Annotated in this window: 98 protein-coding genes and 3 pseudogenes (1 of these 101 only partly in view); 53 read left to right on the top strand and 48 right to left on the bottom strand. The window is 40.7% G+C overall.

Annotated features, from left to right (window positions below; all coding sequences use genetic code 11):
- The first annotated feature begins 81 nt into the window (after window positions 1–81).
- On the top strand, window positions 82–1,050 hold the full coding sequence (locus HHO47_RS04360; protein ID WP_169019178.1) for a PstS family phosphate ABC transporter substrate-binding protein: 969 nt from the start codon (window positions 82–84) through the stop codon (window positions 1,048–1,050).
- Between the two features lie 72 nt (window positions 1,051–1,122).
- Here the strand turns inward: HHO47_RS04360 and mdoH are convergent, their stop codons facing one another.
- The 10 genes from mdoH to sfsA form a co-directional block, all read right to left on the bottom strand.
- Window positions 1,123–3,099, bottom strand: coding sequence for a glucans biosynthesis glucosyltransferase MdoH (gene mdoH, locus HHO47_RS04355; RefSeq protein WP_169019177.1), 1,977 nt, complete (start codon window positions 3,097–3,099; stop codon window positions 1,123–1,125).
- The gene (locus tag HHO47_RS04350) at window positions 3,071–4,735 is read right to left on the bottom strand and encodes a glucan biosynthesis protein (RefSeq protein ID WP_248290921.1); all 1,665 of its coding nucleotides are present in this window, start codon (window positions 4,733–4,735) and stop codon (window positions 3,071–3,073) included. The genes mdoH and HHO47_RS04350 overlap by 29 nt, the downstream gene beginning before the upstream one ends.
- 324 nt (window positions 4,736–5,059) lie before the next feature.
- On the bottom strand, window positions 5,060–5,299 hold the full coding sequence (locus HHO47_RS04345; protein ID WP_169019176.1) for a hypothetical protein: 240 nt from the start codon (window positions 5,297–5,299) through the stop codon (window positions 5,060–5,062).
- A gap of 17 nt (window positions 5,300–5,316) precedes the next feature.
- On the bottom strand, window positions 5,317–6,168 hold the full coding sequence (panC, locus tag HHO47_RS04340) for a pantoate--beta-alanine ligase (protein ID WP_169019175.1): 852 nt from the start codon (window positions 6,166–6,168) through the stop codon (window positions 5,317–5,319).
- Complete coding sequence (gene panB, locus HHO47_RS04335; protein ID WP_169019174.1) at window positions 6,168–6,962, bottom strand: 3-methyl-2-oxobutanoate hydroxymethyltransferase; 795 nt, start codon at window positions 6,960–6,962, stop codon at window positions 6,168–6,170. Before panB ends, panC begins: the two co-directional genes overlap by 1 nt.
- Before the next feature lie 31 nt (window positions 6,963–6,993).
- Window positions 6,994–7,479: a 2-amino-4-hydroxy-6-hydroxymethyldihydropteridine diphosphokinase gene (folK, locus tag HHO47_RS04330; protein ID WP_169019173.1), complete on the bottom strand. Its 486-nt coding sequence runs from the start codon at window positions 7,477–7,479 to the stop codon at window positions 6,994–6,996.
- 2 nt (window positions 7,480–7,481) lie between these two features.
- On the bottom strand, window positions 7,482–8,840 hold the full coding sequence (pcnB, locus tag HHO47_RS04325) for a polynucleotide adenylyltransferase PcnB (protein WP_348981635.1): 1,359 nt from the start codon (window positions 8,838–8,840) through the stop codon (window positions 7,482–7,484).
- Between the two features lie 281 nt (window positions 8,841–9,121).
- Window positions 9,122–10,066, bottom strand: a complete 945-nt coding sequence (gene gluQRS, locus HHO47_RS04320) for a tRNA glutamyl-Q(34) synthetase GluQRS (protein WP_169019172.1) — start codon at window positions 10,064–10,066, stop codon at window positions 9,122–9,124.
- A 17-nt stretch (window positions 10,067–10,083) separates the two neighbouring features.
- Window positions 10,084–10,527 (bottom strand): RNA polymerase-binding protein DksA, encoded by a 444-nt coding sequence (gene dksA / locus HHO47_RS04315; protein ID WP_145235383.1) that lies wholly within the window; start codon window positions 10,525–10,527, stop codon window positions 10,084–10,086.
- A gap of 223 nt (window positions 10,528–10,750) precedes the next feature.
- Window positions 10,751–11,467: a DNA/RNA nuclease SfsA gene (gene sfsA / locus HHO47_RS04310; protein ID WP_169019171.1), complete on the bottom strand. Its 717-nt coding sequence runs from the start codon at window positions 11,465–11,467 to the stop codon at window positions 10,751–10,753.
- A 90-nt stretch (window positions 11,468–11,557) separates the two neighbouring features.
- Between sfsA and pepB the strand changes: the two genes are divergently transcribed.
- Both pepB and HHO47_RS04300 read left to right on the top strand, forming a co-directional pair.
- Window positions 11,558–12,853, top strand: a complete 1,296-nt coding sequence (gene pepB, locus HHO47_RS04305; RefSeq protein WP_169019170.1) for an aminopeptidase PepB — start codon at window positions 11,558–11,560, stop codon at window positions 12,851–12,853.
- Window positions 12,854–13,087: 234 nt separating this feature from the next.
- Window positions 13,088–13,654 carry a phosphoribosyltransferase gene (locus HHO47_RS04300; protein WP_169019169.1) on the top strand — a complete coding sequence of 189 codons (567 nt, stop codon included), beginning with the start codon at window positions 13,088–13,090 and terminating at the stop codon, window positions 13,652–13,654.
- A gap of 71 nt (window positions 13,655–13,725) precedes the next feature.
- Here HHO47_RS04300 and HHO47_RS04295 read toward each other — a convergent pair whose 3' ends face one another.
- The 4 genes from HHO47_RS04295 to HHO47_RS04280 all read right to left on the bottom strand — a co-directional run bounded on the left by HHO47_RS04295 (window position 13,726) and on the right by HHO47_RS04280 (window position 20,609).
- Entirely contained in the window at window positions 13,726–15,861 is a 2,136-nt protein-coding gene (locus HHO47_RS04295) for a YjbH domain-containing protein (protein ID WP_169019168.1), read from the bottom strand.
- A gap of 164 nt (window positions 15,862–16,025) precedes the next feature.
- Entirely contained in the window at window positions 16,026–17,621 is a 1,596-nt protein-coding gene (locus HHO47_RS04290) for a hypothetical protein (protein ID WP_169019167.1), read from the bottom strand.
- A gap of 353 nt (window positions 17,622–17,974) precedes the next feature.
- On the bottom strand, window positions 17,975–18,631 hold the full coding sequence (locus tag HHO47_RS04285) for a Crp/Fnr family transcriptional regulator (protein ID WP_169019166.1): 657 nt from the start codon (window positions 18,629–18,631) through the stop codon (window positions 17,975–17,977).
- Between the two features lie 322 nt (window positions 18,632–18,953).
- Window positions 18,954–20,609: an amidohydrolase gene (locus tag HHO47_RS04280; protein WP_169019165.1), complete on the bottom strand. Its 1,656-nt coding sequence runs from the start codon at window positions 20,607–20,609 to the stop codon at window positions 18,954–18,956.
- Window positions 20,610–20,803: 194 nt separating this feature from the next.
- Between HHO47_RS04280 and HHO47_RS04275 the strand changes: the two genes are divergently transcribed.
- The 4 genes from HHO47_RS04275 to HHO47_RS04260 are packed head-to-tail and all read left to right on the top strand — an operon-like array spanning window position 20,804 to window position 24,678.
- Window positions 20,804–22,273 (top strand): ATP-binding protein, encoded by a 1,470-nt coding sequence (locus HHO47_RS04275; protein ID WP_169019207.1) that lies wholly within the window; start codon window positions 20,804–20,806, stop codon window positions 22,271–22,273.
- Window position 22,274: 1 nt separating this feature from the next.
- A complete protein-coding gene (locus tag HHO47_RS04270) occupies window positions 22,275–22,817 on the top strand; it encodes a hypothetical protein (RefSeq protein WP_169019164.1) in 543 nt (180 codons plus the stop codon).
- Window positions 22,818–22,819: 2 nt separating this feature from the next.
- Complete coding sequence (locus tag HHO47_RS04265) at window positions 22,820–24,169, top strand: sigma 54-interacting transcriptional regulator (RefSeq protein WP_169019163.1); 1,350 nt, start codon at window positions 22,820–22,822, stop codon at window positions 24,167–24,169.
- An 8-nt stretch (window positions 24,170–24,177) separates the two neighbouring features.
- A complete protein-coding gene (locus HHO47_RS04260; RefSeq protein WP_169019162.1) occupies window positions 24,178–24,678 on the top strand; it encodes a DUF1543 domain-containing protein in 501 nt (166 codons plus the stop codon).
- Window positions 24,679–24,705: 27 nt separating this feature from the next.
- Here HHO47_RS04260 and HHO47_RS04255 read toward each other — a convergent pair whose 3' ends face one another.
- From HHO47_RS04255 to pdsR, 4 genes are all read right to left on the bottom strand, one after another.
- Window positions 24,706–24,939, bottom strand: a complete 234-nt coding sequence (locus tag HHO47_RS04255; RefSeq protein ID WP_169019161.1) for a hypothetical protein — start codon at window positions 24,937–24,939, stop codon at window positions 24,706–24,708.
- 50 nt (window positions 24,940–24,989) lie between these two features.
- The gene (locus HHO47_RS04250; protein ID WP_169019160.1) at window positions 24,990–25,148 is read right to left on the bottom strand and encodes a hypothetical protein; all 159 of its coding nucleotides are present in this window, start codon (window positions 25,146–25,148) and stop codon (window positions 24,990–24,992) included.
- Between the two features lie 103 nt (window positions 25,149–25,251).
- Window positions 25,252–27,384, bottom strand: a complete 2,133-nt coding sequence (pdsS, locus tag HHO47_RS04245; protein WP_169019159.1) for a proteobacterial dedicated sortase system histidine kinase — start codon at window positions 27,382–27,384, stop codon at window positions 25,252–25,254.
- Window positions 27,384–28,073, bottom strand: coding sequence for a proteobacterial dedicated sortase system response regulator (gene pdsR, locus HHO47_RS04240; protein WP_169019158.1), 690 nt, complete (start codon window positions 28,071–28,073; stop codon window positions 27,384–27,386). Before pdsR ends, pdsS begins: the two co-directional genes overlap by 1 nt.
- A gap of 224 nt (window positions 28,074–28,297) precedes the next feature.
- Between pdsR and pdsO the strand changes: the two genes are divergently transcribed.
- From pdsO to HHO47_RS04225, 3 genes are read left to right on the top strand one after another with little or no spacing between them, the layout of a single operon-like run.
- On the top strand, window positions 28,298–29,035 hold the full coding sequence (gene pdsO, locus HHO47_RS04235; protein ID WP_169019157.1) for a sortase-associated OmpA-like protein PdsO: 738 nt from the start codon (window positions 28,298–28,300) through the stop codon (window positions 29,033–29,035).
- 38 nt (window positions 29,036–29,073) lie between these two features.
- Window positions 29,074–31,095: a marine proteobacterial sortase target protein gene (locus tag HHO47_RS04230; RefSeq protein ID WP_169019156.1), complete on the top strand. Its 2,022-nt coding sequence runs from the start codon at window positions 29,074–29,076 to the stop codon at window positions 31,093–31,095.
- Window positions 31,092–31,700 carry a class GN sortase gene (locus tag HHO47_RS04225; RefSeq protein ID WP_248290919.1) on the top strand — a complete coding sequence of 203 codons (609 nt, stop codon included), beginning with the start codon at window positions 31,092–31,094 and terminating at the stop codon, window positions 31,698–31,700. The genes HHO47_RS04230 and HHO47_RS04225 overlap by 4 nt, the downstream gene beginning before the upstream one ends.
- A 20-nt stretch (window positions 31,701–31,720) precedes the next feature.
- Here the strand turns inward: HHO47_RS04225 and HHO47_RS04220 are convergent.
- Window positions 31,721–32,332 (bottom strand): annotated as a pseudogene (locus HHO47_RS04220) (DMT family transporter); the annotation flags it as partial.
- Window positions 32,333–32,452: 120 nt separating this feature from the next.
- Between HHO47_RS04220 and proB the strand changes: the two are divergent.
- The 3 genes from proB to gltX all read left to right on the top strand — a co-directional run bounded on the left by proB (window position 32,453) and on the right by gltX (window position 35,543).
- Window positions 32,453–33,556 carry a glutamate 5-kinase gene (gene proB, locus HHO47_RS04215; RefSeq protein WP_169019155.1) on the top strand — a complete coding sequence of 368 codons (1,104 nt, stop codon included), beginning with the start codon at window positions 32,453–32,455 and terminating at the stop codon, window positions 33,554–33,556.
- 67 nt (window positions 33,557–33,623) lie between these two features.
- On the top strand, window positions 33,624–33,983 hold the full coding sequence (locus tag HHO47_RS04210; RefSeq protein WP_169019154.1) for a glutaredoxin family protein: 360 nt from the start codon (window positions 33,624–33,626) through the stop codon (window positions 33,981–33,983).
- Window positions 33,984–34,058: 75 nt separating this feature from the next.
- Window positions 34,059–35,543, top strand: a complete 1,485-nt coding sequence (gene gltX / locus HHO47_RS04205; RefSeq protein WP_169019153.1) for a glutamate--tRNA ligase — start codon at window positions 34,059–34,061, stop codon at window positions 35,541–35,543.
- A gap of 87 nt (window positions 35,544–35,630) precedes the next feature.
- Here the strand turns inward: gltX and HHO47_RS04200 are convergent, their stop codons facing one another.
- The 7 genes from HHO47_RS04200 to lptD all read right to left on the bottom strand — a co-directional run bounded on the left by HHO47_RS04200 (window position 35,631) and on the right by lptD (window position 44,352).
- The gene (locus HHO47_RS04200; RefSeq protein ID WP_169019152.1) at window positions 35,631–37,646 is read right to left on the bottom strand and encodes a methyl-accepting chemotaxis protein; all 2,016 of its coding nucleotides are present in this window, start codon (window positions 37,644–37,646) and stop codon (window positions 35,631–35,633) included.
- 133 nt (window positions 37,647–37,779) lie between these two features.
- A complete protein-coding gene (locus HHO47_RS04195; protein ID WP_169019151.1) occupies window positions 37,780–38,595 on the bottom strand; it encodes a symmetrical bis(5'-nucleosyl)-tetraphosphatase in 816 nt (271 codons plus the stop codon).
- 3 nt (window positions 38,596–38,598) lie between these two features.
- Window positions 38,599–38,988, bottom strand: coding sequence for a Co2+/Mg2+ efflux protein ApaG (apaG, locus tag HHO47_RS04190; RefSeq protein ID WP_169019150.1), 390 nt, complete (start codon window positions 38,986–38,988; stop codon window positions 38,599–38,601).
- Window positions 38,972–39,781 (bottom strand): 16S rRNA (adenine(1518)-N(6)/adenine(1519)-N(6))-dimethyltransferase RsmA, encoded by an 810-nt coding sequence (gene rsmA / locus HHO47_RS04185; protein WP_169019149.1) that lies wholly within the window; start codon window positions 39,779–39,781, stop codon window positions 38,972–38,974. Before rsmA ends, apaG begins: the two co-directional genes overlap by 17 nt.
- On the bottom strand, window positions 39,778–40,770 hold the full coding sequence (gene pdxA, locus HHO47_RS04180) for a 4-hydroxythreonine-4-phosphate dehydrogenase PdxA (RefSeq protein ID WP_169019148.1): 993 nt from the start codon (window positions 40,768–40,770) through the stop codon (window positions 39,778–39,780). Before pdxA ends, rsmA begins: the two co-directional genes overlap by 4 nt.
- 3 nt (window positions 40,771–40,773) lie before the next feature.
- Window positions 40,774–42,069: a peptidylprolyl isomerase SurA gene (gene surA / locus HHO47_RS04175; RefSeq protein WP_169019147.1), complete on the bottom strand. Its 1,296-nt coding sequence runs from the start codon at window positions 42,067–42,069 to the stop codon at window positions 40,774–40,776.
- Window positions 42,070–42,105: 36 nt separating this feature from the next.
- Window positions 42,106–44,352: an LPS assembly protein LptD gene (lptD, locus tag HHO47_RS04170; RefSeq protein ID WP_169019146.1), complete on the bottom strand. Its 2,247-nt coding sequence runs from the start codon at window positions 44,350–44,352 to the stop codon at window positions 42,106–42,108.
- A 103-nt stretch (window positions 44,353–44,455) separates the two neighbouring features.
- On the opposite strand from lptD, the gene HHO47_RS04165 reads away from it, so the two are divergent.
- Genes HHO47_RS04165 through djlA form a run of 3 tightly spaced genes read left to right on the top strand, consistent with a single transcriptional unit; the run spans window position 44,456 to window position 47,037 of the window.
- A complete protein-coding gene (locus tag HHO47_RS04165; protein WP_169019145.1) occupies window positions 44,456–45,460 on the top strand; it encodes an aminoglycoside phosphotransferase family protein in 1,005 nt (334 codons plus the stop codon).
- Window positions 45,460–46,116: an N-acetylmuramate alpha-1-phosphate uridylyltransferase MurU gene (gene murU, locus HHO47_RS04160; protein WP_169019144.1), complete on the top strand. Its 657-nt coding sequence runs from the start codon at window positions 45,460–45,462 to the stop codon at window positions 46,114–46,116. Before HHO47_RS04165 ends, murU begins: the two co-directional genes overlap by 1 nt.
- A gap of 45 nt (window positions 46,117–46,161) precedes the next feature.
- Window positions 46,162–47,037, top strand: a complete 876-nt coding sequence (djlA, locus tag HHO47_RS04155) for a co-chaperone DjlA (RefSeq protein WP_169019143.1) — start codon at window positions 46,162–46,164, stop codon at window positions 47,035–47,037.
- On the opposite strand, the gene HHO47_RS04150 is transcribed toward djlA, so the two are convergent.
- Together HHO47_RS04150 and rluA are read right to left on the bottom strand one after the other, a co-directional pair.
- Window positions 47,020–47,949, bottom strand: coding sequence for a DUF3530 family protein (locus HHO47_RS04150; protein ID WP_169019142.1), 930 nt, complete (start codon window positions 47,947–47,949; stop codon window positions 47,020–47,022). The two genes, djlA and HHO47_RS04150, sit on opposite strands and share 18 nt — an antisense overlap.
- Window positions 47,950–48,025: 76 nt before the next feature.
- The gene (gene rluA, locus HHO47_RS04145; protein WP_169019141.1) at window positions 48,026–48,679 is read right to left on the bottom strand and encodes a bifunctional tRNA pseudouridine(32) synthase/23S rRNA pseudouridine(746) synthase RluA; all 654 of its coding nucleotides are present in this window, start codon (window positions 48,677–48,679) and stop codon (window positions 48,026–48,028) included.
- 1,277 nt (window positions 48,680–49,956) lie between these two features.
- Here rluA and HHO47_RS04140 point away from each other — a divergent pair.
- Window positions 49,957–50,856, top strand: coding sequence for a Dyp-type peroxidase (locus HHO47_RS04140; RefSeq protein ID WP_169019140.1), 900 nt, complete (start codon window positions 49,957–49,959; stop codon window positions 50,854–50,856).
- Window positions 50,857–50,875: 19 nt separating this feature from the next.
- Here the strand turns inward: HHO47_RS04140 and argR are convergent, their stop codons facing one another.
- The gene (gene argR, locus HHO47_RS04135) at window positions 50,876–51,343 is read right to left on the bottom strand and encodes a transcriptional regulator ArgR (protein WP_169019139.1); all 468 of its coding nucleotides are present in this window, start codon (window positions 51,341–51,343) and stop codon (window positions 50,876–50,878) included.
- A gap of 224 nt (window positions 51,344–51,567) precedes the next feature.
- Here argR and mdh point away from each other — a divergent pair, with 224 nt between their 5' ends.
- A complete protein-coding gene (gene mdh / locus HHO47_RS04130; protein WP_169019138.1) occupies window positions 51,568–52,503 on the top strand; it encodes a malate dehydrogenase in 936 nt (311 codons plus the stop codon).
- An 83-nt stretch (window positions 52,504–52,586) separates the two neighbouring features.
- On the opposite strand, the gene ispB is transcribed toward mdh, so the two are convergent.
- Window positions 52,587–53,558, bottom strand: a complete 972-nt coding sequence (gene ispB / locus HHO47_RS04125) for an octaprenyl diphosphate synthase (RefSeq protein ID WP_169019137.1) — start codon at window positions 53,556–53,558, stop codon at window positions 52,587–52,589.
- A 423-nt stretch (window positions 53,559–53,981) separates the two neighbouring features.
- On the opposite strand from ispB, the gene rplU reads away from it, so the two are divergent.
- The 8 genes from rplU to HHO47_RS04085 all read left to right on the top strand — a co-directional run bounded on the left by rplU (window position 53,982) and on the right by HHO47_RS04085 (window position 60,078).
- Window positions 53,982–54,293: a 50S ribosomal protein L21 gene (gene rplU / locus HHO47_RS04120; RefSeq protein ID WP_006794538.1), complete on the top strand. Its 312-nt coding sequence runs from the start codon at window positions 53,982–53,984 to the stop codon at window positions 54,291–54,293.
- Between the two features lie 16 nt (window positions 54,294–54,309).
- On the top strand, window positions 54,310–54,567 hold the full coding sequence (gene rpmA, locus HHO47_RS04115) for a 50S ribosomal protein L27 (protein WP_064665557.1): 258 nt from the start codon (window positions 54,310–54,312) through the stop codon (window positions 54,565–54,567).
- A gap of 141 nt (window positions 54,568–54,708) precedes the next feature.
- Entirely contained in the window at window positions 54,709–55,863 is a 1,155-nt protein-coding gene (gene cgtA, locus HHO47_RS04110) for an Obg family GTPase CgtA (RefSeq protein WP_169019136.1), read from the top strand.
- A gap of 72 nt (window positions 55,864–55,935) precedes the next feature.
- Entirely contained in the window at window positions 55,936–56,427 is a 492-nt protein-coding gene (folA, locus tag HHO47_RS04105; RefSeq protein ID WP_169019135.1) for a type 3 dihydrofolate reductase, read from the top strand.
- 79 nt (window positions 56,428–56,506) lie between these two features.
- Window positions 56,507–56,884 carry a DUF3718 domain-containing protein gene (locus HHO47_RS04100; protein WP_169019134.1) on the top strand — a complete coding sequence of 126 codons (378 nt, stop codon included), beginning with the start codon at window positions 56,507–56,509 and terminating at the stop codon, window positions 56,882–56,884.
- Between the two features lie 136 nt (window positions 56,885–57,020).
- Window positions 57,021–57,722 carry a DUF3581 family protein gene (locus tag HHO47_RS04095; protein WP_169019133.1) on the top strand — a complete coding sequence of 234 codons (702 nt, stop codon included), beginning with the start codon at window positions 57,021–57,023 and terminating at the stop codon, window positions 57,720–57,722.
- A 98-nt stretch (window positions 57,723–57,820) separates the two neighbouring features.
- Window positions 57,821–59,065: a DEAD/DEAH box helicase gene (locus HHO47_RS04090; RefSeq protein WP_169019132.1), complete on the top strand. Its 1,245-nt coding sequence runs from the start codon at window positions 57,821–57,823 to the stop codon at window positions 59,063–59,065.
- 41 nt (window positions 59,066–59,106) lie between these two features.
- Window positions 59,107–60,078: a sensor domain-containing diguanylate cyclase gene (locus tag HHO47_RS04085; protein WP_169019131.1), complete on the top strand. Its 972-nt coding sequence runs from the start codon at window positions 59,107–59,109 to the stop codon at window positions 60,076–60,078.
- A gap of 41 nt (window positions 60,079–60,119) precedes the next feature.
- Here the strand turns inward: HHO47_RS04085 and HHO47_RS04080 are convergent, their stop codons facing one another.
- A complete protein-coding gene (locus HHO47_RS04080) occupies window positions 60,120–61,076 on the bottom strand; it encodes a methylenetetrahydrofolate reductase (RefSeq protein WP_169019130.1) in 957 nt (318 codons plus the stop codon).
- A gap of 257 nt (window positions 61,077–61,333) precedes the next feature.
- Here HHO47_RS04080 and HHO47_RS04075 point away from each other — a divergent pair, with 257 nt between their 5' ends.
- The gene (locus HHO47_RS04075; RefSeq protein ID WP_169019129.1) at window positions 61,334–64,219 is read left to right on the top strand and encodes a M16 family metallopeptidase; all 2,886 of its coding nucleotides are present in this window, start codon (window positions 61,334–61,336) and stop codon (window positions 64,217–64,219) included.
- 58 nt (window positions 64,220–64,277) lie between these two features.
- Here the strand turns inward: HHO47_RS04075 and HHO47_RS04070 are convergent, their stop codons facing one another.
- The gene (locus HHO47_RS04070) at window positions 64,278–64,886 is read right to left on the bottom strand and encodes a hypothetical protein (protein ID WP_211183601.1); all 609 of its coding nucleotides are present in this window, start codon (window positions 64,884–64,886) and stop codon (window positions 64,278–64,280) included.
- Between the two features lie 277 nt (window positions 64,887–65,163).
- Between HHO47_RS04070 and cysE the strand changes: the two genes are divergently transcribed.
- Window positions 65,164–65,982 (top strand): serine O-acetyltransferase, encoded by an 819-nt coding sequence (gene cysE, locus HHO47_RS04065; protein ID WP_169019127.1) that lies wholly within the window; start codon window positions 65,164–65,166, stop codon window positions 65,980–65,982.
- Window positions 65,983–66,008: 26 nt separating this feature from the next.
- Window positions 66,009–66,680: a hypothetical protein gene (locus HHO47_RS04060; RefSeq protein ID WP_169019126.1), complete on the top strand. Its 672-nt coding sequence runs from the start codon at window positions 66,009–66,011 to the stop codon at window positions 66,678–66,680.
- Between the two features lie 6 nt (window positions 66,681–66,686).
- Here the strand turns inward: HHO47_RS04060 and xseA are convergent, their stop codons facing one another.
- Window positions 66,687–68,021 carry an exodeoxyribonuclease VII large subunit gene (xseA, locus tag HHO47_RS04055; RefSeq protein ID WP_169019125.1) on the bottom strand — a complete coding sequence of 445 codons (1,335 nt, stop codon included), beginning with the start codon at window positions 68,019–68,021 and terminating at the stop codon, window positions 66,687–66,689.
- Between the two features lie 135 nt (window positions 68,022–68,156).
- On the opposite strand from xseA, the gene guaB reads away from it, so the two are divergent.
- Window positions 68,157–69,626, top strand: coding sequence for an IMP dehydrogenase (guaB, locus tag HHO47_RS04050; RefSeq protein ID WP_169019124.1), 1,470 nt, complete (start codon window positions 68,157–68,159; stop codon window positions 69,624–69,626).
- 103 nt (window positions 69,627–69,729) lie between these two features.
- On the top strand, window positions 69,730–71,307 hold the full coding sequence (gene guaA, locus HHO47_RS04045; RefSeq protein ID WP_169019123.1) for a glutamine-hydrolyzing GMP synthase: 1,578 nt from the start codon (window positions 69,730–69,732) through the stop codon (window positions 71,305–71,307).
- Window positions 71,308–71,696: 389 nt separating this feature from the next.
- Here guaA and HHO47_RS04040 read toward each other — a convergent pair whose 3' ends face one another.
- Window positions 71,697–72,446: an SDR family oxidoreductase gene (locus HHO47_RS04040; RefSeq protein WP_169019206.1), complete on the bottom strand. Its 750-nt coding sequence runs from the start codon at window positions 72,444–72,446 to the stop codon at window positions 71,697–71,699.
- A gap of 124 nt (window positions 72,447–72,570) precedes the next feature.
- Between HHO47_RS04040 and HHO47_RS04035 the strand changes: the two genes are divergently transcribed.
- From HHO47_RS04035 to HHO47_RS04015, 5 genes are all read left to right on the top strand, one after another.
- Window positions 72,571–73,494 (top strand): LysR family transcriptional regulator, encoded by a 924-nt coding sequence (locus HHO47_RS04035; RefSeq protein WP_169019122.1) that lies wholly within the window; start codon window positions 72,571–72,573, stop codon window positions 73,492–73,494.
- 453 nt (window positions 73,495–73,947) lie between these two features.
- Window positions 73,948–75,117, top strand: coding sequence for an MFS transporter (locus HHO47_RS04030; RefSeq protein WP_169019121.1), 1,170 nt, complete (start codon window positions 73,948–73,950; stop codon window positions 75,115–75,117).
- 137 nt (window positions 75,118–75,254) lie between these two features.
- The gene (locus tag HHO47_RS04025; RefSeq protein ID WP_169019120.1) at window positions 75,255–76,250 is read left to right on the top strand and encodes a fatty acid desaturase; all 996 of its coding nucleotides are present in this window, start codon (window positions 75,255–75,257) and stop codon (window positions 76,248–76,250) included.
- An 86-nt stretch (window positions 76,251–76,336) separates the two neighbouring features.
- A complete protein-coding gene (locus HHO47_RS04020) occupies window positions 76,337–76,714 on the top strand; it encodes a VOC family protein (protein WP_169019119.1) in 378 nt (125 codons plus the stop codon).
- 114 nt (window positions 76,715–76,828) lie between these two features.
- Complete coding sequence (locus HHO47_RS04015) at window positions 76,829–77,251, top strand: GFA family protein (RefSeq protein ID WP_169019118.1); 423 nt, start codon at window positions 76,829–76,831, stop codon at window positions 77,249–77,251.
- A gap of 167 nt (window positions 77,252–77,418) precedes the next feature.
- Here HHO47_RS04015 and HHO47_RS04010 read toward each other — a convergent pair whose 3' ends face one another.
- On the bottom strand, window positions 77,419–78,633 hold the full coding sequence (locus HHO47_RS04010; RefSeq protein ID WP_169019205.1) for an MFS transporter: 1,215 nt from the start codon (window positions 78,631–78,633) through the stop codon (window positions 77,419–77,421).
- A 147-nt stretch (window positions 78,634–78,780) separates the two neighbouring features.
- On the opposite strand from HHO47_RS04010, the gene HHO47_RS04005 reads away from it, so the two are divergent.
- The 3 genes from HHO47_RS04005 to HHO47_RS03995 are packed head-to-tail and all read left to right on the top strand — an operon-like array spanning window position 78,781 to window position 81,755.
- The gene (locus tag HHO47_RS04005; protein WP_169019117.1) at window positions 78,781–80,517 is read left to right on the top strand and encodes a vWA domain-containing protein; all 1,737 of its coding nucleotides are present in this window, start codon (window positions 78,781–78,783) and stop codon (window positions 80,515–80,517) included.
- 55 nt (window positions 80,518–80,572) lie between these two features.
- Window positions 80,573–81,151, top strand: coding sequence for a sigma-70 family RNA polymerase sigma factor (locus HHO47_RS04000; protein WP_169019116.1), 579 nt, complete (start codon window positions 80,573–80,575; stop codon window positions 81,149–81,151).
- Window positions 81,144–81,755 (top strand): hypothetical protein, encoded by a 612-nt coding sequence (locus tag HHO47_RS03995; protein WP_169019115.1) that lies wholly within the window; start codon window positions 81,144–81,146, stop codon window positions 81,753–81,755. The genes HHO47_RS04000 and HHO47_RS03995 overlap by 8 nt, the downstream gene beginning before the upstream one ends.
- Before the next feature lie 49 nt (window positions 81,756–81,804).
- Here the strand turns inward: HHO47_RS03995 and HHO47_RS03990 are convergent, their stop codons facing one another.
- Together HHO47_RS03990 and HHO47_RS03985 are read right to left on the bottom strand one after the other, a co-directional pair.
- Window positions 81,805–83,859 carry a TonB-dependent receptor gene (locus HHO47_RS03990; RefSeq protein ID WP_169019114.1) on the bottom strand — a complete coding sequence of 685 codons (2,055 nt, stop codon included), beginning with the start codon at window positions 83,857–83,859 and terminating at the stop codon, window positions 81,805–81,807.
- Window positions 83,860–83,929: 70 nt separating this feature from the next.
- Window positions 83,930–85,507, bottom strand: coding sequence for an ATP-binding cassette domain-containing protein (locus HHO47_RS03985; protein WP_169019113.1), 1,578 nt, complete (start codon window positions 85,505–85,507; stop codon window positions 83,930–83,932).
- Between the two features lie 722 nt (window positions 85,508–86,229).
- On the opposite strand from HHO47_RS03985, the gene HHO47_RS03980 reads away from it, so the two are divergent.
- The gene (locus HHO47_RS03980; protein ID WP_169019112.1) at window positions 86,230–87,318 is read left to right on the top strand and encodes an endonuclease/exonuclease/phosphatase family protein; all 1,089 of its coding nucleotides are present in this window, start codon (window positions 86,230–86,232) and stop codon (window positions 87,316–87,318) included.
- 124 nt (window positions 87,319–87,442) lie between these two features.
- Here the strand turns inward: HHO47_RS03980 and HHO47_RS03975 are convergent.
- A pseudogene (locus tag HHO47_RS03975) lies at window positions 87,443–88,820 on the bottom strand (NAD-dependent succinate-semialdehyde dehydrogenase).
- A gap of 194 nt (window positions 88,821–89,014) precedes the next feature.
- Between HHO47_RS03975 and HHO47_RS03970 the strand changes: the two are divergent.
- From HHO47_RS03970 to HHO47_RS03960, 3 genes are read left to right on the top strand one after another with little or no spacing between them, the layout of a single operon-like run.
- Entirely contained in the window at window positions 89,015–90,052 is a 1,038-nt protein-coding gene (locus HHO47_RS03970; protein WP_169019111.1) for an NAD(P)H-dependent flavin oxidoreductase, read from the top strand.
- Window positions 90,045–90,611, top strand: coding sequence for a Crp/Fnr family transcriptional regulator (locus tag HHO47_RS03965; RefSeq protein ID WP_169019110.1), 567 nt, complete (start codon window positions 90,045–90,047; stop codon window positions 90,609–90,611). The genes HHO47_RS03970 and HHO47_RS03965 overlap by 8 nt, the downstream gene beginning before the upstream one ends.
- Before the next feature lie 49 nt (window positions 90,612–90,660).
- Complete coding sequence (locus HHO47_RS03960; protein ID WP_169019109.1) at window positions 90,661–91,173, top strand: YgjV family protein; 513 nt, start codon at window positions 90,661–90,663, stop codon at window positions 91,171–91,173.
- On the opposite strand, the gene HHO47_RS03955 is transcribed toward HHO47_RS03960, so the two are convergent.
- A complete protein-coding gene (locus tag HHO47_RS03955) occupies window positions 91,160–91,672 on the bottom strand; it encodes an NUDIX hydrolase (protein ID WP_169019108.1) in 513 nt (170 codons plus the stop codon). The genes HHO47_RS03960 and HHO47_RS03955 overlap by 14 nt on opposite strands.
- A 153-nt stretch (window positions 91,673–91,825) precedes the next feature.
- Between HHO47_RS03955 and HHO47_RS03950 the strand changes: the two genes are divergently transcribed.
- Genes HHO47_RS03950 through HHO47_RS03930 form a run of 5 tightly spaced genes read left to right on the top strand, consistent with a single transcriptional unit; the run spans window position 91,826 to window position 97,363 of the window.
- Window positions 91,826–93,166, top strand: coding sequence for a sigma-54-dependent transcriptional regulator (locus tag HHO47_RS03950; RefSeq protein ID WP_169019107.1), 1,341 nt, complete (start codon window positions 91,826–91,828; stop codon window positions 93,164–93,166).
- 31 nt (window positions 93,167–93,197) lie between these two features.
- Complete coding sequence (locus HHO47_RS03945; RefSeq protein WP_169019106.1) at window positions 93,198–93,407, top strand: histidine kinase; 210 nt, start codon at window positions 93,198–93,200, stop codon at window positions 93,405–93,407.
- Between the two features lie 22 nt (window positions 93,408–93,429).
- Entirely contained in the window at window positions 93,430–94,914 is a 1,485-nt protein-coding gene (locus HHO47_RS03940) for a sensor histidine kinase (protein ID WP_169019105.1), read from the top strand.
- Complete coding sequence (locus HHO47_RS03935; RefSeq protein ID WP_169019104.1) at window positions 94,915–95,376, top strand: response regulator; 462 nt, start codon at window positions 94,915–94,917, stop codon at window positions 95,374–95,376.
- Between the two features lie 25 nt (window positions 95,377–95,401).
- On the top strand, window positions 95,402–97,363 hold the full coding sequence (locus HHO47_RS03930) for a response regulator (RefSeq protein WP_169019103.1): 1,962 nt from the start codon (window positions 95,402–95,404) through the stop codon (window positions 97,361–97,363).
- Here the strand turns inward: HHO47_RS03930 and HHO47_RS03925 are convergent.
- From HHO47_RS03925 to HHO47_RS03915, 3 genes are read right to left on the bottom strand one after another with little or no spacing between them, the layout of a single operon-like run.
- Window positions 97,350–98,351 carry a LacI family DNA-binding transcriptional regulator gene (locus tag HHO47_RS03925; RefSeq protein WP_169019102.1) on the bottom strand — a complete coding sequence of 334 codons (1,002 nt, stop codon included), beginning with the start codon at window positions 98,349–98,351 and terminating at the stop codon, window positions 97,350–97,352. The two genes, HHO47_RS03930 and HHO47_RS03925, sit on opposite strands and share 14 nt — an antisense overlap.
- A gap of 11 nt (window positions 98,352–98,362) precedes the next feature.
- A complete protein-coding gene (locus HHO47_RS03920; protein ID WP_169019101.1) occupies window positions 98,363–99,694 on the bottom strand; it encodes a glycoside-pentoside-hexuronide (GPH):cation symporter in 1,332 nt (443 codons plus the stop codon).
- A 20-nt stretch (window positions 99,695–99,714) separates the two neighbouring features.
- Window positions 99,715–101,013, bottom strand: a complete 1,299-nt coding sequence (locus HHO47_RS03915; protein ID WP_211183606.1) for a GH1 family beta-glucosidase — start codon at window positions 101,011–101,013, stop codon at window positions 99,715–99,717.
- A gap of 274 nt (window positions 101,014–101,287) precedes the next feature.
- Here HHO47_RS03915 and HHO47_RS03910 point away from each other — a divergent pair, with 274 nt between their 5' ends.
- The 3 genes and pseudogenes from HHO47_RS03910 to HHO47_RS19265 form a co-directional block, all read left to right on the top strand.
- The gene (locus HHO47_RS03910) at window positions 101,288–102,550 is read left to right on the top strand and encodes a sugar MFS transporter (RefSeq protein ID WP_169019097.1); all 1,263 of its coding nucleotides are present in this window, start codon (window positions 101,288–101,290) and stop codon (window positions 102,548–102,550) included.
- Between the two features lie 13 nt (window positions 102,551–102,563).
- The gene (locus HHO47_RS03905; protein ID WP_169019095.1) at window positions 102,564–105,083 is read left to right on the top strand and encodes a glycoside hydrolase family 3 protein; all 2,520 of its coding nucleotides are present in this window, start codon (window positions 102,564–102,566) and stop codon (window positions 105,081–105,083) included.
- Between the two features lie 50 nt (window positions 105,084–105,133).
- Window positions 105,134–105,307: pseudogene (locus tag HHO47_RS19265) on the top strand (glycoside hydrolase family 16 protein); the annotation flags it as partial.
- A 283-nt stretch (window positions 105,308–105,590) separates the two neighbouring features.
- Here the strand turns inward: HHO47_RS19265 and HHO47_RS03895 are convergent.
- The 4 genes from HHO47_RS03895 to HHO47_RS03880 form a co-directional block, all read right to left on the bottom strand.
- Window positions 105,591–106,616: a cupin-like domain-containing protein gene (locus HHO47_RS03895; RefSeq protein ID WP_169019093.1), complete on the bottom strand. Its 1,026-nt coding sequence runs from the start codon at window positions 106,614–106,616 to the stop codon at window positions 105,591–105,593.
- Window positions 106,616–107,341 (bottom strand): SapC family protein, encoded by a 726-nt coding sequence (locus HHO47_RS03890; protein ID WP_169019091.1) that lies wholly within the window; start codon window positions 107,339–107,341, stop codon window positions 106,616–106,618. The genes HHO47_RS03895 and HHO47_RS03890 overlap by 1 nt, the downstream gene beginning before the upstream one ends.
- Window positions 107,342–107,393: 52 nt before the next feature.
- Window positions 107,394–108,947, bottom strand: a complete 1,554-nt coding sequence (locus tag HHO47_RS03885; RefSeq protein WP_169019089.1) for a tryptophan halogenase family protein — start codon at window positions 108,945–108,947, stop codon at window positions 107,394–107,396.
- A 73-nt stretch (window positions 108,948–109,020) separates the two neighbouring features.
- Window positions 109,021–111,957, bottom strand: a complete 2,937-nt coding sequence (locus tag HHO47_RS03880; protein ID WP_248290917.1) for a TonB-dependent receptor — start codon at window positions 111,955–111,957, stop codon at window positions 109,021–109,023.
- Between the two features lie 541 nt (window positions 111,958–112,498).
- Between HHO47_RS03880 and HHO47_RS03875 the strand changes: the two genes are divergently transcribed.
- Window positions 112,499–112,714, top strand: coding sequence for a hypothetical protein (locus HHO47_RS03875; protein WP_169019087.1), 216 nt, complete (start codon window positions 112,499–112,501; stop codon window positions 112,712–112,714).
- Between the two features lie 112 nt (window positions 112,715–112,826).
- Here the strand turns inward: HHO47_RS03875 and HHO47_RS03870 are convergent, their stop codons facing one another.
- Both HHO47_RS03870 and HHO47_RS03865 read right to left on the bottom strand, forming a co-directional pair.
- A complete protein-coding gene (locus HHO47_RS03870) occupies window positions 112,827–113,879 on the bottom strand; it encodes an aldo/keto reductase (protein WP_169019085.1) in 1,053 nt (350 codons plus the stop codon).
- 15 nt (window positions 113,880–113,894) lie between these two features.
- On the bottom strand, window positions 113,895–114,326 hold the full coding sequence (locus HHO47_RS03865) for an acyl-CoA thioesterase (RefSeq protein WP_169019083.1): 432 nt from the start codon (window positions 114,324–114,326) through the stop codon (window positions 113,895–113,897).
- Window positions 114,327–114,708: 382 nt separating this feature from the next.
- Between HHO47_RS03865 and dinB the strand changes: the two genes are divergently transcribed.
- Window positions 114,709–115,343: the 5' portion of a DNA polymerase IV gene (dinB, locus tag HHO47_RS03860; RefSeq protein WP_169019081.1), read on the top strand. Its footprint extends 424 nt past the window's final position; 635 of the gene's 1,059 nt are visible here — the first part of the coding sequence; its start codon is at window positions 114,709–114,711; the stop codon falls past the right edge of the window.

The following is a 115,343-nucleotide window of genomic DNA, read 5'->3' as shown; positions in this document are numbered from 1 at the left end:
TTTAGAGTAATCTAACTGTCATCCACTCTCTTTAGAGTAGACGACAGTTAAGAAATAAACGAACAAAATCGGAGCAACCTAATGAAATTTAAAAACCTAGTAGCCGCAATGGGTGTGGCAGTAACAACATTTGTATCTGCACAAGCAATGGCTGTAGATACAGTTATTCCTGAGTACCAAAAAACCAGTGGTATTTCAGGTAATTTTTCATCTGTGGGCTCTGATACTTTAGCCAACATGATGACCTTTTGGGCTGAAGAGTATAAACGTATCTACCCAAATGTGAACATCCAAATTCAAGCAGCTGGTTCATCTACTGCGCCACCGGCATTGACAGAAGGCACAGCAAACTTTGGCCCGATGAGCCGCAGAATGAAATCAAAAGAAATCGAAGCGTTTGAAAAACGTTACGGTTATAAACCTACAGAAGTCCGTGTTGCGATTGATGCATTGGCAGTATTTGTTCATAAAGACAATCCAATTGAAGGGTTACGTATTGACCAAATCGATGCGATTTTCTCTTCAACTCGTAAATGTGGTGCTGCCGCAGATGTGACTCGCTGGAGTGATGTTGGTTTAACAGGTGATTGGGCTGCAAAAGATATTCAACTTTATGGCCGTAACTCAGTATCAGGTACTTATGGATACTTTAAAAATAAAGCGCTATGTAAAGGTGACTTCCGTAACAACGTGAATGAGCAACCTGGTTCTGCCTCTGTGGTACAGTCAATTTCTTCATCAGTGAACGCAATTGGTTACTCAGGTATCGGTTATAAAACATCAGGCGTACGTACTGTGCCACTGGCGAAAAAAGGCGATAACTTTGTTGATGCTACACTTGAGAATGTAGCAACAGGTAAATACCCACTGTCGCGCTTTTTGTATGTTTACGTGAACAAGCATCCGAACAAACCGCTTGCACCTATTGAAGCTGAGTTCTTAAAAATGGTGTTATCACAAGATGGTCAAAAAATTGTAGAGAAAGATGGTTATGTACCACTTTCTGGCAAGATGGCAATGAGCGAACTTAAAAAGCTAGGTCTTCTTTAAGCTTAATATCGACTATGAGTTAATAAAAACCGCGCAACGTTAGTTGCGCGGTTTTTTTTGCCCAGCGACGGGTTAGTTAAATAGCCTCTTTTTGAGCTGTTGATGGGCATTTAAAACGCGTTTTCTTTTACTAATGCCTTGTCTTTTAAAGCTCTGAATTGGCATTACGCTTGGTTGCTCTTGCGGCAATGCAGGGATTGAAAAGTTAGCAACATCATCATTCGGTAATGCAATTTCTTGCTCATGCACACGCAAAGCGGCAAGGGTGTCGTTATTATCAACTTCACTCGGACAAATAAATATGCCCATTTTACGTAATTTAACACCTAAGCCTATGCTACTTGAATATCGTACAATTGGCGCGGCTAAAATTAGTCCGACTAAAATTGGCGATAACCACCAAAAGAATACTGGCGTAAAGTAATAAGCAATCCCACCCCAAGCTGCAGCAACTAAAGTTGCTAGTAAGGTGTAACCAATCGCTTCTTGCCAAGGCACCATGCGGCCTGAGCGAGGCTGGGCATCCCAGGTTACTTTTTTACCTAAAAATACACACACCACAAAGTAGCTATGAAAAACCATCATCAGTGGGGCGATAATAATGGCAAACACGGTTTCAATGATTGAGCCTAAAATTAATTTAAATGAGCCGCCAAATTGTTTATTACGATGGATCAGGGTGACAATAATCCCCATTAATTTCGGCAATAATAACAATACAATTGTGACAAATAGCAACGAGTTAATTAATTCTGTTTTTGCTATTTGCCAAGTCGGAAATAATTGATATGGCTGATTAAAATAGACATTACTGTTTAGTGCGCGGGTGACCGCATCTATGGTGCTTAGCACTAACATAGATAACCAAATTAATGATGAAATGTATGCTGTTGCACCGAGTAAAAAATGCAGCTTGCTCATTATTTTTAAACCCGACGCAGGTAACAAACCTAAATGTTGAATGTTGCCTTGCACCCAACGCCTGTCGCGAATAGCGTAATCTAAAATATTACTCGGTACTTCTTCGTAGCTACCTTGTATATCACTGAGTAATAATACATCCCAGCCAGAACGATGCAGTAATGATGCTTCGACAAAGTCATGGCTTAAAATTTCGCCGCCGAAAGGGGCATTACCTTTGAGCACTGGTAAACCGCAGCAATCAATAAACGCTTTAACCCGAATGACTGCATTGTGGCCCCAGTAATTAGCGTGATTAGTCTGCCAAAAAGCTGAACCGGTTGCTAGCATTGGACTATAAAGTACTGACGCAAACTGTAGAAAGCGACCAAAGAAGGTATCTTGCCTAACAGGGATTGGAATCGTTTGAATAAGCCCAGCTTGTGGATTGTTGCTCATGCTGCTGGTGAGCTCGAGCATACATTGACCCGTCATGATGCTATCGGCATCAAGTACAATCATGTGCTCGTATTTACTGCCCCAGCGCTCGCAAAAGTCAGTTAAGTTACCTACTTTACGGTGTTTGTTATTTTCGCGGCGGCGATAAAAAGTTTGTTTGGCTAAATCACCTAGGCGTTCGCTCAAGGCATACCACGCTTTTAGCTCATTGTTAGCTATTTCTTTATCTTGTGTATCACTTAATAAGTAGAAATCAAAATGCGCAAATTGGCCTGTTTTTATCAGTGAACGTAAGCTCACTTCAAAACCTGCAATAACTCGCTGCGTATCTTCATTGTAGATAGGCATAACGACGGCCGTTCTGGTTTTACTCAATGCTTGCTTATCAATTTCGATTGCTTTTTGGCGCGTCAGTGTCAACGGGTCAATTCTAAATAATTGTAAAATAAATCCCATACAGCCACTGCAAAATGCGGTCACAATCCAAGTAAAGGTAATTGAAAACAGCGCAAGTAATGCATACTCAAGCGGGGTCATGCCATTTGAATTTAAAATATCAAACATGATCCACATGCCATAAGCTGAGATGGCTAACACTAATAGTGAAAACAGCCATACACGGGTCTTTTTAAAAGGCATTGCTGTATTGCGCATATTACTATTATTCGACGTCATTTGGATACCAGACATAACTCCATACCTCACTTACTTCTTTGTCACGTAGTGTTAATGATAAGCGCATATCTACAGGCTTACCGCCCTCTGGCGCGACTTTAAAAGCAACACGCCAGCCTTGGTTATTTGGTAATTGTTGCACTGTCTTATCGCTTATTTCACCTGAATTTAGGCTCAAATTAGCAAGCAATTTTAGTTTGGCTGACAAGTTGTTAATATTGTCACCGGTGAAGTCAACAGTGAATTGGCGATGACTTTTTGGTGGTGGATTCTCTTCACCGGGTAATGCAGCACTGCCAATGCGAGTGCGTAAAACTCGGGCTTTATCTTGGCTGGCAAGCGCCGCGTTAAATGTTGACAATTTATAACTAAAACTAAGTGTTTCACCTGCTTTAAGTGGTTGCTCTGGTACCCAATAGCTAACGATATTGTCATTGGTCTCGGTGTCAGTCGGTATTTCTACTAACTCAACTCGACCATTCCCCCATGCCCCTTGTGGTTCAATCCACAGGCTTGGGCGAGCATGATAATGTGCCTCAGTATCGAGATAATTATTAAACTCACGGTCGCGCTGTGCAAGGCCAAACCCTTTTGGATTGTCATAACCAAATGACGTTACACTAAGCTGTTTAGGGTTATTTAGCGGACGCCATACCCATTTATTGTCTTGTGATTGCATTAGTAAACCATCAGAGTCATGTACTTCTGGTCGGTAATCATCAAAGAATTTAGTGCTATTTTCGCCGTGGTAAAACATGCTTGTAAGCGGCGCAATACCGAGTTTTTTGATATCTTTGCGGGCGAATATTTGCATTTTAGTTGTTACTTCAGTTGCTGTTGATGGGCTGATCTCAAAACGATATGCACCAGTAACAGAAGGACTATCAAGTAATGCATATAGCACAATGTGAGTGTCTTCAGGCTTTGGTTTAACTAACCAAAACTCTTTAAATACTGGAAACTCTTCACCAGAGCTGAGTGCTGTATCAATCGCCAGGCCTCGTGCTGAAATGCCATATACTTGATCAGGCCCCACTATGCGAAAATATGAAGCGCCTTGAAATACTGCTACTTCATCTTTGTACTCATTATTATTGAGTGGAAAATGCACTCTGAAACCAGCGTGCCCTAACTGAGTGGTGCCTAAAGCAGTGGTAATTTCCTGCTCAAGTGGTGCTGCGGTGCCATCATAACGGTAGTAATCAGTTTTAAATGGTAGGCTTTTTACCTTAGCATCGCTATCAACAGTATTGATAGTAACAGGGTTTTTATAAAGAAAGCCGGGATGAAATAATTGCACTTCATATAAACTTTCGTCTTTCCAGATTGCATGATCTTGACGAAAGCGAATCGCTCGGTAGTCCTGATAATTAATATTATTTAATGCATCAACAGTAATTACGGGAGCTGCAACATAGTCTTTTGCAGCCAGTTGTTTGGCTCTGGCTGTTACCACCGCAAATAATTTTTCAGAAGGGATTGTAAGTAAAACTGGCTGAGTAGTTGGTACAATATCAGTAGTATCCGCATCAGATTTTGTTATTGGTTGTTCAGCCGCACTGATATTACATGCACACAAGGTCAATAATGCACCTAATAATGCCCTCTTTTTAAATGATGGATACAGAGCTGCCCGCGTTATCGTTTCCATGAGGTTTTCCTGGTTAATTTTAAAATGCTTTAGTTAGTTGAATTCAAGTTCGCAAGAAGTGAGCCTAAAATAAACTTATATATTTCAATGACTTTATATTTATTAGTATCGTAGAGGATGTACTTTCTTTGTGTAAGTTGGAAATAATTACACGCAATGTATGACTACTTCTTACTAATGTGAGTAGATATTACAAAACTAAACCTTGCTCTAAGGTGAATGGCAGAAAAATCGCGATGGTTGGATGTAGAAAGTTTGCCTAAAGCAGATTCAAGGAGGTGTAAGGAAACTTGCCAATCATGATAATTGGCAAGTTAATATTATTTATTGCACATTACCTAATGCTTGGGCATTTTCTTTGCATTGGTTATAGGCTTCAATACATTTGGTATTACATACTTTATATAGCATGCCTTCGCCGGTACTTTGCTGTTCGCAGTTCACTTCACATTGATAATTCTGTTGTGCACATTGCTGCATTTCTGGGTTTTCTATTTGGTTTTGACAGCCGGTTAATATGCCGATACACAGCGAAACACTTGATAATTTTAATAATGAATTCATGCTTATCCCAATTATTGTTATGTAATATCAACGAGCAGATTGTCTATTAGCCTTACCGGCCCTAAGAAGGCTGCTGCCAAAATCACTAGTTGACTATCATTGAGTGTAGCTTTTTTTAAGGTATCGCGCTGAGCTATTTCAAAGTAGTCAACTTTGAGCCCTACCTGCTCGAGTTGCTGCTTTGCTTGTCGGCATATGTCGTCAAAATCACGCTGTCCTGAGTTTAACTGTTCTGCGCTCCAATTAAGGGTTTTAAATAACACTGTCGCTGTTTCTTTTTGGCTTTCTGATAAGTAGCCATTACGAGAGCTCATAGCCAGCCCTGACACTTCACGGCTGGTTGCAACGCCAATAATTTCTACTGGAATTGACAGATCATGCGTCATAGTTTTAATCACTTGCAACTGTTGATAGTCTTTTTCACCAAAACACGCATAGTCAGGCTGTACTAAGTTAAATAATTTAGTAACCACCGTTGCTACACCGCGAAAATGGCCTGGACGTGATCCGCCGCAATAGCCCATTGATATAGTTGGTACATCGACAAAGCTTTGCGCATTTAAACCGTTAGGGTAAATGGCTTCCACACTTGGGGTAAATACAATATCAGTATCAAGCTCAGCCAGTCCTTGCTTATCCGCAGTGAGGGTGTGCGGGTAGTTATCAAGATCTTCGTTGATACCAAATTGCATCGGGTTGACAAAAATACTAACTACGACTTTATCAGCCATATTTTTGGCTTTCTCAACGAGTGAAAAATGCCCTTGATGTAGATTGCCCATAGTTGGCACTAATGCAACACTAAGCCCTGCTTGGCGCCATGCTTTAATTTGACTACGTAATGATTTTATTTCAGTGATCGACTGCATTATTTAAACTCATGTTCCGTGCTTGGAAAAGCACCACTTTTAACGTCGCTACAATACTTTTTAACCGCATCCGGCATATTGCCTGTTTCGAGTAAAAAGTTTTTAGAGAATTTAGGGATATAACCTGCTGAAATGCCAACTAAGTCATGCATGACTAGAATTTGGCCATCAGTTTGATTACCTGCACCAATCCCAATAGTAGGAATATTAACCGCGTCAGTAATTAATTTGGCAAGCTCAGATGGAATACATTCAAGAACTAGCATCTGTGCACCCGCAGCTGCAAGCGCTTGGGCATCGCTAATCATTTTTTGTGCTTGTTGTTCTCCACGGCCTTGGATCTTAAAGCCACCAAACACATGTACCGATTGCGGTGTTAAGCCTAAATGCCCACATACCGGTATACCTTGTTGAGTCAGTGCAACAACTGAGTCGTACAGCCATTCCCCCCCCTCAATTTTAACCATGTTAGCGCCAGCTCGCATTAACTCTGCGGCATTTTTACAGCTTTCGGCTGGGCTTGAATAAGTCATAAATGGCATATCTGCAATGACGAATAAATCACGGCTACCTGCGCGTACGCTGCGAGTATGGTAGGCAATCTCTTGATTGGTGACAGCCAGTGTATCGTCGCCGCCTTGTAACACCATACCTAACGAATCACCGACTAAAATAACGTCTACGCCGTTATCGTGAAATAACTTTGCAAAGCTGGCATCGTAGGCCGTTAATGCCGTAATTTTTTGTTGGTCTGCTTTCATTTTATTGAGCGTAGAAACGGTTATTTTAGACATAGTATCCTCGTAGGCAACGGCCTGAAATTAATTACAGAGGTAATTGTTGTAATTCGTTTAGTGCCAAATTAGCGGTAATACTATGCAGTAATATACCATTTGGCAGCGTAATTTGGGGGGCTATTTCAAGTAGCGGGTAAACCACAAACTCGCGTTCAGTTAGACCATAATGCGGCACAATTAAACGCTCGCTATTAATAACTTGCTCACCAAATAATAAAATATCAATATCTAAGGTGCGCGGCCCCCAACGCTCGGCTTTTCGTACTCGGCCGTGTTCAAGTTCTATTTGTTGTGTTAAATCAAGCAACTGCTCAGGTAATAGCATGGTTTTTAGCGCCACAACAGCGTTAACGTAATCAGGTTGATCTTGCGGGCCCATCGGTTTACTCGCGTAATAATGCGATACATTAATAAACTCACAATCAGCCAATGCACGCAATGCTGCTACGGCATGATCTAGTTGAGTACGAGGGGCGTTTAAATTAGCTCCTAAACCAAGGTAGACGGTTTTCATGATCATTCAGCCGCTGGTTTTGGGCTGCGGCGGCGAGTACGACGACGGCCTTTTGTTGCGCCTTGCGTACCTAGCGCTTTAACCAACTCTTTTTGACCATTGATGTCTTGTTTTAAATAGTCAGTCCACCAATTAACTAATTGCTGATGCTGTTTTTCACCGGCCTGTACGCGCAACAGTAAAAAGTCATACGCAGCTTTAAAACGTGGTTGCTGCGTAAGGCGATATGCACGTTGTCCTGAGCGTTTATCTAGGCGGTGTTGAATATGCCAGATATCACGAGCGCCAAGGGTAAAGCGTTTTGGTACGGCAATATGCTGTGCATTATCGCTGAGTACTTTGTTCATACCTTGAACAAAAGCTTCGTATTCAGATAGTTGCTCTTGTTCTTGCAGTGCTTTAGTGATCTGCAATAATGGAAACCATAACAATGCAGCAAAAATAAATGCTGGAGTTACTTTTTTCTCGGCATTAATGCGTTCATCTGTATTACGGAACATCTGTTGAATTAAAGTGAATTCTAAGCCATCAGGATTATTATCTAAAATACTATCAAGGGAGGGGAATAATGATTTGAAAAGGCCATATTTACGTAGCATTAAAAAGTTTGCTTCGGCCTTGCCATTTAAAAACAGTTTCAGTGTTTCTTCAAATAACCGCGCCGCAGGGATATTATCTAACAGGCTTGCTAATTCATTTAATGGCTGCTCGGTTGCCGGTGCAATCGACATATCGAGTTTGGTTGCAAAGCGAACTGCACGTAGCATACGTACAGGATCTTCACGGTAACGGGTTGTTGGATCACCAATCATCTCGATTTGTCGAACGTTAATAGCTGCTAAGCCATTAGCATAATCATGGATTGAAAAATCATTAATTGAATAATATAACGCATTGATTGAAAAATCGCGGCGTTCAGCATCTTCTTCAATACTACCAAAAACGTTATCGCGCAGCAGTTGCCCTTGGTCACTTGATTGGCTAATTTGGTTTTTATCTTCAGGCGCTTCGTGATGACCACGCATGGTGGCTACTTCGATTATCTCACGACCAAAAACAATGTGTGCTAAACGAAAACGACGGCCAATTAAGCGGCAGTTACGAAATAGCTTTTTAACCTGATCTGGCGTGGCATTGGTGACCACATCAAAATCTTTTGGTTGTTGACCTAACAAAATATCACGAATGCAACCACCAACAAGGTAGGCATCAAAGCCTCCGTCTTTCAGGCGATATAATACCTTGATTGCATTTGGGCTAAATTGTTTACGAGAAATACCATGCTCATTACGTCCAACTATTAAAGGCTGCGCAGAGACTGGGGCATGTTCGGCTGTTACAGAGGCGGTTGGGCCAATAATTTGCCGACAAAATTGAAAAAGCTTGGAAATAATAATCTGTCTCCTACAGAATTCGGTTATTTGATGGACGCCATCAAAAATCTAACCAAGTATAGCTGCACTTTGCTATTAACTGCACATGTATAGTGCTATTGAATAACTTTGTTGTTGCTATAATTGAGTACACCCTTAACGCAATTGATATTAATTAAATGAATTGCACATTTAAGGTGGGCTATCATATACCAGCACAGCTTAAAAATTAAGTTGAAGGCCTTAAAATTCGCCTTTTTAGTGAATTTTTATTTGTTTAAATGCGTAAAGGCGGTTGTATGACAGTGTGGGTTTTGTGAAATTTGAATTTGTGTCACTTTAGGGACGTTTTGCAAGCTGTAATTATCGACTGCCCAGCTCAGCATTTTATCAATTCTTAATTCAACGAGTTCTGGCTGCGGGGCTAAACCTAAAAATTCAAATGCACTGAGCAGAGCTGGTTTAGGGTTATTTTTAACAATCGCTGGCGCATAGTTTTGTTTTGATAATTTAAAGCCGGGTTTAGTTACTGCCAATGGTAAATGAGCATACTGCGGTGCTGCGCTATTTAACTGTTTAAATAAACTTAGTTGACGGGCTGTTGGTTCAAGTAAGTCAGCGCCGCGTACAACATGGGTGATACCTTGGGCAATATCGTCTGCGACCACCACTAGTTGATAAGCAAATAACCCATCACTGCGCTTTATTAAGTAATCTTCGTGGGCGAGATCATGAGCTACATTTACCTCACCTTGAATGAGGTCATGGTATTGGCATGTAGCATGTTGCTGAATTAATCGCAGTGCACTGCTGTTCTGACTATGCTTTAAATGACGACAATGGCCCTGATAAATACCGCCTAGCGCTTTAATTTCTTTGCGTGAGCAGTGGCAAGCATAAATTAGCTGCTGGTTATTTAGTTTATTAATGGTATGCGCGTACAAGTCATGGCGCTGAGTTTGATAGACCACGTCTTCATCCCAGTACAAACCATAGGCTTCTAGGGTATTGAGAATATCTTTAGCGGCGCCGTCTACAACACGTGTGGTGTCGATATTTTCAATACGGACTAACCAAGTACCTTGGTTGCTTTTAGCGTCAAGATAGCTGCCCACAGCCGCCACAAGAGAACCAAAATGAAGTGGTCCAGAAGGTGATGGCGCAAAGCGACCGCGATAGTTGCGCACAGGCGCAGTAACGGCTGTGGTAGACATGGATTAATTACGAGTAATTAACCACGCCCAGATTGTTTTTCTTTGATTTCCGCAAGCGTTTTACAGTCTACGCATAAATCAGCTGTAGGACGTGCTTCTAAACGGCGGATACCAATTTCAATCCCGCACGAATCACAAAAACCAAAATCATCTTCTTTGATTAATTGGATGGTTTTTTCAATTTTCTTGATCAGTTTACGTTCACGGTCACGAGTTCTAAGCTCTAATGAGAACTCTTCTTCTTGTGCTGCGCGGTCAACTGGATCAGGGAAGTTAGCTGCTTCGTCTTGCATATGCGATTTAGTACGGTCAACTTCATTGCGTAAATCGTTGCGCCATGCTTCCAAAATAGTTTTGAAATGAGTGCGTTGTGCATCATTCATATACTCTTCGCCCGGCTTTTCCTGGTATGGTTCTAATCCGGCCTGAGCCAATAACCCTAATTTTTTTTGGTCTGGCATAACTTTCTCCTAAATCCTTAATATAATGCCCAGCATGAGCTGGCGGCTATAAATAACAGAATCCTATGGCCTAGGCAAATTTATTTTTCATTAATTACTCTTATAAACCGCATCAATAAAATTTAAACAGGTACGATAAATGGTTTTTACACCGATTATTTTTAAATAAGTGCTTAAAAACTTGCCTTGTTATATGGGCGTAACCCTTAAAAACAAGTCGCTTTTAATTAAAAGTAAGCTTTTTTGTTAGTGTAATTTCGACGCTCGAAATATCGGCTTTATAAGCAAGGACTTCTACACCTTTAGTTATTGCTAAATCAACTAGTTGGGCATACTTTTCGTCAATGAGACGCGCCGCACTAACTTGTTTAATCCCTTGGTGTAATACAGCAAACAGCAGCACTGCACGGTGGCCTTGTGCAACCATTTCAATTAATTCACGAATATGTTTTTGACCACGAATCGTTTCGGCATCCGGGAAGTAACCTTGGCCACTTTGTGGATCATTTTGATTGAGTAAAGTGACAGATTTTACTTCTACATAACAGTCTGGACGTTGAGGAGCTGTAAGTAAAAAATCGATACGGCTATTTTCATCACCATATTTAACCTCTGGCTGTATTTTAGTGTAGCCGTTAAGTTCGCTGATTAGCGCTGCGTGCAGTGCTTCTGCAACGATTTTATTCGCGATTGCCGTATTTACACAGATCAGATGGCCAAACTGGTTTTGCGTCAATTCTAATGAATGAGGATATTTTCTTTTTAAATTGCTACTGGTGGAATAAAAGGCTGCAAAGTCAGGCTCCGCGCAACCAGTCATTTTGCCTGTGTTGGCACAATGGGCGGTAAACTCTGAGCCATCGCTAAGGCGTAAATCGGCTAAAAAACGTTTGTAGCGTTTGAGCAAAGTAGCGTGTTGGAGTGGCGTTGTATATTTCATTATTTTAGTTATTTGCTCTCAAGCAGTTGGGAAGTTGTTGTGGCTATAGTAAACTCATTGCCACAATTTTAGCGCAAAGAGTATTCTAACATGTCTGAAAAATTTGTTGTTCAATTAAGCGAGCAGGGTGCTGCATCGCATTGGGGCGAAACCGCCACGTTATCTTTTAATGAGCACGGTGCAACGGTTCATTTGTCTGAACAAGAAACATTAGTAAATGTACAAAAAGCCGCGCGCAGTATTGCCAATCAAGGCGTTAAAAATGTCGTGCTAGCTGGTGATTGCTGGTGTACAGAAACACAGTGGGCTTTTTATCAAGGGTTTGTATCGCCTAAGTCATTACACGGTGTTGAATTTGCTGAAAATACTAAAACAGATAGCCAAGAATTAGCTTCATTATTACGCTCTGCTACTTGGGCGCGTGAAATGATCAATGGTACGGCGGATGATATTTTTCCTGAAAGTTTAGCTGGTAAAGCCGCTGAATTTATTCAATCGCTAGCTCCTGAACACGTGAGCTACCAAATCATCAAAGGTGATGCGCTACTTGAGCAGCAGTGGATTGGTATCCATGCTGTTGGTCGTGGTAGTGAGCGCCCACCAGTATTACTGGCGCTTGATTACAACCCAACGGGCGATGACAGTGCGCCTGTGGATGCGGCGCTTGTTGGTAAGGGGATTACTTTTGACTCTGGCGGTTATTCAATTAAAGCCAGCGAAGGTATGTTAGGTATGAAGTGCGATATGGGCGGTGCTGCAACGGTTACCGCAGGTTTAGCATTGGCTATAAGTCGTGGTATTAATAAACGTATTAAACTGTTTTTATGCTGTGCTGAGAACCTTATTTCAGGCCATGCATATAAGCTGGGTGATATCCTTACCTATAAAAACGGCACGACAGTTGAGATTGTTAATACTGACGCTGAAGGACGCTTAGTGCTTGCTGATGGTTTAATGGCTGCAGCTGAAACCGGTGCTCCTTTAATTATTGATGCCGCAACACTAACAGGCGCTGCGCTAGTTGCTGTTGGTCAAGAGTACAATGCCTTATTCGGACTTGATAAAGAGTTTGTACGCGAAGTCGAAGGCTTTGCAGGGCAAGAAATGGAAGGCGCATGGCCACTACCACTTGAAAAGTGGCATCAACAAAACTGTCCTTCACCATACGCTGATACAGCTAATAGCCGTGCCCAAAAAGGTGGTGGCTATGGTGGTGCATCAAATGCCGCTGGTTTCTTGTCACGTTTTGTACCAAGCGACGGCAAAGGGTGGGTGCATATAGATTTAGCGGCAGCGTTTAATATGGGTAGCACCAGTCAATGGGCTGCGGGCGCAACAACAGTTGGGATGCGCACGGTTGCACGTACTTTACTAGAAAAAGCGTAATCTTTAAGATGTTTGAAAAAGCGCCGTTTTAGGCGCTTTTTTGTTGGCTATAAAGATGTAATTACAAACAGAAACAAGCTTTTTTAGTTTATTTACGCTAAAATCCCGCCCCACTTTTGCAGTTCAAGTGATTAAGGTTTGAAGTTATATTTCTTATATTAAAAGCGGTGCTTTTATTTAAGCCGTATTCATAAACTATACTTGAATGATCAACTCACACTGGGAATTCTAATTATGTCAGATAAGTGCTATATCACAGCGCAACAATTGCTCGAAGATTCATTTCGCGTTGCGGCGCAAGTTTACCAAGATGGCTTTCGTCCAGATTTTATAATTGGTATTTGGCGTGGTGGTGCCCCAATCGGGATTGCAGTGCAAGAGTATTATGATTATAAGGGCATAGAGACAGATCATATCGCGGTGCGAACTTCATCGTATTACGGTATTAATAAGCAATCTAAAGAAATTAAAGTGCATGGCTTACACTACATTATTGAAAATGCCAATGCGGGTGATTCATTATTGATTGTTGATGATGTATTTGATTCAGGACGTAGTATTTTTGCACTTAAAGAGAAACTTTCAGAGCTGATGCGGTTAAACTTACCGCAAGATATTCGCGTTGCTTGCCCGTATTACAAACCAAAAAATTCAAAAGTAGATATGAAGCCAGATTACTATATTCATGAATCAGAAGAATGGCTGGTATTCCCACATGAGCTGTCGGGGTTAACACCTGATGAGATTATCGCCGGTAAAACAGATTTAGTGAAAATACACGATATTTTATTAGCAAAATAAATTTATTGAGAAAAATAAAAAAGGCCTTAACTAGGCCTTCTTTGTTTATCAATAGCTAATTTAACACACTATTATTTATAAGTTTCAAACGCTTCTTTTAATCGTGCTAAATGAGCATAGACATAACTGCTCGACATACGATCTTGGTTTAAGAAAGTACTGTCAAGATCGATTGATGACTTGAGTATAGCTGCACTATCAAAGTCTAACGCATTATGTGAGTCACCAATGCGTGTACTCACGCTATGCTTCCAACTTTTCGCACCTTTGACTTGCCAGTTTCCAGCATTCATATCTTTACGTGATGTTAGTGGGATACTAAAAGAAATTCCCACTTTTTCAATGTTGGTATCACTGTATGATAATGCAACATTAGCATCACCAAACCAGAATTTAGTCTCGACTTTATAACCGCTGTCCTCATTCCAGAATTGGCCCCCTGATATATGGAAAGAAACGTCTTTTTCAGCCCATAAATATCGGTATGAATAGATAGAATAATCACGTTTGTCGGTGTTGTAGTCTTTGTATTCAAAGTAGCCTAACTGCGCTTTTAACTTATGGCGACCGGTAGGGCTTTGCCATACGGTTTCATTAGTGATCCCGGTAAAATCAAAATAATCTTGGAATAAACCTATTTGCGTTTGGTTGTATATATTAAATGGCAATGCGAAGGTTTGATAAGCAACGGCACGTTTAATGCCTGTTTCTTGTCGAGAGTTTTGAAAAATCTTACCTTGTTCAAAATCTTCAGAATTATCGACATTTACTTGGCCAGTAACATTAATACCTGCGCCTTGCCATAGTGGCATATGTAAATCAGCTTGTAGAGCTAATGAGTAATCATATACGCCTAGTTCGGTAGCATAAGTTGTCGCTAGTGATGGTGTGAATGAGAGTCTTGGTACGAAGTAAGGGCTATTGCTTGATTCGTTACCTGCCCATTTGATCCCTGGCGAATTTTGATTGCCAAACTCGTTACTGATCATTAAATCTGGTGTAATATTTTCATTGATAAAACGACGATAATTATCTAATCGGCCTTTGATTTGTAACTGTGGAATATCTTGTTTTGATAAACGCACTACAAACTCATTATCGTTGTTGGTAAAGTGCTCAGTAATGCGGCCTAACACGAGCCCAAGTGCGTCAATTTCGTTGCGGTTAAATACAGAGTTTTCAAACTCTACAATAATTAACTGCGAGTTAGAAATACCTACGCGGATATTTTCAAATCCATCGTTTACAAGCGCGTTTTTCAAACCGTGTATTTGCTGGTTGGCATTTGAGTCGGTTTTAGTGTTCTCCACAATCGTACTGTTTGTTTCTAGTTTTTTGTTACTTTTATATTTACTTTCCGGCTGTGGTGTAATGTTTGATTGCTGTGTAACTTTAGCTATTTTTGTAGGTTTTTCTACGGGTTTTAGAGTTACAGGCGCAGGCCTAACGGGTGTGTAGTTAGTCCGCGCTTCATCACTGAGCGGCATGCTTACGTTAATACCCCAATAGACATTGTCATCGGCCAATTTTGTATTTGAATATAAACGGCTATTAAATGAAACAGTTGCTAAATCGTATAACCATTCTTTAGGGAGTGTTACACGCGCACCTACGTTAAATGCCTCGGCATCATGTTCAGCGAGTACAGCAAGCCAGGTGAAAGGTTGGTATTCTATTCCAGCAAAAATACCGTCTAGCTGTCCAGTAAGTGTGTCTGATGCACCCACACCGGCACTAAAGCGAAAATCCCACCACTGCTTAGATGCAACAGCATAAAACGCTTCATAGTTATTGGCAGCTCCTCCGACATCTTTTGCACCAACAGCGATACTGACCCAATCTTTAGGAATGAACGGAATTTGGTATTTGGCATTGAATGATAAATCGCGAATTTGCCCTTTGCTGTCATAACTAAATAAATTGTCATGCATGGAAGATGAAGTAATTCGGCCAGTAACCTCTAAGCCATCAAAAAGTCCTGCAGAAAAAGTGAAGTTATGACCATCCGTGTATTTGCCTCTAATTTCTAGTTGATTGCTGTAGCCAATATCAACTATGCCTTTATCCATCACTTCAGCGGAAGGGATATGAAAAAGTCCGGTAAAGCCGTTATACGCAATGCCGTGAGTCATTGTCTCATCGGCAAGTAATGGTGAGCTGACAGTAAGCGCACAAACCGTTGCTAAAGTTGTTTTTTTATTTATCACGTTGTTAACCAAAATAGATTAAAGTTAGGTTTTAAATCCTTAAAACCAGTCAGTTGTTTTACTGTAGCAAGAAAACCTACAAACAAAAAGTGATTGAGTTTTCAATATACAAAAGCCGCGCATGTGCGCGGCTTTTAGCAAAGTATAATTAATACATTAAGTGATTAGCTACCACCAGTGCCTGTTACAGGTTTAACTTCACAGTTATCACGTACTATATTTTGCGACTCAGCAGTGCCGTCAGGTGTTATAGTGTAAGTTTGCTTAGGAATTACTTTGCTGCCAGTAGGTGTAACCTTAATGTTGTAAGTAGCTGTATCAGCCTTAACCAGATTGTTCAATGTGTAAACGCCATCTGAACTTTCTTTAGCGGTAGCGCTATATTTTCCAGCTAAAGAATACTTAACTAAAGCGCCTGTTAAAGGTAATTTAGTAGTAGTATCTGTAGCATTTGAGCAAGAGTAAGTTAATTTTAAATCTTCACTAACTATTTCAGCTTCATTCTCTAAAGTCGCTGTAATTTCACCACAAATATTGACGTTTTCTTCAAATGCCCATTCATTATCGTTGATATCAAATATATAGAAATCACCTTTTGCATCATCAGCTAAGCCAAGTTTGGCAACAAGTGCTTGCGGTATCAATGTTTGAGTTTCAGGTGTTATATGGCGCACAAAAAAGTTACTTTGTGTTTCTATAACAGTAAACAAACCGCTAGGCGGAACAGCTGCACCATTAAGTTTAAGAGAGATAGGTGATCCACATGCAGTCTTTGATTCAGTCAGCAAGTGTGTTGATAAATGATCAATTTCATATGCCGCTGGGAAGTTTACAGTGCCTTCAGCACCAACAGTTGCGGTCACAGTTTCATTTACCCACTTACGGGTATCTTCATCGTATGTTGAAACAGCAAACGTATCACCAGCTTTAACAGTGTCACCATCTTTATTTACAAAGTCCTTTGGTAGTGATGTTGTTATAGTGATATCGTCAGAAAAGTTCTTGATTTTTGTATCGCCCGCATTCATTGAAACATTTAATACTGCTGCTGGCGTTAGTACACTTGTTGTACTACTGCTGTTGCTGTTTAGTCCTTCAGGTATCAACTGAGCTGCTGCTATTTTACCATCTTCCGATTTCAGCGGAGCAGTAACTACCTTCATAGTTACTTTATCACCAGCGATAGCATTGCCTTCAACATCTTGTAGTTCAACATCTTTAGAGATCTCGATTTTTGCACTGCCATCTTCCGTTGCAACTGATTGGTCTTCAACAAACTTACCAGCTGAAGCCGCAATATCTGCTTTTTCTATGGTTATGGCACTAGCTTCACTCGCTAATGGAATGAAAGTTTCAATCGCTACGCTTTTATCACTTGTATCCACAGTAACGGTTTTAGTTACAAAACCTTCAGCAGTAACAAGTAATGTTACTGCATCAAGCGAGTCGGCAACATTAAATGTGAAAGTACCATCTTCCGTTTCAAGTTCGGTAATCTTCGTTCCATTGATATCTTCAACACCATCTTCTAAAAATGTGACTTTGGCATCTCTAATATCACCGGTAGCAACATCTACAACATTAGCATTTATATAAAACCCTAGAGCCTTAGGCGTATCACCAACAGGTGTAGTTGGTTTTGGTTTTTCCGGCGGCTTAACATAATCATTATTGTCGTTGTCACTAAAACAGCCACTTAGCGTTGCTGTAAGACCAAGTGCAAGAGCTAGCTTGGTGAGCTTGAATTTATTATTTCCCATAATCGTTACCTTTCTTTCCTTTCTCTTTAAAGTAAACAGACTTAATTGCAGTTCTATAAATGTACCGAAGCACGTACCAGATCAGGCTTGCACCCATAATACAATAATTAGTTCATCAAGGATAAACGTACATTATATATACGTCAAGTGAACATTATATATACTTTCATTAATTAAATAAGAAAATTGTTACCCTGTTATGTAATAAATCTCTTATTTAATTTTTACGGATATAACGCAGCTTCATTATTAGCTTACAATGCTAAAGTAGTCGACTACGGTTGTAAATGTAAATAGCTGCATTTTTGGCAGCCAAACATTGTTTTTCGGCTGAGTTTTAATGTGAGCCAACTTCATAGCTGCGAAAAACTATCCACATAATCGCTAAGTTTATCTAAATCAATTGCTTTGAGTCCATCATTTGAACGTGCGACTAAACCTCTTTCCACTAATTCAGATACTACGCGGCGATAGGCTCGCTCTGTGGTGGCAAAACGCTCAGCTTCAGCATTTACTGTTGGGTATGCGCGCAGCAGGGTTGTATTGTTATTCTCGGTACGCAATAAGCAGTCTTTGGCAATATTGTAACCCAATGGCAACAATAGTTTATCTAAATTAATTTTTTGGTTTTCTTGAAACTTAGCGGCAATGGTTTGTGCTGTGTATAAACTCAACTCTGGCTTCTCAAGTAACAAGGCACGCCAGTGCTTTAGTTCTATTAGGTTGTAGCTAACGTCACTGAAGCAGGTAACTGTATAAATGCAGGGGTTATTGTTTAGCGCTTCAATTTCACCAATTAAGGTGTTGTTGCAATCAAGTTGGCCCAACAGTAAGCGGCGGCCATTTCCAACATCATAACTAAACGATACAGTGCCACTTCTGACTAATACTAATTTTGTAAGAGGTTGATCTTGGTGGATCAGTACTTCTTTTTTAGATTGTTGATAACGACTGCCTGCAAAAGTTAGTAGCTGGTCGACGAGATAACTAGAAAAATGATATTGAAACATCAACAATGCCCTTCGGACAATTGTCCTATTTATTACACCTTAATGACGCTACTATTAAGGTTCTAAGAATTTACGCTAACTTACTAGTTTAGTTAACTCGGTTAATTAAGCTTAATACCTAATATCCCGTGTAATGATTATTAAAGTGTGCTTTTAGCAGCTTTGGGTTTTAGTAAGTTAGCCTTTTTATACGGTGTTACATTGTGGAATAACTTTGTCTAAACTACAACATTTGCAATGCTAACCTGCGTAAATATTTATCATTTAAGTAAGCTCAAACGTCAACAACAAAGCCCACAATTATAACATGCTCCATTGGGCTTTACTCTAGTGTATCAATTTGCGCTTTTTGGTAGCGTAACTCACCGCCAATCCATGTTTGATTTACGACAATGGTAAAAATTTCTTGTACTGGGATTTTAAAGTAGTCTTTGTCGATTAAAATAAAGTCAGCCCACTTTCCTTGCTCTAAGCTACCTAATTTAAATTCTTGATGTGCGGCATACGCAGCACCTAATGTAAATGCTCTGAGTGCATCTTCTCTGCTCAGTGCTTCAGTGGCTCGCCAGCCATTAGCGGGTAATTGATTGTGATCTTGGCGAGTAATTGCTGAATATAAACCGTCAAAGGGGTTGGCCAGTTCAACTGGATAATCTGAGCCTGCAGCTACTACTGAACCTTGCTTTAAAAACGTTTGCCATGCATATGCACCTTGTAATTGTGTATCGGTAAGGCGCTGCTCTGCCATCTGCATATCAGAAGTTGCATGCACGGGTTGCATTGATGGAATGATTTTAAGGGCTTTGAAGCGAGGAATATCTGCTGGATCAACTATCTGTGCGTGCTCTATACGGTTACGTAGTAAAATTCCACCGGTTTTTTTAAATACATTTTGATAGGCATCTAACACAATATGATTTGCTTTATCACCGATGGCATGGGTATTGGCGCTAAAACCGTGGTTAAAGCTCAATGCGTATAGCTGCTCTAATTTTTGTTGAGTTTCGAGCATTAAACCTTGGTGATTCTTTCTGTCTGCGTAATCGGCCAGTAGTGCCGCACCACGGCTACCTAGCGCACCATCAGCATATATTTTGACACTACGAATAGACATGAAATCATTAAGGTCTTTATAGCGACCTGCTCTGAGCATATCTTCAAATGCAGGATCTGTTGCACTGAGCATTGCAACAATACGCAGTGGTAACGTGCTTTGTTCAGCTCTTTGCTTGTAAACTTGCCATGTTTGTTTATCAATTCCAGCATCGTGGGTTGAGGTTATACCTAAGCTAAGCAGATGTTGGCCAGCTTGATTTAAGGCATTATTTACGTCTTGATCAGATGGCGTTGGAATATGTGCAGTAATTAAACTTTCGGCTTTATCGACAAAAATACCGCTCGGTTGACCTGCTTGGTTGCGAATAATTTCACCACCTGCAGGCGACTGTACTGTGGGTGTTAACTTGGCTAACTCCATCGCTTTACTATTAACCCAAATAGCGTGACCATCTACCCGAGAAAGTACTACTGGAATTTCTTTAACAACCTTATCTAGATCGGCCGCAGTGGGAAATTGTTTATTAAGCCATAACTCTTGATTCCAACCACGGCCGATAATCCAGCCTTGGTTATTTTTAGCGAATATAGCAAGTTTTTGTTGTATTTCTGCAATTGACGTACTGCCACGTAAATCGAGTTGCGCTAAATTATTACCAAGTCCTATCACATGACCGTGGGCGTCGATTAAACCAGGTAATAAGGTCTGTTGCTCGGCATCAAATACCGCAGCATTAGGGAAACTCGCTTTTAGTTTATCGTCTCCTACTTTTACTACTTTGCCATCTTTAATAACCAGTGTAGAAAATTGCTGTAATTGGCCACTGTAAGTTGGAGTGTAACCATTAGCATTGTAGATCACCGTGGTATCAGCTAGCACAGGTAAAGATAAAGTGATTAAACAGGCGAGTAAGCATTTCATTGTTAGTATTCTTTTTCTGCTTTTGTTAGTTAAACAGTAACAGAGAACACTGAGCCTGCAAATTAAATATAATAAATTATTTATAGGTGTGTACTTCAACTATGCTGATGAATTAGCTGTTCATTATTCTTATTGATTCAGCTAGTGTATAAGTAACACTTTTCATAATCAGGCATTTAACTAAAGGAGTAGCGATAGTGGTCACACTCGCTAAAAAGTACAGTGCATTGCTTAGTTGGCGACCAAACTTAATCGGCCAGTTTTTATTCAGTACCTTGCTGTCCTTACTACCATTATCGTTAGTCGTCATTGTGTTTTTAAACGCGTTGAATAAACAGCTTGCAGTAACTCGACAAATCGTCAGTGAAAATTATCAAATTACCAAGTCATTTAATAACCTTAAACAAGACCTCAATAGTTTAGAGCGCGCAACGCGACAAAACTGGGTGCTAAAAAGCGAATCACTCGATGAGTTGATTGTTGATAAGTGGCAATCATCGTTACAGAGTATTGATGAACTGACGTTTATTAGCCTTACTGGGGAGTATATTAAGCAATGGCAACAGCTCGCACAGGTGTTGCAATTAGCGCATACTCAACTCGTTATTGAGGGACAACAAGATGCGCAATTGTTTATTCCTGTGAGTGAATTAATTGCCCGTCAGACGGTGTGGCTAAGAGATCAAAATGAGTTGCAAATAACCAAAAATCAGCAACAGTTAAGAGCTTTGCAAAGTTCATTTATTAATTGGTTAATAGCACTTATTCCTTTAACTTTATTGGTAGGTGGTGGTTTTTTATGGCGTATAAGTGGTCGCTTAAAAGGGTTAACGTCAGTTATTGATAAGCTTGGGCAAGGTCATTGGCAACAAAAAATATCTGTGCAAGGCTCTGCTGAGTTAGTTGAACTAGGAAATAAATTACAATGGGTGCAAGAGCAGTTGCACCAGTTAGAGCAACAAAAAGATACTTTTTTACGCCATGTTACCCACGAACTGAAAACTCCATTAGCATCAATGGTGGAAGGCACTGACTTACTCGCTGACGAAATAGTTGGGCCAATTAACAAAGAGCAGCAAGCGGTGTTGGCGTTAATTACCCAAAGCATGGTGCGTTTGCGCGCTATGATCGATAGTTTACTTAGTTACAATGCGATTCGCAGCAGCAAAAAAGATTTAAGTGAGCTGGAATTCTCGCAATTAATAACCAAGATAAACAGCCATTTTGAACATCGGTTAGTGGCGCGTAAGCAAAGCTTATGCTGGCATTGTGAGTTACCCGAGCAACCGCTGGAAATTGCTGCTGAGCTTGTTGAAATGATCTTAATTCAGTTGATCTCTAATGGCTTGAAGTTCTCACCAGCGGGACAGGCGGTCAATATTGCTCTGTCATTAGCGGGCCGTTCTTTGACCATGAGCGTTAGCGATCAAGGCACAGGTATTAAAGAGCAAGAGAAATCACATATATTCAGTGCTTTTTATCAAGGTAAGAATGCTAAAGACATAACCGATCAAGGTAGTGGCTTAGGACTTACTATTGTAAAAGAGTCTGTTGAGCAATTAATGGGTACTTTACATGTTGAGCATAATGAGCCACAAGGCTGTCGTTTTATTATTCAAATCCCAATCATCCCTCCAACCAATAAAAACCAAGGAGTTAATTAGCATGGGCGTGCGTTTAAATGCCATTTTAGTGGTTTGCATCACAACGTTAGGGCTCGCAGGGTGTGAGTTAACTGAGCAGCCAGTAAATAAAAGCAATCCTGAAGCTGAACAAGTGAGTAAGGTGACTACACCACAAGGGGAGAGTTTACCGAATCCTAAACCTAGGCCGAAAACCGATCCTATGTATGCGCCTGCCGAAACCGTCATTGGTTGGCATGCAAAGTCGTGTGGTGGTTTTCAAGTGGCGGCGAGTAAAACGGCTTATATTGGTGCTAAAGAGCTTCAAAATTATTTTGATTTTAGTTGTAAAAATAATGTCTTAGCGCCTGAGAAAGTATTAACGCAGCTGCTAAAATTGGATCAAGCTTATTATTGGCCTGATGATATAAAACAGTATTTATGGCTGCAAAAACAACAAATAAAACAGCAGATCAACGCTAAAAAACAGCAGCAAGCCCTGAATAATAAAATGCAAGAAACCCTGTCATCATTGGCAGCCATCGAGCAGCAACTATTACTACGCGAAGAAACTAAGGAGCAGTAATTATGTTAGCAGAGCAAAACCAAGGCGCGCGAATTTTATTGGTCGATGATGATGCAAGTTTATTAAAACTATTGGCTATTCGCATAGAATCTAAAGGCTATCAAGTGACTACCTGTGAAAGCGGCATCGCTGCGCTACAGTTATTAAAAAATAATGTGTTTGATGCTGTGGTTACAGACTTACGCATGGATGAAATGGATGGTATGGCATTACACCGTCAGTTACAAAATCGCTACCCAGCGCTGCCAGTGCTAATGATGACAGCTCATGGCTCTATTCCCGATGCTGTTGAAGCGACGAAGCAAGGTATTTTTGCTTTTATTACTAAACCGGTAGATAAAGATGAGTTATTTGATAGTTTAGCAAAAGCGATTGAAATTCATGGTCTCAGTGCGGATGAAAGCGCATCAAACAGCAATATCGTGACCCGCAGTGGTGCTATGCTGCATCTACTTGAGCAAGTTAAGTTGCTAGGTCCAACTCAGGTCAATGTACTGATCTCGGGTGCCAGTGGTACAGGTAAAGAGTTACTAGCTAATGCTATACATCAACATAGCCATGTCAGTGAAGGTCCGTTTGTCGCAATAAACTGTGGTGCGGTGCCCGGTGAATTACTCGAATCAGAATTATTCGGTCACAAAAAGGGGGCTTTTACAGGCGCGATTAAAGATCACCAAGGGTTATTTCAGCAAGCGCAAGGCGGTACTTTATTTTTAGATGAAATAGGTGACATGCCACTTAATTTGCAAGTTAAATTGCTGCGCGTATTACAAGAAAAAACTATTCGCCCAGTGGGCTTTGAAGAAGAAATTCCAATTGATGTGCGGATTGTATCAGCAACCCATAAAAACTTGCCTGATGCGATTGCTAATCAGCAATTTCGGGAAGATTTATACTACCGCTTAAATGTTGTGAATCTTAAATTGCCGCCACTTTGCGAGCGCAGAGAAGATGTCAGTTTATTAGCGCAGTATTTTAGCTCAACTATTGCTAAGCGTATGAACCAAAAAGAAAAGCGTTTCGCCAATGATGCAATGTATGCATTAGTACGTCACGATTGGCCGGGTAATATTCGTCAGTTACAAAATGTAGTAGAGCAGGTTGTTGCGTTGACCCCTGGCGTGGTAATATCAGCACAGCTGGTTGAAAGTGCGCTTAATAGTAATGCCAGCAATGTTGAGCCGCTTTCACTTAACGATGCTAAAAAAGAATTTGAGCGTGACTATGTGATCAACACTTTAAAGATGGCTGGCGGTAACGTTGCTGAGGGGGCTAAACTGGCTAAGCGTAATCGTTCAGATTTTTATAAGTTGATCAAAAAACACAACATTGACGTTGATACTATTTGTTAGGAGAGAAAATGCAGTTATTTATGGTGTATTTAGGTGGGCGTATTCAGGGCTGCCATATTGAAATGCATGATGTTCGTTTTGTTGTTGGAGAGTCGATTGAACAAACTTATTCAAAATTAAAAGCGCAGTGGGTCGGTGATAAAAGCAGTGTGCACATGGACAGTTACATGGCGGTAAATCATATTGATGGCTTTGCAGTAAACGTGGTTGATGAACCCGTGACCCAATCACAGCGGTTATACTTTGTAAATTTAGGTGCGTATCGTGTTGATAGCTTAGCTGAGCAGCATGATTTTGCGCTATATGTAGCAAGTAGTAGCGATGAAGCTAAACAAAGAGCGAAAGAGGATTTGCTAGCTGGTTTAAGTCATATTCATAAAGATGACTTACATGATGTAGATGATTGCTTTGAAATTGACTTGATCGACAGTCAATTACACATTAAGTTAACCCCGAGCGAGCAATCTCAAGCGATTAAACCTGATTGGTTTGGTTATCATAGCTTATAAATAATCAAGGGGTGTGAAGTGCGACCGTTAATTGTTATTACTTTGTTCTGCACGCTCTTTGTCTTCACTGTTCTTGGCAATTTTAAAAGCGATAATCACTAAGCCAAACATAGCAAAAGGTAACGCAGCAAGCATATACTCGGTAACGTTGCTATCTTGGAAGCTGGCTTGTAGTAAAAAATGCCCAGCAACACACAGTAAAATAACAACCAATAAGATCGGTAATAAAATAAGTTCTTTTTTAGCAGAATGAGTTTTCATTATTAGGCAGCACTTTTACAAGGTGAGCCATTGTAATGAACAAACCGCTTTTAGGTCAAACAACTAGGCTGATAAATTACTTTTGATTGCGTTAAATCATGTTTTTCAGTATCAGAGTTAGGTTCGCTACTGTTTAACTCATCATTATCTTCATAGCTGTATAAATCAAAAATAAAATCAATTTCTTCACGTTTTAGTATCGCTTGCATATTGCCCCCCTATCTTATCAATTTGGTTAAGGAGTAAGCATATGCCTGTTTGACTGAATTATAAATGAACATTTATAGTATAAAATGTGTAAAAATGTAACTCTTAATTATTATTAATAGGCAGTCGAACGGTAAAAGTCACACCGTCAGCATGTTGATTATTAGCCGCGCTAACTGTGCCTTTATGGTATTCACACACTAAACGCACAATATAAAGCCCTAAGCCTAAGTGTGGTTGCTGCTGCAGTTGTTGACTACGTACCGACACCATTGAATCAAAAATATGCTCTGTTAATCCCTCGGGTAAAAATGGGCCTAAATTACTGACACATAGCAGAGCTTCATTATCATGTTGCTCAAGGCTGACACTTATAGCGCTATCTTCAACACTAAACTCTAAGGCATTATTGATTAGTTTATCTAGCAACTGAGCAATAAACTCAGGCGCACCGCTCATTAATAATGGTTGCGAACAAATATTAAGGCTAAATTGTTGTTGTGGATAGGTTAGCTGGTAGCCTTGCATACAACCTATAATTACTTTTTGTAAATCAAAAGGCTCAGGCTCATTACTTTGAATACTTTGCTCTAAACGTGTTGCTTCGCTCATCGTGGTAATTATTTTACCTAAACGCTCAACCCCTTCACTGGCGCGATCAAGGTATTTTTGACTTAGTTCACTTTGTGGCTGTATTTGTAAATTTTCAAGGGAGCTGCGTACGACCGCAACGGGTGTTCTGAGTTCATGAGATAACCGTGACGACATGGTCTCTAAATAGTTAGTATAACCACCCAAGCGACTCACAATATTTGCAAAACTGCGAGATAAGTCGCCAATTTCATCGTTGCTGTCGGAATAATTAATGGTGCCTGTGACTCGTCCTTGGGCATCAATGGCTTGCTCTGCGGTATCTCTTAAGCGACGAATACGGCTGGAGATCCTTGATGCAAAAAAGAATAACGTTACTGTGCCTATTAGCATCACTGCTAAAATCACATTGAATAGTTTCTCTAACGATTTATTGCGCAATGTGCGAACACCATTGGTAGTCTCTTCGGCCACTACAGCACCAATGACCTTGTCTTGGATCCAAATAGGATATGCGGCTGATAAAATAACCGCTTTGTTATCTGGCGTGAGTCGCCAAGACGATGCTGGTGTGCCACTGAGTGCTTTACCTATATGTGTGCCTTGCATGGCCGCGACATCGTGCAATGTGTCTAAAAATTCATTTTCAGGGCGGGTAAGTACTTTATAGTAAAGTGGATGTAAATAGTTTTTCTCAAACCGTTGCCACCATGTTTTTGCTGGTTGCTCATTTAGCCCATCTGCCCAAACGCCATCGGCATGATGAATTGATCCCGAATGCGCTAACACGCGGTGATGATTATCAACCACCCAAATACGGCTGCCGCTGTGACCCATACCTTTTAATATACGATTTATTTCAGGAGAGGGCACCAGCACTGAGCCAATATCATTGAGGTTTTGTAAGTTTGAAGTCGACATGGTTTGCGGCTCAAGTTTACCTTGATCCCAATCCTCAATTGCAAAGCCGAGCTTATTGCCAAGCATAGTTAGCGGAAACCGCAGTTCAATGTTGTAGCCCGTCTCTGTACTGACAAAATAGCCTTGGATTTTTGTTATTGGGGCTTTGCTTTGTGCGTCAAATGCGTTGATCCATCCGTCTTTTCTGGCGGCAACAATATAACGCTTGAATTCGCCATCAGGAGTTTTGAGCATGATCTGTAAGTGATCATTACGGGTTAAACTTAGGGTGTTTTTAGCGCGATAAACCACCGAGTCATCGGTAACTTTAAATACTGCATATAAAAAGTTTTCATATTTACCAACCATGTGCTCAAACGACAGATCCTCAAGCTGATGATCGGGTTTATTGGTTTGTAAATAGCGCTCGTCGTAATGCCAAAAAAGACTTTGATAAGGCTGCCAGTCCGACAGTTTGCCATCAAGTTGAATGGGGTTACTGAGGTTATAGGCGTAGAGATCACGGCCTTTTATAACCTGATCTAAAAAATTGGTTTGCGAGTCAAATAATGCTGGGCGCTCATGCAGAGCCGTAGCGAGTGCTCGGGTAGTGCCGACTAAGGTTTTTTCTTGACCTTGACGCAGAAACTTTTCCATTTCCCACACGTATTCATAGCCAAGCCAAGGCAGTAAAAATAAAAAGCACGACAGCAATATAAACTTGCTGCGCAAACCAAAGCGCAGCATTACACTTGCTCCCAGCGATAACCCATACCGTACACGGTATCTATACAATCAAAGTCAGCATCTAAAGCGATAAATTTTTTGCGAATACGTTTAACATGAGAAGTGATCGTGCTGTCATCAACATAAATTTTTGCATCGCTCATTAATTCATTACGGCTTTTTACGTGTCCCGGGCGCTGTGCCAGTGAATGCAGCATCCAAAATTCAGTGACGGTTAAATCGACTAACTGTTGCTGCCAAAACACTTGCATGCGTTTTGTATCCAGCGTAAGAGGGCCACGATTAATTAAAGCTGTTTCGTCAGCGGGTTGCTCAAGTGCTTCCATCCGTCTAAATAAAGCACCAATGCGAGCCGCTAAGTGTGCCATGCTGATGTCTTTAGTAAGGTAGTCATCAGCACCCATCCGCAGGCCGCAAACGGTATCAATTTCGCTATCGCGAGCAGTCAAAAAAATAATCGGTAATGTTTTAGAAAGCGAACGCAGGGTTTGGCATAGTAAAAAACCGCCATCAATTTCATGGCCTAAACCAATATCAACAATCGCTAAGTCTGGCAATGCGTCATTAAATGCATGTTCTGCACTTTGACGGTTACTATAACCACTGACCAGATAACCCTGCGCGTTGAGCATTTCCATGTAATTTTCGCGGATCGCGGGTTCGTCTTCAATAATTGCAATCTTCTTCATTTACAGCACCTTCTTATATTCTAGTTGCACTATACCTAATTTTTTTGCTTTCGCACTGGCGAAAAAGCAATTGCCATTTTTTTGCCACAATTGCTCAGCAGTTTGCCTTTTTTACTCCCCTTTGTTGCCACTTGAGCTTGCTTTAATAGCGTTATACCAAATCGGGCAGCTACCAACCCATGAGTTGCCAACTATTAAGTAATTAAGCAACAAAGGATTACACCATGAAAAAAATGATTATCGCTTGCACCATCGCCACTATTTTTGCAGCACCTAACTTAGCCCACGCTGACACAGTTGCAGTTAAAGCAAAAGAAACCCATAAAGAAACGGTGATAGGTTTAAGTACGGGGGCAATTGTTGGCGGTATTGTTGGCGGCCCAATTGGCGCCTTTGTTGGTGCATTTGCCGGAGGCTTGATTGGCGAGCAAGAAGTGGCAGAAGATAAAATTGCCGAGCAACAACGAGCTTTAGTTGTGCTGCAAGATAAAACCGATGATTACCAGCATGTACTTGCTCAAAATGCGCAAATGAGTGAGCAGCTCGATAAGCTTGAGAGTAATAACGAACGCCTTGCATTAGCAAAAATACACAACCTAATGGCAATGACCATTCAATTTAAAACCGGTTCAAGTGAGATTGCCCCACATTTTGCCAGCCAACTTGATCAACTAGTGAATTTACTACAAAGCCAGCCAGATTTACAGCTGGATTTAAAAGGCTTTGCCGATCAACGTGGTGATGAGCTCGCTAACCTAGCGCTTTCAAAACAGCGAGTCGCAAATGTACAAAGCTACTTAATAAAGCAAGGTATTAGCCATACCCGCTTAACAACCACTGCATTTGGTGAACAGCAAACGGTGGCCGATAGCGATAATTATGAAGAAAACATGTTTGATCGCCGTGTCACGTTAACAACTCGTCCAAGCACGCAGCCGTATAACCGAACCGCGAGTAACTAATCGCCATTTTGCCAGTAGCCGCCAAGGGAGTGATTTTTATGTTGAGTAAACCAAGCAAAGTGCTGACTCGTAGCCATTTATGGTTACGGGGAAGCCTTTTTACTTTCATTGCGTTTGTTAGCTGTGTGGGTAACGCCAACACATCGCCAGAGCTAAAAATGTACGACAGTAATGGTGCAGCAGTAGCACCAGGCGTTATCTTAAAAAGTGATGCCGCAATGACAGTCACCGGATTGATAAACCATGTTGTGGTAACTCAACATTATCGCAATGAAAACCCGTTTGCTGTTAATGCTCGCTATGTCTTTCCGCTGCCCGATGAAAGTGCGGTTCATGCCATGACTATGCACATTGGTGAGCGGGTGATCAAAGGTGAAATTGATAAAAAAGCACAAGCCGAGCTGCGTTTTCAACAGGCGCAACAAGCGGGTAAACAAGCCGCTTTGGTGCGTCAGCAGCGCTCGAACATGTTTGTCACTAATGTGGCAAACATCGGGCCTGGCGAAGAAGTGCAAATAGAACTGAAATACCAAGAAGTGATTGATTATCGCAGTGGAACATTTGCACTGCGATTTCCAACCACGATAACGCCGCGTTACCATCCGATTAATGGGGTATTAAATGAAACAGCAGAGGATATGATTGCCTCGCAGAATAATGAGTTATTATCAGCTGGTATTGCTGCCACGGGTTGGATAGCACCGATTTACATGGCCACTAAAAATGCAGACTCGGTTCAAGGCGAGTTTAATTTAACGATCAATATTGATGTTGGCCTAGAGCTGGTGGATATTCAGTCTAAATATCATCGTATTAATACCGAAAATCTGGCATTTGGTCAGTATCAAGTTACTTTAAATGAACAACGTGCCGTGAATCGTGATTTTTTACTGGAGTTTAAACCGCTGCAAAAAGAGCAAGCGCAAGCCGCGTTTTTTACTGAGCAGCTCAATAATGGTGAGCGTTATGGATTATTAATGTTACTGCCGCCGGATGATCATTTTACGCAGACACAGCGTCTAGCAAGAGAAATGATTTTTGTAGTCGACACCTCGGGCTCTATGCACGGACAGTCAATGGAGCAAGCCAAAAGCGCACTTCATTATGCGTTATCGTTACTTGATAGTAACGACAGCTTTAATATAGTCGGCTTTGACGATCAAATTATGCCTATGAGCGATAAACCTGTGCCAGCTAATGATTTTAATTTACGCCGTGCTGAGCGCTTTGTATATAATTTACAAGCTGATGGCGGCACTGATATTAAAAGGGCATTAGATGACGTGCTAGATGCTCGTGAGCATCTGGGTTATGTGCGTCAAGTGGTATTTTTAACCGATGGCAGTGTCAGTAATGAAGATGCATTGTTTAAACATATTAGTGCGCAACTGGGTGATAGTCGTTTGTTTACGATTGGTATCGGTAGTGCGCCTAATAGCTACTTTATGCGTCGAGCTGCAGATATTGGCCGTGGTACTTTTACTTATATTGGCAGCAGTAGTGACGTGCAACCAAAAATGCAGCAACTGTTTGATAAGTTAGCTCACCCTGCAATTACTCAACTTGCGCTTAGCAGCGATTTGGCAAACCAAGCGCTTGAATATTGGCCATCGCCGTTACCCGACCTGTATTTTTCAGAGCCGGTAATGGTTGCTATAAAGCTTGAGAATAATGCCGGCGTCACTTTAGCGGGGCAAACGGCGCAAGGACCGTTGTCGATAAAGTTAAATACACAACAAGGGCGACCGGCTCATGGAATTGCAAGGCTGTGGGCACGGCAAAAAATTAAATCATTATTACTTTATAACGAGCAAGAGCAGGTTAAAGCACAGGTTGAGAGTCTAGCACTTGAGCATCAATTACTTAGTCCGTTTACCGCCTTTATCGCGATTGAACAGACACCATCGAGCACTATTGCTGAGCATAATGTGCAAGTGGCTAATCAACGACCTCAAGGACTAGCAATGAATTTGCCACAAACTGATGGGCAAAGCAGACTACATATTTTACTCGGTTGCATGCTGTTGGCTGGATTTGCAGTGTTGAGAGTGAAAAAATGAAAACAGTGATTGGCGCTATATTGTTGATGGTTGGCTTGGCGTTGCTTGGCCATGGTAGTTATATGCAAGCTAAAGCGTGGCTGGCACAACGCCTTATAGAGCAGGCTTGGCAAGTGGCACTGACAACGCCAGAGCAACAAGTTAAACCCTGGTTTTATGCTGATAGTTATGTAACTGCACAACTGAATTGGCCAAGCCAAAAGCAAACATTAACACTATTAGCGGGAGCCAGTGGGCGTAATTTAGCATTTGCGCCCAGTCACTTTTTAGCAAGTGGTGAACTTGGCTCAGAGCGTGGCGTGTTGATTGCAGGGCATAACGACACCCATTTTGCTTTTTTACAAGATGTTAAAGTAGGCGAGCAGTTTAGTTTGCAAACTCAAAATGGTGTGATTGAACAATACCAAGTGCGCGGGATTGATGTTATTCATCAATCCCAAGATGATTTTTTAGCACAAGATGGTTTGTACTTACTGACCTGTTACCCTTTTAATTCAGTGGTGTCTGGTACTGAGTTACGCTTACTCGTTTCAGCAGATAAAGTCTCTGAAGCAAATGCTTCATCTGATAAAGCCTCGTCACTCACATCGATAACTAACTCTTGATGACGTTGGCTTATCATTACGCCAATAAATACCACGAAAATACTTAACCACTGCCCTAATGTAAGGATCTCTCCCCAAATAATAGCCGATAAAATAAGCGTAAAAATTGGAATTAAATTTGAATAAGCCGCAGCCGTTAACACCGACACTTTACTAATTGCATAGTTGTACATGCCATAGCCGCCTAAGGTCACACATGAACCTAAATAGAAAATGCTTAGTAAGGCGGTTAAATCGTGCTGATTTTCACTAGGAAAATCAATAAACAGCAAAAATGGCGCAAAAAATAGACTGCCACTAAAGCCTTGTAATGCAATGAGGGTAAGCGGTGAGTAACGGGCAACTAAGTGTTTAACGGAAATGGTATAAAATGCAGCGCAGACCATTGCCATTAGCTCTAAAAAGTTACCGAGAAATGGATTGGGAGCTTGCTCTGATGTTGGCGATAGCAAAGTGAGTAAAATACTGCCACCAATACAAAAAGTAAAACCTAATACGATGGCTTTGCTAATGTATTCTTTAAGAATAAAGTAAGCTAATAATGCCACAATAATAGGTAAGCACGAGACAATAACTCCCGCCTGCGAGGCCGAAGTATATTCCATCGCATGGTCTTCAAACAAAAAGTACAAGCAGGCATAAAAATCATATGGTTTTTGTAAAAGATGCTCCTAGCATGAATATTTTTTACTTGTTCAAAAACCGATAAATGGTATAAATAAATTCTTCATTTTTGATCCGTAGTAAAAAGCATGCAAAGGGCACAGGTAATAGTGGTAAAACTAGGTACGAGCGTACTTACTGGTGGCACCGATAAACTCGACAAAGCGCACATGGTAGAATTAGTTCGCCAATGTTGTGAACTAAAAAAACAAGGTCATCAAGTCATTCTTGTCTCAAGTGGCGCGGTGGCTGCGGGTCGAGAGCAATTATTAAAACCCTGTGGTCGTTCATTAATTGATAAACAAATGCTTGCTGCAATTGGCCAAGGTCAACTAATACATACATGGCAAAGTTTATTTGCTTTATATAGTGTGAATGTAGGGCAAATGCTACTGACTCGTGCGGATGTTGATGACCGAGAACGCTACCTCAATGCCCGCGATACTTTAACTACATTATTAAGTTATGACGTGGTGCCGATAATTAATGAAAATGACGCCGTTGCGACTGCTGAAATTAAAGTGGGTGATAACGACAATCTCTCAGCACTGGTCGCTATATTAGCTAATGCTGACAAATTATTATTACTAACAGATCAAGAAGGCCTATTTACCAGTGATCCACGTACTGATGTTAATGCGCAATTAATTGACGAAGTGGCACATATTAATGATGAGTTACGCCAGCTTGCTGGTGGTAGTGGAACTAGTTTAGGCACTGGTGGCATGGCAACGAAGTTACAGGCGGCAGACATTGCTCGACGAGCTGGGGTTGAGGTCATTATTGCCAAAGGTGCTGGTGAAAATGTGATCCTTAATTGTATGAGCGAACAGTTACCAGGCACTCGTTTTGTGAAGCTTACCGCCCCCAGAGATGGTCGTAAAAAATGGCTGTTAGCTGGACCTAAAAGTAGTGGCCAAATAGTGATTGATGATGGCGCTGTAAACGCTTTACAGCAACAGGGCGCTAGTTTATTAGCTAAAGGTGTACGCGGTGTATATGGTCAGTTCGAACGTGGCGATTTGATTGATTTAGTCACCAGTGATCAGCAATTAGTTGCCCGTGGGTTAGTACGTTTTAGTCAAGCTGAAATCGATACCATTAAAGGTTGTCATTCAAGTGAAATCACAAAGTTACTCGCTTTTGATTGCGGTAGTGAAGTGATCCATCGAGATGATTTGGTGTTGTTTTAGATTATCAAACTACTGGATTTTGTGCTAAAATCTGTGCCCTTAAATTGTTGTAAACAGGACTCAGTTGATGAAATTAGTTCGTTGGTTATTAGGTAGTTTGATCTTATTTTTTGATTTTGTTTTTACACCACGTAGTAAAAAACGTCCTGCGGGAGAGCAAGCTCAGCTTGATCAACTCACTGCGCAATTTAAATTATATCAATTCAAAGCTTGCCCATTCTGCGTCAAAGTACGCCGTGCAATTAAACGCGAAGGGTTAAAAGTTGAAACGCGTGACGCGAAAAGTAATGAACAGTATCGTCAAGAATTGCTCGAACAAGGCGGAAAAATAAAAGTACCGTGTTTACGTATCGAAAAAGATAACCAAGTCATTTGGTTATATGAATCAAACGATATCATTGCTTACTTAAATAAAGTTGCAGCTTAATATTCATTTTTCAAGCGCATTTGCTATGTTAGCATTTAGCGCATATTTTATTGTCCATTGAAAGAGAACATAACCATGACAATTCGTACACGTGTTGCGCCGTCACCAACGGGTGACCCGCATCTTGGTACCGCTTATATCGCCTTATTTAATTACTGTTTTGCTAAGCAGCAAGGTGGCGAATTTGTACTTCGTATTGAAGACACAGACCAAGTACGTAGCACTTCAGAATCAGAACAAGCGATTATGGATAGTCTTCGTTGGTTAGGGCTTGAATGGGATCATGGTCCTGATGTCGGTGGTGAGTTTGGTCCTTATCGTCAATCAGAGCGTAGCGATTTATATAAAAAATATGCACATCAGTTAGTTGATGATGGCAAAGCATTTTATTGTTTTGCAACCAGCGAAGAGTTGGAGCAAATGCGTGAAGAGCAAATGGCTGAAGGGCTGCGTCCTAAATACGATGGTCGTGGTTTAAACCTTACTGATGACGTAATTAAAGCCAATTTAGCTGCCGGTAAGCCTTATGTTATTCGCATGAATATTCCAGCTGAAGGCACATTTAAGTTTAACGATTACTTACGTGGCGAAATTGAGATCCCGTGGGAAAACGTTGATATGCAAGTGTTACTTAAAGCCGATGGTTTCCCAACTTACTTTTTAGCTAACGTGGTTGATGACCACCACATGGAAATTAGCCATATTTTTCGTGGTGAGGAGTGGATCAACTCTGCGCCTAAGCTGCTAAAATTATATGAAGATTTTGGTTGGCAAGCGCCGGTGCTTGGTCACTTACCACTATTACGTAATCCAGATAAGTCAAAGCTTTCTAAGCGTAAAAATCCAACTTCCATTAATTACTATAAAGAAATGGGTTACTTACCTGAAGCGGTACTTAACTACCTTGGACGTATGGGCTGGTCAATGCCGGATGAGCGTGAAAAGTTCACGCTTGCTGAAATGATTGAACATTTTGATATGAAACGAGTATCACTGGGTGGCCCGGTATTTGACGTTGATAAGCTAAGCTGGTTAAACGGTATGTGGATCCGTGAAAACCTGACAGATGCAGAGCTGGTGCAGCGTTTTGTTGATTGGAAGTTTAATGGTGCAATGCTTGCTAAAGTATTACCAGAGGCGAAAGCTCGTATTAATACCCTATCAGATATGGTTGATTTAGCCGGTCATTTTGTCGCTGGTATTCCAACTTACGACCCAGCGTTACTGACCGCTGGTAAAGCTAATGAAGATGTAATTCGCCAAGCTTTACAGTTCTTTATCTGGCAGCTTGAAGGCTTACGAAGCTGGGAAAAATCAGCAATATTTGCTATAGCTAAAGCGGTGTCTACTTTCCATGAGCTGAAGATTAAAGACTTTTTAGAGCCGATATTTGTCGCTATTACTGGCAAAACATCTTCAACATCAGTACTTGATGCAATGGAAATATTAGGTTCAGACCTATCGCGCGCACGTTTACGTGTAGCACTTGCGCATTTAGGTATCTCTAAAAAGCAAGCGAAGAATATTGAGCGTGCGTATCGTGAGTATCCTGCTGCATAGGTAAAGTAATCTAGCTAAGCTTGAAGATCATTAAAAGCCGAACTTTATGAATGTGAAGTTCGGCTTTTTATTTGAATTTGCTTTACCCTAGACTTTAAACTCATCCACAGATAAGCGTAACTCTTCAGCGAGTTTTGCCACTTCTGAGCTGGAGATATTGGTTTGATTTGCCCCTTCAGCCGTTTGTTCTGCAATCGCTACAATTGACTCAAGGCGTTCGCTGATCTCTTGCGATACTTGTTGTTGCTCTTGTGCTGCGGTTGATATTTCTTCACTTACATCATGGGCTAAAGCAACGGCTGCGGTGATTGAATCCAGCGCGGCATTGGCTTGGTCTGATTGTTCAACACAGGAGTCTGCTTGTTGTTTACCTTTCGACATCGCCGTTACGGCTGCTTCTGCGCCTGTTTGCAATGATTCGATCATGGCTTGAATTTCTTGCGTTGAGGCTTGTGTTTTACTAGCCAATGAACGCACTTCATCAGCAACAACAGCAAAACCACGGCCTTGTTCACCGGCACGTGCTGCTTCAATTGCTGCATTAAGTGCTAGTAAGTTAGTTTGATCTGCGATACCGCGAATAACATCAAGAATACTACCTATTGAGGCGCTATCTTGATGGAGCTTATTAATGACTAATGAGGCTGACTCAACTTCACGAGCTAGCTGCTCAATGGTTGATTTATTATGGCTAGAAATCCCCTTAACACGCTCAGCTTCTTTATCGGCATTTTTGATTTCTTTAAGTGCCTGTTGTGCGCTATTGCTTACTGTTTGTGAGGTACTGCTCATTTGCGTTGTCGCTGTTGCAGCTTGTTCTACCTGCGCTTGTTGATCACGAATTGCTTGGCTTGATTCACCGGTAATAGCAGAAGTTTCTTCTGAGGCCGCAGCGAGTTGGGTGGAGCGAGATATAATGCCTTGGATCAAGCTGCGTAAACTGGCGATAAGTGTATTACAGCTACGCGATAGCTCACCGAATTCATCTTTAGCTGTATCGTCAAGACGTTGTGTCATGTCGCCACTGGCAACAATATCAAGAACACGGTTAACTTCTGCCAGTGGTTTTGTAATGCGATTAACCGTTATATAAGCTACGATTATAGCTAGCAAGGTGGCGCTGATCATACCAACCCAAGTCCATAAGTTGGCTGAGTCGACGTCGATCCTAACCTCTTTTTGTAATTCAAAAGCAACGTTGCTGGCTTGAGCAACTAACTCATTGAGTTGTTTTAGCGCAGTTGCTGTAGCTTGCTCTGCCTCAGTAAGTTCTGTTTCTGTCATTGCGATGACATCAATTAAACGCTTTTTGTTTACTGAAATACTATTGTTGCCGAGAATATTATCGCGAAGAGAAACAAAGTAGTTGTTTAGATCATTATATAAACCAGGCTCTGTGGCTTCAACAGCTGGTTTGAGTAGCTTTAAACTACGCTCAACCTCTTCTAAATAATAAAGTTGCTCATTTTTAACGATATCTAAGGTGTTTTGGGTTTTAACGGTCAGCATGTCAGTGCTGTTAGTAACCAAAGATAAAAAATTATTTTCTAATTTATTAGCCGCTTGATAGGCTCTGCTATCACTGTTTTCTAAACCATCAATATCGATAATATCTAAAACTACAGAATTAGCATCTTCCGCAGCAAGCTCAATCGTTTCTAACTGCGCTCGTAATGATTTATTGAGCTCTAATTGAGTTTTTTTATCTTTTAATAAATCTTCTACTAATTTAATAAAAATTTTGTAAGTTTGTTCAACGCTTTGACTACTTTGATTTAGTTGAGCATTGTTACTAACAACTTGTCGTAATTGCGAGTAAGATTTATCAAAGCTTTGTTTTTGTTCGAATACTGATTTTTCAATTGGCGCAAGCTCTGCAGCTGAAGTGGTATAAAAGCTTGCTTGGGCAGCTTTACTCATTAAGATAAACTCAACCTGAAGTTCAGAACTTTGCTCCAGTGCAGGCAATGATAATTGATTTACTTGCTGCGCTGAATTATTAATATTTGCGATTCTGAACAGTGAATTGCCCCCAATTAAAAGAAGTAATAAGGTGATACAAATAAAACCCCCCCAAATACGCTGGCTGACAGTTAAGTTCATATAAAAATTCCATAAAGAGAGTAGTAATTAGACTTTATCGGCTTTATTGCGGATAAGTTAAGTAATTAAATTTAATTACTTTTAACATTTATAACTTTAAATCTATCAGATGATGAGTTTTTTTTCAGGTTATTTAGATAGAATTGACTGAATTTGTACTGAATAGTTGTTTGTTTTTTAATTCTAGCAAGGTCATTGCTCCTCCCCAGACGCAGCCTGTATCCAAAGCATGGATATTTGCTTGATTAGTGATGCCTCCAAGCGCAGCCCAATGGCCAAAAACAATATGTTTTTTAAAGGTGGTAAAGCGTGAGTGCTTAAACCATGGGATCATTGCATTAGAGTCAGTAATGCCACCTTTAAAAGTGAGTTCTAGCTGCTCATCAAGAGTTAAAAAACGCATGCGTGTAAAGTAATTTACAATATAACGAAATTTCTCAAAGTCAGTAAGTTGCTCATTCCAAGTGGTTGGGTGTTGATCATACATATGCTTGAAATAGTCACGTGCATCGGGGCCTCGATAACAGTTTTGCGCACATTCAGCATACTGCAAAGCCTGTTTAATAGACCAGGCTGGGTTGAGGCCTGCATGACTAATAAATACTTGTTCTTGTTGCAACCATAACGCAAGTGGCTGTTGTTTTAGCAGGTCGATATAAGCGGGTAATTTATCAGAAGCTAGTAAGGCTGAAAGTTTATCTTTCGGATTTGCAGGCTTATCTAACATATAATTGGCAATTAGGTGTAAATCATGATTACCTAAGGTGACGGTGATGCTATCTTGATACGTATATATATAATCTAGACAGGCAAGTGAGTCGGGGCCGCGAGCGACAATATCGCCCACTAAATAAAGGTGATCTTTGCTTGGGTTGAAGTCAACTTGCAGCAACAAAGCTTGAAATTCTTTATAACAACCTTGTAGATCACCTATTGCGTAATTTGCCATTATTTAATGTAAAATATTAGGCTGTGATAAGCGAAAAACATGAATGGGCGCATCAAACTCTGTACCGAACTCATTCTTTAAGGTGTAATAACCTTGCATCGTTCCTACGGGAGTATCTAGCACTGCACCACTGGTGTACTTATAGCTTTCACCAGGGCCAATAGTTGGCTTTTCACCAACCACGCCTTCACCTTGTACTTCGACCTCTTTACCATTTGCATCAGTGATCAGCCAGTAACGACTAATTAACTTAGCACTGCATAAGCTGTGATTTTTAATAGTTATTGAATAGGCAAATACATATTTGTCGAGTTCAGGTTGTGATTGCCCCTCAACGTAAAATGTTTCTACCGATACTTTAATGGGTGAACCTAAATTACTGCTTGTTGTCATAAATCCAATTAGCTATATCAATAAATTGTTGTAACGAAAGGCTTTCAGCACGCAAAGTAATATCAATGCCTATGCTTGTTAACTCTTCTGCGGTGAGTAAATTAGCTAAGCTATTACGTAATGTTTTACGGCGTTGGTTAAAGGCTTCTAAACATACTGTATTAAGAATTTTAGTGCTTTTTGCTGTACGTTGTTCGGGTTTTTTCGGTATTAAACGAATAACGGCTGAATCAACTTTCGGTGCTGGTTTAAAGCACTCTGGCGGCACTTCAATAACTGGCATGGCATTGCAGTAATACTGGGTCATTACGCTCAAGCGACCAAATGTTTTACTGCCAGGCCCTGCCACCATGCGTTTCACTACTTCTTTTTGTAGCATAAAATGCATATGCTCAATGTTGTCGGCAAACTCGAATAAATGGAACAGCAATGGTGTCGAAATATTATACGGTAAATTACCAAACACTTTTAGTTTGTTGTGGTTAGCTTTAAGCAAACTTGAAAAATCAAATTTCATTGCATCACCTTGATGCACAGTAAGCTTTGGCCCTAAGAGCGGGTGTTCAGTTAAACGTTGAGCTAAATCTTTATCTAGCTCAACCACGGTTAAATGGCCACTTAATTCACTTACTGGTTCAGTGATAGCACCGAGACCGGGACCGATTTCAACTAAATTATCTTCAGGTTTAGGATCAATCGCAGTGACGATTTTATCGATGATCATCTCATCACATAAAAAGTTTTGCCCAAAACGTTTGCGGGCGCGGTGTCCTAAATGTACTTTATCTGTCATTGATTTTGTGCTTTTTCATGGGCGAGCTTAATTGCTTCGCGGATCGCTAATTCAAAACTACCAACATCAGCATCACCAGTACCGGCTAAATCGAGTGCCGTACCGTGATCAACTGAGGTGCGTATAAACGGCAAACCAAGGGTGATATTAACCGATTTGCCAAAACCTTTGTATTTTAGCACAGGTAAACCTTGATCATGATACATTGCCAGCACTGCATCAGCTTGTGATAGGTATTTATCTTGGAACAAGGTATCAGCTGGCAATGGGCCGATTAAATTCATACCTTCACTATTGAGCTGTTCAATGGTTGGGGTGATGGTGTCAATTTCTTCACGCCCTAAATGGCCATCTTCACCCGCATGAGGGTTAAGCCCACAGACTAAAATAAGTGGTCTTTCGATACCAAATTTAGTTTGTAAATCATGCTGTAAAATACCAACAACTTTACTCAAACGCTCGCTGGTAATAGCACGCGATACATAAGCGAGAGGAATATGAGTGGTTACCAGAGCAACACGCAACCCTTCTGTTGCCAATAGCATGACCACATCAGGCGTATTTGATTGCTGGGCAAAATATTCGGTATGGCCGCTAAATGAAATACCAGCTTTATTGATAATACCTTTATGAACGGGACCAGTTACAACCGCTGCAAACGTACCATTCATGTTTTTTTCGCACGCGAAACGCAAGGTATCTAGTACGTATTGGCCGTTGGCATCATTTAATACACCCATTTCAACGTCGGCACCTAAATCAACTTGGTGCAGATAAACACTTCCTGCTGGGGCGATTGCTGCTGGTGCATTTTCATCAAATGGAATTAAGTTGATGGTTAAACCAAGCTGTTTGGCTCGCTGTTGTAATAATTGCTTATCAGCAATTACAACCAGCTGTGCAGGCCAATCATGCTGGGCAAGTTGCAACAATAAATCAGGGCCGATCCCGGCAGGTTCGCCGGGAGTAATTGCAATACGTAGGATCATTGGTTATTCATCAATTGGGAAAATTTCAACATGAGCTTGCTCACGCATTTCTTGCTGCCAGTTAAAGCTTTCTTCTTTGAATTTACGATTAAACAGCATGCCGTGAGCACGATTACGTTTCGCGATCTCTGTTTTATCAGCGATGCGTTTATCTAATAATTGCACGATGTGCCAACCAAATGTGGTTCTAAATGGATCACTAATCTCATTTTTATCAAGAGATAATAAAGTGTCTCTAAATTGTGGCACATAGGTTGTAGGGTCTGTCCAATCGTACTCTCCACCTTTTAAGGCTGAACCAGGATCTTCTGAGTATTCTTTTGCAAGTTCAGCAAAATCAGCAGTTCCTGCACGTAAATCTTTAGCAAAGCCATTGAGCATAGTGCGAGCTTTTTCTTCACTTAAAATGATTGATGGCTTGATCAAGATATGGCGAGAGCGAACTTCAGTCGTTTCAACCACCTGACGACCACGAATATCTTGCACTTTAATGATATGAAAGCCAGCACCAGAGCGAAGCGGACCGATAATGGCATCTTTTTTGGTGCCTTTAACAGCTTCAGCAAATAATGACGGCATTTCATTAATGCTCATCCATCCTAATTGACCACCTTCAAGTGCTTTTGACCCACTTGATGATGAAATCGCTATGCGTTTAAACTCTTTCCCGTCTTGTAAAAATTCAATAACTTTATCTGCGCGAGTTTTTGCGCTAGCAATTTCATCCGCAGAGGCATTATTTGGAATATCAATAAGGATATGACCAATGTCATACTCTTCCGTATTTTGACCTTGGCTTTCCATTATTTTTAAGAGATTATCAACTTCTTGCGGGCTAATATAAATACGACGATCTACGTTTGCGCGCATCACTTGTTGAGTGGTGATCTCCTTACGAATTTCTTCGCGATAAGACTGGAAACTCTCGCCTGATGCTTCAATCGTGCGGCGTAAGTCAGCTATTGTTCCGCCTTGCTCTTTAGCCATACCAACCAAAGTTTGATCCAGTTGGCTATCAGAGATTTCTAACCCCATCCGCTCAGCTAATTGCATCATCAACGCTTGATTTACTAAGCGCTCCATTGCTTGAATACGTAGTGTATCATCTGAAGGTAATTCTTGTCCTTGCTCTTTGGCTTGGGTTTTTACGCGGTTAACAATAGTGTTTACTTCACTTTGTAAAATAACCCCTTGGTTTACAATACCAACCACCTTGTCTATTTCAACAGGGGCTGCGAAAGCGCTTTGGCATAAACCAAGCGTCAAAAATGCGGATGCTAATAATTTTTTTAAATTCATACTTTTTCTAATACTCTTGCTAATAGTACGGTAATACTAGTTATTAAGAAAATACGGTCTACGATAGCCAAAAATACCTTGTTGTAATAATTTTTGTGCATCATAACGGCTTTTACTACCTAACCCTTTTAAGACAATATTAAACCCAATGCTTGAATCAAAAGTGGCTTGTTCTTGGCCTATCGCTTGATTTAAATCAGTTTCGATTTGGCGACGACCGGTAATTTGAAAGGCCCAACAGCATGATTCATATTGCAATCCGCTGAACACCTCGACACTACGACCGCTTTCTAAATCACGGTGATAGCTACTTACAAACTGCCATTGATCACTGAGCGGAATGCTAGTAAAAAAGCCAACTTGTTCGATTGTATTGCCTGAGACATCATTTGCATAGCGATGGTTCAATTGTACTAGCTGATTATCGTCACCTTTATAATCTAAGGTTGCATTCGACTGGATAATCTGCTTGCCATCGGTGTCATATTGAATGCCGCCTGATAAATACCAGCGGCGGTGCCAATGTAACATGGTTTGTGCGGCAAACAAGGCATTATAGTTGGTATCTGAGTTTAACCCTTGTGATGTTGGCTTGGCAGAGTCACTTAAATAAAATATTTGGCCGGCACTAAAGTTAAACAGCTCTTCACTTTTATTATTAAATAAACGCGTGGTTGCACCTAATGTAAATTGATTCGCTGCGGCTATCCGATCCACACTTGAGAAGCGACTATCACGGAATAAACCAAAAAAATCATCTTGTAGTTTTGTCGTATCGTATAAACCTATATCTGATTGATCTTTATTTGGTGTATACAAATATTGTACTTGCGGCTCTAAGGTTTGAATACCATCATCAGTGAAGATGGTAGTATCACGCTCAAAGTTTAATTGGCTGTATAAACGCACTTTAGGCAAGGTACGTGAAACTGATTTAGCATAATCGGTATTAGCTAAATCACCTTCTTGCTTATAGTTAGTGTGCAGTACGCTAAATTCAGATAAAAACGCCCAAGCATGCTCTTGATAACCATAACTGGCTTTGGGTTCGATGTGCACCCGAGTAGCTTTTTCTATGATTGCCGTATCATTAGTAAAGTGGCTCAGTTCACCGTTTAGGGTCAGTGCAATATCTTGAAAATTAAATGGTGCTGTTTGTGTAAAGCTAATTTGTGGCCACGCCGCATACGATTCAACATGCTCACCGAGCACTTCAAAGTTTTGTACTTTGATATCAGTACGCCAAGTTTCGCCTAAATGAGATAGCAGGCCAGTACGATAAAGCTGAGTATCAGTACGAGTCGCATAGTTGGAACCTAAATCCGTGAGGTAGTTATCATCACTGACATTGGTGATATCGATATTTGCACGCCAATTTTCACCAAAATAACTTTGTTGCTGCCAATGAAACAAGTAGCGTTCGTCTAAATCAGGCTCCGAATCATCTTTGTTTAGATACTCCAAACCAAGTAAGCCTTGGCTAATCTCATTTAAATATCTAAATTCCCCTTGTAATTGCAAGCCTTTTTTAGACATATAGCGTGGCGTGATCGTGGCATCAAAGTTTGCTGCTATATTCCAATAATATGGGGTAACAGTTTCAACGCCGTAGCGATCTGAACTGGAAATATTGGGTGTTAATAGGCCTGATTTTCTTCGATTATCAATTGGGAAAGTGAAGTAGGGTAAATAAAGTACTGGCGTATCCATAATACGCAATACCATATCATGGGTTTCGCCCCAGCCTTCTTCACGGGATAATAAAATTTGTTCAGCTTGAATTGTCCACAAGGGCGTATCGCTTGGGCAGGTAGTAAAGCTTGCGTTCAGTAGATCTAAGCCAGACTTATTAATAGTTAGCTTTTCTGCACCGCCGTGTGCTTGTTGATCAGTTAGCTTATAATCGGCACCAAGTAGACTGATTTCAGAACTATTTAAATCAGTATTGAGACCTGAACTATTTACTTCACTGATAGTGTCACGGTAAGTAATAGGGCCTGTTGCATTAAGTAACCCATGCTGTTTGTCAATTAGCGCACTTTGTGCGGACAAACTCATAGTAAGGGTGTTAATATCAACATTACCGGTAAATTCTGCGCTTTGAGTACCAAGCAGTTCAATATCATCTGAACGGATATCGATCATGCCTAGGTCAAGGCCAGCAAGCGGTTGCCAAGCTCTGGTTTGCATTGAATTGCCACAAAAGTTGTGTGTCAGTTCAGTTTCGGCGAACGATGGTGCGCTGATCACACTTAGCATCATCATGCCCCAGGTTTTGCTCATTTATTAACCTTAATATGCTGTCGTTGAATGTAAGAATGACATAATAAAGGAAAACAATGGCAAATACAGTAATTGACTTAGTGAAAAATAGATATCTTGTAAAATGAATCGTTATAAAAGTTTACAGCAGTTTTTAAATCCGCACTTCGACGATGAAGTATACCAGCTAGCAGCGATCACAGGAGACGCCAGCTTTCGCCGTTATTTCCGTTTAAATCGCGGTCAAGAAAGCTATATAGTTATGGACTCAGATCCAGCTAAGCTCGATAACACCCCTTATATAGAACTCAACAAAGTTTTTTCTGAGCATGGTTTCAAGCTACCAAAAATATTACATGCTGATGAAAAACAAGGATTCTTCTTATTAAGCGATTTAGGCAATATACATCTTGCTGATATGCTCGATGATAAAGAACGTATCAATCACTATAAACACCTTATAAAACTCAGTGCACAATGGGCAAAAATGCCGCCTGTTGAACACATGGAAGATTTTGATCGTGCATTTTTAGAATTAGAACTAAGTATTTTTTTAGAGTGGTTGGTTGAAGGATTATTAGAGCTAAAAGTCACTGCTGCAGAACGTACTTTATGGCAAACGAGCTGTGAGTTGTTAATTGAAAATATACTCGCGCAACCTAGCGTCACCGTACACCGTGATTTTCATAGCCGTAATATTATGCACAGCGAGCAACAATGGGCAATTATTGATTATCAAGATGCTGTGCAAGGCCCAGTATGTTATGACCTTGTATCGTTATTGCGTGATTGCTATTTTAAACTTCCTCACGATGAACTTGAGTACTTACTCGAACATGCATTTACTGAGTTTGAGCAACAAGGCTTGATTAATAACACCAGCTTTGCAACCTTTAAGCAATGGTTTGATTTAACTGGTATTCAACGTCATTTAAAAGCAGCGGGTATTTTTTGCCGGTTAAATTTACGCGATGGTAAACTCGGTTATATGGATAATGTATTACCAACACTGCGCTACATTAGTGACGTGGCGCAAGAACACTCATCGTTGGTGGAGCTGGGTAAATGGATCAACAGTACGATTATTCCTGCTACCTTAGCAGCACTCAATAAAGTGCCCACTAAATAATGAAAGCGATGATTTTAGCCGCAGGTCGCGGTCAGCGGATGATGCCACTTACCGCAGAATTACCTAAACCTATGTTAAAGGTGCAAGGAAAACCATTAATCGAGCATCATATTGAGCGACTAAAAACCGCAGGGATCACTGATTTTATTATTAACCTTGCTTGGCAAGGAGATAAGATCCGTGCTTACTTTGGCGATGGTAGCCGGCTTGGTGTACATATTGAGTATAGCCAAGAGCCTGAGCAGGGATTAGAAACAGCAGGTGGTATTATGCAAGCCTTACCTTTGCTTGGTGAGCAATTTATTGTAATTAATGGCGATATATTTACCGACTATGATGTTAGTTCATTACTGCATATTCACTTAGATGCGGGCGAGGCACATATTGTGTTAGTTGAAAATCCAGCCCATAACCCTGATGGTGATTTTACACTGCGCCATTTAGATGAAGGTAGCCCAAAGTATACGTTTTCAGGGATTAGTCGTTTTCATCAGCAATTTTTTGCAGGAATTGCAGCGGGTACTCACCGCCTAGGTCCGCTATTAAAAGAAAAGTTGGCTGAGCATAGTGTTTCTACAGAGTTGTACATTGGTCGTTGGGATGATATTGGTACGCCAGAGCGATTAGCACAATTGAATAACTCGTTAGCAGGATAGCAAAGTAATTCATTAAGTAATTCACATATATAATAGGAGCGCCTCATGTGGGGTAAAATTTTAGGTGCCTGCTTTGGCTTTATGTTTGGGCGTATTATAGGCTTATTTATAGGTTTATATCTTGGTCATATGTTTGATAAGAGTTTAAAGCAGAACTTTGACAAAGTCGGTGGCTTTTCAAGCTTATTTAAAGGTGATGATGATATTGATCAGCGCCAAGCGTTATTTTTTACCAGCTGTTTTGGCGTAATGGGGCACATTGCTAAGTCAAATGGCCGCGTAAGCGAAACCCACATCCGTGCGGCCAGTTTATTTATGGATGAAATGGGACTTACCGGTGATGATCGAAAAGAGGCACAAGATGCGTTTAAAGCGGGAAAAGACGCTGATTTTTCATTAAAAGAAACGGTTTTCGATTTTAAAGAGCGTTTTGCTCGTCGCCATGATCTATTGCAACTGTTTTTAGAGATTCAAATTCAAATGGCGTTTTCTGATGGGGTGTTAGCTGCGCAAGAAAAAGAGCTACTCCAAGAGGTAAGTAAGTTACTAGGGATCTCTAAAACTCACTTTGCATTTGTACTTAAACGTTACCAAGCTGAGTTTTCATTTCGTCAGCAACAACAACGCTATCAACAGCAGCAGCAACAACGTCAACAAGGGCAAAGCAGTAGTTATCGTGAAGGCTCAGGGCATCATGTACCGCCAAATAGTGGCATGAGCCGTACTCAAGCTCTGGCTTTGCTGGGGCTCAATAATGAGGCGAGTGAACGAGAAGTAAAAGTAGCGTACCGTAAATTAATGGCACAGCATCATCCTGATAAATTAGTTTCTCAAGGTTTACCTAAACATATGATGGAACTGGCAGTCAAGAAAAGCCAAGATATTCAGGCTGCTTACGAATACTTAAAAAAGGCGGCGTAAAAACCCGTCTACCTCCTTGGTCAAGCGCTCATGTTGCTCAGGCTCAGAGCGCAAACCAAACAGCTCACGTTGGCGGTAATCATATTTACTGTGTCGTTTTACCCAGCGCTTTCTATCCGCCACACTCAGCAGTAAGTCTGGGTTATCTATGTTGTAGTAAATATCCAATAGCGGCGGACTAATAGTCGATATAATCGCGTTAAGTTGTTGGTTACGTTTACTGTTTGGTAAATAACTGCTAAGGCTGACAAATGCATCTATGTTGGTATTGGGATATTCACCATAATGTTCGAGCAATACTCCTGCAGAGGCACCTTGTGCAATAACAACAATTCTCCCATCTTCATCCAATGCACTTTGATACAACGCATTAAAGCGTGCAATTAAGTTGAGTTTATAATTATCTATTATCGCGTTGCTCATATGATCGATAGCATCAACATGTACAACAGGAGTAGGTGTGACAGCTGATGGTTCGCTATTACCTGAATTTGTAGCTTGTTTAGTCGCAGCAGGTTCGGTAGTTTCACTTTCATCCGCAGGTGGCGCTGCTTGCCAATCAATATCGGGTACTGTTATGGCAATTGTGGCATAGCCTAAATCGTTAAGTTGCGTGCGTAAAAAGTTGAGCCCGTTGTTATTGATAGGTAAGTGTTGCCAATCAGGGATAATTAACACCACACCGCGCTGTTGGGCACCCATGTGTTGGCGATATAAGCTTAAAAACTCAGTATCACCAGCAAGGAGCTGTTTTAGTTCATCTTGCGGCATTAGGCGTGATAAATCATTACTGCTGATTGTTGACCATGGTGTGGGTGCAATAAAGTCGACTGCTTGGGCTGACATAGTCAAAAGAGTTCCGTAAACCAAACTAATTAATTGTAATGCTTTAAACTGTTTGCCGATAGACATATAAACCACCATGATGGATCAATAAGTGGTTATCGGCGTGTACAGCAAAAAGTTTAGGGTGATTTTTAGCTCACAATCAAAACTCTGGCTCGGCTTCAAAAGTCATAATTTGTGCTGTTACTGGATGAGTGAGCTGTAGCATTTGTGCGTGCAATTGCAAGCGTGGGGCAGCAGCCAGTGCATCAGGATGAGCATAGAGCCTATCGCCTAAAATAGGGTGCCCCAATGACAACATATGTACACGTAATTGATGAGAACGCCCGGTAATAGGGGTAAGTTCCACACGAGAGGCGTGTGGCTCATGTTCTAGTACAGTGTAATGAGTTAAAGAGGGCTTCCCCTTGTCATGATCAACCATTTGCTTAGGGCGGTTTGGCCAATCACAGATCAGTGGCAAATTAACAGATCCCGTTAATGGTTCGAGCTTAGCGTACACTCGGGCAATATAGCGCTTTGCAGTTTGGCGTTCTTGAAACTGCATACTTAAATGACGATGAGCCGCTTTATTCATTGCTAAACAAATAATTCCAGAGGTTGCCATATCCAAGCGATGAACTATTTTTGCCGTAGGAAAAACACGGTTAACGCGAGCTATCAAACAATCGGCGTGTTTAGGATCTTTTCCTGGCACAGTCAACAGTTCACTGGGCTTGTTGACGATCAGTAAATCATCATCTTGAAATAAAATGCTTAAATATGGATCTAATGGAGGATTGTAGTTAATTAACACGGCCGACCTCAATGATTTATGAGCGCACTATTTTAGAGAAGTCAGCGCTTATACACAATCAATAACGTATTAGAGTAGACTTGAGAGTATTAATGAAATGAACGAATTGGCAAGTAGTCGTTAAGCTTAGGGGCAAAAAGAAAGCGCGAACTATTGCTAGTCGCGCTTGCGGAATCTTCTAATTTTCTGCATCCTGCAATTGAACTTAATCAACTCCTAAACTTTACTAATCCATGTGATCACACGGTTACTTATTCGTTCTGTGTGATATAGGCTATCCGTGCCTCTGTCCTATGTACTTCCTTTCATCCCTTTTGGTAATCTCTATTACCGGTCCTTTACGCATCGTTCTGATGCTATCCCTTCGTTAACAGTTCCATTGTGATGCCCTTTAGGGCCTGTCCGTCTGTCCGCTTTTATAACATCCTGTCTAACAACTCTCTTGCGAGCCCTGTTGTTATTCCCTTTCGCACCATCTTGACGCTGTCCGTATACTTACTATCCTTAGTGCTACTCATCCTGAGCCTGTCCGTGAATCCTTTTTTCCTAAAGTAACCTTTAATTCGAGGTTTATGAGTAATCATTCCTTAGTCCGTTTACTCATTTAAGCGTCACTGCTTAACCGATGAAGTAAGTATAGAGAGTATCTGTAAACAAAATAGGCTAAAAACAGTAATGAAAATATAGTCATTATTTTGAAATATTATAAAAGTTATTATATTTTATGTGGTTAGTTTGTTTTTATACTTTTTTTATGATGCTTTATACTCAATAGCTGTCATAAGCGTGAGATATATCGCACAAGTGATTTCCATTATGGGCGTGGTTGCCTTTGATAGTGGGTGTAAGTGTAGCGTTGCTTGGACAATTTCCAATCGTATACGTGCAGATATCCCTTAAAGGATTACAAACCAATACGTATCAAGGCGCAGTGTCGCAGTGTAATTCTTTAAAATAAATGCTCGTTACTGATAAGCTAGTGATTATGGATTGCGGGAGAATTGCCCAACAAAGCAGGTTTGATCCGCTATTTAGCGTTCCAAGTTCAAAGGTAGTTGCAGAATTTCTTGGTCAGAGCATATACTTAGGTGCAGATGTATTAACAGCAGCTGAATATCATACTGCTTACGGGTGTGCTGAGTTATTTGTTGCCCATCGTCGAGTAAAGTAAGTTGGGTAACTTTATGTTCACCCATACCATCTGAGTTAATACCTTTTCAATCCCAAGACAGTATGCAAATACGGTGACTATTTAGACTTTGAGTTAAGGAAATACCATGGCGCAAGCGCAATCTGGAATTTGTGCTGAAGCAAACTTGCACGGTTTACATTTATTTTTTAATGTATTTGACGGCCACGATGAGTCATTACGCAAAAAGTTAAAATACGTTAGCATTATCCAAGATGAGTTTTCAGATCAGTTTTCTGAATCGATGCTCTCCAGCCTAGTTGCAGTGGGAGCACAGTACTGGCCGCATATCCTGCCTGAATTTCTGCCTACTGAATTACAGAGTTTTCCTAATATTACTCATAATGATCATATTATGGGTGCTCAGCCTTTTGATTTATTTGTCCAAATTCGTTCCGATAGGGAAGATGTGAATCATTTATTTGCTTTGCAAATTCTCAAATTATTTGCCCCTGATGTAGAATTGGTTGAGCAAGTGCGAAACTTTCGATTTTTAGATGGACGCGATTTTAATGGTTTTATACTCGGTGGAGATTCCCCTCATGGTCGCCAAAAGCGTATTACAGCGTTAATCAATAACCCCAACCATTTTGAAGATCAAGGCAGTTACGTGCATATACAGCGTTATAAGCATGATTTAAGTGTGTGGCAAAACCTACCTCTGAGTGAGCAAGAGCAAATAATGGGACGCACTCGTTTAGATAATACCTTGATTATGCCAGCGCCTGAAAATAGCCATGCAGTACGCACTGAGTTAAAAGGTGAGCAAGGGCAACCACTGCAATTAAATCAAAACATGCCTTATGGTGACGTTTACGAACAAGGTATATTAGCGATTAGTTATGCAGCACAGGGAAATGCATTTGAGCAAGTTTTACTAAGTCGATTAGGTGATGGCGATTGCTATGATCACTGGCTTGATTTTACTCAAGCCGATATGGGGTCTGCGTTTTTTGCCCCATCAATTAACTTTTTAAAGCAGCTGTGAAAGTTTTGAACTGGTAGATTTATACCGTATCAAATAAAATACGCACGCGTTCAAGAGTTATATCAATTTCAGATACTTTAGCTGGAGCGATAAAAATAGTATCGTCGCCAGCAATGGTACCTAGTACGCCATCTGCTTTACCTAATGAATCTAATAGTCGAGCAATTAATTGTGCAGCACCTGGACTGGTTCTAATGATGATCATCATTTCGTTATGCATAATATCAATCACTAACTGACGCAAAGGGCTTTTCGCTGTAGGTACGCCCATTTCAGCAGGCAAACAATACACCATTTCTTGCTTGGCATTACGAGTGCGTACCGCGCCAAACTTACTTAACATCCGCGACACTTTACTCTGGCTGATATTATCAAAGCCTTGCTCTTTTAGGGCGTCAACAATTTCACCTTGTGAACCAAAGTTCTCTTCTTTTAAAAGTGCTTTAAAGGCCTTTACTAATGCTTCTTGTTTATCTTGTGGTTGCATATTATAGGTTCTTATTCATAAGTGATGCGCTAATTGTACACAATATTGCATACTTATGCAGTAGTTGTTTGCTTTTGCGATGGGTTTTAGTGCTGTAAACCAACAAGTTTACAACTATGGTCTAAATTATACGTGAAATAAGCAGGATAAATTTGTCTTTAGTCGTTAATTTCATTATCTTTAGAGCCACAAATATTTCCTACCTCAAATTACGGAGAATTCCAATGAAAGTTGCTGTATTAGGTGCTGCTGGCGGTATCGGCCAAGCGTTGTCTTTATTATTAAAAACAGGCTTACCAGCTGGTTCTGAATTATCACTTTATGATGTTGCTCCAGTTGTTCCTGGTGTTGCTGTTGATCTTTCTCATATCCCAACAGACGTTAAGGTTACTGGTTTCGGTGCTGACGCGCTAGATCAAGCATTAACGGGTTGTGATATCGTTCTTATCCCTGCTGGTATGCCACGTAAGCCTGGTATGGATCGCGCTGATTTATTTAATGTTAATGCTGGTATTATCAAAACATTAGCAGAGGGTATTGTTGCTAATTGCCCTAAAGCATTAGTGGGTATTATCACTAACCCTGTTAATGGCACTGTACCAATTGTTGCTGAAGTATTTAAAAAAGCCGGTACTTACGATGCTAAGCGTGTATTCGGTATTACAACACTCGATGTGATCCGTTCTGAAGCGTTCATTGCTGAGCTTAAAGGCGTTGACGTAGCAAGCGTTAAAGTTCCAGTAATTGGTGGTCACTCAGGCACAACTATTTTACCGCTACTTTCTCAAGTTGAAGGCGTTACTTTCACTGATGAAGAAGTGGCTGCACTGACTCCACGTATCCAAAACGCGGGTACTGAAGTAGTTAATGCTAAAGCGGGCGGTGGTTCTGCAACATTATCAATGGGTGCTGCTGCTGCACGTTTTTGTATGTCTTTAGTTAAAGGCTTACAAGGTGAAGACGTTGTAGATTACGCATACGTTGCTGTTGAAAATGGCGATGCAGAGTACTTTGCACACCCAGTACGTTTAGGTAAAAATGGCGTAGAAGAGATTCTTTCTTACGGCGAGCTAAGCGCATTTGAAGAGCAAGCAAAAAATGACATGCTGGATACGCTGAAAAAAGATATTAAAGAAGGTGTTGATTTCATCAACGCTTAATTGCTAAGTCGATTGATGTAAAAAAGCCTGCGTTTGCAGGCTTTTTTTATGCTCGAAGGATTTTTAATACAATTAGGAATTTATTAGTGATTACGATCAACGGCAATACGTGCCAAGCTAACGAGTGCTTCTTTATATAGTGATTCATCTAAGACAGATAAACACGCAATCGCTTTATCAGCTTCTTCGTTGGCTTTACTCATCGTAAACTCAAGTGCTTTGGTTTCATTAAGGGCACTTAGAATAGCTTCTAAGTGATCCATACCATTACTGTGTTCAATGGCATCACGGATCAACTGCACTTGCTCAGCAGTACCGTGGCGCATTGCATAAAGTAACGGTAAAGTCGGCTTGCCTTCGGCTAAATCATCACCAATATTCTTACCTAACTGCTCAGCATCAGCATTGTAATCAAGTACGTCATCCACCAATTGAAAAGCGGTTCCTAAATGCATACCGTAAAGATTAAGCGCTTGCAGCGTAGAGTCGTCTTTTTCGGTAATAATCGCAGCAAGCCCTGTTGCAGCTTCAAATAATTTAGCTGTTTTGGAGTAAATTACCTGCATATAGCTATCTTCGGTGGTATCAGGGTCGTTACAGTTCATTAATTGCAGCACTTCACCTTCTGCAATTACGTTGGTTGCATCAGCGAGTATTTGCATAACTTGCATTTTACCAATGCCGACCATCAGCTGAAATGAGCGGGTGTAGATAAAGTCACCAACCAGTACGCTGGCTGCATTACCAAATTCAGCATTTGCCGTCGGTGTTCCTCTGCGTAAATTTGATTCATCAACGACATCATCATGCAGTAATGTGGCGGTGTGAATAAATTCAACAATAGTTGCTAAAGTAACATGATCTTTGCCTTCATAGCCAAGTGCTTTAGCCGCTAAAATAGCCAACATAGGGCGAACACGCTTGCCGCCGCTGTTTACTATATATAAGCCTAGTTGATTGACTAATGCTACATCAGAGCGCATTTGCGCGTAAATTAGTTGATTGACGTCATTCATATCGTTTTCGATTAACGCCTGGATAGCTTTTATATCCATTGATCTCCGAGCCAATTTTAATGGGTATACGGGGCCGATTGTACAACAAAAAACAGCTTTGCTCGACAGTTTGTGACGATTCGCTGAAAAAACACGGCTAAGCAGCTTAATTTAGGCTTAATTAGTAAAGATAACTTTTTTATTTGAGAAAATTTACGGTAATTCAACATGGTTGTTTTTTATTCTTACTGCGTGTTTGTTCGCGGTGTAATTTATTTGTCATGAAATGCTAAAAAGGCTTGGCATAACGCCAATTTAATATAAAATATATTGCAAATATTGAATCGCTTTCAATGCAGCTATTTTTTATTCATTTAATTAAGAAAACAGGCTTGCTAGTTTTTGCACATTAGCGTAAACTTCGCGCCCTATTGAATAATATTTTAGTTGCGTCGATTTGAGGGCGCACAGACGGAGTTAATTATGTACGCGGTTTTCCAAAGTGGTGGTAAACAGCACCGTGTGACTGAAGGTCAAACAATTCGTCTTGAGAAATTAGACGTTGAGACTGGTGCAGCAGTTGAATTTGATTCAGTACTTTTAGTTGCTGATGGTGAGAAAATCGAGATCGGTGTACCGTTCGTAAACGGTGGTAAGATAACAGCTGAGGTTGTTTCACATGGTCGCGGTGAGAAGATTAAGGTTGTTAAATTTAGACGCCGTAAGCATTCTCGTAAGCAAATGGGCCATCGTCAATGGTTCACAGAAGTTAAAATCACTGGCATTAGCGCTTAATTAGAGGTACTTAGAAATGGCACATAAAAAAGCAGCTGGTAGTACTCGTAACGGTCGCGATTCAGAAAGCAAACGCCTTGGTGTTAAGCGTTTTGGTGGCGAATCAGTTCTAGCGGGTAGCATCATTGTTCGTCAACGTGGAACTAAATTCCATGCTGGCACAAACGTAGGTATCGGTAAAGACCACACTATCTTCGCAAAAGCAGATGGTAAAGTTCAATTTGAACAAAAAGGTCCTTTAAACCGTAAATACGTAAGCATCGTATCTGAGTAATCAGAATCGGTTCTTAAAAAACCCCGCCTTTGCGGGGTTTTTTGTTTTGAAAATAAATATATACCTAAGCCAAGCCTGCAATCAGCTTGGCTTAGGTATATAATAGTGAAATTAACAAGCCAATCCCTAAAGTGAGTAATCATGAAGTTTGTAGATGAAGTAGAAATTCGCGCAGAAGCTGGAGACGGTGGCAGCGGCATCGTATCTTTCCGCCGTGAAAAATATGTCCCTGATGGTGGGCCAGACGGTGGTGACGGTGGAGATGGTGGTAGTGTTTATCTACAAGCTGATGAAAACTTAAATACCCTTATCGATTATCAGTTTGAGCGTTTTCATAGAGCTGAACGTGGTACCAATGGCCGCAGTCGTAACTGTACAGGTAAAAAGGCTGATGACTTATATGTGATGGTGCCTGTAGGTACTCGGATCATGGATGTTGATACCCAAGAAGGTCTTGGTGATTTAACGCAACATGGTCAAAGAATTTTGGTTGCAAAAGGCGGTTTCCACGGCTTGGGGAATGCGCGTTTTAAATCAAGTACTAACCGAGCACCTCGTCAAAAAACATTGGGTACACCAGGTGAAGTACGTAATCTTAAACTAGAGTTATTATTATTAGCTGATGTTGGTTTATTAGGTTTGCCAAATGCAGGTAAGTCTACCTTTATTCGTAGTGTATCGGCAGCGAAACCAAAAGTAGCTGATTATCCATTTACTACGCTGATCCCAAATTTAGGTGTAGTACGGCCAGAGGCTAATAAATCATTTGTTATTGCAGATATCCCAGGGTTAATCGAAGGTGCCTCTGATGGCGCAGGCTTGGGTATTCGCTTCTTAAAACATTTAGAACGTTGCCGTGTATTACTACATATTATCGATGTTATGCCTGCTGATGGTTCAAACCCAGTAGATAATGCATTTGCAATCATCAATGAGTTGCATCAGTACAGCCCTAAGCTGGCTGAAAAACCACGTTGGTTGGTCTTTAATAAAATAGACTTATTACCTGAAGATGAAGCTCAGGCGCTATGTGAGAAAATTGCCGAAGAGTTAGGCGAAACTGAAAATATTTATCATATTTCTGCAATTAATAAGCTAAATACTCAGCCATTAATTCATAACATCATGACGCTGCTCGAGAGCATGCCAAAAGAAAAATTTGTGCCTGCTGAAGATGAAGAAGTTGAATTTAAGTGGGATACCTACCACAAAGATGCTACTAAGAAGAATGATGACGACGATTGGGATAGTTGGGATGATGACGATTATGACGTGGAAGTTGTTTATGAACGTTAGTAATAAATAGGTTATCGAAAAAGGAGCAAACGCTCCTTTTTCTTTTTTAATGAAAAAGTATTAGGTGTTAATGTGAAAATTTCAATGATTGCAGCAATGGCTAAAAACCGAGTGATTGGTCAAAGTAATAAGATGCCATGGCATTTACCTGCTGATTTACAGCACTTTAAAGCGGTTACTATGAATAAGCCTGTGATTATGGGGCGTAAAACATTTGAGTCAATTGGTCGCCCTTTACCGGGGAGACGCAACATAGTTATTAGCCGAAACACTGACTATACTGCTGCTGGAGTTGATGTGGTAATATCCCCAGAGGATGCTATTTCATTGGTGTGTGAGTCTGATGAAGTTATGGTAATTGGTGGCGGAAATGTCTATCAGCAATTTTTAAAAAGTGCTGATAGACTTTATTTAACGTTTATTGATCTTGATGTCGCAGGGGATACTCAGTTTCCTGATTACGAACAATCAGCAAACTGGCAAGTTGTAGAAGAACTATCAAATCAGCCCGATGATAAAAATATTTATGGTTATAAATTCGTTACATTGGATAAAATTAAGTAACATTATTGCGGTTAGGCTTATTGGTTGATACAATATTAAACAACTAAGGTAGTTATAAAGTATTACATAAGGGTCTACAATGATAAAATTATCAACACTCGTTATTGCTGCAGCAGTTATTTCTGGTTCTGTTGCTTTTAGCGCGCCAGTTAAAGCGGATGATCAGTTAGCTGTTTCAATTTGCGAGTACATTGCCGCAGATGATAAAAATCGTCTTCGTAGCAAGTTAAAAAGCTCTCGTGTAAAAATCCGTAATATTTACGACGCAGTGTTATGTAATGGTAATAACTTGCTTCGCCATGCAGTTGCCAGTAATGCATTAGATACCGGTGAATATATTGTGAAAAACTTATCTAAAAGTTATTTAGAAGATGGAGCAGATATAGCATGGGCCGAAGAAAATGGTCATGGCGGTTCAGCATTAATACCAGCAATCAAAGAACGTGCAGGTTTATAAGTTATAATTAATTATTAAAAAGCCGCGATGTCGCGGCTTTTTTGTATCTGAAACAAAAGTTTCACAGATTCGACCTCTATTGTAATTTTATCTGATAGAATAGGTCGGTTATAAGCAGTTTAAGCAGTGAACAACTATGTTAAGTCCTTTTTATCAGCAACATGCTGATTATGTCTCTATTTCTCGTGAACAAGGGTGTCGTTTCGCAAAATGCGTTGCTGATGATTACAATACACTTCATGATAAAGATGCAAAACGTTTTTGTGTGCCTGGAGATTTATTATTTTCATTGGTACTAAGTCGTTATGGTATCAGTGAAAAAATGGAATTTACTTTTGCCGGCATGGTTGATGAGCATTCTAAGCTCAACTTTCCAGAAGGTGCGGACGAATTTAATGTGACTAGCGGCGATAAAGTCATGTTAAAGGTAAAGCGCGAAGGCAAAACTAGCCAGTGTCAAACCCTCACCGACAGTCTAATAAAAAATTATGTTGAGTTTTCTGGCACAACTTTTCCGCATGTGATTATTCCACTTATGGGCAAACAAGATGTAATGATCAATCCAGCTCGCCCTATGGTTATCTATGAGTCAATGTTGATTAATCTTGATACATTAGAGATCCATGCCCCGACGTTAGAATACGCAGAGCCAAGTTTTGAGTATACTGGCAAACGTGGAAAAATTACTTTGCGCTTTAACTTGTTAGAAAATGGCGTAAAAGTTGGCTGTGGTGAAAAGCACATGTTGGTATCAGGTATTCAACAATATTGCCAAGATACTGTGGATGATTTAATTACGTTCTATAATCAACGTAAAGAAACTCTCAAACCAGCCTGAACATTTAGCTAGTTTAAAAAGGCGCCGCAAAAGCGCCTTTTTTGTTATTCGCTTTGGGCGTACAATAGCATCATTATTTGTTACACAAAGCTAGATTTATGTCTGCGACTACTTTCTCTGAGTTAAAACTCGATCCTATACTGCTTAATTCACTTGAACAAAATCAATATCATACCCCTACGGCGATACAGCTAAAAACTATTCCGCTGATTTTAGCTGGTCATGATGTGATGGGCAGTGCGCAAACCGGCACAGGTAAAACAGCGGCATTTGTACTTCCTTTATTGCATAAGTTATTGACCACTAGCAAAAGGGATGAACAGGGCACTACACGGGTATTAATTTTAACGCCAACCCGAGAGCTTGCTCAGCAAGTCTTTACTAGCTTTGAGAAATACTCGCAAGGTACTGATATTAAAGGCGCACTCGCTTATGGTGGTGCCAGTATTGGCCCACAAATTAAAGCCATGAAAGATGCACAAGTTGTAGTGGCAACACCTGGGCGATTGCTGGATCACATTATTAAGGGCAGTATCAAGCTATCTAGTGTTGATTCGTTAGTCTTTGACGAAGCTGATCGCATGCTTGATATGGGCTTTATTGACGAAATTAAACGTATATTGCGCCATGTTCCTAGTGATCGTCAGACTTTACTATTCTCTGCGACCTTTGACGATAGTGTGTTTAAACTGAGTAAAAAGCTACTTAAAGATCCTAAATTAGTTGAAGTTGATAAGCGCAATTCGGCCGCCGTAGAAGTGGAACAGATCATTTACGCGATTGATGAAGACCGTAAACGTGAGCTAGTCTCCCACATGATAGGTATGAAAAACTGGCGTCAAGTATTAATTTTTACCCGTACTAAACAAATGGCCGACAAGCTAGCCAAAGAAATGTGTAAAGACGGATTAAAAACACAGTCAATTCATGGTGATAAATCTCAAGGTGCACGTGATAGAGCGCTGCAGGACTTTAAAGACGGCACAACTCGTGTGTTAGTGGCTACCGATGTTGCAGCACGTGGGTTAGATATTAGTTCATTAAAGTATGTGATTAACTTTGAATTACCTTACATAGCTGAGGATTACGTGCACAGGATTGGCCGTACGGGACGCGCTGGCGAGCAAGGTTTAGCGATGTCATTAGTTAGCTTAGATGAACAGTGGTTACTTGAAGAAATTGAAGTGTTACTTGATACGCGATTGACACCACAGTGGCTTGCAGGTTATGAGCCAGATCCAACCAAAAAGCCTAAAGATAATCGAAAAAATAGTAATAAATCACGAAAGGAACGTGATAAAAAGCGAGTTTTAGGCAAAATAAATACCCACCGTCGCCGATAACTTTCTTATACTTAAATTAGGTATTTGAAGCAGGTAAAAGTATGTTTAAAACCAATCAATGGGTATTTTTAGAAAAAGATAACCAAATAGCTTTACATAAGTGGCAAAAAATAGTCAATTTAATGAGCGATTTATTCTCAGCACCAGCAGGGTTTATTGTACAGGCAATAGAGATGGGTTATCGCGTTGTTATTGCTAGTGAGCAAAAAGACAATCCTTATAAAGCTGGAGTTGTTATTTCTGCTGATACCAATATATTTTGTAAAAAAGTGGTGCAAGACAACCGCGCACTCTATGTAAGCCATGCCAGCAAAGAAAACTACTGGTTGGATAATCCAGAAGTAACTGAAGGTGGTTTCGAGTCATATTTAGGTGTGCCAATACATTGGCCGGATGGAGAGGTGTTCGGCACTTTATGTGTTATGGATTTCGCAGTCACTGATTATCAACGTAATTACATAGAGCTTATCAAACAGTTGCGCGATATGGTTGAAGATGATTTAGCGATGATTAATAGTTTTGTGCAAATGCGTGAAATAGCAATGCTTGATCCGCTTACCAATATTTATAATCGCAGAGCACTGAGTTTACTTGCCCAACAAAAACTAAATTTGGCGAATCGATTAGGCTTTCACGTGTGTTGCTTATTTATCGATATAAATGACTTTAAATGGGTTAATGACAACCATGGCCATGAAGTGGGTGATAGTGCATTAATAGTATTGGCACAAACCCTAAAAAATCATTTACGTGATGCTGATATTATCGGGCGTTTAGGAGGCGATGAATTTGTTGCTGTGTTGCAAATTAGTAGCCGCGACAGTGTTAAACATGTGACAACGAAAATTATTGAAGGTTATAAAATAGCGCTTAGCGAGCATAACTTACCAATTCTAAGTTTAAGTATAGGACATAGTTTTAGTGATAAAACTAAGCAGTCCTTTGAAGTACTATTAGAAAAAGCAGATAAAGATATGTATAAAAATAAACAGAAATTTAAACTATCTAAATAGCCATTCGAATAGTTAGAGCGTTATCATCACGGTTACTAAACTCAAGCAATCTGCTTTTCGGCTAGGTTTAATTCCATTGTCGCTTTTAATAAACGATAAAGGTTTATTGACGCATCAATCTCTTCTTTACGGTTAGTTAAGCTTTCAATATTTAAGCCCAGTGGCACACCTAAATGAGCGCAGCTTTGCAAAATTAAGTCTAAATTTTCACGGCAAATACGCACTGACTCACTCAATGGTTTTTCAGAGTCAAGCATACGCCATTTAGTTGCCTCAGGCACTGAGATACCTAACCACTGCATAAACTCAAGTGTTTTTTCACTGCCACACGGGGTAAACGTTAAGATGATACGGTTTGGTTTAATCCTCTGCGCTTTACAGCTACGTGCGTAACTGGTGATCAAATCAATGGTATCTTGCGCATTGTAAACAGCTTGCGATATAAAAAATTGACAGCCTTGTGCGGTTTTTTCAAGTAAGCGGTCATGTTCGTTACGCTTACTTGCGTGGCGCTCAGCGATGGTCACGCCACCTAAAAAGAAGTTGTCAGCTTGTTTTGATAGTGCTTTGTATGCGTTTGGTAAGCTCAATTTGATGTCACCATTAGATGAGGGACTACCAACGAGTACCAAGTTTTTTAGATCAAAGTCATTTTTAGTTTCGTTAAGCCACTGGTTAAATTCGGCCTCTCCACGTTGCGCTACACTTTTATAAGTGATCACATCTTGCTGTGATAATTGGCGTAGCAAGCGGCTATATTCACGAGGGTCAACGGTTTGTTTGAACGGAAAAGGGCGTGGCTTGTCAGTACGGCTGCTTTCGTCTTGAATGTCGTAAATAATCACGCCATCGTATTCAATTTCATGTAAACGATCTAACAGCTTTTGAGCGATTGTTTCAAGCTGCGCTTTATCAGTACCAATACGTGGCGGGGTAGTACCAATTAAGTACACACCTTGCTTGGTATCTTCAATTTTCTGTTGTAGTGATAAAGCCATAATCCTCATTCCAGCTAATTAGTTTCTATAGCAAACAATATAACAGCCATTTAGACGTCTAGATAGATTTTTTTAATGAAACTTTCTCAATAAATATGAATTTATCTCATGTTGTTTTAAGTTGAACGATGAAAAATACATAACTATTTACAGAAAATCTGCTGCAAGGTCTCTTATCGTGACCGGCTTTGTTGCATAATCAGTGTGGTAAATAAGTAGTTATAACTAAAAAAATATTCAACTAACAAGGGATAACAATGAAATTTAAATTATTAGCAACCAGCCTTGCGGTAACGCTTGCACTGGGCGGCTGTGCAAGTAACAGCGGCTCTAACATGGTCAAAGAAGTTGAGATTGAACAATCAACGGTCGTCAGTAGTAATGATCGCGTGTTCTCACAAGATTATTTATTAGAAGAGCTTGATAACGGTTTACGCGTCATGGTGGTGAAAACGGATTACCCTGATGTGGTATCACTACAAATTCCGGTATCCGTTGGTTCTCGTAATGAAGTAGAAGTAGGTAAAACTGGCTTTGCACACTTTTTTGAACACATGATGTTTAAAGGCTCTGAAAAATTTCCGCAAGATGTGTATTCAGACATTCTAAAAAATTCAGGTGTAGATAACCGCGCATACACCACCAATGATTACACTAACTATCACTTGAACTTTTCAAAGCAACATCTTGAGAAAGTTCTTGAGATTGAAGCGGATATTTTCCAAAACCTTACTTACTCAGAAGAGCAATTCCGTACCGAAGCGTTAACAGTAAAAGGTGAATACCTTAAAAATAATGCCAGTCCGGTTCGTAAGTTACTTTCCGCAGTACGTAATGAGGCCTTTGAAAAACATACCTATAAACACACTACCATGGGCTTTTTTGAAGATATTGAAGCCATGCCTGATCAAATGGCTTATGGTAAGGAGTTTTTTGATAAGTTTTATAAGCCTGAATATGTATCGCTTGTGATTGTCGGTGATGTCGATCCGCAAGCAACCATAGCAATGGTTAAAAAGTATTGGGGTAAGTGGCAAAAAGGTGACTATGTTGCCGATATTCCAACTGAGCCAAAGCAACAAGCAGCCAAGTACATACATGAGCAAAACGAAGGCCTACCAGGGCATTGGTTATTGGTTTCATACAAAGGAACTGCGTGGCAACCAGAGCAAAAAGACCGTGCCGCGCTTGATTTACTGTCACAACTTTATTTTTCAACCAACTCTGATTTATATCAAGAGTTAGTAGTTGATAAACAAATTGCTAGCCAAATGTTTAGCTACAACCCAGATACAAAAGATCCGGGTTTACTACATGTATTTGTAAAAGTTGAAAATGAAGCTGATTTAGCTAAAGCGCGCGATGCCATTAATAACACTTACGCAAAAGCGCGTACCGAACTTGTTGATAGTCAAAAATTAGCTGATTTAAAATCAAACTTAAAATATAGCTTTATTAACGGCTTAGATTCATCACGAGCAATAGCTTCAACCCTTGCAAGCTACATGCATTTTGAGCGCGACCCTGAAGTGGTCAATCAATCATATGCAACGGCCGACAGCATCAGCGCACAAGATATTCAAGATATTGCTAATAAGTACTTTGTCGATAGCAGCCGAACAACAGTAACTATGTCTGCGCTGGATAAAATTGCTGGTTTTGAGCAAGAAGTTGATTTAAATACGCTTGTAGCTAGTAAACACACAGTGCAAGAGCGTCACTTTAAAGTACTTGATAAAACCAACAGCTCGCCGCTGATTGATATTAACTGGTTATTCCACACCGGTGCGGCGGCGGATCCACAAGGTCAAAAAGGCGTGGCTGCGCTAACCGCTGCAATGCTTGCCCAAGGTGGTTCAGCATCTAAAAGCTATAACGATATTAAAAAAGCACGGTATCCACTGGCAGGCAGCTTTGGCTATCAAATTGATAAAGAAATGATTTCTTTACAAGGGCGAGTTCATAAAGACAATGCAGCACAATGGTACGCATTAGTTAGTGAGCAGTTACTTAACCCTGGCTTTAGAGAGGACGACTTTAAACGTTTGAAGAAAGAGCTGATTGACGGTATTAAATCAGGCCTTAAAGCATCTAATGATGAAGAGCTAGGTAAAGAAGTGCTTTATCACAAGCTGTATCAAGGTCACCCGTATGAAAGCTATAACTATGGTGATTTATCTGATTTAGAAGCGCTGACCTTAGATGATGTTAAAGCTTTCTATATTAAAGAATTTACTCAAGCTAAGCTAACTGTTGGTTTAATTGGTGCAGTGCCTGAGTCACTAAAAACCACCATGTTTGCTGATTTAAGCGATTTACCGAAAGGGGGGGAGAGTCGTTTATCAATTCCTGATGCACCAGAACTTAAAGGGCATCATGCCACTATTGTTGAAAAGTCAGCGCAATCAACAGCAGTTTCATTTGGTTTCCCAATTGATACTATTCGCAGCAGCGAAGACTGGACCGCACTTTGGTTAGTACGTTCATACTTTGGTGAGCACCGTAGCTCTAACGCATATTTGTATAATCGCATTCGCCAAACGCGTGGTATGAACTATGGTGATTATGCTTATATTGAATATTTTCCACGGGGTATGTTCCAAACAAAACCAGGCGCAAACTTGGGTCGTTCAGAGCAAATATTTCAAGTATGGCTACGCCCACTGCGTTCAAATAACGATGCTCACTTTGCAACCCGTACGGCTTTATTTGAACTTGATAAGCTGATCAAAAGTGGCATGACAGAAAAAGATTTTAACGCAACGCGTAATTTCTTAATTAACTTTGTGCCGCAAATGGTTGCCAGTCAAAATCGCCAATTAGGTTACGCACTTGATAGCGAGTTTTATAACACTGAGTCGTTTGTGAAGTATGTTACTACTAAGCTTGAAAAACTGACTTTAGCTGATGTAAATCGTGTAATTAAAGCGAACTTACAAACAGATAATATCCAGTATGTGTTTATTACTGGTGATGGTAAAGACATGCAAAAACGCTTAGCGTCTGAGCAAACATCCCCTATGGTTTATAACGCAGAAAAGCCAGCTGAGCTGGTGGCTGAAGATAAAGTGATCGCTGATTACAAGTTATCTATTCCTGCGAAAAACATTGAGGTACTTGCTGTAGATAACGTGTTTCAATAAGTGTAATTAAAAGCTGAATTGAAGTGCCTCAATTATTGAGGCACTTTTTTAGTGATAGTCACTTTTTATTTAGCCATTTGTCCATTGCTTGATCGTAAGCCTCTGTGACTTTTGTATTTGTACAATCAATCGCTTGTATATAGCTTTCAGGTAAGTCACTTTTTAGTATAACACCAGCCCCCATAGATACTTTCTTAAAGCATTTATCACCGTAGCGATAGATAGAAAGCTGCATACTTCGTTTTTCAATTTTTAATGGATCTATGCTGTTTGCTTGGTGTGCCTTTGGCACCGTAATACGCAGTGGTTGAGTGGACGTATTTGATTGAGATTGCGTTGCCGGTAATGTAGTTTGTTGTTCTTTAAGTATATGTTCCAAGCCTAGCTTTAGATCTATCTTTTTGTAGTTGTTAGTTTTTTCATCAGTAGCAGAGAGAGGCGATTTTTTCTGCTGTATAATTTTAACGCTGGGGCTTATTGGCGTAGTTACCGTTTTCGGTTTTGGGGAGGTCGCTTCGATTTGTTGTTTTGGCTTGCTAGGGATAGGCTGCTGGGGCTTTTCAGTCACAGGTAAAGGTTTAGTGTTAGCGGGCACAGTGATCATATATGCTTTAATGGGAGCTGTTTCTTGCTGTGGTAGTTTTGGTATTTTAATGGTTGTTAACATTAAAAAAATTATCCCGTGGAGCAGTAATGAAATAATCAGAGGCCAGCGCCACGTTGTCACAATACATTCCTTATTTGTGCTAGCTATACGATGACTTTATGACCTTTCAAGGCGCAGAAAGTTTCTAACCAAGGTTAGGTTTATTCAATAACGCTGTGGATCAAGCAAGAAAGTTATATCTAATAACCAGAACAAATAATTACAGTGTTAACACATACGTGATGAAATCCGTTAAACTAAAATAAAAGCACACCCAGTATTAATTTAAGGCCGTCCTATGCGTCATGAAATTTGGCAACAGCTTCGCACAGAAGCAAAAGAAGTCGTTACCCGTGAACCTCTACTAGCGAGTCATGTGTATTCATGCATTTTAAATCATGAGTGTTTAGGATCTGCGTTGAGTTTTATCGTTGCTAATAAGTTAGCAGACGCAGTGGTATCAGCATTTACCATTCGTGAATTATTCGATCAGGCGTTTGTCGAATGCGATCGAATGCTTACTCATGTCGCCCATGATATTAAAGCGGTTAAAGATCGTGATCCCGCTGCCGATACTTATTTAGCTGTGATCTTAAATTTAAAGGGTTTCCATGCAATTCAAGCACATCGACTGGCCCATTGCCTTTGGTTGCAAAACCGTAAAGAGCTCGCTCGTTTTATTCAAAGCCGTACCTCAGAAGTATTTGGCGTTGATATCCATCCTGCTTGTAAAGTCGGCCACGGTATTATGTTTGACCATGCAACTGGTATAGTGATTGGGGAAACGGCGGTTATAGAAGATAATGTATCAATCTTACAATCAGTTACCTTAGGTGGTACAGGTAATGAAAAAGGCGATCGTCACCCGAAAATTCGCGCAGGTGTCCTAATTGGTGCGGGTGCAAAAGTACTTGGCAATATTGAGGTCGGTGAGGGCGCACGTATTGGTGCGGGCTCTGTGGTGTTAAGTGCTGTACCACCACACACCACGGTTGTAGGCGTACCAGCTAAAATTGTTGGTAAACCAAATTGCCCCTGTCCAGCGCAAAGCATGAATCAGAATTTTTTAGACGTTGATGAGCCGCAAAACGAATCACACACCAGTGCAATGCTCTAAGTAAAAAAACTTAAAAGGAATTAAGCATGAGTAAAAATAATCCATTGTCGCTGTTGTTAGCATTTATCGCAGGTGTTGTTTTAACGTGGGGTTACTTTACGTTGAGCTCTGACGAAACAACTCCTGTGACTACAACACAAACACAGGTACTTGAACAAAAAGTCAAAATAATGCCTGCCAGTACCGTAGCTGCAGAGCTAGATATTGTATCCCAGTCTCAACAAGTGACAGAGATTACCTCGTCTGCCCAAGATGCATCAGCGCAAACAACGGATGAACAACCGCTTGAGGAACAACTGCAACAACTTAATCATGAACTCGCGCGACAGCGTGCGTTAGTTAAACGTTACGAGAAACAATCTCAAGCGCCTTCTGATTTCGAACAAGCTTTGCTAGACAAGTTTACTAAGCAAAGTCGTAATGAAGAGTGGGCTTATCGTACCGAAACCGCCATGAAGGACTTTTTACAGATTGCTGATCTTGGCATCACCCCTGAATTGGTTAGTGCGCAGTGTAAAAGTTCGCTATGTAAGTTTGAACTTGCAGCACCAAAGGATGTCGATGATTTTGATCATACCCAATGGCGCGAGCTCAATGATAAGTTGGTACAACAAGACTTTTGGCAGCAATTTAAATTAAGTACTTCAAAATCAAGCGATCGCGATTTTTCATTATTATTAAGTACTGAGTCAGAATAACGAGCCTCAGCTGACACGAGCTTGAATGACGCCATCAGCAAGCTCGGTTACAATTAAATCACCTTGAGTTACTTGCTTAATAGACTTAATCACTTGCCCTTGTTCATTTTTAGTGATGCTATAACCACGAGCGAGTACATTGAGCGGACTTACAGATTCTAATCGGCTAGCCTGCATTGCGAGGGTATGTTGGGCGCTGTGTAATTGTTGCTGCATGGTTTGTGTTAAACGCCCTTGCAGTTGTTGTAATTGATGATTTGCCTGAGTGATTTTGCGATCTGGCGAGCGCTGCATTAGTCGTGGTGTTAGGTTATTTAAACGGCGCTCATATTGATAGAGCCGCTGTTGTATCGCCTGTTGCAATGCCACTGTCAATTCATCTAAACGCTGTGCTTGTTGATTTAGTTGATTACGCGGATGGCACAATGTTAAACGGTGCTCAAGTGCTGTTGCAATGCTTTGCTTTGCAGATAACTGATGTTTAAACGCATTAGCTAAGCGATTTAATTGTTGTTGGATTTGATTATAAAGTTCGCTGCTATTGGGGCTAACAAGCTCGGCAGCCGCGCTGGGTGTTGCAGCGCGAATATCCGCCACATAGTCACTAATCGTCGTATCAATCTCATGCCCGACTGCGCTAATGATAGGAACTTTACTGGCATAAATAGCCCGCGCCAGCAGCTCATGATTAAAGCACCATAAATCTTCTAATGATCCACCACCGCGGCCTAAAATAAGTACGTCAACTTCATTGCGGGCATTAGCAATATTGATTTTATCAATTAATTGTAAGTGCGCATCTTTACCTTGCACCATAGCAGGATAGATCACCACTTCAAGTTGTGGTGCTCGACGTTTTAGTACCGTTAAAATATCTTTGATAGCTGCTCCTGTGGCTGAGGTAATAACACCAACACGATGCACAACCCCAGGCAATGGTTGTTTATGGGCGGAGCTAAATAAGCCCTCAGCTGCTAGGCGCATTTTTAGTTCATCAAACTGTTGCTTTAGTTGCCCTTCACCAGCCGCTTCCATGTGTTCAACAATCAGCTGATAGTCACCACGCGGTTCATACAGCGATACTCGGGCTCGAACTGTTACTTGTGCACCGTTTTCTGGACGATAACGTTGGCCGCGATTATTGCCACGCCACATGGCGGCTTTAACTTGGGCGCGATCATCTTTAAGTGTAAAATACCAATGCCCAGACGCAGGCGTAATGAAGTTTGAAATCTCACCGGTTAAATTTAACGATGCGAAACCTTGTTCAAGCACGGTTCTAATTTCTCTGTTTAGTCTAGAAACGGTATAAATCGTTTGCTGCTGGGATGTTATGGCCATAAAGCGACTCTAAAAAACGATGATGGCGGTATTTTATCATAAATATTTGTGAAATCTTATTTACTCATGCCCATAACGCTGATAAAATTTGGCCGCAATTCCTTATACAAGATCCACATGTGAGAAGTTGCCAAAATGCTTAGAATTGCTAAAGAAGCTCTTACCTTTGATGACGTACTTTTAGTACCAGGTCATTCTACTGTTTTGCCACACACGGCAAACATTTCAACTCGCTTAACGCGTGGTATCAAACTTAACTTGCCGCTAGTTTCAGCATCTATGGATACTGTTACCGAAGCTCGCTTAGCGATTGCGCTAGCGCAAGAGGGCGGTTTGGGTTTTATCCACAAAAACATGACTATTGAAGAACAAGCTAAAAACGTACGTAAAGTTAAAACGTATGAAGCGGGTATTGTTTCTTTCCCTGTTACTGTGACAGCGGATTTAACCATTGCAGATGCAATTGTACTTGCTGAAGAAAAAGGCTTTTCAGGCTTTCCAGTAACGGATGCTGAAAACGGCCTTGTGGGTATTGTTACCAGCCGCGATATGCGTTTCGAAACGAAACTTGAGCAACCTGTTTCAACAGTGATGACTAAAAAAGAAAAGTTAGTTACTGTTAAAGAAGGTGCTGCCCGTGATGAAATTTTAGGGTTAATGCACGAACACCGTATCGAAAAAATCCTTGTTGTTGATGATGCCTTTAAATTAAAAGGCATGATCACAGTAAAAGATTATCAAAAAGCCCAAGACAAACCACATGCATGTAAAGATGAACAAGGTCGTTTACGTGTAGGTGCTGCCGTTGGTGTTGGCGCGGGTACTGATGAGCGTATTGCTGCATTAGTTGAAGCGGGCGTTGATGTATTACTAATTGATACCTCACATGGTCATTCTCAAGGTGTTATCGACCGTGTTGCGGCTACGCGCCAAGCATTTCCAGAGTTACAAATTGTAGCGGGTAATGTGGCAACAGCTGAAGGTGCGATTGCCCTTGCTGATGCTGGTGTTGATGCAGTTAAAGTCGGAATTGGCCCAGGTTCAATTTGTACTACGCGTATTGTTACCGGTTGTGGTGTACCACAAATCACTGCTATCTCTGATGCTGTTGATGGCCTAAAAGGTCGTGACATTCCAGTGATTGCTGATGGTGGTATTCGTTTCTCAGGTGATATCGTAAAAGCACTTGTTGCTGGTGCATCATGTGTCATGGTTGGTTCAATGCTAGCGGGTACTGAAGAAGCACCTGGTGAAGTTGAGCTTTACCAAGGCCGTTACTACAAGTCATACCGTGGTATGGGCTCGCTTGGTGCGATGAACCAAAAAGAAGGTTCATCAGATCGCTATTTCCAAAAGTCAAATCAAGCTGACAAACTTGTTCCTGAAGGAATTGAAGGTCGTGTGGCTTATAAGGGCCCAATCGCGACAATCATTCATCAACAAGTTGGCGGCCTGCGCAGCGCAATGGGTTTAACCGGTTGTGCCACGATTGAAGAGTTAAACACTAAACCTCAGTTTGTACGTGTTACTTCAGCAGGTATGGGGGAATCACATGTTCATGATGTGCAAATCACCAAAGAAGCACCTAACTACCGTTTAGGTTAATCAATATACTTTATTGAAATTACTGGGTTAGCACTTGCTAGCCCTTATTTATTTTTAGTCATTCAGATACTCTGAGTGCTAGTTCTTGACTAACGAGACCTCAATGAGCAAAGACATTCACGATTCACGAATTCTTATTTTAGACTTTGGTTCGCAATACACGCAATTGATCGCCCGTCGTGTGCGAGAAATTGGTGTTTACTGTGAACTGTGGGCATGGGACGTAACGGAAGAGCAGATCCGTGAGTTCAATCCACAAGGTATCATTCTATCGGGTGGCCCTGAGTCAACAACCTTAGAAAACAGCCCACGAGCTCCTGAATACGTATTTAATGCTGGCGTGCCAGTACTTGGTATTTGTTACGGTATGCAAACAATGGCGACCCAGCTTGGCGGCAGCGTTCACAGCTCTGATAAGAAAGAGTTTGGTTATGCGCAAGTTGAGAAAGTAGGCAATTGTGCATTATTTGACGCGATTGAAGATCATATTACTGATGGTGGCAATGGCATTTTAGATGTATGGATGAGCCACGGTGATAAAGTAATGGAAATTCCTGATACTTTTAAAACCACAGCTAAAACATCTACTTGCCCTCATGCGGCAATGTCTAACGAAGAAAAGCGTTTTTACGGCGTGCAATTCCACCCAGAAGTAACCCACACTCATCAAGGTCAACGTTTACTTGAACGTTTTGCGATTGATATTTGTGGTTGTGAAAAATTGTGGACAGCCTCAAAAATCATTGATGATGCCATTGAGCGTATTAAAGCGACGGTAGGCGATGACGAAGTCATCTTAGGTCTATCTGGTGGCGTTGATTCATCAGTGGTTGCTATGCTTATTCACCGTGCGATTGGCGACCGGTTAACGTGTGTATTTGTTGATAACGGTTTATTGCGTTTAAACGAAGGTCAGCAAGTGATGGATATGTTTGGCAACAAGTTTGGCCTGAACATCATCAAAGTGGATGCCGAAGAATTATTCTTAGCGGATCTTGCTGGTAAGTCAGACCCAGAAGACAAGCGTAAAGCCATTGGTCATACATTTATTAAAGTTTTTGATGAGCAATCTAAAAAGCTTAAAAATGCAAAATGGTTAGGTCAAGGTACTATCTACCCAGATGTTATCGAGTCAGCAGCGTCTGCAACGGGTAAAGCACATGTGATCAAATCTCACCATAATGTAGGTGGCTTACCTGATGACATGGAAATGGGCTTAGTTGAGCCACTACGTGAATTATTTAAAGATGAAGTACGTAAAATTGGTTTAGAGCTAGGTTTACCTTACGACATGCTTTATCGTCACCCATTCCCTGGGCCGGGCTTAGGTGTACGTGTGCTTGGTGAAATAAAAAAAGAGTACTGTGATTTACTACGCCGTGCTGACGCTATCTTCATCGAAGAGCTGCACAAAGCTGAGCTTTACCATAAAGTAAGCCAAGCATTTACAGTATTCTTACCGGTGAAGTCAGTAGGCGTTATGGGTGATGCACGCAAGTATGATTGGGTTGTAAGTTTACGTTGTGTTGAAACCATCGACTTTATGACTGCGCGTTGGTCACATTTACCGTATGAGTTCTTAGGTCTGGTTTCAAACCGCATCATTAACGAAATCGACGGTATCTCACGTGTTGTTTACGATATTTCAGGTAAACCACCAGCAACGATTGAGTGGGAATAATTTTTAGGCTTGAAACGTCTGGACTAACAGCTACTAAATCATATTTAAGCCCGTGTAATTGCGGGCTTTTTTCTTGGTCATTTTTGGCAATACCAAGCACGGTTTGATCGTGGTGTTTTTATGGGTATGATTCATCAGTAATGCCATAGATTACGCCCGATACCATGCTGAGTGTTTTGGATGGGTATAGTATCAATCTTTAACACCGGATGTTTATGTAGTAACAACTGGATGTCATTAGTAAGCGTGCAAAACTGTTCAAAACTAATAGGCGTTGAATGATTGGCCTTTGATAAGGCCAATCATCGCATTTCTCTTTGCTCACCATGATGTGATGATTGCTTGAGGTTAGGTTGCTCAATCGTGAGTTACTTGAGCGTGTATTTTGATTAAGCGGAAAAGCCACCGTCGATCATCAAATCAGCACCAGTGATATAACCTGCTTCTGAGCTAGCAACGAATGCTACCAAGCTAGCAATTTCCTCAACTTGACCATAACGGGCAAGTGCACCGATTGCTTTTACAGGTTCAGATGTATCGCCATTGTCTGGGTTTAAGTCAGTATCTACTGGACCTGGTAGAATGTTATTGACGGTAATGCCTCTAGCGCCTAGATCGCGAGCAAGACCTTTGACCAATCCGGTTAATGCAGACTTGCTCATTCCATATATTGAACCGCCAGCAAAAGGAATGCGCTGAGCGTTTGTACTACTGATATTAATTATTCTACCATTATTATTCATGTGCTTCGCGGCTTCATGAATAGCCACAAACACACTTCGTACGTTGGTATTAATGGTCTTGTCCCAATTATCCATTGTCAAATTTTCAATACTGTCCCAGACCAGCGTGCCTGAGTTGTTTACAACAATATCAATTTGACCGAGTTGCTCGATGGTTTCGCTGATTGCATTTCTGATATCTTCTGGCTTAGTGCTATCCGCCTTTATAGCAATGACTTTGCCACCTTTTGAAGTTAAGTTCTCCGCAAGCGCTTTTGCTTTCCCCTGGGATGACACAAATGTAAATGCAACAGACGCCCCCTCTAAAGCCAATCTCTCAACAATAGCAGCACCAATACCGCGACTACCACCTTGAATAAAAGCAACCTTACCTTTGAATCTATTGAAGTTATTCATCATGTTTACCTTTAAGTTAAAAAATCGATGTAATTATTTCGTTGATGTACGCAGAATAATCGATTCACATTTACTTATTAAGTCCATATAATGATAATCATAAAGTCCCATAAGGAATTAATCAATGTTGAAAAGTCAGTTTGTGGAAGTTCGCCAGTTTGTGACCGTAGCGCAGCTGGGGAGTTTTACCCTTGCGGCCCAAGCCCTTGGGATGACAGGTTCAGCCTTAAGTAAAAGCGTTGCTCGACTAGAAAAACAGTTAGGAACCAAGCTCCTTCATAGAACAACTCGACGTATCGCGTTAACCAATGATGGGGATTCCTATTTAGCAGACTGCCTTAAAGCGATAACCATTTTAGATGAAGCAGAACAGCGTTTAAGCAATCAACAGCTATTGCCATCAGGGCGTGTGCGTATTGATTTACCTGCAGTTCTCGGTAGAAGAGCAATTTTACCCAAGTTGTTAGAATTAACGTCCAAGTTCGAGCAGTTAGATTTATCTATCACCTTTAATGATCGTCCTACTGATTTAGTTAGTGACGGGATTGACCTTGCGATTCGCGTTGGTCACTTAGAAAACTCGGGCGATATTGTTGCACGCAAAATTGGCGAGCAAAAAAGGGTGATATGTGCCTCCCCCTCTTATTTAGCAACTCGAGAGACGATTACCAAAAAAGAAGATCTCGCCCAACACGATTGCATCGTCGGTTGGCCTATAGGACAAAGGCATAGTTGGCTGCTGAAAAATGCTAAAGGCACAACAGAACCTGTTGATATTTCAGCACGTCATGAGATAGCCGATTGTGAAGGTATTTTGCAATCGGCTTTATCTGGTGCAGGTTTAGCTCAACTACCAGTATGGCTAGTCAAGCAATACCTTGATGATGGGCAATTATGCCCTGTATTAGAGAAGCTCAATGGCGAAGGAGCACCCATCAGTATTGTTTGGCTGAAAACGCCTTATATCCTACCTAAAATAAGAGTCATCATAGATGAAATCATTGCTTTATCGAGTCATCATCCAGATGTTTTTGAGGCTTCATTATAACGATTTTTATTTGAGGCCTAATTTGCCGGCTGACACTTCTTAAAAATACATTAAGTCCCTGTAGGACTGTCTATTGGTAACTAAGTGGACTTAATTAAATTCATTTTATCCGTTACTATGCTGTCCAAGTTGATAATTAGATTTAAAAGGCTACCGCTATATTTCGGTAAGACTTAGAGGTTCGATGTGACGACGAATAAACCCCATTGTCGCCATTAACACGTTGCCTACAACACGGTTCTAAACACATGTCATCGGGTAAGAAAAAATCTCCACCCTTTGATCATACGGATTCTGATACGTTGCCGAATTCAATCGCATTGATACGGCATTTTTATTTGATGAAAAAACAACATTTTTGTGCCACTTTTCCAAAATTTGGATTTAGGGCTCTAACAGCAACTAATATCGACGGTACGCAATTACCGCATATTAATAATTTGAGTTGAAACAATGAAAAAACAAAGCTTGTTTATCTTTGCTCTATCTTTAGCCGTCTTTGGCGTTATCACGACAGAGCTTGGTATTATTGGTCTCCTTCCACAAGTCATGAAAGACTTCAATATTGATGTACAAAAAGCAGGCCTGTTAGTCAGTGTCTACGCCGTCGTCGTCGCGGTGAGTGGGCCTTTTATTACATTAATGATGTCTAGGTGGAATAGAAAATACGTCTTAATTGGCATTCTTTCTTTGTTCGTTCTATCGAATCTGGTGTACGCCATGACGCAAGATTACACGACCATGATGATATTTCGCGTTCTGCCAGCCTTGATGCATGCGGTTTTCTTTTCAGTTGCATTGGTAGCAGCCACTTCTATGGTTTCAGTAGAAGAGCAAAGCAACGCCGCAGCAAAAGTATTTGGTGGTGTCGCTGTTGGTTTGGTCTTCGGTATTCCTATTAGCGCTTTTCTAGCTGAACAGTATTCACTTGCTTATGCCTTTTACTTTGGTTTAGCCGCTTGTGCCATTGCGTTAGTGAGTGTGATGTTCTTGATGGAAAGCGCTCCTGTTGAGGAAAAAATGTCTTTTGGCTCTCAGGTGACTATCTTACGTAGCAAATCAATGTGGTTGTCATTATTCACTGTTATATTCGTATTTGCAGCGATGTTTTCTTCGTACAGCTTTATTACTCAGTATTTAAGTACTGTAACGAATATGAACGGCACGTGGATTAGTGCAATGCTGATGGTGTTCGGTGTGTTTGGTATCTTTGGTAACTTCATCTTTGGCAAATTACTTGGCAAAAACATGAAAAAGACCGTGATGCTTTACCCTATTACACTTGGCCTTATCTATCTTGTTGTATACTTCATGGGTTTCTCGTTCTCCTTCATGATAGCAATGGTCGCGTTTTGGGGGGCTGTACACTCTGCTGGCTTGGTTGTGAGCCAAACATGGGTTATGGATAATGCAGGTGATGCGAAAGTATTTGCAAATAGTCTTTACATCTCTTTTTCAAACCTTGGGATCACCATTGGCTCGATAGTAGCTGGGTGGTTTATCTCTCAGTTCGGTGTAGAAAATCTATTCTTATCAAGCTTAGTCTTTACGATATTAGCGTTGATTAGTATCTTGCTAAATCAGAAGACAAGTTCTGACTTCAAACTTTCAGCAGTGAATTAATCAATCAAAGTGCTGGCTTTCGTGACTAGAGGCTTAATCACAAAAGTCAGCATTATTTTGTTTGCTCGTTGCTCGCTATAGCAGCTTTTTATTTATTCGGGTATCATCTGCGTAACTTTGATTATTAGTTGCTATTTATGACCACGTTAAGTGCTAAGGAAAACATTCAAGCCATTGTTAAGGCGATTAAAGCTGAAGAAACTAAGCTTCGTCAAAAGTATCCGTTATTAGCCCATCAAAATACTATCGGGATGGCTATTTTATTATTATCACTCGGTGCGTTAATTGGGGTTGGTGCGCTTTATTACTTTGCTATTATCCCAGCGTGGCTATGTATTATTTTAGCTGCAATTGCAGCATCAATTTCCCACGAGCTTGAACACGACCTTATTCATAAACAGTACTTTAGTAACCAACCTTTTCTACATAACTTTATGATGTTAACAGTGTGGCTGATGCGGCCTAATACAATTAGCCCATGGTATCGTCGTAAAATGCATTTACACCATCATAAAGTGTCGGGTACTGAGCAAGACTTAGAAGAGCGCTTAGTGGGTAATGGTATTAAAAAGCCATTGTTAAGGGCGTTGGTAATTGTTGATAGCTTACTCGGTTTGTTGATTAACGCTAAACGCTTTAGTAAAGAAATCAAAGGGTTTAGCTTTTTTAAGGTATTTAACGCAGGGTTTCCGATTACCACTGCGTACTTTGCTATTTTATACAGCGTAATTGTGTTCCATTTAGTTAATTTATTTATCCCACTTGCGGCTAATTCGCCGGCGTTGTTGTTGGACATTATGGCGGTGTTTGAGTTTTTAATGGTGGTGTTGATTGTGCCTAATATTGTGCGCTCTAGCTCGCTTAACTTTGTGACGTCATCAATGCATTACTACGGCGGCGTTAATAACATGCTGGAGCAAACGCATGTAATAACCAGCCGTTTATTTGCACCGTTTAACTTGTTTTGTTTTAACTTTGGCCATACCCATACAATTCACCATTTTGTGCCGAATCAGCCATTTTATTTACGCCAAATGATCAGCAAGAAAGTGCTTGAGGTAATGAAAAAACACGGTGTTCGTTTTAATGACTTTGCTAGCATCAAACAAGCAAATCGTTATCAAGCTTCTTAATATCAAGGTACAAATTACTAATTGACCTCTAGTTAAGTTTAGGTTTTAAAGTCGTTATCTAACTCAATATTTTTTAGGTAACGACTATGAACCTTAATCAAATCACTTTACCTGTCACTGACATCGAAAAAGCCAATCAATTTTATTTGGCTATGGGTTTTGCACAAATTGTAAAAACGGATCATTACTCGCGTTTTGAATGTGCAAATAAAGCCACATTTTCATTGTTACTCACTGATAAACAATTTATAAACGGTGCTGTTATATACTTTGAAAGTGATAACTTAAACCAGTGGATTGAATCATTAAAAGCTAAAGGTATTGAATTTGATACAGAGATTATTGAACAGTGTTACTTATGGCGTGAAGCTAAGCTGATAGACCCATCAGGAAATCAAATTAAGCTTTATTGGGCAGGTGAAAATCGCTTAAACCCACCATGGCGAGTGGAAATTACTGATTGATTATCTTCTAACGTATTGGGTATAAACCTAATGGCAAAAGAGTGTTGAATATACCACGTTATTTGGTGTAAAGTGCTGGCCACTTTACGGCTAAAACTTAATGTAGGAATTATTATGCAAATTACCGGACGTTGTCATTGTGGTGAAGTAACTTACACCGCTGACGTTGATGAAAATAAAGTAATAAATTGTCATTGTACTGATTGCCAAATTATAGCCAGTGCACCATTTCGCACTGTGGTTATGTCGCACCTTAACGCGATTACGTTTACAGCAGTTGCACCGAAAGAATATATAAAAACAGCTGAAAGTGGTAATAAGCGGGCACAAGGGTTTTGCGGTAATTGTGGTACATCGTTATATGCAACATCAGTAGGTGAGGGAGATAAAATTTATGCATTACGAATTGGTGCGGTTGAGCAGCGCGAGCAACTTATACCTAAAGCGCAAATTTGGTGTCGTTCAAGCCCATCTTGGTTAACAGAGCTGAACACTATAACTGGCTTTGATACTGTGCCTGAAACACCTATTTCATGATGTATATTTTGTAATACTTAGCGGTATAACGATAACAAAAGACAGGGAACTTGCGAGTCATCAGCACAACAGGGTGTAACTGCTTTACTCTGTTCGTGATTCCCCCCCAGTGCTATAAAGATATCAATGTACTGCGTTTAAGCAGTGCATTGATATAGGTGTGCAGATTAGGTATTGCTGTTATTTGTCATGGTGATATTGCGGCCACCTAAATAACCAAATACGGCGCACAATGCGCTAGCAAAAGCGCATAACCACAAGGTGGTTGTCCAATTACCAGAGTAACTATGTAATGCTCCCGCGATAATCGGCCCAGAGGCAGCAAGTAAGTAACCTAAACACTGCGCCATGCCCGACAGCGAGGTGGCTTGTTGGGTGTCATGAGTACGCAAGCTAATAAACGACAAACCTAAAATAAAGCAGGCGCCTGAGCAAAACCCTAAGGTGACCGCCCACAGTGAGGCAAATGCAGGTAAATAAAGTAGCCCAAGTGAGCATGTTGCGGCTGTTAGTGCTAACAAGCAGGTTAAAATACGTTGATCTTTAAGCTTTGCCAACAGTGGTATTAAGATAATACCAGGTACTGCAGACGCTACTTGAAAGGCACCTTGTAGCGCACCCGCATGCTGCGCTGTATGGCCACCTTCAATCAAAATACTCGGCAACCAACTAATCATAATATAGGTAAAAAATGAGTTTAACCCTAGCAGTAAGGTGATCTGCCACGCAAGTGCTTCGTGCCATACTTTGTTGCTGTTAACACTTGCGAGTAGATCTTTTGTTGGCTTAGTATGAAGTTTTAACTGCGGTAGCCAAACAATAATACTCACTAGGGTAAGTAAGCCATAACACGCAAGGGCTAATTGCCAACCCATACTTTTATACTCAGCCAGCGGAATAATAAGCGCGGCATAACTGCCTCCAAAAATTCCCATTGCTAGTACGTAAGTAGAGGTCATCACTGCCACTTTATGTGGGAAGTCGCGTTTAATTAAACTCGGTAACAGCACGTTACCAATTGCGATACCGATGCCAATGACTGCTGTACCTAAGTAAAGCATTGGCATAGAGTCAATTAGCCGCGAAGCCAAGCCCAATCCAATCAGAATAAGGGCAATAAACAGTGATATTTCCAAGCCTTGTTTTTTAGCAAGACTTGCCGCCATTGGGCTGGCTAAGGCAAAGGCAATTAATGGCAAAGTAGTGAGCATACCGGCTTGAGAAGGAGTTAAAGCAAAGCTTAAAATTATTTGCTCAAGCACAGGAGCAAGCCCTGTAACCGGCGCGCGTAAGTTAGCGGCAATAAAGATAATGCCTAAAATTAAAATAGCAGAAGAAAAAGCAGTTCTTTTAATGGGAATCGAGTTCAAAACTAAAATCATCAATAATAAAGAGGGATCGCAATTATAACTCAGCACTCGTAACGTAGATATTAAATAGGATGAATAGAAAAATAATTAACCCCACTTTTTAAAGTCATCCGTTTATAGCCTTAGAGATCTTCATTTGATAGACGATAAGGTGATTTTATGAATAACAAGATTAGTAATATCCAACAAATTAATTTACGTTTAGCTGTGTTGAGCCTTGCGGTGATAGCCGGCTTAACTGGCTGTGAGCAAAGTGCGCCACGTGATGTTGATGATCAACAAAGCCAAGTAAACAACGCGGCGCAAAACAAACAAAACGATGAACAGCAATTAGAGCTACAAGTGCAAAAAAGGCAGAGGCAAAATGCTATAAGTTATGCAGCAATGCCGCAAGGGGTGATGCATGAAAGTGTTGCTAGGCAGCGACCAGTATTGCAGCCAATGCCGCCAGCTCCAGTTGATAAGGTGGTATTTGAGTCAAAGCAAGATCGCGAAAACTATTTAAAATCCCAGCAAAATCCTGTTAAGCAAACAATCACAGAGCCGGTATCAACTTTTTCAATTGATGTTGATACCGGTAGTTACAGCAATACCCGTAGAATGTTGAATATGGGGCAGCTACCACCAAGTGATGCTGTGCGCGAAGAAGCCTTTATTAACTATTTTGATTATGGCTACAGTGCGCCCGAAAATATTAGTTCACCCTTTAAGGTGCATACTGAGTTGGCAACAGCGCCTTGGAATGAGGATCGTCAATTACTTAAAATTGGCATTAAAGGTTTTGAGGTCGAAAAAGCTGATTTAAAGGCGGCGAATTTAGTGTTTTTACTGGATGTATCTGGCTCGATGAATGTGCCAAACAAGTTGCCCTTGTTAAAAACCAGTTTAACCATGTTAACTAAGCAATTAGATGAAAATGACTCTGTTGCTATTGTTGTGTACGCTGGTGCCGCAGGCGTGGTATTGCCAGCAACGAAAGGCAATTATCAACACGTTATCAGTGCTGCGTTAGATAAACTGGCTGCGGGCGGTTCAACAAATGGCGAGCAAGGTATTGAGCTTGCGTATCAAATAGCACAACAAAACTTTAAAAAAGGTGGCATTAATCGGGTGATTTTAGCCACCGACGGCGACTTTAATGTAGGCGTGCAATCGGTTGATAAACTCAAAGAGTTGGTGGCAGCAAAACGTAAAACGGGCGTTGCTTTGACCACGCTTGGTTTTGGCCAAGGTTATTATAATGATGGCCTAATGGAGCAACTGGCAAATATAGGTAACGGCCAGCATGCTTACATAGATAACATAAACGAAGCACGCAAAGTACTGGTTGATGAGCTAAGCAGCACCATGCAAATTATTGCCAAAGATGTCAAAATTCAGGTGGAATTCAATCCACAGCAGGTCGCTGAATATCGTTTAATTGGTTATCAAAATCGCGTACTCGCTAATGAAGATTTTAATAACGATAAGGTCGATGCCGCAGAGTTAGGGGCAGGGCATACAGTGACGGCACTGTATGAAATAACCTTAGCGAATTCCGAACATAAACAAATCGATGAGCTGCGTTACCAATCTAAAGAAGACAAAAAACTGGCTACCAGCAATGAACTCGCCTTTGTAAAAGTGCGTTATAAACAGCCTGACGCTGAGCAAAGCCAGTTGTTCACTCAAGTTGTTGCAACACCTAAAGGTGAGCTGCCTTTATCGCAAGCCAGCCAAGACTTTAAATTTGCCGCGGCGGTCGCTGGGTTTGCTCAATTATTAAAAGGTGCAAAATATACCGGAGACTGGCAGTATGAAGATTGTGCTAAATTGGCAACCGCTAACAAAGGCATAGACACATTTGGCTATCGTAGTGAGTTTGTGCAACTCGTTAATAATGCTGCGGCATTGTAGTATACCCAACTGAAACACGCATCTTGAGGAGGTTTGGGTACAAGTAAAGGACGTTATGACAGAACTAGCTGATGAGCAATTAATGTTGAGTTACGGCCAAGGCGATGTACAGGCTTTTTCACAGCTGTACCTGCGCCATAAAAATAGCTTATATCGTTATTTTTTACGCCAGTGCGCAAGCCCGCAAGTGGCTGAAGAGCTTTATCAAGAAGTATGGAACAAGCTCATAAAAGCACGCTCGAAATATCAAGTGAGCGCCAAATTTACGACCTGGTTGTATCGTATTGCCCATAATGAATTGATTGATCATTACCGCCGAACTGCTACGCAAAACAAATGGCTAGAGAGCGATAATCAAGACATTGAAATTGCCGAGGTTGCTGATCATAACAATCAATCAGATTCTAAAAAATTTGAGCTGGAGCAACAAGCAACGCAGTTAAAAGCATGTTTAGCGCAATTACCCCGCGAGCAAAAAGAAGCGTTTTTACTTAAACACGAAGCTGATTTGACCCTCAAAGAAATTGCCGAATTAGTGGTTGAAACAACTGAAAATATCAAAAGCCGCATTCGCTATGCCGTAGCCAAGTTAAAGCAATGTATTAAGTATAAACTGGAGACTAACGATGAGTGATAAATTCACCAATCATGATATTGCTTCACTTTATAAACGGGGTGCAACGGAGCAGCCAAGTTCACAACTTGATGAGCAAATACTAAAACGTGCAGCAGATGACGTTACAGCTAATAAAGTAACTCCAATCACTAAACCTAAGCGATTTTATCAAACCTGGTATGGGCAATTATCGACAGCTGCATCACTGGTATTAGTGGCAGTTTTATATGTGCAAAATAGCGCACAGTATCATCAAACGTCAGAGCTGAACGAGCTGAAAATTTTAAATGATGAACAAGACGCTACGTTTGAAATAATGCCAAGCGAAGCGCAAGCTCAAACTCAAACTCAAACAATGCAATTAAGACAATCCCAGCAGCGTCAACGTAGTGAAAAAATGGCAGGAAGGCAATTTGAAGCACAAAGCATGACAGCAAAAAGTGCGTTGTTAGTAGAGCTTGAAATTATCACCGAGAATGTGGCAAATAAATTTAAACTTATAGACACACTCATCGCTGAGGGTGATACAACAGCCGCTAAAGCACAGCTCGTTGAATTATTAGTAGCGCACCCAGAACTCAAGGTGCACTTAACTGAGCAGTATAAACAGCTATTACAGTAAAATGTAATCGATTTATGTTCGCTATAATGGCGAACTCAAAGCTAGGTAGCTACCAAGCGTAACTTGCTGAGAACATTACATTACGTGGTCGCCCAGGAAAATAACGGTCGCCGGTGAAGCTGGTGTAATCGGCGCGTTCAGCATAAGCGGCATCAAATAGATTATTAACTCGTGCTGTTAACTTTAGTTGCTCAGTGATTTGCCAAGCGCCACGTAAGTTAATCAAATCATGGCCGTCGTAGCTGTGTAGGTTTTCAGGGTCGGTAAAATAATCACTAACATGATGCCATTCTAAAGCAACGAGGGTGTTGTTGGTAACTTGCCAGTTAGCTTGTAGATTGGCGATATTACGCGGCGCCGTATCTATATCGTTACCGTTAATGTTCACTCCAGATAAAACTTGGTCGTAGTCGTATGTGTGCACCGCATGGCTTGCTGCTAGGGCAAGTTGAATCGACTGAGTAAGTTGATAATCAAGCTCCAGCTCAATGCCACGATGATGAGTTTGGCCATCATTAATGGTAAAAAAGTCGCTGTCGCGAAAAATCACGTTTTCTTTGTTCATCGCGTAAGCCGAGAAAACATAGTGCAGTTGCTGGAGCTGGCCTTTAAAGCCGAACTCTAGATTATCGGCGGTTTCAGAACCAAGAACTGCCACTTGCTGATCGCGTTGCAACTGATACAATTCGGCTGCTTGGGGCGCACGGTAACCGCGCGAAAGGTTTGCATATAAGTAATTATCAGCACTTAACTGATAACTCAGACCAAGTTTTGGCGAGGTGTTGGTAAATTTATTTTCGCCACTTGGCGGGCGTGAATAACGACAACCGCCAAAGCCACATTCATTGCCATTCTCGTCTGTACGTCCCGCCAACATATTATTGTTGTAGTCGTAATTGAGTTGCTCAAAGCGAGCGCCTAAACTGATAGCGAGTTGCTGCCATTGCCAATCAAGGCTAATAAAAGGTGCGAGTAGTGTGCTGGTTACATCGTAATCGTAATGCTTACCTTGTGGTACTGTAGCGACTAAAAATGCTGAACCCTGAGTTGACTCATCTTGATATTGCAAAAAATCTGCGCGGGTGTATTCGCTGTCTAGCCCTAAATTAATAGTTAATTCATTTGAATACGCATGTTGCCAAAGTGATTGAATACCAACGCCGTTTTGGCTGTTTTCTTCAAGCGGTGTGCCTGGTAAAAAGTGCTTAAAAAAGGTCATGCTCTGGTTGCGAACATAAGGGGTAATGGTGAGTGTATCTTGTGCGGTTTGCCACTGCGCTTTTGACCAAAGCCGAAATGAACGGGCTTTTCTAAATGCATTAGGGTCAAAGTTTTGCTGGGCTATTTCATCGTCTTTATAGCTTTCAAAGCCTTCAATAAATCCGGCAGTTTTTTGAGCTAAGTGGGTGTAGCTCAATCCTGTAGTGACGGATAGATCATCACTTGTATAGCGATGACGCAGGTTGAGTTTTTCTTGGTCGACGCTTTCATCATCACGATAACCCGTATCACGCGTCACGCTGGCATTAATTCCAATGCCTTGATCGTCTAAGTCTTTCCCGCTGCGCAATTTAAATCGACTATAGCCGTACGACCCTAAATCAAGGCCGAGTAAGTGCTTATCATAGGTGGTGTCTGGGGTGATCACATTAATCACGCCATGTACTGCATTTGAGCCATAAAGCGCAGAGCCTGGGCCTTTTAAAACTTCAACGCGCTCGGCCATTTCAGTGTGGGCTTCAAATAGCTCGTTGATATTACAAAAGCCTGCCGCACGCAGTGGAATACCATCTTCAGCCGTTAAGATCCCACCGCATGCGCCAGCCCCAGAAAGTACAGGGGAGCGCAGTGCGGGCAAATATTCTTGGCCGTTACCATGTTGTACATTGGCACCTGCTACTTGTTTTAAAACTTGCTCGATATGGGTCGGCGCAATTAAATCCAACTGCACTTTAGTGATACTGCTTATTACTAAAAGTAGCGGATCGGCGCTAACGTCAACCCGAGACGCTGTGGTGGTAATGCGTTCAATGTTGGGGTTTTGTTGCTGACTTAACCCTTCACAGCTTATAAGTAACAACGGGATTGCAATTAATGAGCGCATTATTTTTCCTAAGCAATTGAATTATTTAATCGAGCGTAAAGGTAACAACTCTTATTCCTAGAGGCAATCATCACAAGGTGAATTGCTGCGTAACGCGGCATTGCTGAACAAACGCTTCATCGTGGCTGACTAAAATAAAGCTGCCAGTAAAGTCAGCCAAATTTTGCGCCAGATGTTGTTTGTTTGCCAAGTCCAAATGGTTATCGGGTTCATCGAGTAACAGTAAATAGTCAGCTGCATTTTGTGCGGCAATGAGCATAGCTAACTGCATTTTCTCTCCGCCGCTAAGTTGGTTTATTGGCCTGTATACATCATCGCCTTTGAAGGCAATATTCGCCAGTAGATGGCGGATTGTTTGTAGCTCAAGTTCGCAATGTACCTCTAGTGCCTTAACTAAGCTGTCAGTGGCGGTTAAAAATGAGCAGTGCTGATCAATATAAAGCACCTTGCTGTTTAGTTGAATCGCCGTTGTTACGGGTAGCTTAGCTGTTTCATTGATCATTCTTAGTAGTGTTGATTTACCCGAGCCATTAGCCCCTGCAATATGTAATTTATCGCCACTGTTAATTTGTAAGGTCACAGGGTTTTTACTACACCCACAAGGTAGGCCAAGTTTATCAATAAACAGTAAGCGTTTATTGCTGGTGGGTTGGTTGAACTTTAACTTTCGTTCAATACTGTCTGGCCGTTGCTGTTTTAGCCGTTGCTGCTTTTTGGCTAACACATCAAGCTTTGCTGAGGCTAAACGCTCATTTGCGCCTTTACTTGCTTGCGCATTGTTTTTGTTAAAATCTAACATAACCTTAGCTTGGCTGGCACTTTTACGATTTTTATTGCCTTGTGCGGCTCGTTGCTGTGCTTTTTCATGGTTAGTTTGAGTTTGTTGTTGATGTTTTTTTTGCTCTTTTACTAGGTGATTTATTTGTTTCGTAAGCGCGGTTTGTTGCAGTGATTTTTGCTGGCAAAAATGCTGATAGTTACCAGTTTCGTAATGGATACCAAGGTTGCTTAACTCAATAATAGCATTACAGTGATCAAGTAATTGGCTGTCATGACTAACAATTACGACCTGTCCTTTAAACGCATGTAATTGTGTTATTAACCATTGTTTTGCAGCTTGGTCTAAATGATTGCTTGATTCATCTAAAATCAGTAAGTCTGGCTGTGCTTGTAGGGCACAATAAAGTGTTAAACGACGCTGTTGCCCAGGGCTTAAATAGTTAACAGGGGTCATCAGTGGTGCCTCAATAGCTAAGCTTAACAGCTGTTGTTGATAATTTTTCTCATATAGCCAATCGTCGCCGACTAGCGCAAAATCAGCCTCAGCAATGCTCCCATGACTGATACGTGCCAGAGCTGCTAACTTTTTATCTATCTCTAATAATTGGGCTATGGTGTGTGAGGAGTCTTGTAAGTAGTGATCACTTAATTGTTGTTGCGACACGACTAACCGTGTACCACTAAACTCAACATGTCCCGTACTAGGTTGTTGTTGGTTTGCCAATATACTCACTAATATTGATTTTCCGCTGCCATTAGCGCCGATAATCGCGGTGAGCTTTTCTTGAATTGAAAAGTTAAGCTGTGTAAATTGTACATAACCATCAGGATGCTGATAACTCAAATTATGGACGTGTAAAGTATGCATAATGCCTCTGTAAGTAGCAGGGCATGGCGCGAAAAAGTAGTAAATTAGGTAATCTGATAGCTAGAGCTATGACGAATTTTGCGCCCACTAACCCTGTAAATTCAAAAAATAAAACGAATTTAAACAGGTGTTAGTTATTCATTAATGCGCAAACTCCATTAGGTAAGTGGGTTAATCATATACGAATATGTTGTGAGCTGTCAGCCGATTTTTATTATTTTTTCTCTTGGCTATAATTAATTGTTAGCTAATAAGCTAAAGTAAGTGCTCACTACCTTTCGGTGTTGCAGTTCCTTTTATCTTTCATTTAGGCTGACTTGTTAGGCTTTAGCTATTCACACAGATCATGCTAGGAAGTAACGATGAATAAATTAATTCTCTGTCTTTGGCTGTACTTGGTTTGAGTCTATCACCGTTTGCAGCAAGTGCTAAGAGTGAGTATGACAGTTATGAACATCGCCATGAGCATAAAAATATTATAAAAAACACGACAAGTCAGCATGTTATAAAAAATCGCCTCCTAGTTGGCAAAAAAAGTACCACAAAGGTGATAGATTAGATTACGATATCTATCGTCATATTCGAGTAGTAAAACCGATAAACAGTGATGGTTGTATTTCTGTTGAGGTGGACGATACCATTGTTCATATGGTGCAGGTACTCGAGTGATACTGTCAATTTTGAGTTGTTATAAAAACACTAAAATAATAAAGGGTTAATGAATGCTAATTTTGCTGGTTTTTATATTGAGTGTGTTGTTAGTTGTAACACTTTTACCTATGTCTTTTAGCCAACATTATTTAGTTCGTGGTGGCGACTTTGTTCGTTTACAGGTTTTTTATCTTGCGTTGTGCGGGTTGCTTTTGGCTGCTTATTTTGCATTGAGTGAACTATCTCTTTTAGTTGTGTGTTCGCTAATAATGGCAAGTGTTATTTTGCTGATTCAAGGTAAATGGATATATCCATATACATGGCTTGCTAAAAAAGAAGTGGCGCAGAGCCCAGCAGGCAGTGAGCATAGTATTCGTATTATGTCGGCTAATGTGTTGATGTCGAATACTCGCTACCAAGACTTAATAGATTTAGTTGATGAACACCAACCAGATTTACTAATTACGCTTGAGTCAGATATTAAATGGCAGCAGCAACTTGCAGTCATTGAAAAAGATTACCCTTATAAAGTTTTTTGCCCGAAAGATAATCGCTATGGCATGCATTTATACAGTAAATATAAAATAAAAAAGCAACAAGTGTGTGAGCTTGTAGAGAGCGACATTCCCTCAATCCACATTCTATTTGAAACCGTTCAAGGGGTTGAAGTACAGGGTCACTTTATCCACCCTGCACCGCCTAGCCCTACGGAAGAAGATACCTCAAGGCCACGAGATACCGAACTTATTTTACTGGCCAAAGCTTTAAAGAATAACAAACGTCCAACTATTGTTGCCGGCGATTTGAATGACGTTGCTTGGTCAAGAAGTACCCGTTTATTTATGGAAATCAGTAACCTCTTAGATCCCCGCAAAGGGCGAGGTTTTTTTAATACCTTTCATGCTGGGTATTTCTTTTTGCGCTGGCCGCTTGATCATTTATTTCATAGCCATGCCTTTACTGTTAAACGCATTAAACGGCTAGAAAAGTATGGCTCGGATCATTTTGCACTTTTAACTGAGTTAGTGCATCAGCCTAGTAACAGTAACCAGCAATTAGATGACGATATGGATATTCAAAAGGCGGTTAATGAGTTGCAAATGGAGAATACATCGAGTCGAGAAGTGCCAACCTTCAATGACAAGGTCAGTAAGATATAGCTAGTACCTACTTTATTAGCAAAGCCAGTTAAGGCAGGTTAACCAAGGCATACTGTGATAACTATCTTCTATTGTAAAAAAAGGGCCAATTAAGGCCCTTTAGAATAATAATTATTGGCAGTTGTTAGCTATTAATCATAATGGTTTTAATATTAACAAACTCTCTCATGCCAAAGCCGCCATGTTCTCGACCGTAGCCGCTGTCTTTTACACCACCAAATGGCAGGTTTGGTTGAGCTAAACCATAGCCGTTAATGTTAATCATACCGGTATCAAAATGCTTTTTTAGCTAGATCAATGGCTTTCTTTTCATCTTTTGAGAATATTCCGCCACCTAAGCCATAGCGAGAGTCATTAGCTATGCGTATCGCATCTTCATTATCTTTCGCTTTTATCAAAGAGGCCACCGGACCAAACAACTCGTCATCGTAGGCTGGCATGCCGGGTGACAAGTTTTCAATCAAGGTTGCTGGGTAGTAGAAACCTGTTTTATCGGGGATTTCGCCGCCTGTAACTACTTTAGCACCAGCATCAACAGACTCTTTTACTTGCTGATGGATTTTGTCTCTTAGGTCTTCTCGAGCCATTGGACCTAAGTCAGTGTTTTTATTCATAGGGTCGCCGAGTTGCAAGGCTTTAAACTGCTCGGCAATGCCAGCTTTGAAATCGTCATATAAAGAGTCAACAACCACAAAGCGTTTTGCAGATACACACGTTTGACCGTTATTGATCATACGTCCTTGGACACAGGTTTTAATTGCCATTTCTAAATCTGCATCATCAAGTACCAAGTAAGCATCGTTACTACCAAGTTCCAGCACAGTCTTTTTAACGCGCTTACCAGCTTCTTCAGCTACTTTTTTACCTGTGCCATCACTGCCAGTAAATGTAACCCCACGGATTGCTGAGTGACTGATAAGTTCACTGGCTGTTTCGCCATCAATTAGTAGGTTTTTAAATACATAACTAGGGAAACCTGCATCAGTGAACATTTCTTCGATTTTTTCAGCCATACCAAACACGTTACCAGCATGTTTTAGTACTGCGGTATTGCCCGCCATAATGTTTGTCACCGCGTAACGAATTACCTGATAAAGTGGGAAATTCCACGGTTGAATACCTAGTAATACACCGGTTGGTTGATAGCTTATGATAGCGCGGCCATTTTGCATTGGGCGTTCTTCATCCGCTAATACTGTTTGACCATGCTCGGCGCTGTAGCGACATATAGCTGCGCAAAGCTCCACCTCTTGTAACCCTTGCTCGTATAGTTTACCCATTTCTTGGGTCATCAGCGTTGCGAGTGACTTTTTTTGTTGCTCAAATACATGCGCTAATTTGTTTAGGTGTTTGGCTCGTTCAGTTAACGAAGTATGGCGCCATTGTAAAAAGGCATCATGACTTTTATCTATCTCATTTTTTGCTTGTGCTAAGTCAAGCAAGGTATAGTCTGCAATAGTTTGCTCAGTGGTGGGATTGATAGTGGTTGTTACGTTAGTCATTTTTATCTCCTTACAAATAGTAATAATTTAAGGTTTGCAAAGCTAACACCAACTCTCAATCAATCTGCTTAAAAAAGGTTTACTATTTGTTATATATCAATTTTTATAGTTTTAAAATTTAATTTTACTACTCAGCTATTCTTTTTATTTCGGTAAAAAATTCTGATGGCTGAAAAAGTTACAAAGAGAAAGTTATGGCATTATCATTATTTAATACTCAGCGGGGACTCATTCAAGCCCCGATGGCTGGTGTGCAAGATTTTCGCTTAGCGGCTGCTGTGAGTAATGCGGGTGGACTAGGGTCATTACCTTGTGCGATGCTATCAAAAGAGCAATTATTAAGTGAGCTTAATGCGCTGACTCAGGCAACTCAAAACCCATATAACCTTAACTTTTTTTGCCACTCCCCAGAGCGCTATACACAGTCGCAACAGCAGCGTTGGCATCAATTACTTGCGCCTTACTTTAGTGAGTTAGGTATTGATGACTCAAGTTTAGCAATGACAGCATCTCGCCAGCCAATTGATGCAGACACTGTGGCATTGATTGCACCTTACAAACCTCCGGTGGTGAGTTTTCATTTTGGGCTACCAAGTTCCGCCATTGTGCAGCAAATTAAAGGCTGGGGTGGCAAAGTAATTTCCACCGCGACGACCCTAGCTGAAGCTAAATGGTTAGTAGCAAAGGGGGCTGATGCCGTTATAGCGCAAGGCTTAGAAGCGGGCGGCCATAGAGGACACTTTTTATCTATGGATTTGGCTTTGCAGCAACCTACCGCGGTCTTGGTCGAGCAATGCATCGCTGAGCTAAATGTACCCATCATTGCGGCAGGTGGTATTGCAACTACTGAAGATGTACAGCAGATGTATGCGCTAGGCGCCGAGTTGGTGCAAGTAGGAAGTGCGTATTTGTTGTGCCAAGAGGCAACTACTTCAGCGCTACATCGAGAAGCTATTTCACAACAGGGAACTGATAAAACGGCTTTAACTACGGTTTTTTCTGGGCGAGCAGCTCGAGGGATTGAAAACCGTATTATGCATGAAATTGGACATACACCGTCACAAGCTCCCGCATTTCCTTTTGCCGGTATAGCAATAACAGCATTGCGGGCTAAATCAGAAGCGCAAGGGAAAAGTGATTTTTCGCCGTTATGGTGCGGACAAAAATACATTGTCAGAGATGCACTCAGCGCCGCTGAGATTACCAAGGAGTTGGCCCCAAGCAATGCATGACTTAACAATGTTGCCTCTTGGCGATAGTTATCAAACTTTGGCTAATGCCTTACTTGATAAATGTCAGCAGCAATTTGCGGTGAAAGTATTTACTCGCAATGAGGTGATCTTACAGCAGGGAGAAAAGCAGCAATATGGTTATTTAATTTTAGATGGCGTATTAGCTGCATTTCATACTTCACAAGGTGGCACACAAAAGTGCAAAGAGTTTTATTTTAAGGATGAATTTGCCCTTTTATTTGCTAATTGGCTAACAAATAGCCCTGCGCTTTATCAGTTAAAAGTGGTTAAATCTGCACGGTTAATTGCGCTTCCCTTGGCTGTATTTGAGCAGCCTGACTGGCAAGAATTAAAGCAGCAACTAGTAACCCAGCAATTAATATTTAAAGAAGCTAAAGAGGCTTTTTTATTGCTTAATACTCCAGAGCAACGCTATCGTTATTTATTGACGCAAAAACCACATTGGCTAGCACAGCTAACTTTAACAGAAGTTGCAATGTATATTGGTATTTCAGCCATTTCTTTATCACGAATTCGCCAGCGCCTTAACTTAAGTTAAGGCGCTGCTAGGGTAGCTCAATTAGACTGCTGTTTTTTCAGGAGTCATTATGTTTTTATTTGCCCAATGTTTGGTTGCCATAGCTACGTTATTAGATTTAGCTTCCTTTCAATTTCGATCTCGACGATTAATTTTACTGTGTCTATTTAGCTCTGTGCTATTAACGGCAAGCCATTTCTTTTTATTAGAGCAACAAAGTGCTGGCTGGTTAATGCTCGTTGCAGCTGTTCGTTATTTATATTGTGTGTTTGCTAGGCAATATTTAGCAATGATTTGTTTTATGGGACTGAGCACACTTGCCGCTTACTTGACGTGGCAAGGAGCTTTGAGTGGGCTTGCCTTAGGCGCAACATTAATTCAGACCGTGGCGTCGTTTCAATCTCAGGATTTAAGGTTACGTATAATGATGGTCGTAGGGACAAGCTTATGGATTACCCATAATATTTTGCTAGGCTCTCCTGTGGCGGTATTAATGGAGTGCCTATTTTTAGCAAGTAACGTGTTGGGCTTGTATCGATTTCATTATTTAAAAAGTACAACCATAACAGCTAAAGAGTCTTAGCTATTTCTTTTAATAGATAGGTCTCGCGAATAATGGATAGCCCTTGTTTATCACTTGTCGCTAGAGTGCGCTCATTGTGGGCAATAGCATCATGAATGTTGACCCATTTAGCGACCATGCCATTTTGTTGCTCATAATGCTCTAGTTGGGCTTGCCCTAATTGCTCATCGATACTGCAAAAATAGCAGTAAGACTTTATATGGATCACTGCAAAATTGTCTTTATACCAAGGGCGGTATTCTTCATAAAGCCCAAATTCACGCAGTACTTTGATATTTTGCGCGCCAGTTTCTTCTTGTAGCTCGCGGATTAATCCTTGCTCTATGCTTTCACCTTCATCGATGCCGCCGCCAGGCAAGCTAAAGTCTTCATAGCGAGCTGTGTACATTAGTAAAATATCACTGCCTTTTATGGTAATAGCACGGCTTGTTAAGCGAGTAAATTGACTAGGTTCGCTGGCACTCACACTGGGATGAATGGTGCTTTTAAGTAAGCGCATCAGAATGCCCCCGAAAATTTAATTTAAAAATTATACCTCAAAAAAGATCTAAATCTATTTAGATAACGTAAATTTTCAGTTAAGCATCGATTTTGTAGAATAAGGCCGTTAAGATGTGGGGCTGGGCAATGATAATAAGCATAGGGATTTATCATGTTAAACATACTGTTAGTTGATGATGATAGCGAGTTTAGTGATGTCGTTTGTCATATCGTAGAGTTTTTAGGACATAACATTAATACTGCTGCCAATTTGGCAGAAGCTCAAGAGTGGTTTGTTAATAATACATTTGACCACGTATTTCTGGATTTCATGCTGCCGGATGGTAGTGGCTTACACTTAGTTGAACATCTTCAGAGTATTGGTAAAACGCCAAAAATCACCTTAATTTCTGGCCATCCTTCGGTTAAAGGAAAACTGGCGGAAATGTGTGCGCCAAATGTGGGGCACTTAGTTAAGCCACTGCAACGAGAAGATATTGAACGCGTTCTTAGCCCAAAAAAGAACACTGAGAAGAAAAAAACTACACCAACTATCAATAAGCATTTTGGTACACTGATTGGTGAATCACCGATTATGCAACAGCTTTACACCATGATTGAGCGAGTAGCAAATACCAATGCTAATGTCATGCTTATGGGGGAAAGTGGTGCGGGTAAAGAAGTGGTTGCTCAAGCAATACACAATGCAAGTAAATGTGAAGGCCCGTTAGTAGCTACAAACTGTGGGGCATTATCAAAAGAGCTAATTGGCAGCGAATTGTTTGGGCATGAGAAGGGAGCTTTTACAGGTGCTATTGCTCGTAAAGAAGGCGTATTTGAACAAGCGACTATCGGCACTTTGTTTTTAGATGAAGTAACTGAAATGCCAATTGATATGCAGCCGAATTTGTTACGTGTGCTAGAAACTAAAAAAGTAACGCGAGTTGGCGGTAATAAAGAGTTACCGGTTGATTGTCGAGTGATATCAGCAACCAACCGTTCACTCACCGATTTAGCACAAAATAATATTATTCGTGAAGATATTTATTTCCGTTTAGCTGTTTTTCCAATTGATATTCCGTCTTTGCGTGATCGTAAAGAAGATATTGAGCTTTTAGCTAAAGCATTTTTAGAGCAGCTTAATGATGAAAATGACACAGATTTTAAGTGGCAAGCTAGCCAGTTAAAAGAGCTCGAAAGTTATGAATGGCCAGGCAATGTGCGTGAACTTCGCCATGCGATTCACCGCGCATTTATTATGAGTGACCCAAAAGGCAAAGTAATTACATTACCTGAAAACTTAGAGTCGCCTTTCTCAAGAGTAAACAAACAAACTCAGGCTAATCAGGTGAGTGCGGGACAAACAATTGAAGAAGTTGAGAAAGAGCTGATCCATGCTACTTTAGACAAAGTACAAGGCAATAAGACCTTAGCAGCGCAAATGTTAGGTATAAGCACTAAAACTCTATACAACCGTCTAAATGCTTATGGTGGCATTGGCGAGTATAACTAAATTAAATTCACGTAATCAGTAAAGGAGTAGCATGGCTAATAACGATAAAATCAATAAGCTGATTCATGATGCGCGGGCGCCTTTGAATCGTATTTCGATGAATGCAGAATTGATCAAATTAGTGCTAGAAAATGATATGCCAAAAGATAAAGCATTGGTAGCACTTGATCAAATAATAAACAGTTGCCAGCAATGTAGTGATTCATTGCAAACAATTTCGGATTTGGACTCTGTAAAGTGATTGTTACCATTAAGGAATGTAGATGAAGCTGCAAAAGCAACAAGGTAAGGTCAAGGTAACCTGGGCCAGTTTTATCGCGGTGCTGCTGTGTATAGTGGTGGGAAATGCGATTTTGGCAATGAATACCATTCAAAGCCTGACTCAAACCCAGCAGCGTTTAGATGATACTAATATGTTAAACACAGCAATTGAGAAGCTTCATCTTTCAATTGTGCAGGCAGAATCAGGGCAACGTGGTTACTTATTAACGGGCGATAAAGATTATTTAGCCCCTTATAACGATGCTATAATGCAACTCAATTCACAAGCTACACTGGTTAAAAATTTACGTACTGAGATTACAGGCCAAGCTGAAAAAGTAGCACGCTTACTATTTTTGGTTGATGATAAAGTTGCAGTATTAACCAGAACCGTTGATTTAGCGTTAGCAGATAAAGAGCGTCGTGCCCATTATTTACTAGAGACCCATCAAGGCCGTAAGCTTTACGAAGAAATTAGAGAGCTTGCTGATGAAATTCAAGATGCTGAGTCTGCTTTTAAGGCTGTGCAGTTTCGAAAGTTAGGGCAAATTAAAAAAGAAGCCAAACTCACTTTTGCAATTACGGCCGTGACCAGTGCTTTATTGATCCTTGGCATGTTTATGCTCACGCGTATTAATTTACATACAGCGGCAAAATATCAACAGGAACTTGAATATCAAAACGAAACACTGGCTAGTAAAGTGACCGAACGTACTCAAGAGCTCACTTTGTACTCTGATGAATTAACTCGCAGTAACCGTGAGCTTGAAGAGTTTGCTTTTGTTGCCAGCCATGATCTACAAGAACCATTGCGCAAAATTCAAGCATTTAGTGACCGCTTAGAAACCATGTTTAAAGACGAATTGGGTGAAAAAGGTGGCGATTACATCGCGCGTATGAAAAATGCAGCGCAAAGAATGTCTAATTTAATAAATGATTTGTTAGAGTTTTCGAGAGTGACAACACGTGGTAAAGACTTTGCAGATACGGATTTAAAGCAAGTACTAGATGATGTGCTAAGCGATTTAGAAATTGCGATTAAAGAGTCAAATGCACAGGTCAAGGTGGGTGAAATGCCAGTAATACAAGCAGATTTGAGTCAAATGCAGCAGCTATTTTTGAATTTGGTTTCAAACGCGGTGAAATTTAGACGTCCAGATGTAGCACCAATTATCAGTATCGAGTATCAGCATCACACTGAGTTTAACGATGATTATAATACTGAGCTGGAATGGCAAATCATTACAGTGAAAGATAACGGTATTGGTTTTGCAGCAGAATATACCGACAAAATTTTTGTTCCGTTTCAGCGGTTACACGGGCGTTCGCAATATAAAGGCACGGGGATTGGTTTATCCGTGTGCCGACGTATTGTAGAGCGTCACGGCGGTACGATAACGGCGCAAAGCGAAGCCGGTGAGGGAGCAACCTTCATCATAAAATTACCTGTGGAAAGTGAGCTTTTCACATTGCAAGGAGAGGCTTAAATGCCATTTTCTAAAGTAAAACCAATTACAATTTTAATGGCTGATGATGATGAAGATGATCGTTTACTAGCACAGGATGCATTAGCCGAAAGTCGTGTACTTAACGAGCTATATTTTGTTGAAGATGGCGTTGAGCTTTTAGAGTACCTTGAGCGCAAAGGTAAGTTTGAAGATAAAAGCTCATCGCCACGACCAGGCCTGATTTTATTAGATTTAAACATGCCACGTATGGATGGGCGCGAAGCGTTGCAAGCGATTAAAGGCAATCCAAACTTAAAAGGTATTCCTGTTGTTATTTTAACTACGTCTAAGCAAGAAGAAGACATGGTTAAAGGTTATGACCTAGGCGCAGCTTCATATATTACTAAACCAGTTACGTTTGATGGCTTGGTTGAGCTGATGAAAACCTTGGGTAAATATTGGGTAGAATTTGTAGAGCTACCTAGTACGTTTAATGATTAAATTATGAATAAAAACTGGAGACGCTATGTTAGATAAGGCAACCAGACTGTTACTTGTCGAAGATGATGAAGATGATTATATTTTAACCTGTGATTATCTAGAGCAGCTGAGTTCGCATACATTTGATATAGAGTGGATCAGTGATCCCAAGCAGGCAGTTGAGGTACTGAGTAAAAATCAGCACGATATTTGCTTGCTTGATTACCGCTTAGGGGCTTCAGACGGCTTAGCAGTATTAAAGCAAGCTGTAGAAAATGGTTTTAATGGTCCTATCATCATGCTCACGGGGCAATCAAACGATGCCATTGATTTAGCCGCATTGGATGCTGGGGCTGTTGATTATCTTGTAAAAAGTGAAATGAGCTCAAGTCGCTTTGCCCGCTCTATTCGTTATGCATTAGCCCGACGCGATGTTGAAGATGAACGTCTAGAACGTTTAAAGGCGGAAGCCGAAAACCGATCAAAAGATCGTTTTTTAGCCCACCTTAGTCATGAGTTACGTACACCGTTATCATCAATTTTAGGTTACACAGAGCTATTGATGCAAAGCGATTTTAATGAGCATGCAAACAATGAGTTAGGTGTTATTTATCGCAATGGTAAGCACTTATTAAGTTTGTTAAATGATGTACTCGATTTATCTAAAATAGCTGCTGATAAATTAGAGCTCAGTTGTAGTGACGTTAATTTAGATAGCTTAATGGCTGATGTATTTACTCTAATGCGAGTCTCGGCGCTGGATAAAGGGTTGTCGCTGCGTTTTGAGTCACTGCAACCATTGCCGTTGGTTATTAGTATTGATGCGACACGGTTTCGGCAAATTCTGATTAATATTATCAATAATGCGATTAAGTTTACTGAGCAAGGCGAAATCATAGTTCGCGCTTGGACAAAAGCAGTTGATGGGCGAGAAATGCTATTTTTTAGTATTAAAGATTCCGGCCTTGGTATCGCCCCTGAGAAACAAGCGCTTATATTCAAGCCATTTGAACAGATAGCTGATGTAGAGTCGCGTTCGGTTGGCGGCGCAGGTTTAGGCTTAGCTATTTGCTCTGAATTATTAAGTCGTATGCAAGGGGGGATTTCATTAGATTCAGCTATAGGAAAAGGATCTGAGTTCACAATTTCACTTTACCCTGGCAATATTGAGCAAGTGCAAAGGCACGTTTTAAAGCTAGATTTAGCGCCAAAGATACAGCAAAAAACTGCACCTTGTAAAGTAAACGGACGCGTTTTGGTGGTTGATGACTTGCATGATTTACGGATCTTAGTTGGCCACATGATTTCTTCGGCAGGTGCGAAAGTCGATTATGCTGAACACGGTAAGCAAGCACTTGATAAAGTTAATAAAGCACAGCATCAAGGTAACCCTTACGATATTATATTTTTAGACATTCACATGCCGATAATGGGCGGTAAAGAAGCCACGATTGAGCTAAGAAGAATGGGCTTTAAAGGGGCTATTATCGCGCTGACAGCTGTAGCAATGAAAGGCATACACAGTGAGCTTTCTGCGCTTGGTTTTAACGATGTGATAGGCAAACCTGTTGATTCAAGCTTACTTTACCAGTGCTTAACTAATTACTCTATTGCGACTAAGAAGCCAGTTGATAAATTAGCGCAACCAGCGCAAGTACAAAGTTGTGCGCGTTTTTTATTGGTTGAAGATGATGCAGATGCGGCGCAAATTACCCAGTTATTACTGGAAAGTTTAGGTGTTGAAACCGTTGTTGCAACCAGCTATGAGCATACTTTAGAAATTCTAAAAAATGACTCTCAATTTGATAAAGTATTATTAGATATGCATTTGCCTGATGGCAGTGGCTTAGATTTAGCGCGTTATATAAAACACCATTACCATCATTTAAAGCGTGTGATAGTCAGTGGTATTCAACCTGATCCCATACAAATAAAACAGCTGGAAATAGACCAAGTTTTACTAAAGCCGATAAACTTAGCGTTACTTGGTCAACTTATTGAGCATTAACCAACACGGATTGGCGAACCACTAATTCTGGTTCAAAGACAGTTTGTATTGGCGGGGTGGTTTTTTTATATACCTCGCTTAAAATCCAGTTTGCGGCCATTTTTCCCATGTCGTTAATTGGGTAGTTAATTGTTGTTAGTGGTGGGTAGATATGACGAGTAAAAAATACGTTATCAAACCCCATTACCGATAACTGCTCAGGTAATACTAAAGCTGATTCGCGAGCACACGCAATCGCCCCCGTTGCCATTTCATCGTTGGCACAAATAAGCGCACTAAATTGCGTATTGTTGTGTAAATATTTAAACCCTTCGGCGCCACTGTCTTCCATAAAATCACCATGGTATAACAACTGCTCATTAAAGGGGATGTTATGTTCTGCAAGAGCTTGTTTATGGCCATTCAAACGATCTTGGGCATCTTTTTTCCATTGCGGACCACTGATATATGCAATATTGATGTGGCCTTGCTCTAGCATATGTTTAGCTGCTAAGTAGCCGCCTTTGACGTTATCTAGAATAATACAGTGGTGAGCAATTTCTGGAATATAGCGGTTTAGCAGGACGAATGGGGTTTTTCCTTTACTAAGTTCAATAAGGTATTCATCACTAAGAGCTTCAACATGTAAAATTAAACCATCGCAATTACGGTTTATCAAAAACTCTATCGCTTGTTGCTCATGTTCAACATCACTATGGCCTGCAGCAATAATGACGTGTTTTGCTTGAGCTCTAAAAGTACTTTCAATACTGCCCATCATAGGACCATAGAATGGTCCATGGATTTCAGAAACTAATAAGCCAACACTATTTGAACAGTTTGATGCTAATGATTGTGCAATAGAGTTAGGTCTATAACCTAGCTCTTTCATTGCTATGGTGACTTTTTTACGAGTTGCGTCGCTGACGTTTGTATTATTGTTCATCACTCGAGACACGGTTGCTAGTGATACTCCTGCGAGTTTTGACACCTCATAAATAGTGGTCATGTGGCTCCTTGTTAAGTACGACTTTTAATTGTGAGCTCAGCTGTTATTTGCTGAACAGTTTGATTATCAAGAATATACTTTTTCATAATTAATGCGACAAATATGCTGCCAATAGCAGGAAATATGGTAAATGACGTTAAAATACCGCTACGGGTTACTTCGCTTATAGGCGTATTTGCCTGATAACCGTAGTAGGCTAAGAGCCACCCCGCAATTGCTCCACCAAAAGCAAGGCCGAGTTTTATAAAAAACACCACGCTGGCATAAACAAGCCCGGTTAAACGGTACCCATTTTGCCATTGTCCGTAATCAATGGTATCGGCCATTTTAGCCCATAATAAGGGGGTTGCCATTTGGGTGAAAAAGCACCATAAAAAGTAAATTACAAATGCCAAAATAAGTTGCTCACCGGGCAACCAAAAAGCGAGGCAACTGGTAATTGCAGATAAATACTGCAGATAGATGTAGGCGGTTTTTTTATCAACTCGCTTACTAAGAGGTTGTGCGCACGCGCAGCCTAAAATATTACCGACCATACCTATGGTGACAAAAAGTGTAACTAGCTCTCCTTCAGCAAGTACATATTTAACGTAATATATTGCAAGAGTAGTACGCAAAACCATACTCGTTAACAGTACTATGGAGGCTGTACAAAGTACTTTAAAGGGCCCATTCTTCCATAGTGTATTTATTTGCTGTTTTAGATTTAGCTGTTTATTTTGCGGGGCAGTAACACGTTCTTTGGTAAAACGAAAACAAAATAAAAATAAGACAACTCCTAAGCAACTCATGATCACCATAGTGAGTTGATAACCAAGCACATTATCACCTTTACCTAACCAATTAACTAGCGGTAAGGTACATGCGCTAACAATCAATCCACCGAGCATACCAAACACAAAGCGATACGATTGAATTGATACGCGCTCAGTAGGGTTTTTACTTAACACCCCGCCTAGAGCTGAATATGGAATATTAATCGCCGTATAAATCAGCATTAATAAGGTATAGGTTACAAAGGCGTAGATCACCTTACCAGATACGCTTAATTCTGGGGTGGTGAAGGTAATGATGCTGATCAGCCCAAATGGAATTGCTAACCACAACAAGTAAGGTCGGTAACTGCCATATTTACTTCGAGTAGAGTCGCACAAAGAGCCCATTAAAGGGTCTGTAATCGCATCAATAATTCGAACGACTAAAAATAAAGTGCCTACCACCGCAGGCGAAATGCCAAAAATATCGGTATAGAAAAAAGTCAAAAATAGCATCACTGTTTGAAAAATGATGTTACTGGCGGTATCACCTAGGCCATAGGCTATTTTTTCTTTTTTAGTTAGCATTGTAGGCACTCATATAGTTGTTATTTTTGACGTTGCTTTAATAACGCTCGATATTGTTTTGCACTTTCCTTTAGTGTGCGCTGCTGGGTTTTGTAATCAATATATACAAGGCCAAAGCGCTTTTCATAACCATAAGCCCATTCAAAATTATCCATTAAGCTCCATGCAAAATAGCCTTGAACGTTAACACCTTGTTCAATTGCATTTTGGACTGCGTTTAAGTGAGTATGATAATAGCTTATGCGATCATAATCGAGTACTTGACCTGCAATTAAAGTATCTGCCATGGCTGCACCGTTTTCGGTGATATACATTTTTGGCAGGTTATATTGATTATTCAAATCCACTAATAATTCAGTTAGCCCTTGAGGATAGACTTCCCAGCCCATATCGGTAACTGGCACATTATCGATAACTGCTTCGTCAAACCAGTTGTTTGCTGTTTTTTTGTAATGAATGCGGGTATAATAGTTTACCCCTAAAAAGTCGATTGGCTGACTAATGACTTGCATATCGCTGGCTTGGATATTCGGTTGTACGAGCGGATCTAACTCATTTAACAGGGCAGGGTATGCTCCCTCTAATACTGCTTTTATGTACCACTGATTATGATATTGATCAGCTTGCTCAGCAGCGATTGTATCGGCACTCGTTAATGGATAAGTTGGACTAAAATTCAATACGATACCCGCTTCAGTGCTCGGGCAGTTTTTTCGTAGCACTTGCATTGCTAAACCATGGGCTAACAATTGGTGGTGCGCGGCTTGCCTGCCTGCTTTTTGGCTTTTTATACCTGGTGCATGAACACCTATTTCGTAGCCTAAATAAGCACTGCAAAATGGTTCGTTGAGTGTTGCGTATGAATCTACAAGCCCTGTAAGTTCTTTACTAACTATATCTGTATAGGCTGCGAATGCGTAAGCGGTATCACGGTTTTGCCAGCCTCCTTTATCTTCAAAGTGCTGCGGTAAATCCCAGTGATATAAAGTGACATAGGTCTTTATATTACGAGTTTTTAAAGCGATTAATAAGTCACGATAAAATCCTATGCCTTGCTGATTAACAGTGCCATCTTGATGCAAAGCACGAGGCCATGAAATTGATAATCGATAGGCATCAACCGCTAAATCGGCAATCATATCTATATCTTGCTGCCATAACTTTACATGTTCACATGCTGCATCGCCATTGCTTTGGTCTGCGATCATATTTGGTTGTTGACAAAAAGTGTCCCAAATACAGTCAAGACGAGAGTCTCTTGCCCCTTCAATTTGGAATGAAGCTGTAGCTACTCCAAATGTAAATGAAGGTTGAAGCATTGGCGAATTTGCTGGCAGGGAAATTGTTTTAATCACGATTAAGGGCGTCCTTTAACTTTCAATTATGGCAATGCGAGTAAAACGTTATTCAGCATAGCTGGTTTATGTAAGCCTTACAGTTTTATTGTAAATGAATTGCTAAATTCGATTTGTATGCTATAAATGTAAGCGCTTACATTTTATGTTGCAACTATTATTTGCTTTTTTAAAGTAATGGAAAAGTACTTTAATAAATGTAACGAACTGATAATCAATAATAATTAGAGATTTTAATATGGCACATGTCACACACAATATGACATCGAATGAACAGAGTCAGCAACCAATGGGCAAACAAACATTTGCTTTAACGTCGTTGACTACATTATTTTTTATGTGGGGGTTTATTACCTGCTTAAATGATATTTTGATCCCGTATTTAAAAGGTATGTTTTCGCTTAATTATACCCAAGCGATGCTTGTACAATTTTGCTTTTTTGGCGCGTATTTTGTGATGTCGATACCAGCGGGTAAGTTGGTAAGTAACATTGGTTATAAATACGGAATTGTTGTGGGTTTAGTTGTCGCAGCAATAGGTTGTGCATTGTTTTATCCAGCTGCAGATGCACATGTGTATGAGTTGTTTTTATTCGCATTATTTGTTTTAGCGTGTGGTATAACAATTTTACAGGTATCAGCAAATCCATATGTGAGTGTCCTAGGTTCAGCTAAAACTGCGTCATCACGTTTAACCATGACCCAAGCATTCAACTCGTTAGGTACAACCGTTGCACCAATTTTTGGTGGTTGGTTAATCCTCTCTGAAGTTAGCCAAGCGACGGCTGAACAAGTCAAACTTCCTTATTTAATTTTATCAGCAAGCTTGCTGATATTAGCCGTGATATTTGCGTTTTTGAAGTTACCTAAACTGGGCAAAGCTGACTCGACAGAAAGTGTTCAAGTAGATGATAGTTTTGTTGATCTAGGTAGTGTTTGGCAGTACCGCCATCTGATTTTGGGCGCATTAGGTATTTTTGTATACGTAGGCGCTGAAGTTGCGATTGGCAGCTTTTTGGTCGGCTTTTTAACTCTTGACCATATTGCCGCGTTAAGCGAACAACAAGCTGCTCACTATATTAGTTATTACTTTGCAGGCGCTATGATTGGTCGTTTTGTTGGAGCTGCAATCATGCAAAAAGTGAATGCACACACTGTACTTGCTTGCCACGCATTGTTAGCCGTTGTACTTATTTTTGTTGCTATGACAGGGCTGGGTGCATTGGCAATGTGGGCTATTTTATTAGTTGGTTTATGTAACTCAATCATGTTTCCGACTATTTTTAGTTTAGCGCTACAAGGCTTGGGGAAATACACATCACAAGGCTCAGGCATTTTATGTTTAGCAATTGTCGGTGGCGCGGTTATTCCACTCCTACAAGGTTTCTTAGCGGATAGTATTGGCGTGCAGCTAGCGCTGTTAATGCCTATAGGCTGTTATATTTATATCACTTACTTTGCGCTATTTGGCTCAAAAGTATCTTCAATTCGTTATTCATAATTAGGTGCAAATCATGATTTTAAAAAAAACATTCACACTTTCGGCGCTGATAATTGCGACTATAGCGATGAGCGGCTGTTCAGGGACTGAGACGATGCAAACTAATAAGTTGGTTGAACAAGAAATTTGGCCAATGATCACCACTGGCATCAAAGATGATGCAGATATGGAAGCTAAAATAGCAAAACTGTTATCAACGATGACGCTTGAGCAAAAAATAGCGCAAATGATTCAGCCTGAAATTCGAGATATTACCGTTGCAGATATGCGCAAATATGGGTTTGGCTCTTACCTAAATGGCGGTGGTGCATTCCCTAATGATAATAAGCATGCAACCGCTGCTGATTGGATTGAGCTTGCTGAAAAAATGTATCAAGCGTCTGTTGATGATTCACTAGACGGTAGCCGCATTCCAACTATGTGGGGTACTGATGCGGTTCATGGTCATAACAATGTGATTGGGGCGACACTATTCCCACATAATATCGCTTTAGGTGCGGCAAATAACCCTGCCTTAATTGAACAAATTGCCGCAGCCACAGCGCAAGAAGTAATGGTAACGGGGATTGATTGGGTATTTGCACCGACCGTTGCAGTCGTGCGTGATGACCGTTGGGGTCGTACATATGAAGGTTACTCTGAAGACCCTGAAATTGTTCGAGATTACTCAGCTGCTATTGTAAAAGGCTTACAAGGTGCAGTAGATAAGGACTTTTTATCAGATGAGCGCGTGATCAGCACTGTAAAACACTTTTTAGGTGACGGTGGTACTCAAAGTGGCGACGACCAAGGTAATAATATTGATAGCGAAACTGACCTATTTAATATTCATGCTCAAGGTTACGTGGGTGGCTTAGGCGCAGGTGCACAAACTGTGATGGCGTCTTTTAATAGCTGGAGTGGTGAAAAAATCCACGGTAGTAAATATCTTCTTACAGATGTACTAAAAGGTAAAATGGGCTTTGACGGATTTGTTGTTGGGGATTGGAATGGGCACGGGCAAATCCCAGGTTGTACTAATGGCAATTGCGCGCAAGCCGTTAATGCAGGGCTTGACGTATACATGGTACCAACTGATGCATGGAAACCGTTATACGAAAATTTAATTGCCCAAGTTAATAATGGCGCAATTGCACAATCACGAGTGGATGATGCGGTAACACGTATTTTACGAGTTAAAATGCGTGCTGGTTTATTTGATAAGCCAAGCCCTGCTAATCGTCCATTATCAGGTAAAACAGAGGTAATTGGCAGTGCTGAACATCGCGAAATTGCCAAACAGGCTGTACGTGAGTCATTAGTATTACTTAAAAACAAGCAACAACTTTTACCCCTTTCACCAACGGCGAATGTACTCGTAGCTGGCCTTGGTGCTGATAATATCGGTATGCAGTCAGGCGGTTGGAGCATCACGTGGCAAGGTACTGGTAACGAAAATAGCGATTTCCCAGGTGGGACGTCGATTTTGGATGGTATTGAATCCACTGTTAAGCAAGCGGGCGGGCAAGTTCAGTATGATTTAAACGGTGAATTCAATACCCGTCCAGACGTAGCGATTGTCATTTTTGGTGAGCAGCCATATGCAGAGGGTAATGGTGACTTAGATAACCTTGAGTATCAACGTGGTAATAAAACAGACTTAGCACTGCTGCGTAAGTTTAAAGCAGCAGGAATTCCGGTTGTATCACTGTTTATTAGTGGTCGTCCAATGTGGGTGAACGCTGAACTTAATGCCAGCGATGCCTTTGTTGCGACTTGGTTACCAGGTACGGAAGGAGATGCAATAAGTGATGTACTATTTGCTGATGCCGATGGGTCAGTTAACTATGACTTTAAAGGTAAGCTGTCGTTTTCTTGGCCGAGTAACCCGGTGGATAATGAAAACCGTGGTGATAAAGGTTACGCACCATTACTACCATATGGTTTTGGTCTAACGTATGCTGATAAAAATACTCTTGCAGATAACCTTGTAGAGCAAAGCCTTTCATCACAACAACTTGAAGACTTAGTGTTATTTGAACGTGCAGTTAAAGCGCCATGGAGCTTAGTGCTACAAAGTGGTGAGCAACAACAAACCATGACAAGCAGCCGAGCAGCTGTTGGTGCGGTGAGCGTTAAAACGTTTGATAAAGATGTACAAGAAGATGCACGTGCAATTGCGTTTACTGGGGCTGAGCCTGCAGCGGTACGGTTAATGGCAGTATTTCCATCTGACTTACGTTCTTACGTTGAAAAAGTAGGGCAGCTACAAATGCAAATTAAAGTTAATCAAAGTGCAGATGCACCGCTTTGGCTTGGTATGCAATGTGGCGAAAATTGCCAAGGTAAGTTTGATATCACTGAGCAGTTAACCGCTGGTAACGAGTGGCAAACATTAAATGTCGATTTAGGTTGTTTTACGCTTCAAGGAGTTAATTTATCACAGGTGTTCTCACCTTGGCAGTTAAGTACTTCAGCACCATGGCAGGTTTCTATTGCTAAGCTTAGTATTACCAGTAAGCAAGCTAACGAGAACGTTATTTCATGTCAGTAAAATCGCTATCACTCATAATTTAGGCAGGTTCGCTTAGCGCCTGCCAAACCCGGTTTAAAATTCATGCAAAGCTACCCGTAGGATAGGGTACGTGGTCTGTAATTTGGATGTTACCAACCGATTGGGAATACGGCATGTGGGCGTCATCAGGTGAAATTGACATAATGGAAGCGGTTAACTTAAAAACCCAAACCGATGATAAGGCTGCACCTGCTGGCACACTTGAAAGTAAGCAATAGTATTGAACAACTCAGCAAGGAGATGGCTCTTTTGTAGAAAATATCGGTTTTGCAAAGCAGATGTTAGTGGATTATGTACGAGTGTTTCAATGCTCAAGCAATTCGAAAACAGGTAAAGGCTGCGCTACTTATCAACCAAGCGCAAAGCAAATTTTAGGTAAACGTAAATAACGAACACTAAGCGATAAATTTTGAGTCTTTAGTCAGCAGCTACATCGCCGAACTCGATGCACTTGCTGGCTTTTGACTCAATTCTCACTTATTACTGTTAACGGTTTAATTTTTGTATTAATAATTGGCGAACTTTACGCGCAGTATGTTCATCAATCTCACCTAAAATACCTTTAGCAGCAGGTGCTATTGCTGTATCTAGCTCACTTTCTTCACTAAACACATAATGTGCAAATAGCTGTTGCCAATGATCTCGTTGAGATTGTGGTAAATCTTTGATCGCCAGCATGCTATGTAGCATGGCATCAAACGGGTTGGCTAAGTAGCCAGGAGCTTGTCGCCACCAGTAATTAACTAATACATTAAACTGGCTTTGTGCGCTTACATGGTGCCACCAAAGCGCAGGAATGAATATCCCGTCACCAGGTTGCAGCTTTGCTATTAGTGCGTTATTTAGGGCGTTTTTAAAACGTGGAAAACGGTTAAAGTCAGGTGCAGCAAAATCAACTAAGCTGACGGCTTGCCCGGCAGGAGTAAACTCTAAAGGGCCAATATACAAGTTATTGACTTGATCTGGGGGAAATAAAATAAACTCTCGGCTTCCCGCAGCTACACACGCAAGGTTGTCAGCGTTATCGTAATGTGCAGATATACGGCTATGATTACCTACCCATAAGCTTTTTAAACAATTATGTGCGGTGACTTCTAGTGGGTTTTGCACAGTAAATTCCGGCGCACAATAATCACAGGCTGTTGAGCCCATATAATGGGAGTCTGGTTGCTGCTGGGTTTTCGATTGTTTTAGCGTGTCTAACAGCTGTTCTAAATTGCTCGTATATTGAGTAAAGTTCAAGCCTGTCATGTCAGTATTATAGAAGTAACGTCCTTGCTCGCTTGATGGTGCCGAAAATGCGCGCACAGGTGAACTACTGGCAATACTTTGTAGGTACGCTAGCGCTTGCTCATCACTGTGCTTAGCGCTTTGTACAAGCGGCCAATGCGTGCAGACATCTCTGATCACAACCGGTGTCGCCTGTTTGGCTAAAAATGTAGGTAAGCCGTTAATATCATCAATATGAAATTGCGGAATTTGCTGCGCTATTAGCTGTGAAGCGCTTTGCATTACTGCTGCGCCCACTTTTTACTTAGTAGCATAGGTATTTGCTCAAGGGATGCAATCACCATATAAATTGCTTGTAAGTAGCCGCTTTGTTGCAAGTTTTGTAGTTGCTCTGGCGTTAAACTATTTAACGTATTTTGGTTGATGGTATAAAAACCACCGACAGTTACTTTTTCAGCATTTTTCTGCTGATATTCAATTGAGAACGCTTCAATTAGATTAAGTGCTAAAAGCGGCTCAAAAAAAGCGGGGAGAGCTTGGCTTTCACTATGTAAGGTATTGAGTACTTGCGCTATGTGGTTTAAGTAATCACTATTCCCACCGTGTTCTAAAAATATCGCTTCACCTTGCTCTTTATTAATGCGTGGGCTGTCTAAATCAATGTGTACTACTAAAGATTGCTCTGGTACACCTTGACTATATTGTGTTTGTTGACCAATTAAAAATGGCTGGCGCTGTATGCTAAGCGGCAGATAACTGAGAGTTAAGTTGCCTTGCTTATCGAGCAAAAGGTTTTCATTATTTTCAAAACCAAATAAAGCCAATGCTTCAAATTGCCCAGTGTGAGGATGTTTACGAAATACGATAGGCTGGCTAGCTTGTACTTTTGTAAATTCATTTGGGAAAATAGTTGTGCAGCTAATGGCATCGCCCCATTTTTCGCCGCGGGAAACATTCACTTTTAAGTCTTTGTGGCTAATGTTATCAAGTAAAACGTGATTGGCCATGTGGCCTCCTAGCTTTTTAAATACGTTAATTCAATTAGTTTAATCAGTTAACTTAAATCGGTTGCAAACCAAACTTTTGAATATGATTAAGTAACTGGCGGTTAGTTGGTAACTTAGCTAAAGTGTGTTTAGCGTCTTGCTGATTATTAGTAAAGTGCTTAATTACTCCAGCCGGCATTTTCATTTCTGGAAACTGAGGTAAGTGTTTCATACCATATAGAATGTATTGATAGCTAGCTGCCGAAAATACCTCTTGGGAGCGATCAAAGTCATTCAACCAAGGGCTTTGATATTGCCACAACGCAAGGTTGGCGAGTAATGATTGTGGCGTTGCACTTTGTGCTCTATGCGCTTGCCAGTACTTGCTGGTGCGTGTTGATAATACATAATGTAGCTTTAAAAAGTCGATGATCCGCTGCCAGCGATAGTGGCATTGTAGGTTAAAGCGTTTTGCAAGCTCTGGCAGGGCATTACGGTGGGTTGGAAAATTTGCTAATAAGTTATTTAAACCCAGCTCTACCATGACTAGCGCCGATGCTTCGAGCGGCTCAATAAAGCCTGCTGACATACCAATAGCAATACAGTTTTTATGCCAAAACTGTTCACGATAACCCGGTGTGAACTTGAGTTCACGTATCGTTAATTCACTGGTATCTAAATCACTTTGCGTGGTTTTTAAATAGCTTATTAGTTTATCTTTTGCGCCTTGGGTTGATTCAAATTTGCTCGAATAAACCATGCCAACACCACGGCGAGTTTGAAGTCCTATATCCCAAATCCAACCGGTATCTTGAGCCGTAGCTTTAGTATAAGAGACTATCTCTTGTTGATCGTTTGCATAGGGCACCTGTACAGCAACGGCACGGTCATTAAACAAAATATGATCTTGCGTGAGCAGTGGTATTTGGTAGTGTTTATCGATTAAACAGCCATGATGGCCCGAGCAATCAATAAATAAGTCACCAGTTATAATACCATGTTCTCGGGTTTTTACTGCGCTAATGTAACCATCTTCATCGTTAATCACGTCATCAACATGTGCAATAACATGATTCACGTTGAGTTTATCAACGCTATGGCGATTTAAAAGCTGAGCAAATTTACCCGCATCTAAATGGTAGCCGTAATTCGCTTGGCTTTGATAATCACTGTGCAAATGGGTTTTTGGCGCTTTGTTATGATCACACAAATATGTTTGACTTGATACCGCATGGCTAAAGCTCACCGTTTGATGTTGCGAAAACCAATAGGGGGCAATATTCAGGTTTTGATAGCCAACAGGTAAGCTAAATGGATGATAGTAATATTCATTGTTTTTACCCTTATGTGAATCATGACACCAACCATCAAACCGAGAACCTTGTTTGAAAGATGCATCACATTCTCGCATAAACTGCGTTTCGCTGATGCCTATAGTTTTTAAGGTTTGGCGCATTGTTGGCCAAGTTCCTTCCCCCACACCTAGGGTGGGCACATTGGGTGATTCAATTAATGTAACTTTCGCGTTATGAGTTAAATGGGATTGAGCTGCAATTAAGCCAGCGCTTAACCAACCTGCGCTGCCGCTACCGATTATAATGATATGATTTATCGTGGAAGTCGCCATTATTAATTACCAAGATTAAGTGTAAATATCGCAGCAAAAAAGCCACATAAAGCGGCTTTTTGACAACAAAATGCTAGAAAGAGTAACGGAAACCGATGTTATATCGAGCGCCATACTGATTAGCACGAAGTAACTGCTCAGAGTAACGAACGTAAGTACGCTGTGTTTCGTCGGTTAAATTTAAACCTTCAAAAAATACCGTAAATTGCTCATTAACTGCGTAGTTAACATTGATATCCCACTGGCCATAGGCTTCAGTGAAAATAGGGGCAGAGTGTTGGTCAAAACCAGTTAAGAATTCGTCACGCCAGTTGTAAGACACTCGCGCAGATAAGCCATCTAAATCATAAATAGCTGAGAAGTTAGCTGAATCACTTAAACCTGGTAGGGCAAATTGGTACCCGATAACGTCGCGGTCTGCTTCAACATCGCCAAATACAAATGTTGCATTGGCAGCTACACCAAAACCGGTGTCGCCAAACATATGTTGTGCAGCAAGCTCCCAACCCCATAAATTAGCTGTTTCAACGTTTGTATCACGTGATACATAGAAGGTCGCTAATGGGTCAGTCGTGTCACCTAAAATAGGAGTACCTGGTTCATTACCGAGGTTGGCATTGATTTGATCGTGTATTGCTTGATCTGTTGGTTGAATACCCGCTTCCGCTAAATCAGCGCGGGCTTGCTCAGCACGTTCGCCAATAAATGCATCAGTAATGTCGCTGATTGTTTCCTCAGTGGTTACATTTACTAAGAAGTTTTCAACCTGTTTACGGTAGTAACCAGTTGATACATAACTGCCTTCACCGTAATAATACTCAAGTGATAAGTCAATGTTATCAGCTATGTATGGTTTTAAATCAGGGTTACCAACGGCTACTTTACGTTGGCCCACTTTAGGGTTACCTAAGAATGATGTTGTTGAACGAAGTGCGCTAACTGGAGGACGCGCTAAGCTTCTGCTGTAAGAGAAACGTGCAATAACATCTTCAATAACTTCAACATTCATATTAAAGCTTGGTAAAAATTCTTTACTTGTGCCTTCACCTGTTGAGAATGAACGCTCATCAGCATAAATATACGACCATTCATTGCCGTTTACCCATTCCATATTAGCAGCTGGGCGCTCTAAGCTGCTTGAGCTTACGTTAGTTTGCTCGTAACGTAACCCTGTTGTGATATTTATTGGCATACCATTAAATTCAGTTTCAAAGTTAGCTTGCATATAAAGTGCTAATGTTTTTTCGCTTATTCTGTGATCATCATCAATTGGACCAGATTGTATTTTACCGTTTACATCCGCAGGCCAACTACAGGCACCTAAACCACCATCAGGGTGATCACAGTCAATGCTTTCAGCAATTGCGGCTATGTCATTAAAGTTTGCATCGTAGTAGTAGTTTAATAGTTTGTCGCTACCGCCACCTGAAAAACCATCGAGTAAACCCGTGCTGTCTACACGAGTAAATAAGCTATCATCGTACCAATCAGCGGATTTAGTCCACCAACCTGCGGCTAGTTGACCTGAGTAAGATGTAGTCGTGCGAAAATCAATTTTAGTATGTGACACACCAAAGTTAATACTGGCTAACGCACCGCTATCTTCATTATACCAAGTACCTTTAAGCTGGTATTGATCTAGTTCGTTGGTGTTTTCGTCTTTACCTACACTGGTAAAAAGGCTACCCATATCACTTGGTAGAATTTCAGCTTGGCCGTTTGTTAAAGTCATATCAATAAGTGGAATTTCACCTTGGCTAAAGTCAGCCGTTTTCTCATCGATATTTATGGTGGAGTTATCACACGAATCGCATGACGTGTTACCTATTAACATAAATGCATCTTGGCCAACACTGCTTGCAGATGAGTTATGTGCATCAAATTCAATGTTAAATGTATCTGTAACTTGCCAATCAATATTAAAACCGAGTGATTTATTTTCGTTTACAGTTTTACCTTGATTTAAATTTGTAGAGTAATCACCACCAACTTCAGTGACTTGTGTATAAGTACCATTTTCGTTGATATTAGCTGCGTTGACGTTACCACCGTTGTTAAACCATAAACCAAAGCTGCGGCCGTCTTTTTCAAATTCAAGTTTTGAGTAGGTGTAATCAACTGTAGCAGTGATGTTATCAGTCGGTGCATATTGCAGCACTAACTGACCATTTGTACGCTTACGGCTGTTATCTGAAAATGCATAACCTGCATTTTGCGGATACCAAGTTGAACCATCAGCACGTTGATTGTTGTCTGTTAGTGCTAAATTTGGAGATGATGAAATATCAACATCAGGGATCCAGTTATCAACCGCCATTGATTGCTCACGGTTGTCACGTTTTTGTACTGAACCAGAGATCAAAATACCAAATTTGTCATCATTAAAAGTATTGCTGTATATGCCTGAGTACTCAGGGGTGATATCGCTGCCGTTTACATTTGATGTGTCATGAACTGCTTTCGCACCAACAGATGCATGCATACCAGGGTTCGATAACGGTTTGGCTGTGGTAATGTTTACCGTTGCGCCAATACCACCGCTAGAAGTGTCTGCACGTGTTGTTTTATACACTTCAACACCACTTACACTTTCGGTAGCGATATCGCCAAAGTCGAATGAACGTCCACCAGTAGTAGGCATTTGACGATCATTGAGAGTCACTAAGTTAAACTCAGGACCAAAGCCACGGACAGTAATTTTACTCCCTTCACCGTTACTACGGTCGATTGATACACCGGTGATCCGTTGTAGCGATTCAGCAAGGTTAGTATCAGGGAATTTACCGATATCTTCAGAAGTAATGGCATCCACTACACCTGCTGACTGTCGTTTGATATCCATAGATTTAACTAAACTGCCACGAATACCTGATACTTGAATAACTTCAATGTCAGTGTTGACTGCGGGCTCTTCTTCGGCGATAGCGGTATGAGGAATTAACGCGCTGATCCCCATAGCCATGGAGAGGCTCATAGCAAGCTGTTTTTTCTTGAAATGTGTGTTGTTCATGCAAATCTCCAGATTTGGTTTTATTTCTTATGTTTATTGTTTTGTAAGCGCTTACATAAGTGTTAAATAAAAATCGCCGAACCCGACTTTTGTTAATGTAAGCGCTTACAATACGTTAGTAGAAAGTAAAACAGTCGTCAATATAATTAATATTTCAATTTGGGTACTGAAAGGTATGTTCATGTAATTAAGAGGAATATTAACGAGTATTTTTTAGTTAGTGTTACAAATGTTACTAATAAATTGGTTTGTTAGTTAATACTACATAGGTTTTCGTCCCAAATTGGAACTTTTAAATGCGTTAAAGTCTGGGTTAGTGATTAATTGCGGGTGTAACGTATGAGATAACTATTATTTATATTTGATTGTATTTTTGTCACTTTAAGTACAACTCTAATATTAACTTAACCTTGTTAATAATTGTATTGTGTTTGTTCAGTGACAATAAATTAGTAACTACCTGAACTCGGAAATTTAATTGATTTAACTGCGATACCCTTTCAAAATAGATTGGCTGCAACATACTTTTAATAGGAAAAATATGAATATGGTACTTCCCTCTCAGTTACCATCAAAAATCGTTTGTATTGGTCGTAACCACGCTGCGTATATTGCTGAGCTTGGTAATCAAGTGGCAGACGAAATGGTGGTATTTTTAAAACCCCCAAGCGCGATAACAGATACCTTGATGAGTACTCATAAGGATGAGCAATTACATTTTGAGACTGAAATTTGTTTTCAAGTTAGCAATGGCTGAGTAAGCTTTAATATCTGTTGTTGATGCTGAAGAGCAAATTCTGCAAAGGTATTGTCAAGAATTTCAATCTAGTGATAAGCCCAAGCATTGATAATGATTGGGACTTTATTGATTAAAATGGCATTGGGTATTGCTTAAATACATTACCAATATCAGTTAGAGCTTGCTCACTTAATTCTATATTGAACGCGGCAATGTCATCTTTTAGTTGTACCAAGCTGGTTGCACCAATAATTGAAGAAGTAACGCCATCAACTTGATCACACCATGCAAGTGCTAATTGTGCTGGGGTTATTTGGTATTGCTGGGCAATTTCAACATACTGGCTGATTGCTTGTTGTGATTGCGCTGTGTCACGAAATAAACCATTACGCTGCACTAGTGTCCAGCGGCTACCATCGGGACGTGCGCCATTTAAATATTTACCACTTAACATACCGCCAGCTAAAGGTGACCAAGGTAAATAAGCAATATCTTCGTGAATACATTGCTCTATTAGATAAGGCCAGTCTTTAGCGTGTAATAAACTAAATTCATTTTGAATAGAGACTATGCGCGGTAAATTATGTTGCTCACTTAATCGTAAAAATTGGCTAATACCCCATGGCGTGTCGTCAGAAAGCCCACAGTGTTTAATTTTACCAGCTTTAACGCAGTCGTTTAAACCTTCAAGAATATCGAGCATGCCCGCTGTATGTTGCTCTGTATTAGCGTCACTAAAACGGAGCATACCAGGCCATTGTTTGCTAAAGTGCGGAGATTGACGATTCGGCCAATGCAGTTGGTATAAATCAATGACATCGGTTTGTAGGCGTTTTAATGATTCGTCAACTGCAGTAACGACTGCTTGACGAGTAATATCGCCGCCATTACGTATCCAATTTAGGCCATTGCCAGCAATTTTAGTGGCGAGTACAATTTCGTCTCGCTTACTTGGATTACGTGATAACCAATTACCGATAATTTGCTCTGTCTTTCCGTAGGTATTTGGAGTGGGAGGAATGGCATACATTTCTGCAGTATCAATGAAGTTTACGCCATGCTCTAAGGCATAAGCAATTTGCTCATCAGCATCTGCTTGATTATTTTGTGCGCCCCACGTCATGCTGCCTAAGCATACACGAGACACATTGAGACCACTGCTACCAAGTGGGTTGTAACGCATAATGATTCCTTACTTTTATGATTCTTGACTGTACTTATGTAATGCAGCCAATAATGGCTCACTTAATTGTGCTTTTTTGCCTGTTTTAAAATTGAACATCACCACTTGCGATGAGCCTAATGTAGTCAAGGTATTTTGTGCTTGGCTAAATACGCTGTAGTGCATCATAAAACGGTCTTTTTGAATATCACTGATGGTAACGCCTACCAACACTGTATCAGGAAATCTAACTGGGCGTTTATAACGGGCGTTATTTTCACTGATCACAGGACCAATACCTGTTGTTTGTAAATCGTTGAGTAAATTTATTTGATTAAAAAAATCGATTCGAGCAGTTTCAAAATAACGAAAATACACCACATTATTGACATGCTGTAAGGCATCCATTTCTCCCCAAGCAACATTAATTGCGGTATGGATAGGATATTGTTCTATAAATGATTGCATATTCGACAGCGCTTTAAAGTAAAAATGTAGATTAGCAATTGGTGCTGTTTAGCTCAAGAAAATTAGGAAAACAGTCGTAATTGGTTTTATTTTAGAGGGGGCTTTTTGGTTATTCGGTGCGAGGTTATTTAATCGTAAAAAATCCTCACAGTAAGAATCATCGAGCTGATGACTTGCTAATAAATCAAACTTAATGAATAATAACTGTTCATTTGTACAGTGCTTGGTTTGAGGGATGAAAAAGTTTATTCATATTGACATGGATTGCTTTTAAACTCTTAGGTGTTACCAGCTGGCATTTATTGTAAGTGCTAGTTCTAAGAGATTATTAGTTATTTTTTCAGCTTGTATAGAGCACATCTCAATTTTTGGATGCGGAGTGATGCGAAAAATAGTGCATGTAGATATGGACGCATTTTATGTTTCTGTTGAGCTCAGAGACAATCCGGAACTCATGGGTAAACCGGTTGCGGTTGGCGGAAGTAGAGCCTCTAGAGGCGTTCTTTCTACTTGCAATTATATAGCAAGACAGTTTGGTATCAAAAGCGCAATGCCTACAAGTGTAGCGTTGAGAAAATGTCCCGATCTTATTCTGTTACCCGGTAGGATGGACGTTTATAAGCAAGTTAGTCAGCAAATTAGAGGTATATTTGAGCGCTATACAGATTTAATTGAGCCTTTGAGTTTAGATGAAGCCTATTTAGACGTTAGCGATTGTAAATTATTCGGTGGTTCAGCAACTTTAATTGCGCAAGACATTTGTCGCACTATTCATCGCGAATTAAATCTAACCGCTTCAGCAGGTGTCGCGCCAATTAAATACTTGGCGAAGATTGCTTCAGATATAAACAAGCCTAATGGTATTTATGTAATTCCCCCCAGTGACGTCGACTCATTCATCGACACAATGGAGCTTAAAAAGATTCCTGGCGTAGGAAAAGTAACGAATGAAAAATTACTAGAAGATAATTTAAAGTTTGGCAAGGACATTAAAGCATCCAGCCTTGAATACTTGTC

The organism is Pseudoalteromonas arctica, from assembly GCF_012927645.1.
Lineage (GTDB): Bacteria > Pseudomonadota > Gammaproteobacteria > Enterobacterales > Alteromonadaceae > Pseudoalteromonas > Pseudoalteromonas arctica_A.
The sequence above is the reverse complement of the archived record's forward strand: the minus strand, read 5'-3'. Positions and strand labels throughout refer to the sequence as shown.

Bases quoted from the DNA above. Each gene is read 5' to 3' on its own strand.
- HHO47_RS04140 (WP_169019140.1), top strand. From the start codon at position 49,957: ATGGCGCAAGCGCAATCTGGAATTTGTGCTGAAGCAAACTTGCACGGT.
- HHO47_RS04040 (WP_169019206.1), bottom strand. From the start codon at position 72,446: ATGAATAACTTCAATAGATTCAAAGGTAAGGTTGCTTTTATTCAAGGT.
- HHO47_RS04100 (WP_169019134.1), top strand. From the start codon at position 56,507: ATGATAAAATTATCAACACTCGTTATTGCTGCAGCAGTTATTTCTGGT.
- dksA (WP_145235383.1), bottom strand. From the start codon at position 10,527: ATGCCAGACCAAAAAAAATTAGGGTTATTGGCTCAGGCCGGATTAGAA.
- HHO47_RS03940 (WP_169019105.1), top strand. From the start codon at position 93,430: ATGAAGCTGCAAAAGCAACAAGGTAAGGTCAAGGTAACCTGGGCCAGT.
- HHO47_RS03915 (WP_211183606.1), bottom strand. From the start codon at position 101,013: ATGCTTCAACCTTCATTTACATTTGGAGTAGCTACAGCTTCATTCCAA.
- HHO47_RS04230 (WP_169019156.1), top strand. From the start codon at position 29,074: ATGTTGAGTAAACCAAGCAAAGTGCTGACTCGTAGCCATTTATGGTTA.
- panC (WP_169019175.1), bottom strand. From the start codon at position 6,168: ATGCAGTCGATCACTGAAATAAAATCATTACGTAGTCAAATTAAAGCA.
- HHO47_RS03965 (WP_169019110.1), top strand. From the start codon at position 90,045: ATGCATGACTTAACAATGTTGCCTCTTGGCGATAGTTATCAAACTTTG.
- HHO47_RS04150 (WP_169019142.1), bottom strand. From the start codon at position 47,949: ATGTCTATCGGCAAACAGTTTAAAGCATTACAATTAATTAGTTTGGTT.
- HHO47_RS04345 (WP_169019176.1), bottom strand. From the start codon at position 5,299: ATGAATTCATTATTAAAATTATCAAGTGTTTCGCTGTGTATCGGCATA.
- HHO47_RS03935 (WP_169019104.1), top strand. From the start codon at position 94,915: ATGCCATTTTCTAAAGTAAAACCAATTACAATTTTAATGGCTGATGAT.
- HHO47_RS03985 (WP_169019113.1), bottom strand. From the start codon at position 85,507: ATGCATACTTTACACGTCCATAATTTGAGTTATCAGCATCCTGATGGT.
- HHO47_RS04090 (WP_169019132.1), top strand. From the start codon at position 57,821: ATGTCTGCGACTACTTTCTCTGAGTTAAAACTCGATCCTATACTGCTT.
- pdsS (WP_169019159.1), bottom strand. From the start codon at position 27,384: ATGCTGCGCTTTGGTTTGCGCAGCAAGTTTATATTGCTGTCGTGCTTT.
- HHO47_RS04030 (WP_169019121.1), top strand. From the start codon at position 73,948: ATGAAAAAACAAAGCTTGTTTATCTTTGCTCTATCTTTAGCCGTCTTT.
- HHO47_RS03990 (WP_169019114.1), bottom strand. From the start codon at position 83,859: ATGCGCTCATTAATTGCAATCCCGTTGTTACTTATAAGCTGTGAAGGG.
- HHO47_RS03880 (WP_248290917.1), bottom strand. From the start codon at position 111,957: ATGAACAACACACATTTCAAGAAAAAACAGCTTGCTATGAGCCTCTCC.
- HHO47_RS03885 (WP_169019089.1), bottom strand. From the start codon at position 108,947: ATGGCGACTTCCACGATAAATCATATCATTATAATCGGTAGCGGCAGC.
- pepB (WP_169019170.1), top strand. From the start codon at position 11,558: ATGTCTGAAAAATTTGTTGTTCAATTAAGCGAGCAGGGTGCTGCATCG.
- HHO47_RS04285 (WP_169019166.1), bottom strand. From the start codon at position 18,631: ATGTTTCAATATCATTTTTCTAGTTATCTCGTCGACCAGCTACTAACT.
- proB (WP_169019155.1), top strand. From the start codon at position 32,453: ATGCAAAGGGCACAGGTAATAGTGGTAAAACTAGGTACGAGCGTACTT.
- HHO47_RS04015 (WP_169019118.1), top strand. From the start codon at position 76,829: ATGCAAATTACCGGACGTTGTCATTGTGGTGAAGTAACTTACACCGCT.
- argR (WP_169019139.1), bottom strand. From the start codon at position 51,343: ATGCAACCACAAGATAAACAAGAAGCATTAGTAAAGGCCTTTAAAGCA.
- HHO47_RS03890 (WP_169019091.1), bottom strand. From the start codon at position 107,341: ATGGCCAATCACGTTTTACTTGATAACATTAGCCACAAAGACTTAAAA.
- mdoH (WP_169019177.1), bottom strand. From the start codon at position 3,099: ATGTCTGGTATCCAAATGACGTCGAATAATAGTAATATGCGCAATACA.
- surA (WP_169019147.1), bottom strand. From the start codon at position 42,069: ATGAATTTAAAAAAATTATTAGCATCCGCATTTTTGACGCTTGGTTTA.
- guaA (WP_169019123.1), top strand. From the start codon at position 69,730: ATGAGCAAAGACATTCACGATTCACGAATTCTTATTTTAGACTTTGGT.
- HHO47_RS03875 (WP_169019087.1), top strand. From the start codon at position 112,499: ATGAATATGGTACTTCCCTCTCAGTTACCATCAAAAATCGTTTGTATT.
- HHO47_RS03910 (WP_169019097.1), top strand. From the start codon at position 101,288: ATGGCACATGTCACACACAATATGACATCGAATGAACAGAGTCAGCAA.
- HHO47_RS03865 (WP_169019083.1), bottom strand. From the start codon at position 114,326: ATGCAATCATTTATAGAACAATATCCTATCCATACCGCAATTAATGTT.
- gltX (WP_169019153.1), top strand. From the start codon at position 34,059: ATGACAATTCGTACACGTGTTGCGCCGTCACCAACGGGTGACCCGCAT.
- HHO47_RS03905 (WP_169019095.1), top strand. From the start codon at position 102,564: ATGATTTTAAAAAAAACATTCACACTTTCGGCGCTGATAATTGCGACT.
- folK (WP_169019173.1), bottom strand. From the start codon at position 7,479: ATGAAAACCGTCTACCTTGGTTTAGGAGCTAATTTAAACGCCCCTCGT.
- sfsA (WP_169019171.1), bottom strand. From the start codon at position 11,467: ATGAAATATACAACGCCACTCCAACACGCTACTTTGCTCAAACGCTAC.
- xseA (WP_169019125.1), bottom strand. From the start codon at position 68,021: ATGGCCATAACATCCCAGCAGCAAACGATTTATACCGTTTCTAGACTA.
- HHO47_RS03925 (WP_169019102.1), bottom strand. From the start codon at position 98,351: ATGACCACTATTTATGAGGTGTCAAAACTCGCAGGAGTATCACTAGCA.
- HHO47_RS03945 (WP_169019106.1), top strand. From the start codon at position 93,198: ATGGCTAATAACGATAAAATCAATAAGCTGATTCATGATGCGCGGGCG.
- HHO47_RS04210 (WP_169019154.1), top strand. From the start codon at position 33,624: ATGAAATTAGTTCGTTGGTTATTAGGTAGTTTGATCTTATTTTTTGAT.
- HHO47_RS04280 (WP_169019165.1), bottom strand. From the start codon at position 20,609: ATGAAATGCTTACTCGCCTGTTTAATCACTTTATCTTTACCTGTGCTA.
- HHO47_RS04085 (WP_169019131.1), top strand. From the start codon at position 59,107: ATGTTTAAAACCAATCAATGGGTATTTTTAGAAAAAGATAACCAAATA.
- HHO47_RS04290 (WP_169019167.1), bottom strand. From the start codon at position 17,621: ATGGGAAATAATAAATTCAAGCTCACCAAGCTAGCTCTTGCACTTGGT.
- rplU (WP_006794538.1), top strand. From the start codon at position 53,982: ATGTACGCGGTTTTCCAAAGTGGTGGTAAACAGCACCGTGTGACTGAA.
- HHO47_RS04005 (WP_169019117.1), top strand. From the start codon at position 78,781: ATGAATAACAAGATTAGTAATATCCAACAAATTAATTTACGTTTAGCT.
- HHO47_RS04070 (WP_211183601.1), bottom strand. From the start codon at position 64,886: ATGTTAACAACCATTAAAATACCAAAACTACCACAGCAAGAAACAGCT.
- HHO47_RS04255 (WP_169019161.1), bottom strand. From the start codon at position 24,939: ATGAAAACTCATTCTGCTAAAAAAGAACTTATTTTATTACCGATCTTA.
- HHO47_RS04350 (WP_248290921.1), bottom strand. From the start codon at position 4,735: ATGGAAACGATAACGCGGGCAGCTCTGTATCCATCATTTAAAAAGAGG.
- HHO47_RS04075 (WP_169019129.1), top strand. From the start codon at position 61,334: ATGAAATTTAAATTATTAGCAACCAGCCTTGCGGTAACGCTTGCACTG.
- HHO47_RS04025 (WP_169019120.1), top strand. From the start codon at position 75,255: ATGACCACGTTAAGTGCTAAGGAAAACATTCAAGCCATTGTTAAGGCG.
- HHO47_RS04010 (WP_169019205.1), bottom strand. From the start codon at position 78,633: ATGATTTTAGTTTTGAACTCGATTCCCATTAAAAGAACTGCTTTTTCT.
- HHO47_RS03980 (WP_169019112.1), top strand. From the start codon at position 86,230: ATGCTAATTTTGCTGGTTTTTATATTGAGTGTGTTGTTAGTTGTAACA.
- HHO47_RS04360 (WP_169019178.1), top strand. From the start codon at position 82: ATGAAATTTAAAAACCTAGTAGCCGCAATGGGTGTGGCAGTAACAACA.
- pdsO (WP_169019157.1), top strand. From the start codon at position 28,298: ATGAAAAAAATGATTATCGCTTGCACCATCGCCACTATTTTTGCAGCA.
- HHO47_RS03895 (WP_169019093.1), bottom strand. From the start codon at position 106,616: ATGCAAAGCGCTTCACAGCTAATAGCGCAGCAAATTCCGCAATTTCAT.
- apaG (WP_169019150.1), bottom strand. From the start codon at position 38,988: ATGACAACAAGCAGTAATTTAGGTTCACCCATTAAAGTATCGGTAGAA.
- rsmA (WP_169019149.1), bottom strand. From the start codon at position 39,781: ATGACAGATAAAGTACATTTAGGACACCGCGCCCGCAAACGTTTTGGG.
- HHO47_RS04060 (WP_169019126.1), top strand. From the start codon at position 66,009: ATGAGTAAAAATAATCCATTGTCGCTGTTGTTAGCATTTATCGCAGGT.
- HHO47_RS04225 (WP_248290919.1), top strand. From the start codon at position 31,092: ATGAAAACAGTGATTGGCGCTATATTGTTGATGGTTGGCTTGGCGTTG.
- HHO47_RS04020 (WP_169019119.1), top strand. From the start codon at position 76,337: ATGAACCTTAATCAAATCACTTTACCTGTCACTGACATCGAAAAAGCC.
- HHO47_RS04165 (WP_169019145.1), top strand. From the start codon at position 44,456: ATGAATCGTTATAAAAGTTTACAGCAGTTTTTAAATCCGCACTTCGAC.
- HHO47_RS04250 (WP_169019160.1), bottom strand. From the start codon at position 25,148: ATGCAAGCGATACTAAAACGTGAAGAAATTGATTTTATTTTTGATTTA.
- HHO47_RS04270 (WP_169019164.1), top strand. From the start codon at position 22,275: ATGGGCGTGCGTTTAAATGCCATTTTAGTGGTTTGCATCACAACGTTA.
- rpmA (WP_064665557.1), top strand. From the start codon at position 54,310: ATGGCACATAAAAAAGCAGCTGGTAGTACTCGTAACGGTCGCGATTCA.
- HHO47_RS04300 (WP_169019169.1), top strand. From the start codon at position 13,088: ATGTCAGATAAGTGCTATATCACAGCGCAACAATTGCTCGAAGATTCA.
- HHO47_RS04200 (WP_169019152.1), bottom strand. From the start codon at position 37,646: ATGAACTTAACTGTCAGCCAGCGTATTTGGGGGGGTTTTATTTGTATC.
- cysE (WP_169019127.1), top strand. From the start codon at position 65,164: ATGCGTCATGAAATTTGGCAACAGCTTCGCACAGAAGCAAAAGAAGTC.
- HHO47_RS03995 (WP_169019115.1), top strand. From the start codon at position 81,144: ATGAGTGATAAATTCACCAATCATGATATTGCTTCACTTTATAAACGG.
- HHO47_RS04095 (WP_169019133.1), top strand. From the start codon at position 57,021: ATGTTAAGTCCTTTTTATCAGCAACATGCTGATTATGTCTCTATTTCT.
- panB (WP_169019174.1), bottom strand. From the start codon at position 6,962: ATGTCTAAAATAACCGTTTCTACGCTCAATAAAATGAAAGCAGACCAA.
- HHO47_RS04260 (WP_169019162.1), top strand. From the start codon at position 24,178: ATGCAGTTATTTATGGTGTATTTAGGTGGGCGTATTCAGGGCTGCCAT.
- HHO47_RS03960 (WP_169019109.1), top strand. From the start codon at position 90,661: ATGTTTTTATTTGCCCAATGTTTGGTTGCCATAGCTACGTTATTAGAT.
- HHO47_RS03870 (WP_169019085.1), bottom strand. From the start codon at position 113,879: ATGCGTTACAACCCACTTGGTAGCAGTGGTCTCAATGTGTCTCGTGTA.
- pdsR (WP_169019158.1), bottom strand. From the start codon at position 28,073: ATGAAGAAGATTGCAATTATTGAAGACGAACCCGCGATCCGCGAAAAT.
- murU (WP_169019144.1), top strand. From the start codon at position 45,460: ATGAAAGCGATGATTTTAGCCGCAGGTCGCGGTCAGCGGATGATGCCA.
- HHO47_RS04035 (WP_169019122.1), top strand. From the start codon at position 72,571: ATGTTGAAAAGTCAGTTTGTGGAAGTTCGCCAGTTTGTGACCGTAGCG.
- HHO47_RS04000 (WP_169019116.1), top strand. From the start codon at position 80,573: ATGACAGAACTAGCTGATGAGCAATTAATGTTGAGTTACGGCCAAGGC.
- HHO47_RS04195 (WP_169019151.1), bottom strand. From the start codon at position 38,595: ATGGCAAATTACGCAATAGGTGATCTACAAGGTTGTTATAAAGAATTT.
- mdh (WP_169019138.1), top strand. From the start codon at position 51,568: ATGAAAGTTGCTGTATTAGGTGCTGCTGGCGGTATCGGCCAAGCGTTG.
- HHO47_RS03920 (WP_169019101.1), bottom strand. From the start codon at position 99,694: ATGCTAACTAAAAAAGAAAAAATAGCCTATGGCCTAGGTGATACCGCC.
- ispB (WP_169019137.1), bottom strand. From the start codon at position 53,558: ATGGATATAAAAGCTATCCAGGCGTTAATCGAAAACGATATGAATGAC.
- HHO47_RS03950 (WP_169019107.1), top strand. From the start codon at position 91,826: ATGTTAAACATACTGTTAGTTGATGATGATAGCGAGTTTAGTGATGTC.
- guaB (WP_169019124.1), top strand. From the start codon at position 68,157: ATGCTTAGAATTGCTAAAGAAGCTCTTACCTTTGATGACGTACTTTTA.
- djlA (WP_169019143.1), top strand. From the start codon at position 46,162: ATGTGGGGTAAAATTTTAGGTGCCTGCTTTGGCTTTATGTTTGGGCGT.
- cgtA (WP_169019136.1), top strand. From the start codon at position 54,709: ATGAAGTTTGTAGATGAAGTAGAAATTCGCGCAGAAGCTGGAGACGGT.
- HHO47_RS03955 (WP_169019108.1), bottom strand. From the start codon at position 91,672: ATGCGCTTACTTAAAAGCACCATTCATCCCAGTGTGAGTGCCAGCGAA.
- lptD (WP_169019146.1), bottom strand. From the start codon at position 44,352: ATGAGCAAAACCTGGGGCATGATGATGCTAAGTGTGATCAGCGCACCA.
- HHO47_RS03930 (WP_169019103.1), top strand. From the start codon at position 95,402: ATGTTAGATAAGGCAACCAGACTGTTACTTGTCGAAGATGATGAAGAT.
- HHO47_RS04265 (WP_169019163.1), top strand. From the start codon at position 22,820: ATGTTAGCAGAGCAAAACCAAGGCGCGCGAATTTTATTGGTCGATGAT.
- gluQRS (WP_169019172.1), bottom strand. From the start codon at position 10,066: ATGTCTACCACAGCCGTTACTGCGCCTGTGCGCAACTATCGCGGTCGC.
- pdxA (WP_169019148.1), bottom strand. From the start codon at position 40,770: ATGATCCTACGTATTGCAATTACTCCCGGCGAACCTGCCGGGATCGGC.
- HHO47_RS04080 (WP_169019130.1), bottom strand. From the start codon at position 61,076: ATGGCTTTATCACTACAACAGAAAATTGAAGATACCAAGCAAGGTGTG.
- HHO47_RS03970 (WP_169019111.1), top strand. From the start codon at position 89,015: ATGGCATTATCATTATTTAATACTCAGCGGGGACTCATTCAAGCCCCG.